The following is a 108,397-nucleotide window of genomic DNA, read 5'->3' as shown; positions in this document are numbered from 1 at the left end:
GGTCTGCTCCGCAGACACGACGCGCCGCCGCTACGCGGCGGTTCAACTGCCTTGCTCCGCAAGGCAGTTGATGGACCGTCACTCCGTGACGGTTGTTCAGATCGCTCCGCGATCTGAACGCAGGAATTCGCTCCGCGAATTCCTGAAAAGCGGCTGGCTGGGCCAGCCTGCGCCTCGCGTTTTAGCTTTCGGTTGGCTTGAATTTGTGTTACAGACCTGACTTGTAATCAGTATAGTTAGAAGTGTCTGGAGGGGCGGCAACTCTTCCGGATCAGAAACCATGAACTCGCCCGAGAAACAAGAGGAGAACACGAAAATGGCAAAACTCAAGCCCGTCTCCATCGCCGCTTTCGCTGAAGCCCGCGAGGAAGCCCACGTCGTCCTCGCACACCTGATGGCCCGTCTGGCACCCGGCGAGCACGTCGTCCGGCTCGGAGTCGGCATGGAAGGACAGGACCAGGTCCTGAGCGCCACGCTCCCCATCACGGTGCAAGGCGAGGGCAGCGCGGAGGACTTGGTGGGCGTGGAGCCGAAGTTCTTCGACAACTTCGTTTTCCTGTTGGCCTGCGGACTGGCCCAGACGCTGTCCTACGGCGTGATGTACCTGCGTTCCCCCTCCCCCGTGGCTGCTGGCGGCCCGTCCTACACCGTGCAGGCGTGGGACCTGGACTGGGGGACGCTGACGGAGTGTGATGCCGCCCGAGCGCAGGAGCTGATCGGGGAGCGTGAACCGGCGTTGTTCACCGACGCGTTCGGAGTCCACTGTCTTGCGGATGATGAGGATGGGGACGGGGCTGAGTCCGTCTACCCGCCGGTGGCCTACACCGTTCTGTAACAGGGGCTGCGTGCGGGCGGGGATGGCAACCCCGCCCGCTTCAGGCCCCGTTGGCCCGCCGGGGAGTGCGGGGTGCTGGCCCGCTTGGGCCGGCACCCCGGGGCTTTCAGTGGCGCGGAGCGCCGCAGAGCCAAAGAAGGAGAGGGAGGGGTGTCGTGTCCCGTGGTGCGGGGCGCGGCGCTCCTCCCTCTCCTGTTTTTTGTGCGTCGCGTAGCGATGCCGGGTTGCCTTGTTTTTGGTGATGCGGAGCATCACGGTTCTGCTCGGGGTTTTTCCGCCGCGTAGCGGCGGCGCATCGCGTCTGCGGAGCAGACCGCGCGCCTGGAATTGTGGTGTGGGGTTTGGGGTGTTGGGGTTTGGCTGGCGGGGAATTTGTGGTCCGGTAAGGTCGGCAAACCTTGGTCCGGTATTCCCCGCCAGCTGCTCACTCGCCCGAGTGAGGCTTTCTTTATGGTAGGTGATGCGAAGGGCGTGTGCGGGGGTGCGGCGGCGGTTGTGCTCCTGGTTTGGGTGAGGCGGGGTGTGGTGGGCTGTGGAGGATGGGCGGTTGCGTCGGCTGTGTGAGGGGCGGTGGGTGGTCAGCCGTGCCTGGATCGTGCGGTACACGGGGGCTGCGTCCTCGACGGTGGCGCGGTGGTACGCGCAGCGGGATCGGCAGCCGAAGGAGCTGCGGCATCCGGAGGTGGTGTGCACGGTGGAGCGGATGCACTATTTCGATCAGCAGGCGGTGGAGGCGTTTTGGGCGGCCTGGCAGCAGGACGTGGGGACCGGTTTGCTGGGGGTGTCGGGGCGGCGGGCCGGCGATGGGCAGGGTGCGCGAGGCGGTGGACACAGCAGGGCGGAGCGTGAGCGGGCGGTGGAGATAGCACTCAAGGCACTGCGGAAGGCCGGCGGCCACCGTCGCGGGCTGGCCGCCGAACTCGCCCGTGAGCATGGCGGTGTGGCGCGTAGCTGGCAGCGCGCTGTCGCGGAAGCTCGCGCCCTGTACGAGCAGGGCCAGGAGCCGGGCAGCGATCCCGGAGCCTGACAGTGCCTGCCGGTGCCGGTCGGTGTGGGGGGCGTGCCGCGGGACCTCGGGGCGCGAAGCGCGGCGGGCGCTGGCCGCCGCGCAGCAGGAAGCAGCGCCCCGGTTCCCCCGATGCGCGCCGCCCGCCCCGTCCCGTCCCTTTTCCCTTTCTTCTTTTTCTGGTCTTCGGGGGCAACGAGGGTGTGCAGAGGGGGATGTCGGGCTGTCGACCATGCCCGTGCGGGCGTGGTGAGCTGGTGAAACGCTGTCAAGGCGGGTGCTGTGTAGGTGCAGTTGTGGGCGGGGTTGTGGGTCGGGTTTGGTGGCGGGGATTGCGGCCCGGCTGGGAGCGGGGTTATCGCATCGTGACCGTGGTCGGGGCGTGATGGTCGCCGTGATGGGTGGGGGCGGCTGATGGCCTGTCCGGTAGACGTGGCGCCGGGCAGGCGGTGCCGCGCCCTATCCGGGCGGGGGTTGCTGCTGATGGTGGATACGGATGCTGGGAGTGTGGATCGGCTGGCTTTGGCGGTGCTGGTGCAGTACCGGATGGCCACGACCGAGCAGATGCATCGGGTGATTGCACCTGGGGTGCGGGCCGAGCAGACGCGGCGGCGGCTGGCCAAGCTGTGCGAGGAAGGGCTCATCGATCGGATCACCCTGCCGCGGGCGGGGCGGATGCGGGTGTGGTTTCCCTCCCTTTACGGGGTGCAGGTGGCCTCTGAATGGTCGGAGTTGCGTGATGGCCGGTCACCGAAGCTCCTGTCCGACCCCACAGCAGCGCGCCTGCGCGCAGGCCACACGCTGGCGGTGACGGAGACAGGGCTGGCTTTCCTGCATGACGCGCGCCGCCGCGGGGATGTGTGTCGGCCTTTGGACTGGATCCCCGAGGTCTACCACCCCCTTGGGGGCGGTGAGGCGGTCACCCCCGACGCGCTGTTGTACTACCGGCGTGCCCGTGAGGGCGGAGGGGGCGGGGCGATGCTGAGGGCCTTCGTCGAGGTGGACCGGGCGACGATGGGGCCCGAACGTCTCGCCGCGAAACTCACCGCCTACGCCCGCCTGCACCAGTACATTCCCGCACCCATACCGGGGACACAGCGCCGGGTGGGGTTGGGGGAAGTGGAAGAGGACTGGCGGCGACGCTATCCCATCTTCCCCCGGCTCCTGTTCGTCCTGGACGGCACCGGGCCTGCCGGGATCGACAACCGCATCAGCGCCTTGCACGCCACCATCCAGATACCGGCAGTGGCCGGCTTCCTGCGGCAGGTCCCCGTCCTCGCCACGCCCATGGCCGCCCTCCGCCACCACGGACCCACCGCACCCATATGGCACCCCATCCACGACACCGACCAGAAGACCGGGTGGATGCACAACCACCACCCCTAACCACCTCAGCGGTGCGCGCATACCGCCAAGTCGGCGGTTCCCAGAGGCGGGGGTGATGGAGGTGGGTTGTTCGATGGTGGAGTCGAGGGATCGGACGCTTTGCTGATTCTGCTTGTCGACGATCAGGCGTGGCCACAGCGCGCAGGGTCCGGGGCGCGCCGGGGGCTTCCTGCCGCGGCTGTGATGAGCAGCAGGACTTGCCAATCGCTCAGAGTCAGGCTGGCTGTGGCGGCCGCGAACAGGGCATGCTCCCGGCAGCGCAGTGGGGGAGGGAGCGGCCGATGCTCGGGCCATTGGGGTACGGCGACGCGGTCAGGCTGCTCGGCGGTAGCGGCCCTGTGCTCGCCGCTCTCGACCGGGTCGTTGGCGGGGCGCTGTTTTCCGCGGCGGGGCCGGCGCCCGATCTGGTGCTGGGCCTGTTTGATGCCAAGGCTGAGCTGGCTGAGCTCAGCCGGAACCTGGTGTCGGGTCTTGCCGAACGGCTCCAGGGGCTCAGCCGCTTCGGCCGTACCGAGCGTCTTGCCGCCGCCCACGCGGTCCTCGTCATCGCCGGCTACAGCGAGGCGATGGGACAGGTCGAGCTGCCCTTCGACCACCGGCAGCTAGGGGTGAGCCGGGTTGAGTCGGTGCACCTGAGCACGGGGCGGGCCCCGGATTCGGAGCGGCTCGCGGCCGTCGCTGAGCACCTGCTCCGTGCCGGCCTCCCCGTGCCCTCGCCCCACCTCCCGTATGAGCAGACCCTTGAGGAGCTCCTCGGCTACTACGCGCAGGCGGCTGAGCTGACGGCCCATTATGTGGCGGGCTGCGCGGTGTGGGACGACCTGACAGCAGAGGCCCGCGAGGAGGTCGGGTCCGTCCTTGCCGACCGGGTGCCTGCCCTGGCCGTTGAGCGCTACGAGGAGCTGTTCCGGCAGCTCACGGCGGATTTCCCCGAAGTCGCGGCCTGGATTGACCGCACCGACCACCGGGCGACCCGCGCCGTGCTGGTGAGCCTGGAGGACTCCCTTGCCCGGGTCGTGGACGGCGCTCTGCCGCCCGGCAGGCTGGCCGCGCTCCACCGGGCGGGCGTGATGGGTCTGGATGGGTCGGTGCTCGGCTCCTTTGAGGAGATTGCCGACGGCATGGTCGTGCCCGCTCTGCGCGAGGCGTATGTGAGCCCTGATTTCCGGGTGGCCGAGTACCGGCGGGCGGACGGCGCGATCCACCAGGACTATTGGTGGGAGGCGTACGAACGCCGCTCGGGCTTGGACGCCTTCCTTGCGGAACTGCTCGTTGCGCCGCTTGCCGCCCAGGCGCCGGTGCTCTTGCTGGGTCAGCCGGGTTCCGGCAAGTCGTACCTGACCAAGGTGCTCGCGGCCCGGCTGCCGGTCGATGACTTCCTGGTGGTCCGGGTGGCGTTGCGTAGCGTCCCCGCTGATGCGGGCGTGCAGGAGCAGATCGAGGACGCGGTGCGTCAGGCCACTGGCGAGACGATGGACTGGCCTGCTGTCGTGCGGGCTGCGGACGGCGCGCTGCCCGTCGTGCTGCTCGACGGCTTCGACGAGCTCCTCCAGGCGACCGGCCTCAACCAGTCCGACTACTTGGAGCAGGTCGCCGCCTTCCAGCGTCGCGAGGCGGGTTTCGGCCGCCCTCTCGCGGTCCTGGTCACCAGCCGGACGGCCGTCGCCGACCGTGCCCGGCTCACCTCCCGGGGAATCGCGGTTCGGCTGGAGGATTTCAGCCCCGCCCAGACGCGCCAGTGGCTTCAGCTGTGGAACGGCAAGAACGCCGGGCACTTCGCACAGCGCGGTCTTCAGCCCCTTGAGGCGGACCGCGTGCTGTGCCAGCCGGACCTGGCGGGCCAGCCGCTGCTGCTGCTGATGCTCGCGCTGTACGACGCGCAGGACAACGCCTTCCAGCGGGAGGCGCACGACATCGCCGGATTCGACCTGTACGAGCGGTTACTGGAGCGGTTCGCCCGGCGGGAGGTGCTCAAGCACGCCCCCTCGCTCCCCGAGCGTGAGCTGGCGCACGCCGCCGAGCAGGAGCTGCTGCGGCTGTCCGTCGCCGCGCTCGCCATGTTCAACCGGGGCCGGCAGTGGGTGACCGACAACGAGCTCGACGCCGACCTGGCCGTGCTGCTGCCGCGCCAGTTCCCGCCCGTATCCCCGGCGGGTCTGCGGGCACCGGTCAGCCGGGGGCAGGCGACGGTCGGCCGGTTCTTCTTCGTGCACCGCGCCGAGGCCTTCCGCGACAACGAGCTGCTGCGGTCGTATGAGTTCGCGCACGCGACCTTCGGCGAGTTCCTCGTTGCCAGGCTCGTCGCGAGCGAGCTGCTGGAACTGGCCGACGCGGCCCGGCCTGAGGCCCGGCGTACGCGCAGCGCCGCGCCCGACGACGCGTTCTTGCACGCCCTGCTCTCGTACGCCGCGCTGTGCGCCCGCACCCCCGTGATCCGGTTCCTCATCGACACCCTGGACCCGCTCCCCCACGAGCGCCGAGCCCGGGTGCGGGCGCTGCTCCTGGACCTCTTCCACGAGGTGCAGCGGGAGCGGCGCTCCTCGCTGTACGCCGACTACCGGCCCGCCCAGCGGCCGGTACCGGCCCGGCACGCCCTGCACAGCACCAACCTGCTGCTGCTTGCCCTTGCCACGGGGGAGCCCGTGCACGGCAGGGAGCTCTTCCCCGCAGCCCACGATCCCGTGGAGGGGTGGACCTCGCTGATGTGGTTGGCCAAGTCGCAGCTGCTGGCGGCCGAGTGGCACGGGCTCGTCACACACGTCAGGCTCCAGCGCGTGTGGCACGAGGGCCGGCGCGAGGTCTCGGTAGGGCTGACAGACCCTCAGACGGCCGAACGTGTTCCGGAGCCGGCATCCGCGCCGGACCCGTTCTGGTCCCGTAACTGGGGGCCGGAGCATGACATCCACCCCAGGATGGGCGAGATCTGGGGGTGGGCCATGCGCGACTCCGGCGAGTTGTTCAGAGACAGCGGGCTGCTGTGCGACGGGGACGTGGACATGCTGCTGGGGGCCGTGCAGGGCCTGTATGAGACCGGGTTCGGGGATCTGGTGACCGGCTTCGCGCGCCGGGAGGACGGGCGGGCCGCGTCCTCGGCGCACCTGCTGGTGCGGCTGTGGGCCGAGTCAGGGACAGCAGGTACTCCGGGCGGACTGTCCGAACTCCACCTGGACGCGCTCCGGGCGATCTACGCGTTCGACCCGGCACGGCCGGAATTCACCAAACGCTACCTCGCGGCCATGCTGGAACAGTGGCGGATCGCGGGACACCCGGTGGACCAGCGGTGGGTGCAGGACGCGAACACAGCGATCGACCGCAACGAACAAGGACTCGGCCGCCTCATCACCCAACTCCTCAACCAACACCGGACCGGGGATTGACGCCTCCACCCGCGACCCGGACCCACAAGGGACGCCGGTCACGGCAACCAGCATGGCCGGGACCAGGCAACGAGTTGCCGTGTCCGATCCGGTGCCGCATCCAAACGGCCATATCGCACACCCACAGCACACTGACCGCCTCCGGGGGTGGTGATGGCCCGGGAGCGGACCATGTGGGGCAGCAGGGCGGACAGGCAGCGGTGGGCGTGGTACCCGGCGGTCGCGTAATCACCGAGCGCCAAGTGCGCCGACAGAGCCAGGGAGTCCAGCTCGGACTGGTCGTAGAAGGCAAGCATCCACACCGGCCGATGGTCGGCGGGGTCCGCGCGCAGCATAGCGTCCTGCGCGGCGATCACGCTGGCGGTGATCACCCATGGCGGAGCCGCGGTCAGCGGGCTGGCCGGGTTGATGGCGGCCGGGCAGATGGCCGCGGCCTACCAGCGGCGCCCGCACGCGTCAGCGGTGTTCGCCTGTGCCCAGCCGGGGCAGCGTCCACTGGATCGGAGACTGCAGGGCGTACAGGTGGAACGGGGTCTCGCTCAGGCAGTGGTCGACCGACCAGACGATGGGCGAGTGGCTGCGGATCAACGAGGGCGCGGCGGTGCATCTGGCGGCGGAGCTCCACGACAACCGGCCGCGGCTCGGGCTCGCCCAGGCCTCGGCGGCGACGTGCCGGCAGGCGCAGGCCCCCTCGGAGGTCCGTTGGTGCCGCTTGCACGACGGGGTCTTGGACCAGGTGGCCCCGAAGCTGTTCGCCCGGCAGTGCCACGAGCACGCGGCCGACCCGCAGTTGCTCGCGAAGGCCTTGGTCGCGGCGGCCGCGGACGACGCATGCGGGTACCGATTCGACGACGCCCACCTGCTGACTCTTCGAGCAGCAGGTGCCTATGTCGCACCGGCCGCTTCCTGCACAGCGTCGAGGACCAGGTGCCAGGGGTACTCCTTCGGCTTTCCCTGGCCGGGCTGGTTCGGCACGAAGCCGCCCTCGCCGTACAGCACTCGGACCCCCATGTCCCGCAGCTCGGTGATACTGCGCTCGAACCGGCTGTGCTGCACATACGCGGCGTTCACGCACGGCATCGTCACCATCGGGATGCCCTTGCCGACGCCCTCCGCGACAACCCCCACCACGAAGTCATGGGTGAGACCCAGAGCCCAGGAGTTGACCGTGTTGAACGTCGCCGGCGCGACGGCGATGACGTCCGCCTTCGGCCATACGTCGGGTTCGCCGGGCATCTTGTACTCGCTGCGCACAGGGTGCCCGGTGAGCAGCTCCAGCCCGGCCAGCCGCGGGGCCAGCCAGCGCGCGGCGGTGGGGGTGAGGCCGAGACACACCTCGAAGCCGCGGGCCTGCGCCTGCTGGATCACCGTGTCGACGTCGAAGACGGGCGGGGCTGCGGAACCGAACAGGTAGAGCACGCGATCAGTCGTCATGGTCCCATCCGACCACAGGCAACCGACCCCGCTCTGAAGGCAGTCGGGGGCCGGTACTGTTCCCAGTGGCTGCTCAGAACGGAGACCGGTATGCCCCCACTGGACGACAACCACACGGGCGCCCGGATCGCGGAACAGCGCAAACTGGCCAGGCTCACACAACGCCAACTCGCCGACCTGCTGCCGTACTCGTACAGTCTGCTCACCCAGGTCGAATGCGGCGCCCGCCCGGCCACAGCCGACTTCGTCGCTGCGTGTGCCAAAGCCCTGAACGTCGATGTGACCGTCCTGACCGGGCAGCCGTATGTGACCGAACTGCAACGCGACCGGCTCGCAGAACTCGTACGTCCCATCCGTGAGTCTCTCGACCTGTACGACCTCGGGCCCAACCCGGACCTGACCGCACGGCCGGCCCACCAGCTCATCGCCGGAGCCGACCACTTGTGCCAAGAGGTCCGCGCTACGCATCTGCGGAACGCGGCTCGCAGGCTTCCGGGCCTGATCGCTGAGCTCACGCACACCGCGTGGTCGGATCCGTCCACCGAGCGGTGGCGGGCGCTCGCCTCGCTCTACCGGACGGCGCACGACATCAGCGTGAAGCTCGGCTACTACGACCTTTCGGCCGTCGCCCTGGACCGGATGGCGTGGGCCGCCGACCGCGCCGGTGACCCGTGTCTGGGCGCAGTCCGCCAGTACATGCGGGCACTGGTGTACTTCCGCGAGGGCGAGTACCGCATCGGGCAGCGGCTCATCGCGTCAGGACACACCATCGTCGGTCAGGCGGAAACAACCCGCGAAGCTCTGGCGGTCACGGGGCAGCTCCACCTCGGTGGATCCGTCATCGCGGCCCGCTCTGAGAACGTCGGGGCAGTCGTTGTGCACATCGGCGAAGCCAGGAAGATCGCCAGGCGGATCGGCGACGCCTCCGATGTGCACTGGCTGAGCTTCGGTCCGTCCAACGTGGCCCTGCACAGGATGTCCGCCGCCGTGGAGATGCGCCGGTACGACGACGCGCTGAAGCAGGCCCGGAAGATCAAGCTGCCGCCACAGCTTGCCGCCTCCCGCCGTGCGCACTTCCTCATCGACCAGGCCCGCACAGAAATGGAGACCGGGCACACCGAGTCCGCCCTGAAGTCGCTTCTCGAGGCCCGGCGTGTGGCCCCCGAGCAGACCCGGTACCACCCCGCCGCCCGCGACACCATCACGGGTCTCGTGCACATGTCCCGGCGCACCCCGGACACCCTCACCTACATGGCGGCCTGGGTCGGCCTGTAAACGGGCTCTGGCAACTCTCACAGAACTGTGAGAGTTCCACGCCTCTCGCAGCGTCACGCTGTTCTTACACCTGGTCAACGACGAGGCGCAGGCGGCGCAATGACGCGTGCTCAGACCGCTCCCAGAGCGTCGGCACGCACGTCCGCGCGGCCCGCAGCATGCGTCGCGAAGTGCGCCCCGGCAGCCGCGCGAACGACTCCGGGGCTGGCCAACGCCGCTGAGGAGCGTCGACATGACGAACAGTACGGCCCGGAGTGAGGCGTTAGCTCCATCGAGTCCGCCCACGACGAGTGGCGTTGAGGCGTGGCTCGCTTCCGCGCACCCCTCGCCCGCCACGCCGTATGGGGAGTGGGACGGCGAGGCCCGGCTGGCGCTCATCCCGCTGGGGCGGCGCTTCGACGCGGTCCGCATCCCCGCGGCCGTCGCCCACCACGCGTTCGCCAGCCACGATCTGCCGGTCGTGGCCCGGCGGATGGCGCGGCACCTGTGCGGCGGACCCGTCATCCACGACCCCGCAGGCAGCCGCTACTACGCCCTGGTCCCGCCCGGAACCGCCCCCCACTGGCGCGCACCCGCCGCCCAGTGCCTGGGAGAGGGCACCTACCTCGGGGTCCCCCGCCCCGACCTCACGGAGCCGGACCAAGGCACGCTCTGCTCGTACTGGACGGTTCCCGTGCCCCGGCCGGGCAAGCTGTGCCAGGTACCGGACGTGCTGACCCTGGCCATGGCGGGCGGAGCCCTCGCCGACCAGGACGAAGGCGAGGCCACGCCGTGACCGGCACCGAGCCTCACCAGGCCACGAGCACACGGCCGGCGGACACCGCCCAGGTGGTCGTCGACCCCTTCGAGGCGATGGAGACGCTGAGAACAGCCCTCGACGAAGCCGGGATCACCCTCCCCGGGCTCTGGGTCAACTCGGCCTCGTCGCAACCCAGGCTCATCGAGCTGGGCGAGGTCCGCGCCGACGTCGCCCTGCAACTGGCACACGCACTGAGGCGAAGAAGCCCCCAAGCATGAGCGTGGAGTTGACGCAGCCTCCGCGCCCCGGCGAACCAGTGCCTCAGCAAGGAGCCGTGACCGGCGCCTCCTGCTCCCCTCCATCCTCACGCCCCGACCCGAGAGAAGACCCGTTCCGTGCGCACCGCGACCGGACCCTCCCTGATCCCCTTCATCACCCAGCGGCAGGGCGAGGACGCCGCGCCGGACAACCTCCTCATCTTTCCGCACGCCTCGGGACCACGGCTGTACTACGGCGACGAGGACCCCAGGGACAGGCCCCTGCGCGGGGTGCTGTGGGCGCGCTGCGGCTTCAACCCCCTGGACGGGCGGCAGATGCCCACCGGCGCCCCGCACTGGAAGCTCATGCACCCCTACCGGCAGATGATCACCATGCAGAGCCTTCACTGCCAGGTCTGCGCGAAGCCCGCCCGCACACCGCTCGGCTTCATCTTCCTCGCCGGACCGAAGGACCAGGACCCCACCCGGCCCACGATCTGCACCAACCAGCCTCCCGTGTGCGCCAAGCACGCCCGCGCGGCTGCGGCGCTCTGCCCGCACCTGGAGGAGAACCCGATGGTCTTCCTCGCCCGGAGCGCGCCCCTGTACGGAGTCCACGGGACGATTTACGGCCTCAACGCCCGCAACGAAGTGCACGCCGTGGCGCAGCCCGACGAACCGTTGCCCTTCGGCCACCCCAACCTCCCGACCCTCCTCGGATCACAGCTGATTCGGCGGCTCAGCTCCTTCCGCGTCCTCGACCTGGAGGAACTGCTACAGGAGCTGGAACTGGCCGCATAGACCCCCGCCCGGCGACCGCACGACCTCGGACTCCGCGGCCACCGGACGGCAAGCACACCCAGCACGGAGAGCTGAACCGACTCGTGTTCCCCACGGCGAAGTCACCGCCCCGCGCCGGGGCCAGACGCGCTGGCCGGCCACACGAAGGACAGGCGGCCGACGCCAGGCGGGCCCGAGGAGTCCCCGGCTCCACCCCTGCAACGAGCCCACCCACCCCTATCCCCACAACCCACCACGAGGAGTACAAACGTGACGACAGCACTGGAGCGGGAGGCGTTCCCCCTCACCCCGCCCGGAGGCCGGACCCCCTTCAGCGCGGAGACGCCCTCCAGCCCCCGAACCCGACCGTGGGCCCTGCGGTTCGCCCGCACCCCCGACTCCACCGGCGCCGCCCGGGTTCCCCAGCACACCTACGACCACGGCCGCCAGGTCAACATCTCCGACGACGGCGGCCTGTTGACGTGCATGGCCAACACGCACACGCCGACCGTGCCGGACGGCTCGACCAGCAACCCGCCGCCGCTGGACGAGGGGCCGAAGGACTGATGACCGCGCCCGTCCTGATCGTCGCCGCGGCTGACGACTGGCCCACTGACCGGGTCGTCGTCGAGCTGGAGAACCGCGGAGCCGAGGTGTTCCGCATGGACACCGCCGACTTCCCGCAGCGGCTCACCCTGGCTGGCAGGATCGACCAGGGGCATGGCTGGACGGGCGAACTCACCACCGACCACCGGACGGTGGAGCTGTCCCGGGTCGGCGCGGTCTACTACCGTGCCCCCGGGGCGTTCCGGTTCCCCACGGGAATGTCCGGCCCGGAGGAGAGATTCGCCGCCGCCCAGGCCCGCGCCGGCCTCGGCGGAGTCCTGTCCGCACTGGACTGCCGATGGGTGAACCACCCGACCTGCATGGCGCGCGCGGAGTACAAGCCCGTGCAGCTCGCCGCCGCTCGCGAGTGCGGTCTGCGCATCCCTCCGACGCTCATCACCAACCAGCCCAACGACGTGCGCACCTTCGCGATCCAGCACGGCGGTGCGATCATCTGCAAGCCAGTGGCGTCGCCCGTGCTGATCGAGGACGGGCAGCTCAAATCCGTCTACACGCAGCGTCTGACCAGGTCCGACCTGGCCGACCTGCGCGGCATCGACACGACAGCGCACCTCTTCCAGGCGTGGGTCGACAAGGCGCATGAGGTCCGGCTGACGGTCATCGGCCAGCGGATGCTCGCCGCCGCGATCCACGCCGGCAGCAAGGCAGCCCACGAGGACTGGCGCAGGGACTACGGGGCGCTGACCTACACCACCACCACGGTGCCCGAGGACGTCGTCGTCGGTATGCGGCGCCTGATGGCACGGCTGCAACTGCGCTACGGTGCGGCAGACTTCATCGTGGCCCCTCACGGACGGTGGACGTTCCTGGAGGTCAACCCGTGCGGCCAGTGGGACTGGATACAGGAAGCGACCGGCCTCCCCATCGTCGAAGCCATCGCTGATGAGCTGCAAGGAGTCGCCTGATGGACTGGAAGCCGCACGCGGCAGCCCTCGCGGCCAAGGTCACCCACCCTGAATCGGCTTGGTGGGGGCCGATCCGACAGACGCCGCGGCACGTCCTGGTGGAGCGCTGGTTCACGCCGGACGCTCAGGGGTGGACGGCCTTCCACGGCCCGTCCGATGAGGGCATGTGGGCGGACGCTGCCTACTCGGACACCACGCTGGTCACCCGGGTCGGACCCGTACACGCCGACCTGGCCGCCCTCGGCAAGCCGGTCACCGGGCTCCCCACCTCGTCGTCGACGCTGCCGAGTCTCGTCGTGACCATGCTGGAGCACGGTCGCCTCACCGCGGGGGTACGGCTGCTGGACCTGGCCACCGGGTCCGGGTACAGCGCCGCCCTGGCCTGTCACCGGCTCGGTGACGGCCTGGTGACAACGCTGGACGTGGACCCGTACCTGACTGAGGCCGCCGCCGACCGGCTCGACCGGATCGGCCTGCACCCGACCGTCGTCACCGCCGACGCAGGCAGCGAACTGCCCGGCACGTTCGACCGCATCGTGTCCATGGTGTCCATGCCGCGCATTCCCGCCTCCTGGCTGACGGCCCTCGCGCCCGGCGGGCGGCTGGTCACCACGATCACCGGCACCGGTCTGATCATCACCGCCGACAAGACCGACGACGGCGGCGCCGCCGGGCGCGTCGAGTGGGACCGGGCTTCCTTCATGACCACCCGCACCAGCGACGACTACCCGCCTGGTCTGAGTGGCCTGTTCACCACGGCGAGCACCGAGGAGGGCGACGTCTCCGTCTCGCCGTTCCCCGTGCTCAACGTCATGCAGGCGTGGGAGGTGTGGTCGATGCTCTCCCTGGCCGCGCCGGGCATCGAGCACCGCACCGGCACCGGTGAGGACGGCAGCCGCATGGCGTGGATGCTGCACCCCGACGGCTCCTGGGCTCGCGCACGCACGGCACCGGGCGACCGCACCACCACCGTCCACCAGGGCGGGCCGCGCCGCCTGTACGACGTGCTCGAAGCGATCCGCTGGAGGTGGCTGGAGCACGGCGAGCTGCCCGTGTACGGCGCCAGGGCCACCATCAGCCCTGACGGGACGACCACCTTCTCCCGCGGGGGGTGGACGGCAACCCTGTAGGCCCGGCCAGGCACACAGCAGACTGGATTAACCACACGGCAGGGAGCACCCACATGGACGAGTCCGAACCGCTTAAGGAGTGGGCAGCACGCCGGGAGCAGCGCCGTCCCACACCCGGGGAACGACGGGCCACCCCACTCAGCGACCAACCGCAGCAAGGCGCCCACACCGACCCCGACGCACCACGTGTCATCCAGCAGTGGGACGGATACCAGTGGACACCCGACGGGATCGCCGAGGACCACGCCGCAGCCGCCAGCGAGACAGGCCAAGACGCCGACGACCGAGCCGAACGGGTCCCGCTCCCCACGTTCAGCAAACTGCCCCCAAGGCCCGAACCGTGGCGGCCGACCCAACCATGGCACCAGCCACAAGCCCCGCATCCCTGACCCGCGGACCCTGGCCAGCCCGCCTCGCAACCACCCGACCCGCCCCTCCGCTACACCCCCGCAGACCCCCCTCGCCCGGGGATGATGCGACGGCGGCCGCAGGCATGCCGGGGGGCCGCCTATCTTGGAGCGCCGAGTTCGAATCCCCGGCTGTTCCCCTCCCCGTACCGGGCGGCTGCGGCAGGCCCAGCCCAGCATCGGGCGCGGCAGAAGACGGGTAGCGATTTCGGCTTCGGCCTGCAGTACCTGTTACTCCAGCCGCACCTGGCTCTCGTCGCCGACGGCGCGGCTATCTCGTGTCTGCCCGGCATATACGAGCCCGAGACCGACACGTTCGGCGGTCCGCAGGCCATGGACGCCGCCCACGAGCTGTTCCACAGCGACTGTCGCCACCTGCTCACCTACCAGATGAGTCCCCAGCACCTGGGTCGCCGGGAAACCGCCGTCCTCCTGGCGAGCGCCATGATGCGCGGCGCCGGACTCGACTGGTTCGAACAGGGCGACGTATGGGCGAAGGTCGCCACCCTCCGGCCCGCCACCAACCCTCTGCCACCCCAACGAGCCGCAGAACTGGCCCCGGCAACGCGAAAGCTCATGACCGCCGACACCTACAGCCTCTGCCGACCGAACGGCCCGCTCCAGGGGCACGAGGAATGGGTAACCGCCTTCGAGCGGACCGGCGCCACGCTCGCCGACCTCGCAGCACGCGGCGCCCTCACTCGCGGCCTACGGGCCGTCATCTGCCACCACGTGATCTTCCACGCCAACCGCGCCGGTCTCCTCCAAGACGACCAGAGCGCCCTGTCCCACATCGCACGAGAGGTAGTCATGGGAACGAGTGACCACACCGCGTCGCCCGACACGGCAACGGCCGAGATCGATAGCGTCAGCGCGGTGAACACCGACACGATCACCACCTCCACGGCGGACGCCGAGCGCCTCCGTAACGCCCTGGTCGACCAGCTCCGTGCGGACGGACACGCCCGCACGCCCGCCGTCGAGACCGCGCTGCGGACCGTACCCCGCCACGTGTTCGTGCCCGAAGCGTCCCTCGAAGACGCCTACGCCAACGCACCCGTGCACATCAAATACGACACCGACGGCACATCGATCTCGTGCGCCTCCCAACCGGGCGTCGTCGCCCTCATGCTGGACCAACTCGACGCCCAGCCCGGCGAACGGATCCTCGAACTCGGCGCCGGCACCGGCTACAACGCCGGACTCCTCGCCCACCTGGTCGGCGAGAGCGGACACGTGACCACCCTCGACGTCGACGACGACCTCGTCCAAGACGCCCGCGCCCACCTCGCCGCCGCCGGGATCACCAACGTCCAGGCCGTGACCCGTGATGGGGCCCTGGGCCACGCCGAGGGAGCACCGTACGACCGGATCATCGCCACCGTCGGCGCGCACGGCGTACCGCACGCCTGGTTGCAGCAGCTCGCCCCCGGCGGCAGGCTCCTTGTTCCCCAGCGCCTCAAAGGCACGGTGTCCCGGTCCATCGCCTACGAGCAGCGCGACGGCCGATGGCTGTCCCTCGGCAGCGAGATGAACACCTTCATGCCGCTGCGGCGGGGCATCGCCGACGACGACCGACGCGTCATCCCGCTCAGCGCGGACGGCACCGTCCGGCTCCAGGCCCCCGCCGGGCAGAACATCGACACCGATGCCCTTGCCGGCGTCCTGGACCAACCCCGCACCGAGGAATGGACTGGCATGACGGTCCAAGCCATGGAGTCGCCGGAGTGGATGGAACTGTTCGTCTCCTGCTCCCTTCCCTCCGGCCTGACCCGGATGCTGTTCCCCCAGAGCGCCAAGGGCACTCTGCTCACCGAGGACCCCTACCCCTCGTCGACCGCCGTCGTCGACAAGGGTGCCGTCACCTATCTGGCACGGCGTCTGTCGGAGCAGAAGACCCCCGAGGGCGACAAGCTCTGGGAGTTCGGCGTCATCGGCCATGGCCCGGGCAGCGACGAGCTGACCGCGAAGGTTGCTGACGCCATTCGTACCTGGGACCGCGAATTCCGTGACCGCGAGGCCACGTTCGAGATCCAGCCCCTCGACGCCCCCAGCATCGAGCGCCCCGGCCTCTTCACCCTCGACACTCCGCTGAACCGCATCGCTGTCGACTGGCAGTGACGCCCAACGAGTAGCGGACGGTGGCCGCCGCAGGACGACCGACGGCCACCGCCACCTCAGCAGTTCCCACTCAGTCCCAGGGGGAAGTCCATGGACCCGCACGGACGCACAGCCCAGCGCTTCCCGCTCGTCGCCCGGTTCCGGCCCGCCTGCCTGCCCCTTCCCCAGCGCGTGCACGCGCTCGCCGAACTCGCCGACACCGCGGTGAAGAGGACCGACCAGGGCCTCGCATCGGCCGTCTACAACCAGGCTGCGCTCATCGCCTCTGATCTCGGCCTGCCCGACGTACGCGACGGGTGGCTGCACCCCATGGACACGGCCGAACTCCACCAGGCCGCCGCGGCCTTCTCCACACACGACGCCGCGCCACTCGTGATCTGTCACGCCCCCGCACTGCACCGCCCCCACACCACCGCCGAGGAGCGCCCATGAGCGAGAAGCCCGCCATCACACCGGACGGATACTGCAATCACAAGGGCGCCGCTTCCCGGCGCCACCGAAAAGGTCAACGCCCACGCGCTCAACGGGAAGGTCATCCTGTTCCACGGCCGCCGCTCCGCGGACCGTCCCTGTGACCACCGCCCCAGCCTGACCGACCGGGGCAACCTCCACCGACGCAAACCGCCCAAGGAGTAATCCCCTTCAGACGCCGTCCACGCCCCACCCCGGTACCGGGGGTGTGGACGCCCACCCTCGCCAGCACACCACCGACGGACTGCCGCCCCGACGCCCGCCTCCCTCCCCCTACGCCGAGCATCGGGCGCCAGACCCCCAACCCATCCCACCGAACCCCGGGAGTCGCAGGAGCAGCAGCCCTTGACCCGCCCGACCCTGACCATCGACACACCCACCGGCCCCATCCACGCCACCGCGAGCCCTCGCGGCCGCCAGTGGTCCAAACCGGTCCGTCCCCGGAATCGGCTTCGACCCGTGGCTGCCGTCGAATCTGCGGCGGGCCCTCGCCGTACCGCCCCGCCAAGGCCCCGTCATGTCCGCCCAGGCCCTGGCCGGCCATCCGCGGGGTCCCTGCGTGAGCGGCTCACGAGCTGTGGACGAGTGGCCAAGGATGGCTGCGACGGTGCAGGCGAGCAAGCGCTCGACGGAGGCCGGACGCTCGACCGGGGCGTCGGCGTAGGCGTCAACAGAGCCTTCGAAGACCTTTGGACTCGCCCTGACCGCGGAACAGTTGAAGGCTCTCGCACTCAAGGACAGCGAGGTGCCTCAAGCTCACCCTCAGCCGTAGGCGGTCAAGTACGCGACCCAGATCGCTGCCACCTGCGAGATGTCGAGCGCGGCAGACCGGGTGACGACCTGGCTCGCGGGGACTGTGTGGTGTTCGGCGTAGCTGCCCCTGGCGCTCGCGTCCGGAAGGGCCATGAGGATGACCGGATCGCCGGGCTTCAGCCCGGTGGCCTCGGGGCCCGGCGGGTCAGCCCTGCGAGTCAGTGGACCAGGCCGCGGGGAGGTCGGCCCAGCGTGTGATCCCCTCCGTGTCAACGCGTATGCCGCAGCGGGCAGCCAACGCGGTGACGATGTCGATGCCGCGGCCGTGTTCGTCCGGGTCCTGGGCTCCCAGCCCGTCACCGGCGAGGACGGGTCCCGCGTCGGTGACTTCCACGCGCAGGGCCCCTCGTCCGTCAAAGCGGACCCACGACAAGCGCAGCGTCGCCGGTGGCAGGGCGTGGACCAGCGCGTTGGTCAGGAGCTCCGAGACCACCACGAGTGCGTCCATGATGGCGTCGGGAGACAGGCCCCACTCGGTGAGTATGGTGCGGACCCGCCCGCGGACGACGGGCACCGCCCCCGGGGCGTGTGGCACGGGGCAGACATGATCGACAGCGTCGGGTGCGAGGCGATCGGCTGCCTTGGGGCCGACGATGTTGAGCTGGGCGGCCATCTGCCCTCCTCGACGAACGGTGCCGACGGGTGCCGACGTCACGCACGCTATGAAGTGATGAGAAACCGGTCAATAAACGTCGGTCGGCATTACCGAACGCAAGTCGAGATCGGGGGGAACCGCCGTGCCATGGCCGACACGGGACGGGGAAGGCGGATCTAGAATCGCGGTATGGCCGGTCCCGTCCAGTCCATCGAACGGGCGGCGGCAATTCTCCGCCTGCTCGCCGCGGGCCCCCGTCGGCTCGGGCTCGGGGAGGTGGCCGTCTCGCTGGGGCTGGCGAAGGGGACGACCCACGGCATTCTGCGCACACTCCAGCACGTGGATTTCGTCGAGCAGGACGCGGCGACCGGGAAGTACCAGCTCGGGGCGGCCCTCCTGCATCTCGGCACCAGCTACCTCGATGTGAACGAACTGCGATCGCACTCGATCAACTGGGCCGACGCCCTGGCCGCCCGCAGCGGCGAAGCGGTCCGCCTGGGCACTCCCCTGGAAGGCCGGGTGCTCGTCATCCATCACGTCTTCCGGCCGGACGACACCCTCCAGACCCTGGATGTGGGCGCACTGCTTCCCCTGCACGCCTCCTCGCTCGGAAAGGTGCTGCTGGCGTTCGGCACCGCCAACCTCGATTCGGCGGTCGACGCCGGGATGGAGGCGTACACCCGGCACACCCTGGCCCACGCGGACGAGCTGACCCACGCCCTCGCCGAGATCCGGGAGAACGGCTGGGGCGCCGAAGTACAGGAGATGAGCATGGGGGAAGCCGGCGTCGCCGCGCCCATCAGGGGGCACGGCGGCCTCGCGGTGGGCGCCATCGGCCTGTCCGGCCCGGTCGAGCGGATCTGCGACGTCAGGGGCCGGCCGGAACTCAAGCTGCTCACCCTGCTCCGTGAGGCCGCCCGGGCGATCTCACGAAACCTGGGGGCCGCCCGCTGGTAGGTCCCTCGCAGCGCATCTCAACGCATCGGAAGGCGGTCCGGATCATGGTCGAGCGGTATGTGATGTCCATCGACCAGGGCACCACCTCCACCCGCTGCATCCTGTTCGACCACCGCGGGCGATTGGTGTCCGTGGCCCAGCGCGAGCACCAGCAGTTCTTCCCGAAACCCGGCTGGGTCGAGCACGACGCCCTGGAGATCTGGCGCAATCTGCGACGCATCGTGCCCGAGGCCTTGTCCAGCGCGGGCGACGGCGTCGCTGCCGAGGCCGTCTCGGCCCTGGGCATCGCGAACCAGCGCGAGACGACCGTCCTGTGGGACCGGCGGACCGGCACCCCGCTGAACAGGGCGATCGTCTGGCAGGACACCCGCACCGCCCCGCTCGTCGGAGACCTGCGCAGTGACCCGGGCGACGCGTTCTTCCTGGAACGCTGCGGCCTGGCGCCCTCGACCTACTTCTCCGCACCACGGATCCGCTGGCTCTTCGACCACGTGCCAGGTCTGGGACAGCGGGCCGCGAACGGCGACGTCCTGTTCGGCACGATGGAGTCCTGGCTGATCTGGAACCTCACCGGGGGGACGGCGGGAGGCCGCCACATCACCGACGTGACCAACGCCAGCCGCACGATGCTCATGAACCTGGGCACACTCCAATGGGACGAGGAACTGCTGGGGTTCTTCGGGATTCCGCACGCGATTCTGCCCGAGATCCGGTCCTCGGCGGAGTGGTACGGCGAGGACCGGATCGTACTCCCCGGCAGGCCCATCACGGCCGCGCTCGGCGATCAGCAGGCCGCGCTCTTCGGGCAGACCTGCTTCTCCCCGGGCGAGGCGAAGTGCACCTACGGAACCGGCAGCTTCCTGTTGCTCAACACCGGCACCGATGTCGTCCGCTCCAGCAATGGACTGCTCACCACCGTCGCCTACAAGATCGACGAGCAGCCCGCGGTCTACGCGCTGGAAGGCCCGATCGCCGTCACCGGAGCCCTGGTCCAGTGGTTCCGCGACCGGCTGGAGATCATCAACAGCGCACCGGGCATCGAGACCCTTGCGCGGACCGTCGAGGACAACGGCGGCTGCTACATCGTCCCGGCGTTCTCCGGTCTCTTCGCACCCCACTGGCGCAGCGACGCACGCGGCGTCATCGTCGGCCTGACCTCGTACATCACCAAGGGACACCTGGCCAGGGCGGCGCTGGAATCCACCGGCTGGCAGACCAAGGAGGTCGTCGACGCCATGAACGCCGACTCCTCGCTCACCCTGAGAGAGCTGAAGGTCGACGGCGGCATGACGTCCGACAACCTCCTCATGCAGATCCTGGCCGACGTCCTCGACGTGCCGGTCGTGCGACCCATGGCCGCCGAAACGGTCTCCCTGGGCGCCGCCTACGCCGCCGGACTGGCCGCCGGGTACTGGGCAGACCTGGAAGTCCTACGCAGCAACTGGCACCGAGCAGCCCAATGGCTGCCACACATGGACCCCGCACGACGGACATCGGAATACCAAAACTGGCAACGAGCCGTCGAACGCTCCCTGGGCTGGATCAAACCACCCAACAGCCCGTAATCCACGCACCCGGGATCCGCACCCGCCCGCCGGCGCTCCCCGCACACTCTGACAGGCAGCCCCGCGGGCCAGCGCCCTGCACCAGTGCGGGCGGCAGTCATGCTGGACCCAGTCCTGACCAGGGCCATCAACGTCCCCTGGTAGACCAATCCGCCGAACAACCGGCCCGGAAACCGGCCGCAGCACGGCCGCCTCCGGACCATCCACACAAACGGCCACCCCAGCCGGACGACCTCCAGGACAGACACATGACGTAGGGCGCAACCAGCGAGGCAGACCCCGCCGACAACACGATGCGCACCCCCTCGCCACCTGCGCAGGCTTCAAGCGAGAGCACATGTCGGCGGGTTTCGGCATCACGCCGTGACCGGCAAACGCGTGAAGGTTGGTGAAAAGTACGAGCACCCCAAGTGACGGGGAGCTCGATCGTGCATGCGGAGCCAGCCCCGTCCGCTGCAGAACAGCGGCATGTTGATCAGAAAGGGCGATGCCGCATAGGCACCCGAAGACCGTCCGTGCCGAGCCGTGGCGGCCACACAGACACGTTACAGTCCGGCGAATCCGGAGCGTTTCCGCGAAGACTCGTACAGCTGTCCGCCGCGTCGAGGATGAACGCATGCGGCCTGGCACAGTCGCTGACGCGCTCACCCGCTTCGAGTGGGCATTCAGACAACCCGGCCGCTACCTGAACCCATCCCAGGCCTGGCAGCCCGGACTGGAGATGGAGGATGCCCCCGATGACCTGGAAGAGGTCACGCTTCACCTCCCTCACGGTGCCCAGCACGATCTCGGCCGGCTGATCACTCGCATCGACGACGAGTTCGAGCGCCGCACGCTGCCCAATCCTGCGCCGGTGAACGCCTCCACCGTGGGCGGCTGGTGGTGGTCAAGGATCCGTGAGCACTGAGGATGCTCCCGAAGCAAACACCCAGGCACTCTCAAAACTCGGTTCTGGCACAGATCTTGGATGCTGTTGGCGATCTTCATTGGGTCAAGTTCCGGCAGAGGCGCTGGAATTGGCTGGTGCGACGGGGTGGCCGGGGCGGGATGGTGCCTGGTGGGAAGTGCCCGCTGAGCCGGACGATGTTGGTTCCGGCGGCGATGAGGACGTGCTGGACGTGGGTCTTGGCGATTCCGTGGCAACGGCAATGCCGTAGCCCGTGCCCGTGGACCGTCTCGGAGACGGTGGCCTCGCAGCCGGCGCGGACCGCGTAATGCTGCTGCCACCGAGGAGTGTCCTGCTCGCGCCGGACTCGAGTCTGGATCTCTTGCAGGTGCTCGGGCAGCAGGATGATGTGACGGCCCCGTCCGTCGGCGTTGCCGGTGCACTTCAGCCGGTCGGGGCCAGGCGCGGCAGGCGGGCTTGGGAAACAGGACGGACAACCGCTCGTGCCCGTCGCCAAGGGTCGGCTTCCACGGAGGGCTGGTGACTCCCCGGGGGCAAGTGAGAGTTCGCGCCTCCCAGTCGGGAACGAAGTCCGCCTTGGTGAAGCCGGGATGCTCACGGGCCCGGGGGTCGCGGCGGACCGGACCGGTCAGCACAAAGCCGTGGGCGTGAGCCGCCTGATGGATCGACTCGGGGGTGACGTATCCAGCGTCAACGAAGTGCTCCAGACCGATGAAGCCTTGCCGGACCAGTGCCTGGTGAATCGCGTCGAGCGCGTCGATGTCCTGCTCGGGCGCCGGGTGGGTCATGACCTGCACGATCACGCGCGGGCCGTCGTCACAGGTCTCGGTCTGGTGATCGCGGTAGCCGATCCAGTGCTTCTTCCCGGCCGCGGTGAGCTTCTGGCAGTAACGGGCCTCCGGGTCGTAGGGCGAGACGATCTCCATGCTGGCCCACGGAACACTGGCCTTGTCAGGGTCCGGCCGTCCCTCCGCACCCGGCGGCAGCGCGGCCGTGCGGGCCATGTCACGCCGGCTCAGACGGTCCCTGTGGGACTTCGGGTCCCTCCAGCGCAGCCGACCCGAGCCGTCGTGCCAGTACTGCTGGACCCACACCTGTCGCAACAGCTCCACCTGCGGCAGCGCACGCAGCCTCGGCGGGGCATCGTCAGCGAAGACGGCCGTCAGTAGTCCCAGCCCGTCCGCGCCGACCTGCAGCACGTACTCCTCCAGGGCCGCTTTGCCCTTGGGGAGCCGGTGGTAGAAAGCCGGACGCCCGTACCGGTCCGCCCAGTCCGCAGTGATCAGAGGTGCCAGCCACTGCCCGTCCGCCAGGACGAGTTGCTCCAGGGCAGCCCGCAGGGTCTCGGTGACCAACTCCGTCCGGTTCAGCGTCCGGACCGCAGCCAGCACGTGGGTGGAGTCCGTTCGCACGGCTCCACGCCGTTTGACCAGACCTGCGCAAGCGAGCCGGTCGACCATCACGGCCAGCAGCCGGTCCGCCCGGTCGTCCCGGGCCATCCGGTCCCGGAACTCGCTGAGCACCGAGAAGTCGAAGCCCGGGTCGTCCAGTTCGAGCCCAAGACAGTATTTCCAGTCCAGGCGGCAGCGGACCGCCTCGGCCGCCTGCCGATCGGTCAGGTTCTCCGCGTACTGCAACACCGACACCATCGCCAGCCGGGCCGGAGACAGACCCCGGCGTCCGTCGGACGGGTACCAGTCGGTGAAGTCCTCGTCCGTGAACAGCTCATCCAGCCGGTCCCGCACCCACATCGCCACTGTGCCTCGCGGGTTGCTCGCCCGTGCCATCCGCACCGTCAGCGGCGGGACCATCCGCCCCGAAGCCGAACCCATTGCCACCGCGGCCACCCCCGACCGCTCGCTCCACCCCGCACCCGACCAGCGGACCACGACGCTTTGATCAACAGGGCGAATCTCAAAGGGACTTCACCAGGACGAATGAAGATCGCCAACAGCATCGCTTGTGTGATCGGTGACGCTGGGTAAATGGATTAGAGATCGAACAGCGAGTCTTCCTGTGTCGGCGGTCTCTGAACCGGTTCACGGAACGGCGACAGATCCTTCTGCTCCTGGGCTACCGACGGAATTCAGTGACCTGCGGTTTCGCAGCCCTTTGTGTGTGATGGTCCCGTGATGCCATGGGGAGAATCCCGGCAGCTTCACCACCGGAGCGTGGTGTGACTGAGCATGCTTGTTGGCTATTCTGTCCGTCGCTTGGCCACCTCGAGCACTCCACGCATCAGCTTGGGCTGTGGGAGATGGTGGGACGATTACTGTCCTCTGGCTCGCCGTGCTGAGCCTCGGCCACCGCCAGCATCGTGGGTGACTCGATCAGTCGGGTGGCGACTGAGTCGAGCACGACCGCAGCGGCTTGTGACCGGTGGATGAATCCCTGGTAAAGAAGCGCGGCGCACATCGTTAGCCCGAGCCACCACAGCACGTGAGAGCGCACTGCAAGCGTGGCCACGAGCGCGACCATCGGTGGACATATGTTGATGCGGATAGACGCCTCTGCGAGCAGCCGGTCGTACCGATCAAATATTTCTGGCCGCTCGATAAGCAGCCGGGTCGCGAGGTCGGGTAGTTCGTACCGCAGAGCGCATAGAGTGGCGATCGCCAGGGTGGGCATGTCTTTAAGGGCGTCGTAGGCGACGGGCAGCTCAGAGCTGGGCCATTCCACAGACGCCCCACCCGTTACTGGGGGCCCAGCCCAATGCCGGCATCTCCAGCTGCCCTCGTGTCTTACCCGCAGTGTCAAGCATTGATAGACGATCCTGACTCCATCATCCGTCTCGTCCCCGTACGAGAACCTGATCCCATCAGCTGGCGTGTCGAGGGGGGCATCCCCGAGAAAGGTGACCTGCCGCTGTTCCAGCCAGTCCACACCCCTGGCCATGGCCTTCAGGTCACTCCGCACCGATGTCGCATCGCCGCCAGTCGCCAGCGTGACCCGCTTGACCGTGCGGGAGGGCGCTGCACGTCGCCATGCGTCAGCCGCCGCCATGTACCGCGTCGACGTCATGCCCTCTTGGTCGTCGAGGCGGTTACGGAATCGATCAGCGACCGCCTCCCAAGCTGTCCGTTTGGGTCTTACCACGTCGAGCCACCGCGCCTCGGCGATATCCATCACAAGAATCGAGCCCAGGAAATAGGCGAAGAACGTCAGCACAGCCAAGAGGGCGGCCGCCGGTAGGATTCCCTCGAGGTCGTAGAGGTCGGCGATCGCGCCGTGGGCTGTCTCCCGCCGCGGCAACGTGTCGTGGAACCACAACCAGGCGCATGCCAGCCATAAGTAACCCACCGCCAAGGGGGTACGGAGGTCCCGTAGGCCTGGTAGAAGGCTCGCGAGCATTTCCGTGAAGCTACTGCGGCCGAGCTCACAACGCAATTGCCCGTTAACTCGACTTCTCCCGAGCCAGGGCCGCTCCCCGGCGTGCGACCATCCCCTCGTAGCGTGGACCCCATGAATCCCTACTTCCCCTGCAATCACGATCTCCACGCTACGAGGGGATGGTCAGTCCTGGCCTTGCCCGCCTTGCTTGCAATACGCGCGGTAGACGCCAAGAACAATGCGAATCTGACGACAGTTGTCGTGCTCAGCGGTCCAGAAACCCGCTGGTCAGCGTGCCGGGTTGACGACAACTAGCTCGCTCCGTCTCAGCCCCGCCTCATTCCGTCACCCCACGACCCGCATTCCGTCGGTAACCCCTCCGGGTGGGCGGTGTTGTCGCCGACCGGCTTCCACGCTCCCGGGTCATGGTGTGGTCCAACGTGGGGTGCGCCGTGGCCGAGGGTCTCGCCGCGGTTCTGCTGTGGTCGGGGGCGGCCCGGGTGTGGCACCTGGTGCTCATGGCCGGGATCTGCGGCGCCGCCGCGGCGTTCTTCATCCCGGCGGCGGGCGGCATCGTGAAAGAGGTGGTGCCGCCGCAGGCGCGGCACGCGGCGAACGCGCTGTTGAAGATTGCGCAGAACCTCGTCAAGGTCGGCGGCCCGGCCCTGGGCGGTGTCCTTGTCGCCGCGTTCGGGTCGGCGTGGGCCATCGGCTGGGACGCGGTCACGTTCGCCGCCTCCGCCGCCTTGTTCGCGCGGATCGACCTCAAGCCGGGGCCGGTGCAGGTGAAGAGCGGGTTTGTGGCCGATCTGCGGGACGGCTGGACGGACTTCCGCTCGTGCCGCTGGCTATGGGTGATGGTCGTACAGGGCGCGCTCGTCGTGCCGGTGTGGCTGGTCGGGTACCAGCTCCTCGGCCCGGTCTACGGCGCGCAGTTCCTCGGCGGCGCGGCGTTGTGGGGCCTGGTCGTTTCGGGGTTCACGGGCGGGTTGGTGGCCGGGGCATCGGTGGCGCTGATGTGGCGGCCCCGCATGGTCGGCCGGGTGGTGTGCGCGGGGACCGACTCGCTTGCGCTGCCGCTCGCCGCGATGGCCGCCAACGTCCCGGTGGCGGTGCTCGTCGCCGCGACGGCGGTTGCGGGGGCGGGCCTGGCGGTCAGCATGACCGTCTGGTCCGGCCTGGTGCAGGAACGCATCCCGGCCGACCGGCTCAGCCGCGCCCTGTCGTATGCGACGCTCGGACAGCTCGTTCCCGTGCCCATCGGCTACCTCCTCGCGGGCCCGGTCTCCCGCGCTGTGGGGGTTCGTGCCACCCTCGCGGGCGGCGCCGTGGTGATCGTGTGTGCTGCGGTGGTGCCTCTGCTGGTCCGTCAGGTCCGCACCCTGGCCATGGCCGCGGGGCAGCTCGCGCACGAGTCGGCTTCCATGGGCACGGCCGGAGTGTCCGCGCGAGCGGCGAGGTAGAACGCGCGGGCCACCTCGACCGCCCCGGCGAAGTCGCGGAATGCGCGGTCGCGGGCCGCCGCGTCCAACACGGGCCGCCCGGCGCACGCCTGAAGACCCCACCGGGCCGCGAGGTGCCGGCAGATGCGGTCGGCGGACAGACGGGCGATGGTGTGCCGGGGGTCGGCCGCCTCTACAGCCGCATTGACGGCGTACGCCGCAGGTCAGCTCTCGGATCGGTGCCCCACTCTGGTGCCGAGCGGCCACGGTGTCAGGCTCCCTGCCGTGGACTGTCCCCCAAGGTCAGTGGCTCAGGTACTCATGGCGTCATAACGGCGCTCCAGTTCCAGCCGGGTCCGCCCATCACGTCGTGCCCGCAGCGGTGCGCCCTGCAGCAGGGCGGGTGGTGGCCGGTCCGCGATGTCGGTCAGCGGCGGCTGGGTGAAGCCCGCCGGGTTGGTTGCGAACCGGTGGAGGACCGTACTCTCCCACGCGGAGGGGACGACGCGCGGAAACCGGAGGTAGTGGCGCAGCACGAGCGTCCAGTCAATGCCGGTCAGCAGGTCAGGGTTGCTCGCGAGGCGCTGCAGTAGCGTCGTGGCGATGGAGGCAGAGGCGTGCTTGGCCAGCGCTGCCGCTTCGCCGTACATCGGTGCACTGCCGGGGGTGTCTTTGGCCATCAACGAGTGTGAACCAATGTTCTCCTGGGAGGCGCCGTTGCCGGTGGCCCGGTCCAGCTTAGGCGTCTCCATCTGATTGAGTCTCGCCGCTTGCTGGGCACTTCTGTCGCGCTCCCTCTGCATTTGCGCGAGCAGGTTGATGAGCACGCCGCCTGGTCCGGGCAGGCTGAATGACTTTTCCGAAATCTCTTCCAGAACACTGCTGAAAGACTCGTCCACCTGCCGGTCCAGTGCGAACGCCTCCCTCAGCTCCGCTGCCGCCTGCGGCGGCACCACGTGTATCTCTTCGAGCACGTTGATGAGGTTGAGGTACAGGTCGTCTTGCAGCTGCTGCAGGTGTGTTTTGAGATGCTTCCTGGACTGGTCCTGCTGGTAGGTGTCTCTGCGCGCCTGACTGTTGAAGAGAAGCCGGACGAGGATGAGGTCGCTGTTGGTGAGTATCGTGAGCCCCTCGGCGGTGAACCTCCTTTCGAGGAACTCCAGGAAGCCGCCGAGGGTGTGGTAGATGTCGTCTTTCCCGAATCCGCCGGTGTACGCGAAGGTGTTCCCTGGCTCGGAGGATGTACGCGACCCTAGGGTGCCCCGTTCGTAAACCGGGTAGCGGAGTCTCCGCTTCAGTCTCCGGGCGAGCCGGTGGCGCGACTGAGGGCTTGGTCTTGTTCCCGGGGTGAGGCTGGCCACGAGGCTGTGCAGGATCAGTGCGTCGTAGTCGGGCTGCTGGTCGGGCTGGAGTTCCGGGTGTTGGACCCGCTGCCGCTGCCAGTGCCACAACTCTGGGAAGTTTGAGTGGAAGTAGTAGTCCTCCACGGCGTGCAGCAGGCTTCCCAGCCGTACGAGATGGAAGCGGTGTGGGTCGGGCTTGTTCCGACGGATGTCGCCGGCCCAGGCCGCCTCAAGCTTCGAAAGCTCCTCCGATAGGTAAGCGATGTCTTCCTCGAGGTAGCGCAGGACGCTTCTCGTGCCTGTGCGGTAGATAAGTGAGTTGCGGTGATGGGAAGCGGAGCGGAACGGCGGGAGGTCGAGATGCAAATGCGGGTAGTACTGCGGAGTGTGCAAGGTGAAGGCCCAGTCGAAGGCGAGTTTCACGTCCCGGGGTGGAAGCGGCGGAAGCTCATCCACCAGGAGATAGTCAGAGTTGTCGGCGAACGACACGTAGGTGGCGGCTGCTGCGAAACGGGTGAAGAACTCGCCTAGCCATCCGTAGCTGCCCGGTTTCAGTTCACCGAACATATTGTCGACCCAAAGGTCGAAATCGGCCACCTGCTTCGTTACCCGGCCTACCTCGCGCTCCGCAGTCTGTCGGCCCAAGAGGTAGCCGAAGGGGTCCCGGAACTGCGATAGGTCGGTGAGGAAGTTGCCCACCTCCAGGTAGGTGGAGAAGGCGGACGGTAGCCATCCGCTGGGGAGGGCCGCATCAAGCTGTCCGGCCGTGTACACCGAGCAGTGGGCGTGGGAGTCAAGGTCACCCATGGACTACGCGCCTCTAGATGCCCACGCCAGGCGGAGGGTCCACCTCCGACCAGTCCCCGTTGGTCTTCTGCCACTTCGGCAGGGTACGGTCCGGTCGGAGCAGGACAAGGCTGGTGGGGACCTGGATTCGCCAGGGTGCACCGAAGGGGACTTCGTTGTCCGGCGCACCCAGCTGCTGCTTGTGTTCCTCGACGAACGGTACGTAGAGGTCGTCAGTCATGGTGGGCAGATCACCGTCCAGCCAGGGAATCCTGGTGTGGCTGAAGTGGTCGACGGCATCCTCGAACCCCAGGCGCACCGGCACGGAGACGCGGGCCGCGCCCGAGGTGAGGAAGGTGGCGAAGTCGGGGTCTTGGTCCTCCAGCGTGATGCGCTCGGTCCAGTGCTCTCGGCGTCCCCAGAAGTACGGGTAGTGGAGGTAGGACATGTGCTCCCACTCGAACGCCTGCTCAAGGAACTGGATGAGGGGCCCGCTGGCCCTGGCTGCCGTGATGTCCACGAGCGGCGGCTGAGGCGGCGCGTCATCGATGGCGTCAAAGTCCGGGTTGGCGTTCGCCAGCAAGGTGATGGCGGCCCGCTTCATCTCAGCGGCCTCGATTTTCCGGTTCGCAGCAGGGCTGCGGCTCGCCGCCTGCTGCGCCGCCTGCATCCCCGCCTGGGCCAGGGCCTGATCATAGGCGCTCCGCGACTTCTCGTGCGCTTGGGCGAGGGCCTCATAGGTCTGGATGCGCCAGGCATCCATGGCCCGGATGGTGCGCCTGCACTTCACCTCGACGCTCACCGTGTAACCGGAGCAGTGGGCCGCGAAAATCGCCGCAGGTAGGGATCCGGTGACCGGGGGGTCGATGGGGATGCTGGTGGTCCCGCTGTACTGGCTCGGGGCCACGAATGGCTGGAGCACGTTGCCCACCACGGTGGTGAGCCAGCCGTAAGGAAGCGTCCCCGAGAAATCCCAGGTGATCCAGGCCGACACTGCTTCCCAGCCGTCGGGGATGGGAATCTGCGTCTCTTCCACCAGGCGGGAGCCGTCGACCTTCTCCTCCCGCGCGGCCACCAGGGTGTCCCCTACGGTGCGGAACTCCTCCGGCGGCGGTGCCACGCCGGTGGCGCCATAGGTGGCGACGAGCCCCGCGTATGCGCCCTCGTCGACGTCGGCGGGGCCGATGGTGAACTCCGGCGGCGGCGCGATGGTCGGGGTGGCCGCGTTGCGCTGGAAGGCCGCCAGGTAGAGGGCCGCGGGCTCGGGCACCAGCAGGTCGTAGAAAGTCCGCAACCCGTAGTCGAAGACCTGGGCCTCATAGACCTTGTCCAGCCACTGGTAGACGCCCACGACGTGGTCACCGTCGCCACCGGTGTTGTCCACCGCATGGCGGTTGATCTCCTCGACTTCCTGGACCAGCCGCCGGGTGTGCTGCTCCCGGACCCGCTCCGTCACTCGGGTCACCGCCTTGTCGACGATCTCGCGGGCGAACTCCGAGGCGACCGTGCGCGACCGCTCCCGCGAACTGGACACCGCCGCGCCCGCGGAGGCGTCGACCTCCACACTGGGCCCGTACTTGCTGCTGACCGTGACCTGCCCCTCCCCAGATTTGCGCTCCTCCAGGACGTCGGTGGCCTCGGTGCCGATCTCAAACCGCTCAGTGGCCTGCAGATCCCGCTCCTCAGCCGTTTCCCTCTCCCGTTCGGTGACGAACACCTCCTCGGTGGTCACCCGGCGGGTGTGGTCGCGTCCCTTGGTCTCGCCCTTCAGGACGTTCTCAATGTGCGAGACCTCCCCGCCCTCGTACCCCAGGAGCTGCTGCCGCACGACGAGCAGCTGTCCCACCCCGGAAGGGGTAATGAGGCTGGGGGGTACGGAATCCGGGGCGGGCGGCGCTGCCGTGGCAGGCCGGGCGGTCAGGCCGACGGGATGCACGGTCCCCAGGAGCATCGTCCGGGCGCGAACCATCGTGACGCGGGTGGACAACTCTGCCGAGCGGGCGTGGAGCGTGCCCGTCATCTCCCGGCGTGCGCGCTGCAGCCGTGCAGTTACCGTCTCCAGTGGCGTTCTGGCCGGGTCAATCCCCTGGTCGGCGAGAACGGCGCGGGTGGTGGGAGACAGCTGGCTGACGGCGCTCGGCTTCACCAGCAGGTAGCGTTCCGATCGGGTGCTGATTGGCGTGGGGGTACGAGGCCTCGGCCGGACGCCCCCCAGGAGGCTCCACAAGGCATCCCGCCACCCGTATCCGTACGCCCCGTTCCCCGTGGATGCCGGCTCGCCGCCCGCGCCGATGCCTACGGCGCTGGCCGCGGGGCGCTCGGGGATGACCAGGTCACCCGGGGAGACCGAAAGAAGTTCGTCAACTGCATGGCCCAGGCTGTGCACCTTCTCGCGCAGTTCGTCGACATTCGGCCCTCTGTTCGATGTACCGTCGTCGGCTGACTCGTCTGCGGGTGCAGGGTCGCCGCCCTCGCCACCCGAACCGAGCGCTGCCAGGGAAGGCGGCAGCAGCAGCGGAGCGGTCATGAGGCTCTCGGCCTCGTCCCGGGTGGTGGCGTCGTTGGCGGCCACTGCTTCGACCACGGTCATCGCGCGCCGCAGCCTCGCGAGTTCACCAAGCTGCGGCCCTTGGGGCGGGCGCAGCCACTTGCCGATCAGTAGCCCGTAGTCAACTTGGGCACGGCGGTCGTCCCAGGGGGCGCGGACTACGTCGGAGGCGGGGCTGTCGAACACCGCGGCGACAATGTCCGCAGGCGCCCGGCTGTCCGCCGGGTCGGCGAGGGCGGCGGCCAGACCGGAAAGGTTCGCGGCGTCGGGTACGTCGTCCGGGTCTGTGAAGGCGTTCCCCTGCCGCAGCAGGGATCGAAGCGCCCTGATCGGGTCGCCCCCCGAAGGCCCGGCTGCATCCAAGGGGTCGGCGAGCGGGATGCCCGTTCCGACCGGTGCGGGGTCTGGTGCGCGAATCGCGACGAATCGAAAGAGCTCCATGGCAAGTCCCTCATCTCCATGCTTCCACGCAAGGCGAGCGGATGCCATGCAGGGTTTTACAGAGACAGCTCTGCAAAGGGTGCGCTGCAGAGTGACCTCTGCATCCTTAGGCTGGCGGCATGTCAGAGCAACCTGAGCTCGCGCCGTCTCGCCCCGCCGAGCCCACTCGCCGGATCGATGCGCGCAGTCTGCGGGGACTCGCCCACCCGCTGCGGATGCACATCTTCGAACTGCTCAGCCTCGACGGCCCCGCCACCGCCACTAAGCTCGCCGAACGCCTCGGGGAGAACACTGGCACCGTCAGCTGGCATCTGCGCCACCTCGCCAGGCACGGCTTCATCGAGGAGGAGGCGGAGCGGGGCACCCGGCGCGAGCGCTGGTGGCGGCGAGTCGACGTCAAGAACGAGCTGGACAGCGCCAGCTTCCACAAAGATTCCGCGTCCGACAGTGCGCCCTCGATCCCCATGCCCGAACTGGTGCAGCAGTGCTTCAACCGCGTCCTCACCTTCGTCAACGAGGAGTGGGGCGACGGCTGGCGGAGCGCGGGCACTATCAGCGACTGGGTCGACCTGCGCTTGACGCCCGATCAGCTGAAGGCACTCAGCGCCGAGCTGAGTGCGGTCATCGCCCGCCATACACCGCCCTCGAACGCCGAGCCCGACCCGGATGCGCTCCCCGTCGTCGTCCAACTGCAGTCCTTTCCCCTCAGGGGACGGAAGGACGCTTGACGCACGCGCGTACGCGTGGGTGTCGGCTACGCCTTCAGTCAGTTCCCCCGAACCCTCAGTGGGAGCGGTCGGCACCTCGGCGGACAACGCGCTCGCCGAGTCGTTCAACGCCGCCCTCAAACGCGAGACACTGCGGGGTGCCCGTCGCTTCGACGGCGCCCGCGCCTGCCGCCTGGCGGTCTTCCGCTGGACCACGCGCTACAACACCCGCCGACGGCACTCAGCGAACGGACAGCAGGCACCGATCGTCTACGAGCAGCAGTCAGCTACCCTGACACTCGTCGCATAACGACACGAACAGGGGTCCACCCTTTGGGGACAAGGCCCCTTCCAAGTGGGACACACCAGGCCATACGCCGAGGGTGGGAGGGCATACCGCAACATTTCGAGGTGCCACTGACAGGCGACCCGCAAGGCTTGCTCTATTCCGTTCGATATCGCATTGCGCAGAACGGACACCCGATGAGCACCGCTTCCCCCGAACCCAAGCTGCGGGACTGCCCCACACCCATCTGGCGAGGGCGGCAAGTGCGCGCGCTGCGCGGAGCCGTGCAGGAGGTACGGGTCCAACGCGAATCCACTGTGCCAGGCCTGCCCGGCCCAGGCAGCCCGGATCTGGGGGCCGGGCGTGCGGCAGAAGGGCTACAACGCCTGACGGAGCGGTCGCTCACGCAGCATGCAGTCGTACAGCGGTGCCTCGTCCCACGGGTGGGACACCCCGACCTTCCGGTATCCCCAAGAGGCGTAGGCGGACTGCGCCGGTGCCGCCTCGGGTTCAGGGCGCATCGTGAGCGTGACCCGCTCTGCGTCCACGCCGTCCAGCAGGCGGGCATGCAGTCCGGCAGCGATGCCGCGCCCCCGCCACGGCTTGCGCACCGCGAGCTCGATGATCACGAAAGTCCTCCGGCCGTCCTCCCGCGTGAAGTCCTCCAAAAGCTTCACGTCCTGGAGGTTGTGCCACCAGCGGGTGTCAGCGGCGAGGTAGTAGCCGTACGTGAAGCCGACGACCTCGCCGTCTTCCCGGGCCAGGAGCAGACGCATCCCGGGGCGCTGTGTCTGTGCCTGGTAGTGCTCGATGAACTCGGCGACGTCGCTGGGCCCTTCGCAGTAGGGCGGCTCCTCGTAGACCTCCTCGTAGGCGTGGAGGAACGCGTCGAGCTGACGGGCGGCCTCGGCCCCCTCGTGGCGTTCGTAGGCAACCTCGGCCATCAGGCCGCTCCCGTGCCGATGTAGTCGGCCAGGCGGTCAGCGGCGTCCCGGGCGGTGACGGCATCGACGCCGCGGAGCAGGCCGGTGACCTCCTTGAGCCGTCGGGTGACCCGCCCGGATTCGACCTCCTCCAGATGATCGAGACTCTCGACAGCCTGATGCGCGGCCTCGTCGGCCGTCCGCGCGCAAGGTGGCCGAGCAGATCAAGACCGCCCCGTGAGCCTGTCGCCCCTCCGCCCGGATGAGTTCGAGGAGGAGTGCGAGACCTGCCACGCCGCGCCCAGGCAGTTCTGCCGTGCCTGGTGCGATGCCGGATACACCGCCGACGACTACCGCGCCGACGCTGAACGCCACGCCGACCGCCCCGACATCCGGCCCCCGCACCGCAGGGCGCACCGCCCCCAAGGAGAAGCCCTGATGGACCTGTCCACCCCCGCCGCAGAAACTCAGGCGCAACGGGCATGGGCTGAGAGTGATGGACATACCTCGGAAAAGTAAGGTCCTCGACCTCCTACATGCTGGGGGTACCGCTTGCCGGGCTGCCGGACCGAGGGGGATCAGATCTCCCAGCTGTCTGCGGGGTCGTCCAGCCACGCACGCTGTGCGCCCTCGGTGGTGACCGTCAGCCCGAACCGCCCATGGCTGGGCCGGCCCGCTTCCCGCCACCACTCCAGCGCCGCGTTCACCTCGTCCCACAGCTTGCGGGGTCCGGCCTGCCAGACCTGGGACTCGGGCTGTCCGTCGCGGAACAGGACGCAGGCCCAGGAGTTGTCTGCCAGGCCGTAGAACCAGACGGGCCGTGCGCCGTCGCGCTTCACGGCGGCTCGGTGGTGGCAGTCCCGCACGCGCAGGCCGACGGCGAACGTGCTCACGGCGAACTGGTCGTCGTGACCGAGCAGTTCGTCCGCGGTGACGGGTGTCGTGCTGCGCTCCGCCGCGCCCACGCCGTCGGGCGCGTAGGCGTGATGCCCGGCGAACGGGAGGCGCTGGGAGCGCAGTTTCATGAACTCCGCGGGCCGGGTGAACGACCCGGACGCGCTCGCTCCGCCTCCGCCGACCTCCAAGCGCACGATCGCGTCCTGGTTGCCGTAGTGCGTACCCCAGGGAGCGACGATCAGCCCTCCCAGCCGGGTCTGGTCGATCCAGGCGGGCGGGATCTTCCGCACCCCGGCGGTGGCGATGATCCTGTCGTACGGCGCTCCCTGCCCATCCCCCTCTGCCCCGTCACGGGTCAGTACCACGACCGGCAGCTCCGCCCGCGCAAGCCTCATTCGGGCCTCGGCCGCGACGACCGGGTCGATCTCGATACTGACGACGCTGGCGTGACCGAGGCGGTGGGCGAGCAGGCCGGCGTTCCATCCTGTGCCGGTGCCGATCTCCAGCACGCGGTGCCCTTCGTGCACGTCCAGGTCGGCGAGCATGCGGAAGACCACGGACGGCATGGACGCCGACGAGGTCGGCACCCCGCCGGGCTCGTCGCTCGCACCGTCGTCCCACTGCGTCACGATCGGCACGTCGGCATCGGCATACGCGGACCAGCCGGCAGCATCCTCGCTGCGGTCCACGGTGGCCGTGGTGCCGGTGTCCATGTCGTGCGGCCACATCACCTCGGGCAGGAAAGCGCTCCGCGGCACGGCAGCGAACGAGGGCATCCAGTCGGAGGTGATGGCCTTGCGTCCCAGGAGGGAGCGACCCAGCTCGGACCACCCCTCGTCCAGGTCGGTGAACGTCATCTCAGTCGCAGAACTTCCTGCCGCCGTCGGGCGACGGAGGCTCCTCCGGACCGGACCACGGCTCACCGGGCAGACCGTCGCCACCTTCCCCTCCGCCGCCTCCGGTCATCCGGCAGATCACGCATCCGGTCACGTGTACTCCCTCTGTTGTGGACCTATCGTGCTGGGATGGGGTTCAGCGGTCACTGGTTGCAGCGCGGTGGGTCACCACTCGCATCAGCGGCCCGTGTGGCGCACCGTGTTGGCGCACCTGGGATGGACGTAGCCCGACCTGGCCGCACCGCCCGACGGGCTGCCCACGTCGTACGGCACGCGCTCCTCGTCGGACTCAAACTCCCGGTCGCACGCGAGGCACATGCGGATACCGGTCAGCGCCTCATAGTGATCGCACAGCGCCAGCAGCGACCGGCCAAGCCTGCGCACATACGCCTGGGCGTCCGACGGCATCAGCCCGGGGCACACGTCCAGCTTGCCGCGGGCCTCACCGACGCAGGCGAGCGCAACATACCGGGGCACGTCGTCGGCAGGCAGCGCCGCCGCAGCCTGCTCAACCTCCGGGATGAGCAAATGCATGTGCCCGCGCAGCATCCCGGTCAGCGCCGCCAGCACGACCCGGTCGGTGGGAGTGACCTCAGGCGGGAGGACCTGCGCGACACTCGCGCGCATCGTGACGATGTCCACCAGCTCAGCCGGAGCAGAGCGCCCCGGAGTCTCCGTCAGTTCCGCGCTCATGCGTCGGGTCCACCTCGCCTCAGTGCGTGCGCCAGCTGCAGGGCGACGTCGGCACGGACCTCGCCCAACTCAACGAGCCTGGGTTCCGACGAGGCCCTGTTGACCCAGAGCCCGGGAACGGTGATCCCTGCGTCGTCCAGGGCTGACCTCAGCGTCTCCATCGCCTCGAAGGGGTCCACGCGCCCCGGAGTGATCTCATCCGGCCGCGCACTCGCGGCCTGGCGAGGCTCGGTTCCGGTCACGACGTGGCCTCGCCTTCGTCCTCGTCCTCGTCCTCGTCCTCGTCCTCGTCCTCGTCCTCGTCGGCGAGGACACCGCCCACCATGGCCACGGTCAGCACGTCCGACACCCGGCACAGCTTGCCCGGCCGGCTCACCGGCACCGCCCAGTACGACGCGCGTGTGCCCTGGTCGTACTCCGTGAGATCGGGACGAGGGACGCCCAGGAAGGCGCCCTCCCCCAGGCACTCAGCGGCAGGCGCCCGCCAGTCCTCCGCGGTACCGGGCGGGACCAGCGCGTAGTAACGGCTGCCTGCGGGGTCATGGATGACCGGGCCACCGCGCAGGTGCCGCGCCAGCCGCCAGCCCACAACCGGAACCTCGTGGCCGGCGAACGCACGGTGGGCGACAGCTGCGGGAATGCGGACCGCGTCGAAGAGCCGCCCCAACGAGATCAGAGCAAGCCGGGCGGGACTGTCCCATTCCCTGCACACCACGGCTGGGAAGGGGTGCGCGGAGGCCAGCCATGCCTCAACACCCTCTACCGAGGGCCGATTCGATGGTGCTAACGCCCCACTTGGGGCCGTACCGTTCGTCAAGTCGACGCTCCCTCACAGGTTTGAGCGTTGGCCACGCCCCGGGGCCGTTCGCGCGGTCGCCGGGGTCTCGAATGTCACAACCTTCCAGCTCTGTGGGGCAGCTGACTTCCCGTCCTCGGGTACCCCCATGATGGGTACGCTGCTTGGTGGCACTGAGACATCACGTGTGACGGGGCATCTCAATGAGCGCCTATGAACCGCCAACTGCGCTGCCGCGCTCGCTCCTTGCTCGCGCGGAAATGCAGGCCGCGCTCGCGGCTCACGACTTCGGCACGGTGTTCCGTCTCGCGCGGTCTGAAGCCCGGATCAGCTATTCGAAAATCGCGGCTGAGTGCGAAATGAAGCCAGAGCGTGTTGGGCGCCTCGCGCGCGGCGAGGGCAGCGTGACCACCTTCGAGAAGATCGCGCGCATCGCCGATGCGCTGCGGATCCCGGGGAGCCTGCTCGGTCTAGCCCCGCGAGAGTGGGAGGCGCCGACCTCTCTGCGCCGCATGCTTCCCGCACCTGGCCACTCGCGCGAGGCGGAGGGGAACGACTTGCGGCGCAGAGAGCTCTTCAAGGCCACGGCCGGAGCCGGACTCGTCGTCGGCCTGCCAGAACTCACCCACCCGCGTGCGGGCAGTCGAATCGGCCCTGGCCTTCCTGCACAGCTACGGGCCCGTGCGGCGCGTCTGCGCCGCCTCGATGACGTCCTCGGCGGCGGCGACACATACCGGGTCTACCTCGGCGAGTACGAGGCCACGAAAACCATGCTCCGGGACGCGACGTACACCGATGCCACCGGCAGGGCGCTGTTGTCGGTGCTCGCTGAGCAGGCGCAGCAGGCAGGCTGGGCTGCGTTCGACGGCGGCCGCCAAGAGGACGCAGCCACCCTGTATAAGGCCAGCCACAGGGCAGCGGTCGACTCTGGAGACAGCGAACTGGCGGGGAACGCGCTCGCGTTCCTGGCGTACCAGGCTGTCGGCGGTAACCGGCGGGCCGGCATCGAAACCGCTGCCCGCTCCGTGGCGGAGGCCGGTCCTGGTGCTGCGCCGGGGGTCCGTGCGCTGTTGTACGAACGGCTCGCGTGGGCCTACTCAGTCGCCGGACTCGCCGTCGAGACGGAGCGGGCCCTGGAGTCCGCGGGGGCCGCGCTTGCTGAGGTCGACGACGCTCCGCAACCGGACTGGGTGTCCTGGGTCGACGAGACCGAGCTACGGATCATGACCGGCCGCTGCTGGACCGAGTTGCGTCGCCCGCTCCGGGCGGTGCCCGTCCTCGAATCCGCGCTCGCCCGGTACGACGACGACCACGCTCGGGACAAGAGCCTGTACCTGTCGTGGCTCGCCGACTCCTACCTGACTGCGGGCGAAGTCGAGCAGGCGGCCGCGGTCACCAGCCGCGTGGTCGACCTCGCCTCGGGGGTGGCCTCCGTGCGGCCACGCGAACGTCTCGCCCCGCTCCTGCTCCGGCTCGGCGAGCACCAGGCGGTGCCCGCCGTGGCCGAGGTCCTGGACAAGGCGCGCGTCGTCTAAGGGCTATGCGGTGTGCGCGGCGATCCAATCGAGGCAGCCCTTGGCTCCGGCCACAATCCCCACCGCAGCGACCTCCGGGTTCTGCCACGGGTGGTGCTCCAGCAGGTGCGCCTCCAGTTCCGGGTAGCGAGCCAGGGTGGTCTTCAGCAACAGCTGCCATTCCTCTCCGGTGCCGAACTCGCCGTCATGCCAGAACGCGGACGTCACCGGGCCGATGATCTGCGCGCCTGCGGCCAGCCTGCCCTGAACGACCGAGCGGGCCAACTCGGCAGCCTGTTCCCGGGTTTCCGTTGCCGTGGATACCTGCACGAAGTCAGTCATGCCGCGAGCGTACCGACCGGCAACAGGCCCGTCTGCGCCGCGGTCTTGCTCCTGCGGGACACGACAAAGGGCCCCTTGCACGGCCCGGGGTGAGCTGTGCCAGGGGGCTCTCGTGTTCGTGCCCTCTCGGCGTCGACGGCAGTTCGACCGGCGGCGACCGCGGCGCGAGCGGGCGATCTGTCTATGGACAGCGGGAGAATCCGCAGAGTGTGAGAGGGAAGTCGCGAGAAGTTCCCGGCTCATCGGGCGGGGCCTGTCGGACAGACTCGTTCCCCTAGCTCAGAGCAGCTCCACCCAGCAGAAACGCCCCGCTGGATGGGGAACAGTCCGAACCGGGCCCTGGATACGGGGCGGTTACCCCGCCCAGACGATGTTTGAGGACATACAAACGCCCGGCCGGACGAGAGGGCCGGTGCCGGGGCGAGGTGGGGGAAGGCTTCCTCCCGCAACTGTGCTGAGCGGCAGGACGTGCCCCTCGCTCAGAGTCAGGGTGGCTGTGGCGGCCGCGCACAGGGCATGCTCCTCGCAGCGCACTCGGGGGAGGGAGCCGCCGATGCACGGGCCTTTGGGGTACGGCGACGCGGTCAGGCTCCTCGGCGGCAGCGGCCCCCTGCTCGCCTCCCTCGACCGGGTCGTCGGCGGGGCATTGCTCTCTGCGGCGGGACCGGCGCCCGATCTGGTGCTGGGCCTCTTCGACGCCAAGGCGGAGCTGGCCGAGCTCAGCCGCAACCTGGTGTCGGGTCTTGCCGAACGGCTCCAGGGGCTCAGCCGCTTCGGCCGCACCGAGCGCCTTGCCGCCGCCCACGCAGTCCTCGTCATCGCCGCCTACAGTGAGGCCATGGGGCAGGTCCAGCTGCCGTTCGACCACCGGCAGCTGGGGGTGAGCCGGGTGGAGTCCGTGCACCTGAGCACGGGGCGAGCCCCGGATTCGGGGCGACTCGCGGCCATCGCCGAGCACCTGCTCCGTGCCGGCGTCCCCGTGCCCTCGCCCCACCTCCCCTACGAGCAGACCCTCGAGGAGCTCCTCGGCTACTACGCGCAGGCGACCCAGCTGACGGCCCGCTATGTGGCGGGCTGCGCGGTGTGGGACGACCTGACAGAGGCGTCCCGCGAGGAGGTCGGGTCCGTCCTCGCCGACCGGGTGCCTGCCCTGGCCGTAGAGCGCCACGAGGAGCTGTTCCGGCAGCTCACGGCGGATTTCCCCGAAGTCGCGGCCTGGATCGACCGCACCGACCACCGGGCGACCCGCGCCGTGCTGGTGAACCTGGAGGACTCCCTTGCCCGGGTCGCGGGCGGCGCCCTGCCGCCCGCCAGGCTGGCCGCGCTCCACCGGGCCGGCGTGATGGGCCTGGACGGCTCGGTACTCGGCTCCTTTGAGGAGATTGCCGACGGCATGGTCGTGCCCGCCCTGCGCGAGGCGTATGTGAGCCCTGACTTCCGGGTGGCCGAGTACCGGCGCTCGGACGGCGCGATCCACCAGGACCACTGGTGGCAGGCATGCGAACGCCGCTCGGGCCTCGATGTCTTCCTTGCCGAGCTGCTCGCCGCGCCGCTTGCCGCCCAGGCGCCGGTGCTCCTGCTGGGCCAGCCGGGTTCGGGCAAGTCCTACCTGACCAAGGTCCTCGCGGCCCGGCTGCCCGTCGAGGACTTCCTGGTGGTCCGGGTGGCGTTGCGCAGCGTCCCCGCCGATGCCGGCGTACAGGAGCAGATCGAGGACGCGGTGCGTCAGGCCACCGGCGAGACGATGGACTGGCCCGATGTCGTGCGGGCCGCGGACGGCGCGCTGCCCGTTGTGCTGCTCGACGGCTTCGACGAGCTCCTCCAGGCAACCGGCGTCAACCAGTCCGACTACCTGGAACAGGTCGCCGCCTTCCAGCGACGCGAGGCGGGATTCGGCCGCCCCCTCGCCGTCCTGGTCACCAGCCGGACGGCCGTCGCCGACCGCGCCCGGCTCACCACCCGGGGCATCGCCATCCGGCTGGAAGACTTCAGCCCCGCCCAGACCCGCCAGTGGCTTCAGCTGTGGAACGGCAAGAATGCCGGGTACTTCACACGGCACGGTCTCCATCCCCTCGATGCGGACCGCGTGCTGTGTCAGCCGGACCTGGCGGGCCAGCCGCTGCTGCTCTTGATGCTTGCGCTGTACGACGCACAGGACAACGCCTTCCAGCGCGAGGCCCACGACATCGCCGGATTCGACCTCTACGAGCGGTTACTGGACCGCTTCGCCCGGCGGGAGGTACTCAAACACGCCCCCTCGCTCCCCGACCGCGAACTGGCGCACGCCGCCGAACAGGAGCTGCTGCGGCTGTCCGTCGCCGCGCTCGCCATGTTCCACCGCGGCCGGCAGTGGGTCACCGACCACGAACTCGACACCGACCTGGCCGTCCTGCTGCCACGCCAGTTCCCGCCCGCAGCCGCAGCGGGCCTGCGGGCACCCATCAGCCGAGGGCAAGCAACCGTCGGCCGGTTCTTCTTCGTGCACCGCGCCGAAGCATTCCGCGACAACCAGCTGCTGCGCTCGTACGAGTTCGCGCACGCGACCTTCGGCGAGTTCCTCGTCGCCAGACTCGTCACGAGCGAGCTGCTGGAACTGGCTGACACGGCCCGCCCCGAGACCCGGCGTACGCGCAGCGCCGCACCCGACGACGCCTTCTTGCACGCCCTGCTCTCCCACGCCGCACTGTGCACCCGCACCCCCGTCATCCGCTTCCTCACCGACACCCTCAACCCGCTCCCCCACCAGCGCCGGGCCCGCCTGCGGGCACTGCTCCTGGACCTCTTCCACGACGCGCACCGGGAGCGGCACTCCTCCATGTACGCCGACTACCGGCCCTCCGAACGGCCGGTACCGGCCCGGCACACCCTGCACAGCACCAACCTCCTGCTCCTCGCCCTCGCCACCGGCGAGCCCGTGCACGGCAGGGAACTCTTCCCCGCAGCCCACGACCCAGTGGAAGAGTGGACCTCGCTCATACTGCTGGCCAAGTCACAGCTCCTGGCCGCCGAATGGCACGGACTCGTCACACACATCAGGCTCCAGCGCATGTGGCACGAAGGCCAACGAGAAGTCTCCATCCGGCTGACAGACCCTCAGACGGCCGAACAAGTTGCGGAGCCGGCATCCGCACTGGACCCGTTCTGGACCCGCAACTGGGGGCCGGAACATGACATCCACCCCAGGATGGGCGACATCTGGGGCTGGGCCATGCGCGACCCCGGCGAACTGTTCAGAGACAGCGCACTGCTGTGCGACGAGGACGTCGACATGCTGCTGGGAGCCGTACAGGGCCTGTACGAGACCGGATTCGGGAATCTGGTGACCGGCTTCGCGCGCCGGGGGGGGACGGGCGGGCCGCGTCCTCGGCACACCTGCTGGTGCAGCTATGGGCCCAGACAGGGACAGCACCCGCTCCGGGCGGGCTGTCCGAACTGCACCTGGACGCACTCCGGGCCATCTACGCCTTCGACCCGGCACAGCCGGAATTCACCAAACGCTACCTCGCAGCCGTCCTCGAACAGTGGCGGATCGCAGGACACCCGGTAGACCAGCGATGGGTCCAGGACGCGAACGCGGCGATCGACCGCAACGAACAGGGACTCGGCCACCTCATCATCCAACTCCTCAACCAACACCGGGCCGGGGGCTGACGGCTGCACCCGCGGCCCCGAACCACCAGGACACCGGTCACGGCAACCAGCACGGCCGGGTCCAAGAACGGGCCGCGGTGTCCGATCCGGTACTGCATCCCAACAGCCACCTCCCACACCCACAGCACACTGACCGCCTCGGGAACCCCGAAAAACTGACGCAACGTCACCAGCACTCGGTGCACGGCACAGTCATCGGCGCGCAGAGCGGCACTCAGCCCCCACTTCGCCACCCCGGCCGGGCAGTTGGGCTACCGGCTCGTCCTCGACTACAAGACGACAACCAGCCGCTCACCGCACCTGCTGCCGGTCACACCCGTGAAGTTCTGCGGCGACCAAACTACGAGAACCGCGGCGGCCGCCGCGAGAACGGTGAGGCGCGGGCTGGACCCCCCATCAGAACTTCTGCCATTATTTGCGTTGTGAGCCGGGTCGGCCGGCGCACTGCTGACAGAACGGACGGTTCTGCCATGACCTCGCGCCGTGAGCCCCGCCTGGCCGACGCCGCCGAGATCGCCGCTGAACAGGGACTGACGCCCGCAAGGATCAGCGGCCTCTACACCGAGCACGCGCAGAACACGGCCGGCGAGACGTTCCCCGAGCCCGTCGGCAAGCGCGGCCGCGCACGCCTGTGGGATCACGCCGAAGTCACCGCATGGTTCGCCCACCGCGCGCCGGCGCGGCTGGCGGAACACACGCCGCCCGCCCTCGACCCGCAGACGCTGCTGAACGCTGCGGACGCCTCGAGGTACCTCGGCTACAAGAACACCAACCAGGTCAACACCTATCTGCGCGACCACCCCGGCTACTTCCCCCAGCCGGACGAGATCGAAGAGATGGGCACCGCCAACAACCCCTACCGCCGGCAGCTGTGGAAGGTGCAGACCCTCACCGAGTGGATGGCCACCCGGCCCGGCCGCGGCAGGCGCGCCGGCCGCAAACAAGCGCCGCCCCTGCCCGACGTTCCCGCCGACGGCGACCCCGACGAACTGCTGGGAGCAAGCCAGGCAGCCGCCCTCCTCGGGTTCAAGAGCATCAACTCCTTCTCCAGCAGCCTCTCCCAGGGCAACCTCCCCCTGCTGAAGACCACGGACGGCATCGCCGAAAACGCCGGACGCCAAAACGGACGCCGACGCTGGACACGCCGCCGCATCCTGAAGCAAGCCGCCCAACGCTCCACGACGTAGCACCGGTGAAGGCCCAACCCCACGCGCCACCCAATGAACGCAGCCCCCTGCCAGGAGAGTTGATCCCCTTGCGGACCGGGTGCCCGCAACGACAGCCGACACGGGCTCGGCCCGCCACCACACCCCGCAACAGCACCCTGCTGCCGCGCAGAGGCCATCGCCGAACGTCTCTTGGGCCCGCCCTCTTCCTGGTTGCCCCGCAGCCCCCTTGCCGTAGCGGTGACGAACTCTCCGGCAGCAGCAAGCTGCTTGGGCGTGCGGTGTCAGCGTTCGCCTCGGGACGGGGGCGGCGGTCGCGAGGCGCGGGCCTGGCCAGTTTGACTACCAGTCTTGCAACCTCCCGCCCGCGTCTCGGTTTGGGCATGCTGATGGCGGTGAACCGGGGGGCGGCCATGGGGCGTAGGCAGGGTGCGTGGGCCGGATCGGCGGTGGCGGGGGCGGTTGCAGTCGTGGCGGCGGTGCTGGGGCCGGTGACCAACTACGCCAGTGCCGCTGTTCCGGGATGGGCGGCGCACGCGTGGGTGATCTGGCCGGTGTTCGCCGTGCTGGTGGCGGCCACCATCGCGCTGGTGTTGTGGAGCCGGCACCTGGATGCCGCGGCAAGACCGCCGGCGTGGCTGGGACCGGTGGGCCGGCTGGTCCGAGGTCGGCAGGATTCCTTGCGTCCCCCGCATGTGGAGCGCGTGCGCGGGCGTGAGGCCGAGCTGGCCGAGCTGGCCGGCATCCTGCGGCGGCCGCAGGGTCGGTTCGTGGTGTTGTGTGCGGCTGGCGGGATGGGGAAAACAACGCTAGCCGCGCAACTCGCCGGCCAGGCCGACGCGGCGGGCTGGCGAGTGTTCTGGGTGCGCTGGCGCGATTCCGCCGAGCTGGCGCAGCAGATGGTGCAGGCGGCACTGGCGTGCGGGCTGCCTGAGGCGGAGCTGGAGTCCGCGCGAGCCGGGCGGGCCAGTCTGCCCGATGTGGTGTGGCGGCAGTTGGGCCGGGCGCGGCGGTGGCTGCTGGTGCTGGACAACGCTGACGAGCCGCAAGAGATCGGCCCGGCAGGGGAGCCCGTGGCCGACTACCGCGGTTGGATTCGCCCGCACGGCCGAGGCCTGCTGGTGCTGACAAGCCGAGATGGCAGTGCGCAGACCTGGGGGCCGCGTGCCCGGCTCCTGCCCTTGAAGCCACTGCCCGCACAGCCGGCAGGCCAGGTCCTGGTCGACGCTGCTCCCGCCGCCGGCACCGCCGAGCAGGCTCGGGACCTGGCCGTGCGGCTGGGTGGACTCCCGTTGGCGCTGCACGCGGCCGGCACCTACTTGGCCGGGCCCACCAGTCGCTACCGCACCTTCACCACCTACCGCCAGGCCCTGGAGCAGGAACCGTCTGTCCTGTTGGGAGCCGAACACCCGGACGCCTCTCATCCGCACGTGGCCCGCGCCGTGGTGCGGCACACCTGGGAGGTGTCCCTGGACCAGCTCGCCCGGGAGGGCAACACCTTGGCCCGCCCCTTGTTGCGGCTGCTGGCCCTCCTGGCCGAGGCTCCCATCCCGCTCTCGCTGATCACCCCGGACCTGCTGGGTGCCGTCACCGGAAACGATGTCAACGTCATGGCATTGGAGAGGGCATTTTCCGGTCTGTACCGGTTTGGCCTCCTTGGCCTTCCTCACACGTCCGGCAATGCCGGGCAGGCATCGGGCATCAGCGGCCCCGCACAGGTGGTGCTGCACCCCCTGATCCGAGAGATCAATGCCGTCGCTCTTGCGGCCGAGGCATCACCTCTCGCCACGTGGCACCGAGCCCTTGCCGAGCGGTTGACCGCGGCCGTGCACGAGGCAAGCGAGCAGGGACGCGCCGGCTGGCCTGCCGCCGTGCTCCTCGCCCCACACCTGCCGATGCTGCTCGACCTCCCGGCCCCCCACACCGCCATACACCACCGAGCCACCCTCAACACGCTTGCTCAAGTGCTGCAGCACGCCGGCGCCTTCAGTGCAGCCCGCCTGCTGCACCAACGGGTCCTCGACGTCGAGACCCGCACCCTGGGGCCCCAGCACACCGATACCTTGACCAGCCGCAACCACCTGGCCAACGCCTTGTTCGGGATGGGCGAGCCAGCCGCGGCGATACATCTGCTCCGGCAGACGCTGCAGGACCGTAGCCGTGTCCTGGGCACGGAGCACCCTGACACCCTGACCAGCCGTCACGACCTCGCCTGCGCCCTGGACGGGACGGGACAACATGCAGAGGCGGTGTCTTTGCTGCGCCAGAACCTCACCGCGCGCGCCGACGTGCTCGGCCTCATGCATCCGCACACCCTGGCCAGCCGTCTCAGCCTCGGTCTCGCCGTGGAGGGGACGGGCGAACACGCGGAGGCGGTCCGCCTGCACCGGCAGACGCTGGACGACCACATCCGTGTGCTGGGCCCCGAACACCACATCACCCTGCTCAGCCGCCACAACCTCGCCAGCGCACTCGCCAGGATGGGCGAGCACGCGGAAGCGGAACGCCTGCTGCGACAGGCTCTTGACGACCACGCTCGTGTGCTGGGCCTCATGCATCCGCACACCCTGGCCAGCCGTGACAGCCTCGGTCTCGCCCTGGAGGGGATGGGCGAACACGCGGAGGCGGTCCGCCTGCACCGGCAGACGCTGGACGACCGCATTCGTGTGCTGGGCCTCCAGCACCCCGATACCCTGACCAGCCGCCACAACCTTGCCCATGCACTGGCCAAGATGGGCGAGCAGGAAGAGGCAGTACGCCTGCTGCGGCAGACCCTCGCCGGCCGGATCCGTGTGCTGGGTCCTGAGCACCCGCACACGGTGCGCACCCGCGACGACCTGGAGACAGTCTCGACTGCCCGGCGGGCTGCACCACGGCGACAGACCTGGAGGCGCCGGCTGCGACGCTAGGAGTCGCCCCTGCCGGCTCCGCATGACACGCACGCACGCACTGACAGACACGGGTGAGCCCGACACGGCCACCATGCGCCGACGATTCAGAGGCTGGGCATGTAGCGGTGCACGCGCCTGAACACACTCGGGCGTACGCCGACATGTGGGCGCGGCCCCGTGGTCGGGGCCATGGATGCCGGCCACGGCGCAAGACCGCGGGGCTGTTGCGACTTCGTGACCATGGTCGGGGCTTGGTGGTCGGGGGGCTGGTCGGGGCCCGCGGGTTCCCTCAGCAGTCACCGAAGGTCTCCGTCGGAGACCGCCATGGCCGCGGAAGGACATCTCTCATGAGTCCCCTGAGCCCACCTCTGTGCCGCCATGAGCGTGCCTTGCACTTTGGTGCCCTGCTGTTCGGCGCCGCTGCCACCCTGGCCGCCCTCACGGCGCACGAGCGGCTCAGGCGCACCCCGCACTGCGGCTGGTGCGCGACCGCGTCCGGCCGGCGCACCAGCGACCATGACGCCAGGCAGTGCCGAGGCTACGTCCAGGAGCGCCGCCGCGAGCGGCTGCGCGACATCGCGCACGGCCGCACGGTGCCGGAGACGAACCCCTGGGGCGAGGCGTGGCTGACACCCGAGGAGATCACCCAGCAAGCGGAGGCGGACGCATGAGCAGCGCGGCACGGAGCACGCCGGTGACGGAACTGGCCCCCAGTCCCGCTGAGCCCCTGGCCCACCAGGTGCTGGCAGGCCTCGCCCAGCACCGCATCGCCACCACCAGCCAGTTGCGCCGGATGCTGCGCCCTAACGGCACGCGGCAGTTGATGTCCCGTGTTCTGAACAGGCTGCGCTCCGACGGCCTCGTCGAGCGCACGGTGCTCCCCGACGCGAACCGCACCCGAACCAACGCCTGGTACCTCACACCCGACGGCGCACGGCTGACCCGGGACCTGCCCGTCCTGCGAGGGCGCCCGCCCTACCCCATCACCTCGACCACGGCAGCGTCACTGAAGACCCCGCACACCCTCGCCGTCGTCCGCGCCCACCTTGCCTTCGCCGCAGACGCCCGCCGGCTCGGGCACGAACACGGCCCCTTCGACTGGATCCCCGAGGTGTCCCACTCCATCGGCGACGGCGAACGGATCGTCGCCGACGCACTGATGTACTACACCGTCACCGACAGCAACCGCCGACGAAAGCTCCGCGCCTTCATAGAAGTCGACCGCACCACCATGAGCGGAGAGCGGCTGGCCGTGAAACTCATCGAGTACGCCCGCCTGTTCCACTACGAAGCCCAGCCCGCCGGCCGGCGCAGACAGGCATCCACAGGCCCCGCATGGCAGCGCCGCTATCCCGTCTTCCCCCGCGTCCTCTTCGTCCTCACCGGCGCCCCCCGCGCCAGGCTCGAGAACCGGACGAACGACCTGCAGGCCATGGTGACCCACCATCCACTCGTGGCCGGCCTCGCCCGCCAAGCCCGCCTGGGAGCCGCCGTGCTGGAAGACCTCGAACAGCACGGACCCACCCACGACCTATGGACACCCCTCACCGGCGGCACACCCCGCCCATGGACAGACCTATGAGTAACCGGCTCGGGCGTTAAATGCTGAACAGCCTGAGGCGCCATGGTTCTGTCCACGAGAAGAGGGCTCTGGCACAGATCTTGGGGAGCGGTCGCGGAGCGTCACAAGGCAGGTTGCTTCGCGGCTGTAATCACACCTGCTCTTGGTAGACCCGGATTTCCTGGGGGTGGAAGTTGCGGACGATCGGCCAGAATTCCTGGCGGCCAAGGCTGTCGGCCCAGGCGCCGAGTTCATCGTCCGTGTCGTGGAAGAACCAGGACTCGAAGTGCCCCAGCACCCGAAGTCGGGGGACGGGCTCGTACCGAAGTTCGCAGTGGAGCTGGATGTAATGATCATGCTCGCCGGAAGCGTCGTTGATCTCAAACTGCCGGGCCAGGTCCAGTGTGAAGACGGGCGGTCCTTCGAAGGCGTGAGTCCCGTATTGGATGAGAAGGCCATCAGCGTCCGGCGTGTCCGCGGTGTCGAAGCGTTGGGAGCCGAAGTACACGAACCTGAGCCGTATCTCGTCCAAGTCCAGTTCGGCGAGGGGCTGCTGTCCACGGCTCAGTTCATGTTGTAGTCGCTCCTCGGCCCGGTCCATGGGCAGTCTCCCCGACATCCCTGTCCTTCACGGTCTCGCGCGGATCTGGGCTCTCGCCATCGAACATTGCAGTGACGCTCCGCGACCGCTCCCCAAAATCTGTGCCAGAGCCCGCTTGCAACCTACACAGCCAGGCAGGGCGGCACCGGCACCTGTAGGCGCAGTGCCGCGCCTTCCGGGCCATACCCGACCGCCTCTGGCATCCCGCCCTGGACCAGGACGGGACACTGCGTGACGGCGCCGAGGTCGCCGAGCTGACCGGCATGGTCGACCTGGACGGCTACCCGGCCGACACCCGCATCATCGTGCGCCGCGAGCGCCCGCACCCCGGAGCCCAGCTCTCCCTGTTCGACCAGGACGAGGGCCTGCGGCATCAGGTGTTCCTCACCGACACCCCCTGCTCCGGCGGCGGCTCCGCCCAGTTCCTGGAGGTCCGTCACCGCGGGCACGCATGCGTCGAGGACCACATCCGGTGCGGCAAAAACCACCGGATTCGGCCGCTTCCCCTCCCGCGGCTTCGCCGTCAACGCCGTCTGGCTCGAACTCAGCCTCACCGCGATCGACCTGCTGGCCTGGATGCGCGTCCTGCTGCTGGACGGCGAGCTCGCGGCTGCCGAGCCGAAGAAACTCCGCTACCGGCTGCTGCACGTCGCCGCCCGCCTCACCCGCGGCGGCCGCCGCCTGCGCTTGCGGATATCCGCGACCTGGCCGTGGAGAAACGAACTGGCCACGGCCTTCCACCGCCTCGCCGCACTGCCCCGTCCCGCCGACTGACCGACACACCCTGCCCGCCACGACCCGAAGGACCTTGGAGAACCCGACGAATGCGCCGGGCTCCCGCCATGCCCGAACACCGAAATCACCTCGGCCACCCGACAGTTGGCCCTCAACGACGCCTCATCACCCCAACCGAAACGGCGAGGCTAGTCACCACGGCAGGCCCCCGAACGGCTCGCGTTCGGGGGCGCTGTCGTTGCCGCAGCCTTGATCTCTGCGGCCAGGCGCGCCGGTCCGGTTCAGCCTGGCATGCCGAGGGCCGTGTCCGGTCGGCATTGCGGGCATGGGGCAACGTTCCCGGTGAGAAGGCGGCGCGCGTCATCTCGCGTGATGGGGCGCGTCCGCTTCTTCGCGCTCCAGCACCCTCCGACGTGGACGTACACGTGCCTGCGCCCGTTGAGGCCTTCCTCGAGGAGCCAGTCCGGGGCCGGCGGTCGGCGCTTCTCGCCCTGGATCCGTTCGGCCTCGCGCTGCTCCTCGTCGGCGATCCACTTGCGCGTCCGCGCGAGGTCCCGCTCCTGGACGCGCTCCAGGAACCCTGCCCGGCTGGGCTCACCGACTGTTTGCCGGAGGGCGCGGCGACGTTGGACACAACGCACACCGAGTCGCTGGAGTGCGCGCGGACGATCGCGGCCCGCGTGGCCCGTCCGTCCTTCGAGTAGCAGACCGCAAAGCTCGGCCATACCGTGGGTCGGAGAATCGAACTGATTCTTCATCGATGCCTGATTACGGCATCCGACGAGTGGAGCCGTAACCATGGCCAATCGTGCATGCCCCTCGAAGTCCTTTTCCCATGTGGAATTGGAGTCGCTGCTTGCGGTAAGGCGGTCGCTCCCGCAAAAGGGCGCAGGCGGTTCGACTCCGCAGCGGGAAATCGGAGAGGCGGAATCGCCGGAGGCCTCAGCAACCCCGACTCTTACCACCATCGCGGCCAATGCTTACGCCTGGGGCTACAACTTCGTCCTTCCGGGGCCGGCCGTTTCCGCCCTGCGGGACGGCGGCACCTTCATGAAGCTCCTCGGTGCGATGCCGCCTGACGTCGAGCCCCTCATCCCGATGGTGGAGGCCTATCTGGCCGACAACCTGGCTGCCGTCGCGGAAATGGACGACGGTGCGGGCATGCTCCTCACGGCCACCTGGATGGCCCCCAAGGTGCTGATTCCGACGCCGCTGGAGTGGCAGTCCATCTCCAGCTGGCTGGGACAGGACCTCGTGCTGTCCGTCGATCAAGGCTCGACCAGTTCGGGAGCCCAGGTCGTCTCCTGGACGTACGACCCTTCCGACAACTCGGATCAGCTGTGGAGCTACGTCAACAATCTCTACATCTACAACCTGAAGAGCAACAAGGTCGTGGAAATCGCCGACTCCGATCCGAACAGCAGCGCCAGAATCCAGATCAACGACTACACCGGCGGCCTGAATCAGCAGTGGGCGATCTGCGGCGACGGCTTCATCCGGAGCCTGATGAACGGGAATCTCCTCAACATCTCCGGCAGCTCAACCGACCCCGGAACCCCGGTGATCTCGTATCCCCCCAAATATCCGCCAGCTCTGCAGCCGCCCTCGAACCAGAGCTGGTCGGCGCCGCAAGGGGTGTGGTCCTCGTGCAACAACCTGGTGACGGTCATCAAGAACAACACGCCCGTCATCATGACCGTTCAGGGAACTCCGCAGAGCACCACCGTATTGGCCTACGGAACCTCTGTGCAGATCCTTCAGCCGGGTGCGGTCGGGGTGTACGTGTCGAATTACAACAACACCATCACCGGCGACAACGCGATGGGCTTCGCCGTCTACTCCGAAGTCGCCCCGGGTGTCTCGGTGTCGTTCTACTCTCATCAGCACCAGTGCGCGTACGAGGGCGCGAAGGTCTGGGTCGACAACAGCAGCGGGGCGAACGGCTACTCCCTGAACAGCTCGCCGAGCGACTGGTACCCGGGCGCGTACCACGAATTCATGCCCGGCACGATCGTCTCCTCGCTGGAGTACAGCCAGAACGGCTAGCCTCGCTGTTTCGGTTGGGGCAGAGTCAAGCGGTGGCCGGAAACGCGAAAGTGCCTTCTGAGCTGCAATGCCGGTGAGTTAGTGCGTCGGTGCAGGTCAGGTGGGGTGCTTGGTGACTTTGAGTGTGTAGCGGACGTTACTGGGAGTGCGGGGCTGGTCCCGTTTTCTGACCTCGAAGGTGTTCTTGGACGGCTTCTTGATGCGTTGGCACTGCCGGTTGCGCCGGGGCGGGAGGAGGGCGGCCAACAGCTCTGTGGTGACCTCGCGGCGGGCGGTGTCCAGCGTGGTGACGTCGGCTGCGGCCTGGGCGGCGACGGCCAGCCGGGCGAGCTGCACCGTGACGGTGAAGGAGATCCGGTCAGGGTCGGTCCCGCCCTGTTCTGCCGCGCGTGTCTACAGTGCGCACAGTGCCTGGTAGACGGTGAGGAGGGCGTAGATCTCCTGGCAGACCAGCTCGGGCGCCTTGAAGCGCAGGATGAATCCGGCGCCGCGCAGGCGGTTCTTCAGTTCCGCGAATTCTTCTTGATCCGCCAGGCCAGGTGGGCGCCGGTGGCGCGGGCCAGGCCCCACAGCTGGTATCCGGCGAAGTTGCGGTCGGCCAGCAGCAGCATGTCCGCTCGCAGGGAGGCCGGCAGTTGGCGGGCGAGCTTGTGCTCGCTGAACCTGGCCACGGCGTCGAAGGCAGCATCGACCAGGGCATGGGTGCCGCATTCGGTCAACGCCATCAGGCGGACCTGCGGGTGTCCGCTCTGGTTGACCCCTCCCTTGCCGGTGAAGCCGAACTCAGCAGCGTTCGCCGGGGTGTCGGGGACGTCCAGCGCGGTGCCGTCCCAGGCGACCAGCCGTAGCCCGGAGGCGAACGCGCCCGGAGTGACGGCCGTGGCCAGCGTGCCGCACCGCCGCTCGAACAGCGCCTGCAGCGGCTTGTCGCCCAGCCGCTGCCGGGCCCGTGTCAGGGCCGAACTGGTCGGCAGGCGCTGCACACACAGGCCCGGCAGATGCCGCAGCTTCTCCGTCAACGTGCGCAGGACCGACCGGTATCCCGGCGGCCCGGCACTGTCGGAGCTGCTGAACAGGCACAACGCCAGGACGAAGTAGACCACCGCCCGGGCCGGCAACAACCGGCGGCGACGCTCGCCGCAGCCGGTCAACTCCACGACCTCGTCCACCAGCCCAGGGCTGATCTCTTCGGTCAGCACGCCGAGACGGACGTGCTCCAAAGCGCCTGTCCGAGCGCGCCACCAGCCTGTTCAACGGGGTTTGACTGCCCTCGGTGATGGCAGACGGCATGCGGACAATGGCACACTGAGCACCCAACGGAGTTCCCTCGCGGACAGTCGGATCTTGGTCGATCTTCTGTCCTACCGGGAACTCCGTTGCCGTGGCCCGGCCTCCGCCGACACACCACCGGAAGTGACGGATCACGCAACGTCACCAGGGGATATTCCCACTCAAACGCCGCACCATCAAGTGCCTGACCTGCACCGACGCACTAACTCACCGGCATTGCAGGTCAAGGGCACTTTCCGTGTTTCTGATCAACTCTTGGACAGCCCACCTCGGGAAAGCGCGAGGCTTGCATGCCCATGTCTGGCAGCGCTTTGAGTGGGAGCCACCTGAGTTGGTGGGCAGGCCGGTGTGGCTGTATCCGCGTGAGCGGTGGAGCGACGAGCGGTTCATGCTCGGCCCTCAGCACGATGTGTTGCGGGATGCGATCGGCAGCGAACTGGACCGACTGCGTTCGGTGGCCTGACTCGGCATTCGGCCAGCAGCCGTCGGAGGTCCGCCCGGACTTCGTACGCTTCGTAGCCGAACATCAGCTGGCATCCCCGGAGTTGATCGGGGAAAGCAGGCCGTCGCCGGGCCACAGGGGAGATCCTGCTTCCGCCCAGGCCAGGTGCCGGCCGACCTCTACGAGGACCTCGATCCGGTCGGCGGGCCCGTACGCCAAATGTGCCCCGGACGTGGGGTCGACTACGCGGACCTGGCTGTGGGGGCCAGAGCACACCAGGGCGCGGGCGATGTCCGGCAGGTCCAGGTTGAGGGCGTCGCAGTCGTGGTCGCGGACGAGCTGCAGCAGGTCTTCGGTGGCAGCCTCCCAGTCGCCGACCTCCGGCCAGCGCGCACCTGCGTCGAGTTCGTGGGTGAGCGTGGACAGCGGCACGATCTCGCCGGACCGACGGCCCTGGACGAGGCGGTCGTGGATGCGGGCGCCGTCAGGCTGCCGTACGCGGGGGTGCAGCAGGGAGGCTACGGCCACCACGGTGGTGTTGATCTCCTGGGCGGCGGCCGGGTAGTAGGGCTCGTGCGCGAACAGGAGGTAGACGCCCAAGGCAGGGACAGCCTGGGCGGGTTCGGGCTGAGTCATGGGGAGGGTTCCCTTCTGCAGCGGTGGGTCCGTCGGAGCGTGACGCGCTAACGGCTGGGTCGTCGGCCGGAGGCACGGCAGGTACGGGCCCGGAGGGCGGCCGGGGGCGGAAGCATGGTGCGCATCGGCGGTGCCGTCCTGCGGGGTGCACTTGAGGATCTGGGCGACCTGGTGGGCGAGTTGGAGCATGAGCCGTTCGCGGGCGATGAGGCCGGCCGAGACCGTGCGGGTGTCCCGGGACTGGAGCAGACCGGCGGCGTCGAACAGCAGGTTGTGGCCGATCTCGGCCGAGCGGCGCAGTTGGTCGCGGTCGCTGCCGACGGAGGCCCGGACGAGCGAGGCGTGCAGGACGGCGAGGCGCTGGAGGCAGCGGCAGGCGACGTCACCTTCGACCATACGGACGTGTTCGCGGGTCCAGGCGTCCAGCCGCTCGGGCGGGTGTTCGGCGACCAGCGGGGCGAGAAGCATCGCCGGGAGCGCGAGTTCGAGGGGGACTTTGTGGCGGATGGCGAACAGGCAGGCGATCAGGCGGATGAGGGCGATGGCAGCAGTGGCGAGCCGCAGAGATCCGGGGAGGGTGCCCAGGGCGAGGCGCTCGGCCGGGCGCCGGGTCAGCCAGCGCAGGGCCAGGCGCTGCGTGCGTGTCGCAGCCGGGGTGAGCACCCCGATCTGGTGGGGGATCTCGGGCAGGGTGCCGTCGCCGGGGACGGCCCAGGCGAGCCAGCCCCAGAGCGTGCGTTCATGGACGAGCACGGGCTCGCAGGCAGCTGAGCAGGTGTGGTCGCGGACGTGGCCGGTCCGCAGAGCGCGGGAGCGTTTCTTCTCCCACCGTCGCGGATCACGCGGGAAGGGGCGCTCGTGGTGCGCGGCCGCGGTCGGTGGTGGCGGTGTGTGGAGTCTGTCCGTCACGGGGAGTCCTTCCTTCCACGTGGTGGTCTGTCAGGGCGGAGGCGCACCTGGTGCAGCGGCCGTCGCTGCCGGGGTGGGCGCGTCGGGGTGTGGGGCCGGGGCAGGTGTTGCACAGCGGCCAGCCGAGGCAGGCCGGGCAGAGGTCCTCGCCACGGGCGGTGGCTGGCCCGCCGCAGCCGGCACATTCGGTAAAAGCCCGGTAGGTCAGGGCCTCGCTCACCGTGCGCGCGGCGGCGGAGCCGGTCACCGGCTGCGGCGGCGGGCCTTCCCCGACAAGTTGGCCGTGGTCGCCGGCTGCCCTGGCGGGCGGCGGGTAAGCCTGAGCGGCGCGCAGACGGGCGGCGACGATCGCGCCGACCGTGGTCCGCACCGGGTTCGGCAGGGGCCGGGCAGCGATGACGTACCGGAGTTGCTCAGCACTCCAGCCGGACTCCAACATCACCCTCACGACGCGGCCTTGATCGGTCAACGCCTGCCCAGTCAGCAGCAGCTCGGGGCGGGCCGCCCCGAGGCCGAGCAGCAGCCGGATCCCCGGGTGCACATCATCCGCTGCGGGCACGGACGACAGGAATCTCGGCGTGCGCGGCCGGTCCGTCCGTCCACGTGCCGGCGGCGCCTCGCCGCACGGACGGAGGGGTCTGGTGTTCTGCTTGTTGGTCTTCTTAACGATGGTGTTCTTAGTGCCGGGATCAGCCAACGTAGGGTCATCCACTGGTGGAAAACCCGACTCTGGTTGTGAGCTGGGGTTTTGCAGAGCGGGCAGGTCGGTGATGAGATACGCCGCCGAGCCGAGGGTGCCGTCTGGTCCGCGATCACGTTCCCGTACCAGGAAGCCGTGCTTCTCCAACTCCTTCAGCCCGCTCTTGACCGAAGAGTCACCATCGCAGCCACGGCGGGCGATGTCGGCCACGGTCATCCGCCAGCCATCCCGATGCGTGGAGAGCAGTCCGAACAGACCCTTCGCCTTGAAGGACAACCGCGTGCCGCGGAAGAGTCCGTTGGCAATCTGGGTGAACTGATCGGCCGCCATCACACCCCGGCGGATCCCCGCCGGGAGGCCGCAGGCACGCTCGGCCTCCAGGGCTGTGGCCACCAGGTCCGGTTCGTTCAGCGCGATGCCCAGGAGGGCCGGGCGGTCCGTGATGCAGTAGACGATCTCGCCGAGAGTGCCGTCCGGGCGGCGCAGACGTTCACGGATCAAGTAGCCGCGCGCCTCGAGTTCCTGCAGTCCGGTGCGTACCGCTTCCCGCCCGTCCGGACCCAGGCGGACGAGGTCGTCGACCGTCACCTGCCAGCCGTTCCTGTGCGTGCTGACGTATCCGAAGATCCCTTTCGCCTTGTAGGAGAGCCGGGAGTCCCGGAACAGCCCGTTGGCGATCTGGGTGAACTGATCAGCCGCCATCACACCCCTGCGGACGCCTTCCCCGAAACGGCTCACCGCCGTACCGCCGAAGCGGGCCGCCTACGATGGCCAGGGCAGCACACCGAGCCCGCCGAGGTGAGGCGGCCAGCGGGCCTGAGTGCGCAGGCGTGCGTATGTTCCACGCCGTCAGCTCACCCGCCGACCCCGACCAGGTTGACGGCCACCAGCCCCGACCATCGGTCACGATCCGACAACACAGCCGTATAGCTGCCATGGTCGGGCTCATGGTCGGGCCGAACCATAGGCCTCAGCCCGGTGCGCAGTCGCATCGAGATCCCGATTGCGCAGCCCCGGACGGTAGTTGCGCAATCGGGCTGCGCAACCGGTCGAGGATCGTGCGCAGGCCGCCGTGCGCGCTGCGACTGCGCAGTCCGGCCTGGGGCCTGCGACCTTTCTGGTGCGCAGGTCTGGGCGCCGCACTGCGCGGGTGCCAATCGTGGCCCGGGCGGCTTCTTGTCTGCGCATCGGCTCGCGGGGTCTGGAGGCCGCACGGCGGGGAGTCGCGCAGCGGTCCGTGGCCGCGCCGAGCGTGCCGGCCCCGGTACCGATCGGATGTTCGCGGCGAACCCGTGGCCGGGTCTGCCGGTCGAGCCGACCATCTGGTCGGGCCGACCATGACCCCAACCACGGGCTTCGTATCCCCATCGTGACCATGGTCGGGGTCTCGTGGTCGGTGGTCCGGTCGGGGCCGGCGGGTTTCCTCAAGGTCAGCAACATCCTTTCTGACCTGGGAGTTTGACCATGTCTCCTGGCAAGCGGGCCGCGCAGAGCGAGGCCGCTGCTCCGATGGCGGCCAGCGCCCGACTGGAGGCGATGCGCCGCCGCGTCCGCCTCTCGCGCGTGGCCGTCTGGACGGTCATCGGGGCCGGCCCCGTCGCCCTGGCCGTCGCCCTCGCCTCCACCCCGGCCACGGTCGCGGCAGCCCCCGCGACCGAGCCCACCTCCGTGCGCACCACGGCTTCCGCCGCCGACCCGGCCGGCTATGCACAGGTCTTCGTCGGCGCGTGGCTGCGCAGCAGCACGGACGACGCATCGAGTGCGCAGGCACGGCTTGCCCAGTCGATGGCGCCGGACGTCGAGCTGCCCGACCCAGCCGGCGCTGCGCACTCTGCGCCCGGAACCGTGACGGCGGTGCGCAGTGCGCAACGCGGCACCGGTGCGTGGTCGGTGACGGTGGCTGCGCAGTACGCCGACGGAGCGGTGCGGTACTACACGGTGCCGGTGGCCGCCGGCAGCGCGGGAGCCTCGTTCACGGTGTCCGGGGTGCCCGGCGTGGTGGCGGGCCCGGCGAGGGCCGAGGTGCCGAGGTCGTCGTACGGCGTGAGTGTCCCGGAGGGAGATCTGTCGGCGGCTGTCGGGGAGTTCCTCGCCGCCTACCTGACCGGTGCCGGAGAAGTGGACCGCTATCTCGCTCCCGGCGTGAACCTCACCGCGGTCTCCCCCGCCCCGTATGCGTCTGTCGAGGTACAGCAGGTGTGGGCCGTGGAGGAGGCCGCGGCCGACCAGGCGGTGCCGGCCGACGGCACGAACGTGCGTGTCCGCGCGGCGGTTGAGGCCCGGGACGCTGCCGGCCGGTGGCCGCTGGCGTACGAGCTCACGCTCACGGCCCGCTCGGGCCGGTGGGAAGTCTCCGCGCTGCAGTCCGGGGCGGCCCGGGGCGGGGGTGCCAGGTGAACACGGTGCACAGCCTGGTGCTGGCCGGTCAGCTGGACGACCTGGGCGATTCCTGGATCGGCATGTTCGAGGACTGGGGGACCAAGGGACTGCAGGCCGGTCTGATCATCCTCGTGGTCATCGGCATGATCCAGAAGTTCAGCGTCAAGGCCGGGATCGGCGCCCTGCTGCTGATGATCGTCGCGTTGGGGCTGTACGACTCCCGCGAGGACCTCTCCGACATGTTCAAGGACGAGGTCAACAACCCCTCCCAGGGCGCCCCCGCCACCCCGCGCATCATCCAGCAGTCCCAACTCCCGGCCTCTCGCGACCACTCGCCGAGCCGCGGAGGCCGGCTGTGACCGCGGCCGCCGCCCGAACAGGCCGCCCGCCTCACTCACCGAGGCCGCCCGCGACCTGGGCGAACTCGACGCCCGCCTGTCCCGCACCAGCGTGGAAGTGGAGGTGCAGTCTGTGACCGTGCTGAGGTGTGGGGGCCGACCGCCGCCGCGTGCGACGCCCGCGCCCTGACAGCGCCGAGGGTGATCTCGTGTGCGTCCTGCATGGTCTTTCTCCTTTACTTGTTCAGACGGGCGAGGAGCAGGTTGGGGTCTTTGGCGGTGACGTACGCGGCGCTCAGCACGTAGACGGTGTCGCCGCGCAAGGCGATGGACGTGGGGTTCTGCAGGCCGTCGGCCGGGCTCAGCACGATCGTGTGGCTGCCGCCGGGCCGCACCAGCGCGACCTGGTTGGAGCCGTTGAGGGTGGCGAGGAGCTGGTCGCCGCGGCCCGTGAAGGCGAAATCATCGATCCCCGGCAACTCGGTGGCCTCGGTGCGGATCCGGCCGGCCCGCCCGGCCCGCAGGACGGGGATGCGCAGGACGGTGCCCTGGTCGAGGTTGGTGGCCCAGATCTCGCCGTCGCGGATCTTCAGGCCGTTGGCGCCGAGGAAGCCGGTGGAGGCCAGTTCGGGCGCGGTGGACCAGGCGGTGGGGATGCCGCCCCGGGTGGGGACGCGCCAGATGGTGCCGAGGACGGAGTCGGTGATGTAGAGGGTGCGGGTGCGTGCGTCCAGAGCCAGGCCGTTGGGCAGGCCGCCCGCGGGAAGCGCGGCGATCCGCTGCGGGCGGCCGCCCGGGCGCAGGCGCCACAGCCCGGTCAGGTCGGGGGTTCCCGTGGCATACAGGAAGTAGAGGGTGCCGTCATGGGCGCGGACGATGCCGGTGGTCAGGGCGAAGCCCAGGACCGGGGTGTGGATGCCGCCGTCGGCCGGCGCGGGCAGGGTGGCCAGGATACGGGTGCCGCCGTGGGCGGAGATCCTGGCGACCTGGCGGCCGGCCGCGAAGGTGACGTACGCGTCGCCGTCCGGGGCCAGGGCGATGTTCTCCGGTGTCCGGCCCATGGCCAGGTCGAAGTGCGCGGCGATCCGGGCGTCGACCAGCGTCGGGGAGGCGGCCGATGCCTGGGCGGGTCCGAGCACGACCCCTGCCACAGCGGCCAGGGCGGCCACCGTGGCAGCGAGAGCGGAGAGTTTCTTGGTCATGGTTCCTTCAATCGTTTTCGGGCATGCGGCAGCCACACGCCGACGCATGCGGGGAATTGTGTTGTGGGTCCGGCCGACAAGAAGGCGCGTGGCCACTGGCGGCGTCCACCGGCCGCCGTCCGGGCAGGGGTGAGCCGGGTGCGAGCGGAAACAGCGCCTGGTGGCAGTGGTACGTCGATCAGCCGGCGGCAGTACGGGGGCCTGGTCGCGCAGGACCGGCCGGGTTCGGCGGCACGGACGCCAGCGGAGCGGTCCGGGCAGCTGCGGCGGTTTCCTGCCCCGGCCCGGCCTGCGCGGTGGCCTGCCCCAGCAAGGCCAGCGCCGCACGCGAAGGGGAGCCAGCCTCCGTGGTGGCCACGACGACGCTGGGGCCCGCTCCGTGGCTCAGGGTCTGCTGGATGACGTTCACCGCTCCGACCAACGGGTGGCGCATCGAATAGGCGGCGACGGTGCACGCCCTGACCCGGTGGTCCGCCCACATCGTGGCGAACTCCGTGCTCGTCGAACTCAGTTCACCCACCAGCGCGTGCAGTGCCGCGTCCTGCGGATGGCGGCCCGCCACCAGCCGCAGGTTCCCCACCACGGCCCTGGCCTTGCTCGGCCAGTCCGCGTACAGCTCGCGGGTATGACCGTCGAGGAACACCAAGCGGGCCATATTGGGACGCTGCCCCGCGACCTCCGGGGCCCCGAACTCCAGATGTCCCGCGAACAGGGCGTGTCCCAGCCGGTTCCACGCCAGCACGTCACTGCGCAGGCCGAGAACGACCGCCGGTACGTCCGACAGGACGTCCAGCAACTGCCGTTCCGCCTCACTCACGCGCTCCGGCGCGGGCCGCCGGACCCGCGGCCGGTGCCGGTCCGCCCGTGCCAGATCGTGCAGATGCCGCCGCTCGGAGTCATCCAGCCGCAGCGCCCCGGCGATCGCGTCCAGCACTTCCGGAGAGGCGCTCTGCGACTGCCCCTGCTCCAGCCGCGTGTAGTAGGAGGCGCTCACACCCGCCAACAACGCCAGCTCCTCGCGCCGGAGCCCGGACACGCGCCGGCGCTCGTTGTAGGTGGGCACTTCGGCATCCTCGGGACGCAGCTGGGACCGCCGCGTCCGCAGAAACTCCCCGAGCTGCGATTTTCCGTTCATGGCTCCGAGTATCAACGTCCTGCGGATACCCAGCCTGCCCCAGCTGTGAATAGGCACGAGCGGGTCTGGTTCCCGAGCCGCACCGCCGCTGAGGTGGACGCAGCCGATCAGTCCGACCACCGAGGAGCACCCCTGTGAGTACCACCGCCCGACCCGACCCCCTTGCAACCTTCGAGTCCCTGGACCCGGCCGCCTACGCGTTCACCAGGCGCGCCTGGGTCGACGCTCCACCCGCCCGCGTCTACCACCTGGTCGGCGACGTGTCCTCGATCAGCCGCTGGAGCCCCAACGCGACCAACGCCGCCTACGACCACGAGGCCGGACCCCGGGTCGGGGCTTGGTTCAGCGGCCACAACCGCAAGGACGGACGGGAGTGGACCACCCGCTCCCAAGTCGTACGAGCCGACCCCGCGACCGCATTCGGGTTCGTCGTCGGCGGCGCCGAGAACGGCATCGTGCAGTGGGACTGGACCTTCCGCCCCCAAGGCCGCGGCACGATCGTCCGGCAGTCCTGGCAACTCCTGCGCCTCGACCCGGTCCTGGGCACCACCCGCACCGACCTGGACGACTTGCTCCGCTACATGGCGGACAGCGTAGAGGTCACCCTGGCATCCATGGCCCAGTACTTCGCCGGGAACTACGGGGCATACGAGATGGCACCCGGTACACATCCCTGACGGACAGGTGCGGGTGTCGGCGTTCGGACGGGGCCGGTACTGAACGGCCAGCACGCACACGGGGAAGGCTCAGGCGGCCTGGCCGAGGCCGGCGGCGATCAGGTCCTGCTCGCGCAGCGGGGTGACGTCGACGTCGAGCTTGGGGTCGTACGCGTCGGGCTGGATGCCGAGTTCGTGTGTGCTGTACTCGCCGAACCGGTTGATGTGCTCGGTCAGGTACGGCGAGATGTGCGCCAGGTCCTCCGGATCGATCTCCCATCCCTCTTCCAGGAGCTGACGGACGATCTCCGCGATGTCCAGGGCGCTGTGGAAGATCACCGCGTTCGTGAGCAAGGCATTGAACTTCATCGCTTTCTCCTGCTCGATCGGGTCGTTGTCCGCGCTGATGCCGCGGTTGCCGAAGCCGATCCACTGGGAGAACCGGTTGAACGACTCCACCTTGTTGGTCGCCGCGGTCACCCGTCGGCGAAGCGGCCCGTCAGAGAGGTAGCGCAGGAGCTGGACGGTGCGGATCACGCGGCCGACGTCGCGGAACGCGGCGTACGTGGCGTTCTTCCTCGACCCGGGGCGCAGCCGCTTGAGCAGCGTGGAGGAGGAGATGGCGCCCTCGCGCACGGAGACGGCCACGCGCATCAGGTGGCGGAACTGGGTCTCGATCAGGTCGAAGTCGATGACGTTCTTGCCTGGCTCGCCGAACAGGGCGTCGATGTGCACGTACTCCGTTTGCTTGGAGGGCCGGGGCAAGGTCAGTTCCTTCCAGTACGCCTACGGGCCGCTCAATTCCCGTTCGATCGACGGGAATTGACCGCGGCGGTAGTGATCCCTAGGCGCGGGCGGCCTCAGTTCAAGGGCAGCGTGGAGTACCCGACCTTGGGTGTGAGGTCGGAGGACCGCTCTGATCGCGGAGAGATGCAGTCGTACGCGCCGTACGACCTCTCCTTCGTGCGGTACTGCCTCAAGTGGAAGGGACGCGAGGAGACCCTTCGTCTCTGCGGCGGAAAGCACGTCGAGTTCATCGACCACACGCTCGACCTGGTGCGCGCGGGCGTCGCCTACCCGGGGTGGCGGGCTGGGCGGTTGGTGCGGAAGAGCACCCGTGTCCGCGCACTGGTTGATGAGCCTCGGTAAGCGCACCGCCCCCGACGAGTCCCGGTACGCCGAGTGCTCCGCGCCGGGCGCCGCGCGCGCCCTGGCCCTGGTCGACGACTTCGGCCACCTGTTCACCGTCCTGGGCGAGTGGCGCCAGGTGTACGGCGAGGAGCTCACGGCCTGGGCCGTTCAGGTCCAGGCCGGCGGCATCGAGCACCTGCCGGCTGAACTGGTCGACGGCTGGGAGGAGATCGGCGATCTGGTCCGGCTTGACACCGAGCGCCGCGGCTACGTGACCGTGTCCGACTACCGCGACGTTCCCGTACGCCCGGACATCACCGCCCGCAGGCCCTCCGGACTCCGCGCTGCCCCACCGCCCCGCACCTGAGCAGTGGATGGGCCTGGCGCACAACGCTTCTGGGACAGCCAGTAGGGCGACCATGCCACAGACGCGCCTGAATCGGGGCGCCAAGGCGTGCATTGGAAAACGTAGTCATGCGCCGTCATTGTCATCGCGCAGGGAATGGATCATGCTCCGCAGTATTCGGAGCGCGTCCGACCGCTCGGCCTCGGTCAGGCCAGCCAGCATCCTGACTTCGACGGAGCGGACCGCCTTGCTGGCCTTCTCCAGGCTCTCTCGGCCGCGAGGCGTCAGTCGCGCGGGAAGGACCTTCCCGACTGGTGCCTCCGCGGGCCTGGTCACGTAGCCGTCTCGCTCCAGGGTCCGGAGCAGCACGTTCATCGACTGTCGTGTCACGAAGGCGCCTCGTGCGAGTTCGGAGTTCGACAAGCCCGGCCGTTGCGCGAGCAGCTCGAGGCACGAGTAGTGCGTGATCGTCATTCTGAGCGGCCGCAGCACCTCCTCCATGGCTGCGCGCAGGGCACTCGAAGCCTCCTTCAGTAGGTAGCCGAGGGATTTGTCCAGGTCGATGGCGTCCCCGTTTTGACTCATGTCAGTATTCTGACATACTTGCCTGTGTCAGTAAGCTGACACGAAAGCTAAGGAGTCCGCCATGCCCGTCACCGGCCCCGATTTCATCTCGCTCCAGGTGCGCGACCTCGACGCCTCGCAGGCGTTCTACGAGCAGTACCTCGGCCTCGTCCGCTCACAGGCGGGACCTCCGCACGCGGTCGACTTCGAGACGAAACCGATTGCGTTCGCGCTCCGCGACATCGTCCCCGGCACTGACCTCGATTCCGTGCCCCAGCCCGGCATCGGTGTCGCGCTCTGGCTGCACGCCACCGACGTCCAGGCCATCCACGATGCTCTCGTCGCCGACGGCCAGACCATCGTCTCCGCACCGATCGATGGCCCCTTCGGTCGCACCTTCACGTTTGCCGACCCCGACGGCTACCAGGTGACGCTCCATGACCGTGTCTGAGTCGTCCATCCTGGTCTTCGGGGCCACTGGCTCACTTGGCCGCCACGTCCTGAACGCCATGCTCGACCGGGGAACTGCTCCCGAGTCGGTCACCGCGGTCGGCCGGAACCGGCTGCGCCTCGGTGAGCTCGCGTCCGCAGGTTTCAACACTGTCGCTGTCGACTTGTCCGACGCGGCCGGCGTCGCCGACGTGGTCGCCCGGCACACCGACGTGGTGCTGATCTCCGGCAGCGACCCGAATCGCCTCGCTCAACACCGCTCTGTCATCGAGGCTGCCCGGAGCGCAGATGTCCGGCACGTCCACCAGCCGCGTTCGAGCCGACGATGACCGATTCGAGATCAACGCCGACCACAAGGCAACAGAGGATGCTCTCATTGAGGTCTTTCAGCGTTGCTGCTCCAGGGTGAGGACGGCCTTGGCAATTGACGTCATTCGATTCGGGCTGCACCGGGACCGGCGGAAGATACGCCAGGACTTCAACCGCGCGACGCCGCGTTCGACCGGCGCCCGTGCCGCGGACAGCGCGCGGTTGACGGTTTGCTGGGTCGGTGTCAGCTCGCGGCCGGGCGGGCGTCTGAGAGGTGTCGCCACCCATGAGCCGGCTCCCATGTAGGCGCGGTCGGCGAGGATCGGGATGCCCTGGCGCTCACAGATCAGGATGATCCGGTGGGCGCGGGCCGCCGTCAGGTCGTGGGCGCGACCGGGCAGGGCGGGCGAGACCCACAGCAACTGGCCCGCCGGGTCGGTCACCACCTGCACGTTCATGCCGTGGCGGCGGTGCTTGGCCGAGTAGTCGGCCCGGCTGTCGCCGACCCGGTCGCACTCGGCGAGCGTGCCGTCCAGCAGGACGAAGTCCGCGTCGGTCTCGCGCAGAACCTTCAGCAGACCCAGTGCTCGTTCGGCGAGCAGGTGGATGACCGCACTGGTGTAGGCGTGGGCGGTGGACTCGCTGATCCCGAACCCTGCAGCGATCTTCGCCAGAGTGGTGTGTTCGAGCAGTTACACCAGTGCCACCATCACGCGCTGGGACGGGCGGAGCTTGCAGCGCCGGTCACCCTCGCGGGTGACGACGAGCATGGTCACCCCTTAGTGCCCGTTTTCGAAGTCGCTGAAGTGACCTTCTGGCGGGCCTAGCCTGGTCACATGGCCCATGGCGACGGCCGGGCACCCGTCCGGTACTGCCCGGCCTGCGGTGAGCGGCTCCGACCGGACGCCGGCCCGCGGGTCCGGTTCTGTTCGGCGGTGTGTCGTTCCAGGCAGTGGCATCAGGCCCGCCGAGTGCGGGCGAGAGTGACGGCCCTGCGGGACAACCTGGATACGGCGGAGTGTCCATCGTGCGGGGCACAGTGGACGCCGGGTGTGGAGCATCCGGCGGGGACGGTCTACTGCTCTGCGAAGTGCCGTACGAGGGCCTGGCGCCAGCGACAGCGAGCGTTCAGAACAGCGTCACCGTGACGCTGTTCTGAACGCTTACCTGTCCAACTCCCGTCGTTTCGTCCGAAGTTGAAGCCGGAGCCTTGTTGACGATCTCGTGGCGGGAGGACGCTCCAGAGGAGCAAGGGGCCGTGGGTTCCTTGCGGCCTGCCGTGCCGCACCCGGCCCCGTGAAGGGGTGGTGGCCACCGTGTCCGAGAACGTCGGCCAGGTCACGCGGCAGCGCTACGCGGAGATCGTCGCCGGAGACCGGCAGCTGGTCGCCCAGATGGGACGGGCGATGTTCACGATTGGCGACCACGCCGCGGAGATCGAGCCGATGAGGCCGCAAGGCGGTTCTGCTCCCCACAGCGACGAACTGTTCGGGGTCTACGCATCGCTGCAGATATACGCCGATGACATCGGGCTGTCGCTGAGTACGGTCCTGAACTACCGGTTCACCTCGCACCGTTGGCCGGCCGACCGGCGCCGTGAGGGTGTCTCGCACAAGGTCCACTCGGTCCTTGCGTCGATCCAGGATGATGCCGAGCGGTTCAAGGCGATCGACGATCCGCCGGTCGACGACGTGACCGGGACACGGCGGTGGACGACGAACCTGGCCCAGAAGCGCGTGGGCCGTCGGCCGGACCGGCCCGGGACGGTCCAGGAGAAGGTGGAGCGCGTTCACGACCTGGCCGCCGACGAGGATGTCGCGGTGGAGGTGACGCGGGATGTGCTGCGCCGTCCACAGGTTGCCGCCCGGCTGATGGAGGACACCGCCGCCCGGCGCGCGGTCAACGACGCCCAGAAGCCCGAGCACCGCGCGGAGGCGATGCAGTCCCTGGTCAAGGACGATGCCGCGGCGGCGAGGATGGCCTCCGACGTGCTGCGCCGTCCCGAGGTCGCCGCGAGGGTCGCGGCCGACGACAGAGCACGGCACATGGTCAACCGGGCCCAGGCCGACCGCTCCCGCCAGCAGGCCGAGGCCTTCCGCCGCACCTCGCCGGTCGGCCCGGCCCTCAGGAGGATCGAGCGGACCGAAGAGTTTGTCGACCTGCTGGGTGCGTTCCACCGGTTCGTACATGAGGCGTCGAAGGCGGTGCCAAAGATGCGGGACCGCGAGTGGTCGGGGGACGAGCGCGAGGTGTTGCTGTCGAACATCGCTCGCACCCGCGCGACGCTCGACTGGATGGAGACCGCGGTCTCCACCGGCCTGGTAGACATGGATGAGGAACTCGCCCGCATCCTGCGGGGTGAGTGACCGTGCGCAAGCGCTCCCCGGCAGCGGAGCGCCATGCCGAACTGATCCACATCGCGCTGATGGAAGCAGCGCCTGCGGGTCTGCCCCTCAAACGCCTGATGGGCGCCTGCGAGCTGAGCCAGTACCAGACCCGCAGCGGTCTGGCCGCGCTGCGGGACATGTGCGGTGAGCGTGAGTGGCCTCCGCTGATCTGGACCCGAGAGGCCGGCTATCACTTCGCGGCGAGCGAGCAGGAGCTCGAAGCGTGGGAGCGGGTCTGGATCAGCGAGAAGCTCACCCAGTTCCGCCGGATGATCACCGGCACGCTGGCGCCGCACCTCGCGCTCTACCCCACAAGCCGGTGGGCGAACTACCTGAGCACGCAGATCAGAGCGGTGGAGGCCAGTCTGGAGATGGCAGCCTCGCAGACCAGCTGATCTCTCTGCGGGGCGCCGACACTTCGACAGCACAAAGGACCGGGGTCCTGGCTGGCTCCCTCCCCGCACCAACTGGCCAGGATCCCTTCCTTCCTATGCGCCGACGCCGCTACCCGTCCGACATGACGGACGCTGAATGGGCCTTGATCGAGCCGTTGCTTCCGCCTGCGGCCTGCGAGACCGGCCGGGGCAGGCCGGAAAAGCATCCCCGCCGTGAGATCGTCGACGGTATCCGCTACCTCGTGGATAACGGGATAAAGTGGAGGGCGATGCCCTCGGACTTCCCGCCCTGGCGGACGATCTACGGCTTCGCCCGCCGCTGGGCCGCGGCCGGGATCGTCAACGTCATCCGTGACCAGCTCCGCAGGCGAGTACGGCTCAGTAGCGGCAAGACCCCACAGGCCACCGCGGTGATCGTGGACTCCCAGAGCGTGAAGGCGTCCGAGACCGTCAGCCGGGACAGCCGCGGCTACGACGCCGGGAAGAAAATCAATGGCCGCAAGCGCCACATCGTCGTCGACACTCGCGGCCTGGTCCTGCTCGTCATGGTCACCGCAGCCGACGTTACTGACCGGGACGCCGCGAAGGATGTCCTCTTTCGCCTGCACCTGATGCACCCCGAGATCGCGATCGTCTGGGCCGACTCCGCCTACGCGGGTGCGCTGGTCGACTGGGCGAAGGAGCGTCTCGACATCAAGGTCAAGACGGTTCGACGTCCGCCGGAGGCCAGGGGCTTCGTGGTCCTGCCGCGCCGTTGGGTGGTCGAGAGGTCACTTTCGTGGATCATGCGGGCGCGTCGGCACTGCCGGGACCACGAGAGACTGCCGCAGGTCAGCGAGACCCTCATCACCTGGGCATCCATCACGCTCATGACCCGCCGCCTTACGCGCAAACCGGCCCGCAAGTCGGCACAGCCCCTCCCATCTGTCCCAATGCCAACCGCCACCTGACCACGAACACAGTCGTTACGTCGACGACCGTCCCAAGTGGTCGGAAGCCGTGCGAGACCTGCTCGAGTGGAACCTTCCGTGTCGTGTCATGCGTGTCGGAATCAGGAAGTACCAACGTGCAGCGAGAGAGGTGTCAATGGAGCGATTTGGAACGATTTGGCGTGAAACGCCATCACTCACAAGGAGATTGTGTGCAATTCTCCCCGTTCTTGGCTCCCTAATAATCGCGCTGGGTGTCGTCGGAGATTCTCATGGCTGGTGGGACAACCGAGCGTTTCTCACTAACTTGGTGTCCAGCTTCACGGGCCTGATGTTTGCCATACCTTTCGCCTTAGTTGTACTCGGCCGCCTTGGCAACGAGCACGCAAGGCTGGCACAGCAGAGCGCAGTACGGAGTCTCGCCACACGCAGCTTTGAAAGTCTCCGTGAAGCCGCTGCCTCCCTAGAGGAAATGCAAATCGACTTGGAGCAGTGCGCGCCCGCATCTCAAGTGGACAGGTTCGCGCTCTTGGACCATACGACTGGTGACAGGGCGTTGGCGGCTGTCGAAACGCGCTGGACAGATCTACGAGATAATCTTCGATTCCGGCTGGCAGAGGTTGAGTTGCCGCGACTGTCCCACGACTCATGGAAGCGCATTGACGCGGCAGTACGAGGCGTCAGCGCCAATTACTCATTACTGCGTAGTCACATAGCAGCCGATCTCCAGGCGGAGGCATTGTCGCCGTTCTCTGATTGCTTCCGTGCATGGGCGAGGGATGTCGTGTGCCTCAAGAGCGCTATAGATAGCGTCACCTTCGAGTTCGAGGGGGACTCTGTTTTTGGCGGCATTTGGATTGGTGGCATGAGATGGGAATGGCCACGCTCGTATCGCTGAGCGGTCTGGCCACCGCGCCATCGGCCGTCTCGTCGCCCTTGTCACCGACTTCGCGCTTACTGCGAGCCCGCCTCCTCAGACGGCAGGACCGCTTCAGCCGCGCTTTGCGAACACCACGCGCGACCACGGAAATCGCAAACAGGCACTCAGCAAGCCACGCCGCCGCAGACTCGGTCCCGAGCCGAAACCGAGCTCCTGCGGCAGATACTCCCACTGGATCCCGGTAGGCAGTACAAACAAGATCCCGCACAGCACTTCCCGGCCCGGCAACGGCTGGCGGCCGGGATACCGGAACCTGCGCTCACGCTGCGGCAGCAGCGGCTCCAGGCAATCCCACAGCTCATCCGACACGATCCACGGCAACGCCCCCACACCGGTCTGAACGCCCAACTCCCGCCCGGACACGTCACCCAGGACCGATCCACCTCATTGTGTTAGCCGTTATTAGGGAAGCGGGGGTTCGGATGCTGGACCCCGAGCGGAACAGCAGAAGAGACCACCCCCGCGCCGGGCCAGGATGGTCTCTTCAAGACGTGCTGCGTGACGAGAGGCTGAAATACCAGGTGTTGCGGCCGACTGCCACCGACCCGGTGAACGTCTCTGGTGCAGCACTAGCAGGGCGAGGCCTGTGCTACTTAGGGCAGGGCTCACAGACCCCAGGCGGGTCCCGGTACTGGACGCATCCCAATTCGCTGTCGCCATCAGTGCTGAACGCGATAACACCGGCGTTCGGGTCGATACGGATCTGAGTGATCTCGTTCTCCCCGAGCGTCACGGTTCGGCGCCCCAGCTTCTCGAAAACAAGCTGACCGATGTATTCGAGCTGCGCAAGCGACGCCTTCGCGCTCGCTTGCGCTCTCTTGAGCTCGTCCGGAGAAAGGCGGACCTGTTCGACTTCTTGCTTCATGCTTACCACCAGGATGTTGGCAGAGAGACGGGACTCGTGATCCCTCTGGCAGACGGACATCTGCCAGAACTAGTTCAACACTGCTACACACCGCTGGCATTCTTAGGCGCCCCATTCGTGTGACGTTCCGTGAGCAACAGAGGCCGTTCTCGTCTTGGGAGGTGGCTCAGGACGGCATTCCAGGCGGGACGGCCTGGGAGCAGACCGAGCAGTGGGGCTCGGCGACCGGCTGGAGGGTGCGGCCGACGCAGTCGGAGCACAGGCGGGCGGTGCCAGTGATGCGGTAGGAGCACACCGGGCAGTCGGGGAAGCCTGCGCCGGTTTTGGGAGACCTGCCGTCACAGGCCGGCCAGGGCGAGCTGCCGGCCGACGGCCTGGATGTCCGCGGCCTGGCCGAGGCGGTCGGTGATGTCTCTGGAGGCGGTGACCAGGATCGCCCGGTCCTCGTCCAGCATCTTCTTGGCCCAGGGCTGGGTGTCGGCGAGGGAGCGGATCAGGAAGACGAGCTTGCCGTGCTCGGCGGCCAGGCGGGCCTGCACCTTGGCGCCCGACGTGCTGGCAGCCTCGATGACGACACTGCCCAGGGTGGTGCCGGACGTGACGACGTTGCGGCGAGGGAAGGTGTACTTCGCCGGGGGGGCTGGTGGGCCAGAACTGGCTCAGCAGCGCGCGCCGCCAGCGGCGCGGATCGCGGTCGCGAGCGGCCGGTTCTCGGCCGGGTAGACCGGAGCGGCGATACCGGCCCCCATGACGGCGAAGGTCCGGCCGCCCGCGGTGAGCGTGGGCCTGGGGGCGGCCGCGTCGATGCCCCTGGCGAGACCGCTGGCGATCACGACGTCGTGCTCGACGAGCTCGCGGGCCATCCGGGCCGCCGCAGCCCGTCCTCGGAAGCCTGGCGGGCGCCGACAACGGCAATCGAGCGGGCATCGCGCTGATCGAGCTCGCCGCGGCAGAACAGGAACGGCGACAGGTTGCCGATCACCCGGAGGTTCGCCGGGTAGTCCTTGTCCAGGACAGTGACCAGGCGCGCGCCGGCCTTACCCGGCCGCAGCGAGCTCGTCGTCGTCGAGGCTGGCGGCCAGGGCCTCCTGCTGCAGCAGGGGGCGGTTCTTGGTCGCGGCACGCGAGGCCTCGTGCAACTGCCCGTCCATGAGCGCGGCCAGCCCCTCGGGGCTCTGGGCACCGCGGGCGATCAGGCTCCAGTCAAGGCCGGCGTCACCGGCGCGCAACGCGCACAGAGTCAGCAGACCGTGCTGGCCAGCGGTGACATCGAGGCCCATCGGTGTCCTTCTACTCGTGGCCCCGGAATGTTCGAAGGATGAAACCAGGCGCCCGGGCCACTCCCATCATGGCCTACACCAACCCCCGTACGGGCGAGAAGGGCACGGTCGGCCCGATCACCGGCACCGGCCTCCCCGAACCACGCCAGCCCCGAAGGCCAGACGACGAGCAAGGGACAGCGACCAGGACGAGTGGCACGCCTGTCAGCGCGGTCCCCCCTCGCGTGCGACCGCGCGTTCGGGTCCGGCCAAGAGCGCGTGCCGCACGACACGGGCAGCCCGTCCGGCGGCGCGGCCAGGTCGGGCTACATCCACCCCGGCTGCGCCCACACGGTGCGCCGCAACCGGTGACCGCTCAACCCCAGACCAGCACGACAGGCCCACAGCCAAGGGAGTACACCGTGATCACGAATCTGCCGAACGACCAAAGGCGGCGCAGGAAAAGACGGCGACGGTCTGCCCGGTGAGCCGTGGCCCGGCCCCCAAGAGCCCCCCGGGGCAAGCGGCCGAAGGTGGCGACACGTCGCGGCCACCCTTGGCAGCTCGGCGCGGGTCTGCCGGACGAGTCCGGGTGAACGCAACTTGGCAGGAGCACAGACCTCTCACAGGTGCATCTGTCACGAGCGGCAAGGGGGTGGGGTGGAGTTGGTGGTCGTGCGATTTTGGGGGGAGTGCGGTTCAGGCTCCGGCGTGGAGGTGGGCTGCCCATACATAGGGTGTTCGTGTCCGGTCTTTGCCGGGTGGCAGGTCGTGGCCGTCTCGTACGCTCCGTACGGCCTCATGGAGGGCGCGGGCCGCCTGGTCGGGATCCAGTGCCCCAGTATCGGACCTCAGGCCCTCGTAGAACGTCTTGGCGATACGGACGGCGATCCGATCGTCGATTTCCCACAGAGTGCCGATCACATGAGGGTAGCCGATGAGTTGGAAGGCGGAGGTGAGATGAATGGCCTCGTCCAGCAGGCGGGCCGTGTCGACGGCTGCGGTGCGGCAGGCGGAGAGGTAGGCCAGCCTGGCCCGGTCGAGTGCTACGGGGGCGAGGCTCCCCACGGTGAGAGGGTCGTCCTTGTGGTCGTGGAGCAGCAGCAGGCTCTTCGACGGGTCGGCGGGATGGCTGGCGCCGTGGCAGGCGAAGTGCGCGATCGGGCAACGGGGCAGGTGGGCCAGGACGTTGGCCTTCGTCGGTGTGGACGGCGTCAGATCCGCAGGGCCGTCGGCAGGGTCCGGCTCCCGTAGGACCACGGAGTCGGGAAGACGAGCCTGCAGCATGGCGGTTTCGGCGTCGACGAAGGGCAGCCGGCCTGGCACGTGCGGCGTGGTCGGCATCGCGACGATCAGCGCCCCAGGAGCTGAGGTTTCGCGCGCCTGTCGGGAAGCACGCTGGCGGGCATAGCGCAGTGCGCGCACGGTGGGGGTGTAGGAGGAGACGACCCGGTCCATCACGGTGCGCCTGTGCGGATCGTCAGCCGAGTCGCTGTGATGTCCCGCGGCGTGCAGGGGAAGCAGCCCCAGCAGCCCGCCGGGGGCCCACCACACCCGAGGCCAGTCTTCCTCGTGCGGCCCGCGCGTCGCCGCCGCCGGTTGGCCGTCGTGTCCCAACGCTTCCAGCACAGGGCCTGCGGCGGCGTCCCACAGCCAGCGAAGGACCGCGAGGAGTGTCTCCTGCGCCTCCTCCCGTTCAGATAAGCCTGCTCCCGACCTTGCCAGCTGCAGCGCCTGCCGGAAGGTGTTGACGGCTTCGACCACGTCGCGGGGAATGAGGCGCGGAAGCTCAAGGCTGGTGATGCCGTGAGCGGTAAGCAGTAGGGCGTCGCTACGGCCGCTGTGGACGTTGAACACCACCACGGGGCCGTGGGATGCCTCGGTGATGAGCTCCTCGACGGTGGGTGGAAGGGCGAAGGACGCAAAGCCGTTCAGGCTGCGGATGGCGGCCAGAGTGGCGTTGAACTGCTCCGCCAACCGGTGCCGGGCCCGCGCTGTGTTGCCCTGCCGCAACCTCGGAGATTGGCCGGCACCGCTGTGCTCAGTGGAGACCTTGATGTTCACGGGCTGGTCGAGTTGCTCGCGTTGCTCGACGAACTGACGGGCTAGCTCGGGATGGTGCTCGCTGAGGTCGGTCAGGTCGCTGCGGGCGTTGAGTGCCTGACTGAGCAGCACGGCACGCCCCGCTTCCAGCAGCCCCAGCGCCCGCTCAGCCCGTTCGGACGCACTCCCGCCCGGGGCGGCGAGCGCTCGTGCGGCGGCGGCACCGGCCAGCCCGGCGAAGCTGCCGATGGCGTGTTGCTGATCACGGCGCTCCAACCGACGGGGAACCACCTGAGGCAGCAGCCGAACTGCTGTCTCCGTCACGTCAGCTGCCCGCTCGGCATCACCGGACTTGGTCAGGAGGCCAGCCGCTGAGATACCTGCTTCGACGCGGATCGACGGAGCAGCCGAGTCTGCATCCAACGCCTTCTGCCAGGCGTTGACGGCAGCGTCAAAGTCCTTCACCTTGCGTGTCCGCTCGAACCGGGCCCGCAGCGAGCCGCCGAGGTTGGACAGACGGGGCGCGCGGTCGGGATGGTCGGCCGGGGTGGCCTCCACGGCCTCCTCGAGCCGTTCGATGGCAGTGTCCAGCAGCGCAGCCACACGAGTCCGCTCGAACTGGGTCTGCAGAGCGGTGCCGAGGTTGGACAGGTACCTCGCACGGCTTGGGTCCTCGGCGGGAGTGGCGTCCACGGCCTCTTGGAGGTGGCCGACGGCCCTGTCCAGGTCGGCGCCCGCGCCGAGCCGGTCGAAGCGGGCCTGCAGTGAGATCCCGAGGTTGGACAACCGGGGCGCGCGTTCGGGGTGGCCGCCGGGCGTGGCGTCCACGGCCCGCTGATGGAGCTGGACGGCGGTCTCCAGATCCGCCACCGCGCCAGTGCGCCTGTACCGGATCCGCCGGGCGTCTGCGAGGTTGGACAAATGCCTCGCGTGGCTCGGGTGGTGGGTGGGGGTGACGTCCACGGCCTCTTGGAGGTGGTCGACCGCAGTCCGCAGGTCCGCGACAGCGCCAGTCCGTTCGAACCGGGCCTGCGCTGCGATCCCCAGGTTCGACAGCATGGCTGCGCGGTTGGAGTTGTCGACCGGAGTGGTGTGCACCGCCTCCCGGTGGCAGTCGACGGCGGAGTCCAGATCCGCGATCTCGCCATTCCACTCGAAACGAGTGTGCAGCGCGGTCCCCAGGTTGGTGAGGCGAGCCCCGCGGTCGGGGTGGTCGGCGGGAGTGGTGTCCACGGCCTTCTTGTGGTGCCGAATGGCGTCCTCCAGATCCGCCACCGATCCGGTCCTCTCCGCCAGGGTCTCCAGGGCGGCGCCCAGGTGGGACAGATAAGCCGCACGGCCGGGGTGGTCGGTGGGGGTTGCCTGTAGCGCCTTCTGGAAGCAATCGATGGAAGTCTCCAGGTCGGCATCGGCACCACTTTGTGCGAACCGACCTTGCAGCGCGGTGCCCAGGTTGGACAGGTAGGCCGCACGGCCGGGGTGGTCGGTGGGGGTTGCCTCTAGCGCTTTTTGGAAGCAGTCGATGAGGGCATCGAAGTCCGCCGTCGCCGCGTTTCTCTCGACTCGACGCTGCAGCGCGAGCCCCAGGTTGTGGAGGCCCACCGCACGACCGGGGTGGTCGGGGGGTGTGGTGTTCACGGCCTCCTGGAGGTGGCCGACGGCGGCCTCCAGGTCCGTCGGCGCTCTGGTCCGCTCGAACCGGGCCTGCAACGCGGCCCCGAGGTCGGACAGATACATCGCGCGGTCGGGGTCGTCGGGAGTGCTTGCCTCCACGCCTTTCCGCAGGTGGTCGATGGCAGCTTCGAGGTCATGCATCCCGCCCCGGTGCTCAAACCGACGCATGAGGGCGCCCCCGAGGTTGGTGAGGAGTCCTGCGCGGTCCACGTGACCGACGGGGGTGGTCTTCAGCGCCAGCCGGAAGCAGTCGATAGCGGTCTCGAGGTCTGCACCTGCCTGACCCACCTCGAACCGAGCGAGCAGCGCGGATCCCAAGTTGGACTGGTGACTGACACGGCCCGGCTTGTCCGCGGGTATGGCCAAGAGGATGCGCCGCCAAAGATCCACCGTTGCGGAGAGCTGCTCCGGCTCACGTGACAGCCGTGCGCGCTCGAGAATCTCGTGGGCGTGCCATGCGGCGGCATCGGCGACGTAGGGCAGCAACGGCGTCGGCAGGTCGTCGAGACCGGCAACGAAGCACGGGGTGAATGCCTGGACAGCGGCCTTCAGCTCCTCCTGGCCGGCGCGCAGTGCGCGAGCGCGGTACCAGTGGAACCAGCCCAGCACGAAACGGATTTCCATGTCGTCCTGGGCGGGGAGAAGATCCGCGAGTCTCCGGGCTTGATGAACAGCTTCCGCTTGTAGTACCGGTGAGGGATCGCGAGTCTCGACGACCTGCCGCAGTCGTGCCCGCATCACGGCCAATGCTTCAGTACGCATGACTTCCCCCGAAATCTGACTTCGTGTGACGCTAGTAGGGCCTTGGGTGAAGCTTCCACTGGAGTGACAAAGACCTGTACCTCGGCACGACGGACCAGAGCCAGGACTCGGCCGCCTCCACCCGGCCCCGAACTTGGCCTCTCCACAGCCCGCCCGGACCGGGCAGATGACTCACTCAGAGCCCCGCGCGCACGAACTGGGTCCACATGCCGGGCCGGGACGGATGGGCGTCCCGGAGGGAGCGGACCGTGTGGTGGAGCGCCTCGGCCAAGAGGCCGACCTCGAGACGGCCGTCTCGTACCGTGCGCCGATAGGTGTCCACACCGACAGCCGCCGAGGCCTGGTCCCACACCGACCCCAGCGTGCCGATCACGTGCCACCACCCGGCGTACCGCAGGGCCGTCGACAGGGTGATGGCCTCGGCGAGGCAGCGCTGGCCCGGGGTGGCTGTCTTGCACGCGGACAGGAACGCCAGTTCGCCCGGCTGGCGTTCGGCGTCGTAGAGCCCTGCCACGCTCAGCAGCCCATCGTGAAGGACCAGGCCACCGCGCGTCCGGGTGGAGTGAACCGGCTGTGTCCCGGAGGACTTCGACCGCCTCGCTCAAGGGTGCGGGATCTTCCGTCGCTTCGACCAGTTCGATGAGGAGCAAGGTGAGGTGGAGAGTGCGCCGCAGCTGCGCCGAGTCGTCCTCGGCGGGGAGGGCCACGGCCTCGCGCATGGCCTGCTCGGCGTCTCGGAGGGCGCTTGCCCTCCCCGGACAGGGCATAGAGTCGCAGATGGGCACCGCAGGGGTCACTCCAGCACTTCCCCCGGGCCACCGGGTGAGGCGCCACGTCCAGGGCCAATCTGCCGTAGTGCACCGCGGTGCGCGCGCTGGAGACGTCACCGTCGAGTTCGCTTCTGCGCTGGAAGGCGATGCAGAGGCCGATGACGACATCCCAGCGGGGCTCCGCTCCAGCGCATGGCGCAGTGTCGCGATGCTCTTGTCGAGGACGCGCACATCGCGGCTCCAGAGGGCCGCCTCCAGGATCCTCAGGCCCATGCGGCCCGGTTCCAGGCCCCGGTCGGCGCGCAGGTCCTCCAGCAGCCTGGACAAGACGGCGTCCGTCCATGCGCCGGACTGCTGCAGCCTGGTCGCCAGAAGGATTGCCTGCTCACGGCCCTCCGTTCCCGCGCCCAGCGGCTGTGCCTGGAACCGGGCCAGCCTGAGGCGGAGCCCGAACTCGACGGCCCGGTGCGCCGGCTCGGGGTCGACGAGCGGCGCCAGCTCGTGGATCGCGGTGAAACCGCGGGGACCTCGTCGTCCATCGCCCCCGCAAAGTCACCGTCCCGCGCCGATGCGACGCGCCGGCGGAGTTCCGTCAGTAGGGACATCATGGCCAGATCGGTGGGTGATCGCCTCGTGCTCACGGCTCACCTCCCGACGGAGTGTCCAGGCTCTGCCGGGCGTGGCGGTAACCGGGGAGCAGCCAGGCAGGACCCCGGCCCCGGTGGGCGGTGACGATCCAGGTGATCTCCATGATCAGGGCCACCAGCACGACGGCCACACCGATCCAGCGGCCCGGTTGGGCGCTACGCGGCACGAGCAGAGCGGTAAGGCCGATCAGGTGGGCGGTGAGGGCGAGGTCGTAGGTCCAGCGCGCCCTCCGGAAGTAACGGCCGCTGAGCCAGAGGTCCTTGCGCTGGACATCGAGAGCCGCGCGTGCCACGGGACGGCCTTGGAGCCAGGATGCGCGCTCCGCGGGAGGTGCTGCGTACAGCAGGCCTGTACAGGTCAACTGCACGCAGAACACCATGAGTGTCGAGCCCGCCGCGAAGGCCGCCACCGCCCAGTCGGCCAGGAGAGGGGTGCGCTCCGCGGTGACGAGCAGCCCGATCGTGGCGAGGCCGAAGCCCGCGAGCAGCGGAGCGGCGATGGTACCGAGCGACCGCATGGCGTCGGTCATGCCCAACGGGTAAACGACCTGCCAGCGAGGCTCGTTCAAGTCCGGCCTCACACTTCCGCCGTACTGCCCGCAGCGCACCCGTCTGTGTGCTCACCCACCCCGAGGCACTCGGGACACTCGTCGAGCCTGACCGGCGGGGCTCCCCGGAAGGAACCCATGACGACGGACCTGGTGGCCACCCCGAGCACGACACCGTCGGCGGCGACAGCGAGGCGCTCGGCGCCCGGGTGTTCCAGGAAATACGTCTCGACGACCGCGGCGGCGGCCTCCAGCGAGATGCCCTTCGGCAGCTCGATCCTCTCCGCTTCCTCGGCAGCGGCCGACCTGTCGAACAGAATGTCAAAGTCGCTCACATCAGACTCCACGAAAACGCCGCATCCGGGTGTAACAGCCTGAGCCATCGCAGCCACGTCGGTCAGGGCGCGCACGGGAGCGCACGGGGTGGTGCGCATCGCACGGCACGCTCCTTGTAAACACCACGGCTCGCCGTTCGTGTCGAGCGGCAGGACGCCACCTCGCGCACACCCGGCCCATGGAGACCTCAAGTCACCTCGCTGCTCGCCCGTCGGCGCCTCCAGCTACGGCCTGCCGACTGCCCGGGCGGGGAGCCTGCGGCTCGCTGACAGGGACCGTCGTTCTACCAGCAGGGTCTGCAGGAGCCGCACCGGCACATGGCAGCCCGGGTGGGCGGAGTGGCCACCGCGGATCTGGTGCTCGCCGCGAACGCCGCCAGCCTGCCGTGCGAGGCCTCGCAGGGCCGCGAGGAGGTGATCCTGCTGCTGGCGGTGGCCGAGTGGGGGATGACTGCGGCCGCAATGGCGTACACGGAGCTGGCCGAGCACGCCGCACGCCGCGGTGTGTGCCTGATCCCGGAGGAATGACTTCTTCCTCGCGCCGGCCGGGAAAACCTGGGCAGCGTACTGGACCCCCACCCCAAACTCCTGCCATTATGTAAATTGCGGGGCGGGCGGGCCGGCGCACCTCCGACAGGACGGACGGTTCCGCCATGACCTCGCGCCGCGAGCCCCGCCTGGCCGACGCTGCCGAGATCGCGGCTGAACAGGGCCTCACCCCCGCACGGATCAGCGGCCTCTACAACGACCGCGCCACAAACGGCTTCCCTGAAATCGCCGGCATGCGCGGCCGCGCCCGCCTGTGGGACCACGCGAAGGTCAGTGTGTGGTTCGCGAACCGCCCGCCGGCACGACTGCGCGAGCACACACCACCCGCCCGTGACCCCCAGGACCTGCTCAACGGCGCCGAGGCCTCGAGGTTCCTGGGCTACAAGAACCCCAACCAGGTCACCACCTTCGTCCGCGAGCACCCCGGGTACTTCCCCGACCCGGACGTCGTCGAAGAGCTGGGCACCGCCGAAAACCGCTACCGCCGGCAGTTGTGGCGCGTACAGACGCTCCTGGACTGGATGGCCACCCGGCCCGGCCGCGGCAAGCACGCCGGCGCGCAGCGCACCGCGCCCGCACTGCCCGACGTGCCGGCCGACGGCGACCTGGACGAGCTCCTCGGAGCGACTCAAGCCGCCGCACTGCTGGGGTTCAAGAGCGTCAACTCCTTCGCCAGCAGCCTGTCCCAGGGCAATCTGCCCTTGCTGGACACCCCCGACGCGCTCACAGAGAACGGCGGGCGCCGGCGGTGGACACGCCGACGCATTCTCGAACAGGCCGCCCAACGCCGGGGCAGAAAACGGCGGTGAGCGCCCCGTCGCCCACCGCCCCACAGACGCGGCATCCGGTTACGGGCCGTTGGTCCCTTGCGGGCCGGGTGTCGCACGATGGCCGGCATGGCGTGGCCCGCCACCACGCCCCGCAGCAGCCCCCGGCTGCTGCGGAGAGGCCATCGCCTAACTTCTCTTGGGGCCGCCCTCTTCCTGGTTGACCCGCGGCCCCTTGCCGTAGCGGTGACGAATTCTCTGTGGCTCTGTACGCGAGTAGTGGCTCTGGCTCAACTTCTGTGGTCCCGCGAGCTAGAGACTCTGGAGGTCAGCGCGCATCGCCGAGCGAAGCTGGTCTCGGCAAGCCTCCCATTTCATTTCGGCCGCCTGATGCTCCGGGCTACCGACGAGGGCCCCTGCAGCAATAGAGTCCCGAAGGTCCCTCATCGCATGGAAGCTTTTCCGGGCCGCTTCATGTACCGAGGTCGGACCACCAATCAAGACCCGCTCCAGCGCCGCGTAGACTCCCGCCGAACGAAATATCGCACGAGCAGCGACATCTGGCGCGGCCGAGGATTCGATGTCACAATGCGCCAGAGCCCAGAGTGCCTCACCCGCTTCGTGCAGGGTTGTTAGGTACTGCTCATATAGCTGGCGGTGGTCCAAGCGTGTCTGCCTGGAAGCTTCCCGTTTCCAGCGGAGTCGGTCCGCGGCAAGCGTTGCAACCACTCCCACTGCCACACCTGCGAGCGTCATCAATGAGTTGAGCCACTCCATGCCTCAGCATGACGGACCGCCCAGATCAGCGGAAGACCGTGCCTGCGCCGCCGTTACAGCACTCTCCGTCACGCCAATAGGACGCGTTTGCGTAGGAGTTGGAACCCGGCGCGACCGAACATTTGGCGCTTGAGCATCTTGATCCGGTTGACATGCCCCTCGACCGGGCCCGAGCTCCAGGGCAGGGTGAGTCCGGCGGTGACGGCGTCGAGATCTCGGTCGATGCCGGCGGCGAGCGTGTGGAGACTGGGCAGATCATCCTGCCGGACGGCGTCGAGCCAGTCCGGTAGGCGTTCGCCCTGGCGCTGGGTGAGCATGACCGCGAAGGAGCGGACATGCCGGGTCAGGGCATCGAGCTCGGGGCACTGGGTGCGGACGGCCTTGAGCAGGAGCTGTTTGGGCTCGCCGAGAATCTCCGGGCGGCTGAGGATCCATCCAGCGACCGTCCGGGGCGACGGCGCCGGGGCGGTCACTGGTCGCGGTGAGGTGCGCTTCTTGTGTAGGTAGGCACGGACGCGCTGGTAGCTGCCTTTGTAGCCGAGCGGCACGATCTCCTCCCACAGTTTCCAGGCGTTGGTGCAGCCCTCGTTCCACCGGTCGTCCAGGTAGGGCTTGTAGTCATCGAGGACCGACGGCCGGTTCTGCCACTGGCCAGTGAACAGTTCCTCCGGGGTTGTAGCGTCGGCGAGCTGTTTGACGGTCCGCCAGGTCATGCCGAGCTGACGCTGGATCGAGCGGCGGCTGTCCCCGGCTTCCAGCGCTGCGTGGACGGCGGCGTGCCGAGCCCGGGTGCGGTCGGCGAACCGGTGCCCGGTCGGCCAGGGTGATCCGGGCGGTTCTTCCTCCGGGCCTGGCTCGGGTTCTGGGGCGGCGGGGACAAGGGCGCGAAGGCAGCGGCGGTGCTGAGCGACGGCGCGCTCGGCGGCTTCGCTCAGGTTGTGCCAGAGGTGCCACCGGTCGGCGACCTGGATGGCCTGCGGAGCGCCGGCGGCGGCGCCTTCGGCGAAGAACGGTGCCCGGTCGCGGCAGACGACCTCAACGCCTGGCCGTTCGGCGAGCCAGGCTGCCAGGCTGGATGCCTCCCGGTCGGGCAACAGGTCGATGGGGCGGCGGGTTTCGATGTCGACCAGGATGGTGCCGTAGTGGCGGCCCTTGCGCGTGGCGTACTCGTCGACGCCGACCACGCGCGGGGCGGCCACTTCGGGCTCGGGAAGAGCGTCCACCAGCCGGAGCACCGTGCTGCGGCTGACGGACATCCCGAGAACACGGGCGATGCGGGCCCCAGCCCGGCCAGCAAGGGCCAGACCGACCGCGGCCAGGGTCGAGCGCAGCCGTTCGGTCCGCTGACCATGTCGGCGTGTCAGGCCGGGTATCTGCTCGACGAAGGTACGGCGCGCGCAGCCCGAGTTCCGGCAGGTGAACCGACGAACCCTCAGCTGGAGAACAACGCTGCGGCCACCGCTCGGAACATCAGCGGGAAACCGCAGGTAGGAACCATGCACACGGCCCGACCGGACCCCGCAGACCGGGCACACGGCACCGTCCGCGATGCATTGCGCATCAACGCGCACTATCTCGATGTTCACGTCCACCGACAGCACCGCGACGTCCGCAATCGACGGGAACAACAACTCCTTCAGCCGGAGCGCGACCTCTTCCATGGCCCCGAACTGTCAGCCCAACCACCCTGCCCACGGTCCATTTTCGGGCGACTTCGCGTACGGCTCGACGGGGCCTGGCTGTTACTCAGAATGGTGGCGTCACAGAAGTTGGGCCAGAGCCCGTCCTCGCGTACACAGCCACCTGATCCGCGCTGACAGCTCCCGTAGTGCACGCAGTTGCGGATTGGGTGAGGTGTTCGAGGGAGAGTTCCCGCATGAGAGCCCGTGCGCGCCGCTGCAGGGCCGGTCCCTGATCATCACCAGCAACAGGGCGCCCAGCGACTGGTATCCCCTCTTCCCCAACCCCGTCGTCGCCGAGTCGCTCCTGGACCGGCTGATCAACTCCAGCCACCAGGTCATCATGAACGGCCCCAGCTACCGACCCAACAAGCGCCCCAGGAACCCTACCGAGAAAGCCTCCGACCACCTGACCGCTGCCACGGGGTGCTGAAGCGATCGCTTCCGCGGCCCCGCGGTTCCGTCCCCCGGTCCGCGTGGATGATGGCTCGGTGACGAACATCAGCGACGCCCACGTCAAGGTCCACTTCCGGATGGAGGTGGACGAGGACGGCTGGCCGCCAGCGAGCGTCGAGAGCCTATGGGCACTGGACCTCGGCGACGGAACGGTGCGTCTCGACAACACTCCGTGGTTCGTGCGTGGGGTCGCGAGCGGCGATGTCGTCCGCGTGGACGTCGATGACGACGGCGTGCGCTGGGCCGGGGAGACCGTTCAAGCTTCGGAGAACTGCACCATCCGGTTGATCGTGCTGAAGGACGGAGGCTCCGCTGCGGCCCGGCAGACCGTGCTGGAGACCTTCCACCGGCTCGGCACAACAGGCGTGGGCATCGAGCAGTTCCGGATGGTCGCGCTGGACATCCCGCCGGAAACAGACATCCAGCGGATCCGCAAGCTGTTGGAACACGGTGACGCGAAAGGTTGGTGGCACTGGGAAGAGGGATGTGTCACTGCCGCTTGGAGAGCCAGCGCAGGCACTGAGGACGATTGAGCGCCGCCGGGACGGCTCGGGTCAGCAACCAGACAGGAGAGGGTGGGGAATCGTCTGGCGTTTGACATGGGGAATTGGCTGACCGTCGACAGCGGTCAGGCGGGAGGAAGTGCCGGGTGGAGGTCGTAGGCGAACAGCCCTGCCACCGCGCCGACATACAAAGTGCGCCCTTCGGGGCCCCATACGCATGAGAGCAAGCTGCTGTCAGTGCGCATCATGGTCATCGGCTCGCCGGTGGCGGGGTTCCAGATCCGCACGGTGCGGTCGTCGCTGCCAGTGGCGAGGAGAGAGCCGTCCGGACTGAACGCAACCGCATTCACCGGTCCACTGTGACCGATCATCCTGCCTACCGCCTCATCGGCGCTGGGCTCCCAGAGCCGTATGTTCCCGTCGTCGCTTGCGCTGGCGAGGCGGGTGCCATCGGGGCTAAACGCGACCGCATTCACCCGTGTGATCTGGCCGGTCAGGATGCGCGTTATCTCGCCGGTGGCGGGGTTCCAGATCCGCACGGTGCGGTCGTCGCTGCCAGTGGCGAGGAGAGAGCCGTCCGGGCTGAAGGACACCGTATTCACTGGCAGCGCGTGGCCGATCAGCCGGTGTGTCTGCTGGCCAGTGGCGGGATCCCAGATCCGTACGGTCTCGTCGTTGCTTGCGGTGGCAAGGCGGGTGCCTTCGGAGCTGAAGGCGACTGCATTCACATGACCGCTGTGTCCTGTCAGGGTGCCCATCAATGCGCCCGTGACAGGATTCCAGATGCCCGTTGTGCCGTCGTTGCTCGCGGTGGCGAGGCGGGAGCCGTCCGGATTGAAGGCCACTGCACGTACCCGTTCGCGGTGTCCTGAGAGGACACACAGCGTCTCCCCGGTGGCGGGATCCCAGATCCGTACGGTCTCGTCGTTGCTTGCGGTGGCGAGGCGGGAGCCGTCGGGACTCAACGCCACCGCAGTGAGCGGACCGCGGTGGCCGGGCAGCGTGGCTGAGGGCTCGTTGGCGGCGGGATCCCAGAGTCGTACGGTCTCGTCGTCGCTTGCGCTGGCGAGGAGGGTGCCGTCGGGGCTGAACGCCACTGCACGTACCCACTCGGTGTGGCCAGTCAGGACGCGCAATGTCTCGGCGGCGCTGGGATCCCAGATCCGTACGGTTTCGTCGTTGCTGGCGGTGGCGAGGAGGGTGCCGTCGGGGCTGAACGCGAGTGCATTCACCGGACCGCTGTGACCTGTCAGGGTTGCCACCGCCTCGCCAGTGGTGGGAGCCCAGATCCGCGCCGTGCCGTCGCCGCTTGCTGTGGCGAGGAGGGCGCCGTCCGGGCTGAACGCCACCACGTTCACTCGCATGGTGTGGATGGTCAGTGTGGTCAGCACTGTGTAGGTGGCGGCGTCCCAGATCCGCACCGTGCCGTCGCCGCTGCCCGTGGCGAGGAGGGTGCCGTCGGGGCTGAACGCCACCGAATTCACGGGCCCGCTGTGGCCGGTCAGCCTATGCAACATCCCAGCGGTGGTGGCATCCCAGATCCGCGCTCTGCCATCGTCGCTGCCGGTGGCGAGAACAGAGCCGTCCGGGCTGAACGCCGCGGCCAACACTGGCCCGCGGTGGCCGGTGAGCACGCGCACCGTCTCACCGGTTGTGGGGTCCCAGATCCGTGCCGTGCGGTCGCCGCTTGCTGTAGCCAGGCGGGAGCCGTCCGGGCTGAATGCCACAGCGAACACCCAATCGGCGTGGCCGGTCAGCGCGTGGACCGTCTCTCCAGCTGCAGGATCCCAAATCCGCACGGTGCAGTCGTCGCTGCCCGTGGCCAGGCGGGAGCCATCCGGGCTGAACGCGACCGTACGCACCCAGTCGTTGAGACCCGTCAGGCTGCGTATCAAGGTGCGGTCGAGCAGGTCAGGGGGAAGCCAGCGATCGATGAGGGCGGGTGTGCCTGGGGAGAGCGGGTTGATGGGCCAGTCGGGGGCGCTGGTGATCCGGCTGCGCAGGATGGTGTCGAGGGCGTGGAGCGGGATGGTGGGCGTCAGAAGGTGTGCGGCTCGGCCCAGTTGTCGGGCCAGGGCGCGGGTGGGAGCGCCAATGCGGTCAAGATCGCGCCACGGCGCGGTGGGCCCGCGCTGGTGCAGCCGAGCGCGTATCCACCAGAAGCTCTCCGCGAGGGCTTGCGCCTCGGGGCGACGCCGGGCGTCCAGGAGGTGCTCTACGAGGTGGTCCAGGAGGTAGCCGTGGGTGATCTGCCACCACGCCACCTCACCGTCGTCTGCCCGAGGGAGAGGGGCGGCAATGGCATCGAGGAAGGCTGCATTGGCGGCTATGAGCCCAGAGGTGTCCAGTTCGCGGCGCAGGTAGTCGCGAACCACATCGTGGAGGGTGACAGCCCCGCCGGGCACGCTAGTGTCAATGCCGAGCAGCGACAGATCAGCCATCTGCTTGCACAGCGAGCGTGCTGCGGCCTCGTTGAGGCCGCCCGTCGTGTCCCACAGCGCCACCACCAACTCGATAGGCACACTCTCGTCTGCGGCGAAGATGCCCAGTTCGGCGAAGCGCTGCGCAGCGTGCTCGGGTTGCAGGAGCGTTGTGGCGGTCTGAATGCTGGCGCGTACCGCAGTATTGCGGCTGTCTGGATCGTTGAGATCGAGGGAGATGTCAGGGTCCTGGGCTGCAGGCCCTTCGGCCCTGAACTTCTGCAGGAGCGTACGTGCGACGGCGGTGCAGTCGGCCCCGGTAGCGGTCTGCTCGGCGATGAACTTGTTCGCGAGGCCCAGTAGAAGCGCCCACTGCCCCGTCGCCCGTACCAGGTCATCGATAACCTCCGGCTCGGGTTGCTGCTCCAGGCGCTGGGTGAGCAGTTGCCGGGCCTGCTCCACGCTCATGCGGTCGACTTCGATCCGGGTGGCCAAAGCGGGCAGCACATCCGGCTTACGGGTGGTGACCAGCCGCACACAGGACTTCTCAGCGCCCCGGAGGAACGGAGTGAGCTGCTCGCGCTCCCAGACGTCGTCGATGACCAGCAGGGTGCGCGGCCGCCGGGAGAGAAGCCCGCCGAGGTGGTTTCCGGCACGTTCGGGGTCCGAGCCAGTCTCGGTGGTGTCACCAGTGATCAGGCGCGTCTCTGCTGCGACCTTCGCGGCAATGGCCGTACGGCCGCGGACGTCCCGCCCAACAGTGATCAAGTGAACACCGCCCGGAAACCGTCGTTGCACGTGACGTTGGGCAACTACATACTTCGCCAGAGTGGTCTTGCCGAATCCTCCCGCTCCATGCAGGCCGGCTGTGATGGCCACCGGCGAGCTGCCCCTCAACCGCCAAGTTCGTCTGAGCACGGCCTTGATGACGGTGTCGGCCTCCCGGCGGTCCACCCACCCCTCGGGCTCATCTGGGGCGGCCGGCATCTGGGGCACCGACACCGGTGCAGAGGGCAGCGCCCGCAGCGAGACGATCAGGGCTGCCAGTCCAGCAACTGAGCCGAAGACACTCGCCACCGGGTCCGCTTCGCCCCAGCCGTCACGTACCGCGGTCACCAACAGCCACACCAAGGCTGCCACGCACAGAGTGACAGCGGCCTGTGTTTTCCAACGTCCCCCCGTCCACATGAACGGGCATCATTCCCTTGCAGCCAGGACCTATGCCACCCCTTCGACTGACCGAGTCTCACGTGGCCTCAGAGGTCGCTTTCTCCCGCCGCCGGAGACATAAGCCCTGCCGACGGATGGCGTCCCTTGACGTGGTGTAGCCGATCAAGGTGAGGGGGTGCACCGGGGGCATGTGCCGATGGACTTTCGCTCCCTGCCCGCAAGGTGGGCCATCGTGCAACTCTCCGTAGTGAACGGGCAGTTCAACGCGGGAGGTGAAGGATGGCCCTGTCTCAGTATGACCTGGAACCTGTGCGGAAACTACTGCTCGTACTGCCGGTTCTGGACCGGCGTACGGGTAGGGGCACGGCATGAAGGTTCCACCGGAAGCCGTCGCGGTATTGTGCGGCAAGTTCGAGGCGGTTCTGCCGCATCTGGACGAGCGGCAGCGCCGTTTGTATCTGGGCGCGGAGGCGCAGGCGTTGGGGCACGGCGGGATCACCGCAGTGGCCACGGCGGCCGGTGTGTCCACCGCCACCGTCAGCCGCGGAGCGCACCAGCTACTTGAGAGCCCTGCCGTCCTGGGCCAGCAACGGGCGCCGGGCGGTGGTCGCAAGCCGCTGACCACGATCGATCCCGGACTGCAGGCGGCATTGGACGCGTTGGTCGAGCCGGCTGAACTCGGCGATCCGGCCTCGGTGCTGCGCTGGACCACCGCCTCGCTCCGCGATCTGGCCGAGCAGTTGACCGCCATGGGGCACGCGGTCGGCGCGACCACCGTGGGCAAGCTTCTGCACCAGATGGGCTACTCGCTGCAGGCCGCCGCACAGACCCGCTCCGGGGGCAACCACCCTGACCGGGATGCCCAGTTCCGGCACTTCCACAGCACCGTCGACGCCTTCCTCGCTGACGGGCAGCCGGTGATCAGCGTGGACGCAAAGAAGAAGGAAGCCATTGGCAACTACCAGCGCCCGGGCCGCACCTGGCGTCCCAAGGGCACCCTGATCGAGGTCGACGACCACGCGTTCCCGGCCGACACCGACCTGATCACCCCGTACGGAATCTATGACCTCGGCGAAGACACCGGCTGGGTCAACGTCGGAACCGACCGCGCCACCGCCGCCTTCGCGGTGGAGTCGATCCGACGCTGGTGGCAAGACCGCGGCCACAGCGACCACCCCGCCGCCACCGCCCTGCTGGTCACCGCCGACGCAGGCGGAGCCAACGGTGTCCACTTCCACACCTGGAAATGGCAACTGGCAGCTTTTGCCTGCGAGTTGGGCATCCCGATCACGGTCTGCCACTTCCCGCCGGGCACGAGCAAATGGAACAAGGTCGAACACCGGCTGTTCTCCCGCATCACCTGCGCATGGCGCGGCATCCCGCTGACCAGCTACGAAGTCGCTGTCCAAGCAATCGCGGCGGCTCACACCCGCACCGGATTAAAGGTGCGAGCCGAACTCGACACTCACCGCTCAGAACCCGGCCCCCTGGCAGGTCGCCGCTCTCCCTTTGACACGCGACGACTTCCACGGCGACTGGAACTACACGCTGCACCCAGCACCGGAACCGCAGCCACCGCCGCCGTCCCGCATCATCGATCCCGCTGTCACCACCTGGCTCTCCGATCCAGCCCTGACCGGCATGACCCGCCAGGAGCTCGGTTCCCTGGTCGACCAGGTTGCCGACGACTGGCAGTGGCTTGCCGACCGCGACCTGGCCCGTCGCACCGGCCGTCCCCGCCAGCGTCCCTCGGCCCGCGGGATCGGCCAACTCGAGTACCACCACCGTGTGCTGGCCGCAGTGCTGCGGGCCCGCCGGGTCGCCACGACCGTTCTGATCACCGAGATCCTCGACTGCAACGCATGGAACGCGTCCTGGACGCACCCCGGCTCCACCGGTCCAGGACCCCGCACCCAGCCACCGTCCAGGTCAGGCAAGGCCAACGGGTCAACTGCGACATCGACCCGCTACCGCTGTGACCGGCAACCGGAAAACCGCAGGCCACGGGCCGCGGGCGGCCCTCTGCTGCCCGCGGCATGAGCAGACCGCCCAAGGATCCGCCCGGCAACGAGAGCGCGGGCATCGCCGGTTCGCCTGCCTCGACGTGGCCGACGCCGTACAACGCTGAGTCGGCCGTGGCTGGTTCTTCGCGGAGTTGGAGATCAAGGACGTGCGGCAGAAGGGGGCGTGAGGTTCCGCGCTCGCGCGCCCCTTAGGGAGCGTCGCGACCGGTTTGCTGATGAGTTCCTGGGAGGCCTTGGCGCAAGCAGTGCCCGTACGGTCTTCTGCGATCGGCCGGGTTCTGGTCGTGGGTGGTGGCCTCTATGCGGGGGCGCCACGGCCGGGCAAGGGTTCGATCGCAGCCGGTTACGTTCGGTTACTTTTCGAACGGCGGAGCCCCTTTCGAGTGATGTCCAACGTCCGGAAAGGTCCTGTGCGGGCGTCTGTACGATGGCGCCCTCGACAGCGCGGCGACCTCGCCAACACCTCTGAGGCCAAAGGCTGTTGACGCATCGCCCGAAGGGATCCGGCAAGCAATGACTTGGCCTGCTCGGCTGGGAGACGGCAAAGACCGGCTCTCCCCCCGTCAGCCTCACTCCATGCACGCGCAGCGTGCGGACTGTCATCCAGCGGCGGTGACCTCGACTTCGACGAGCCAGTCGTTGTCCAGCGTGGTCGCGACGATCGCGGTGGTCGGGACGCGCCTGCCCCCGAGTGCAGCCGTGCGGGCGGCGGCGTTGGCCTCGGCGTAGGCAGGTTCCCGCAGGTAGCTGGTCAGGCGCACGATGTTGTCGACGGTCATGTCGGCCGAGGCGAGGATGACGCGGATGTTTGACCAGATCAGTTCGAGCTGCTCCTCCAGGCCAGCCCCTGGCTTTCCGGCCGGATCGAGCCCCATGGTGCCGGCGACGAACAACAGCCGTCCAGCGCCACGCACCTCCATGGCGTGCACGTAGTCGTCGGTGGCCGCGTAGACGCCTTCGGTCGGGTTGTGGGGCACGAACTCCATCGACTGCCTCGCTCTCTGGACAAGTAACACGGCTGCGGACCGATCATCGTCCACCCGTAGGATGCAAGGAAAGCGGATTACAAGAAGCCATCGCGGTACATGAGGTCGGCGGCTGTTCTGCCGTGGCACAGCTCTGGGCGAGGCGGTAACTACGCAGTCCATTGCGTCGAGTTGGCAGCTGGAGACAGGCGGGATGCTCTTCCCCGGCGCGTCCCTGGCCTTCCTCAACCACTGCATCTACCGCGGTTGGCCGGACAGCGGGGGCGTCCACCGGCGCCCCCGCCCTGGCGGTCACACGGTCGCTGCGGTGTCCTGCGACGGAAGGGCACAGCGCCGCCGGCGGTCACTACAGGGCGGCCGTAACGGCCGGAGTATGTCCGCTCGATCGCCAGGACCAGATCTCCGGAGCTGCGCCCGAGCAGGGCGGCCTGCATTTCGGTGGCGCGAGGCGGGCCGGATGTCGTTCGCGATGCGGCCCGAACTTCCGCTACGGGGCAGTCCGGACAGGCTGAAGGCCTCCAGGAAGTGGGCGAATTTACTGAATCGCGGCGGTGCGCAGCGCAGCACGCTGTGCGTGCCGTCGGCTCATGAGGGATGGCTGAGCGGGGGCAGGAGGTCGTCGCCGGGCCATAGGGCGTGCTCGGTGACGAGGGGGTGAGGACTTTGTCGATCTCGGCGAGCACGGTGCCGCGGGCATCTGGCCCGTAGGTGGTCAGCCGGCTGGCATCGTGCACCTGGGCGCGGACGACCTGGCTGTCCGGGCCGGCGCACAGCAGGGCGCGCACAACTAACGGCAGGCCGAGGCTGAATCCGTCGCACTGGCCGCGGCGTACGAGGTGGAGGAGGTCGGCGGTGACGGTTTCCCAGTCGCCGGCCTGCGGCCACAGGGCGCCCCCGCGCAGCTCGCGGGTGAGGGTGGACAGCGGGACAATCCCGCCCGGCCGGCGTCCCTGGATGAGGAGGGCGTGGATGCGGGCGCCGTCGGGGCTGGCGCACCGCGGGATGCAGCAGGGTGGCGGCGGCCACCACGGTGGTGTTGATCTCCCGGGTGTCCGAGGCGGGGTGGTTCGGCTCGTGCACGAACAGATAGACCTCCACAGTGCGGACGGCCGGAGTGGACTCGGGCTGAGGCTGGGGCTGGGGCTGGGGCTGGGGCTGGGGCTGGGGCTGGGGCTGGGGCTGGGGCATGAGGGCGGTTCCCTTCAGTGGTGTGTTGTGTGTGGAGCGAGGTGCCGTTGTGCGGGCGCCCGGCGGGTGTTTGGGCTTGCGGGTGGGGTCCGCTGCGGCGGCGCCTTCCTTGCGGGCGGCGCGTTGGATGATCTGTTCGACCCGGTCGGCGAGTTGGAGCGTGAGCCGGCCACGGCCGAGCGGGTGTCGTGGGTGTGGAGGTCACAGGACGCGTCCCGCAGCACGCTGTGGCCGGTCTCGGCCGAGCGCCGCAGTTCACAACGCTCGCCGCCCGCTGCGGCGGGGACGCGGAAGGTGTGCACGGCGGCGAGGCGATGCAGGTCGCGGACCGCGCCGTCGCCTTCGACGGTGCGGACCCGCTCGCGGGCCCTGGCGTTGAATCGGCGGGACAGGTGCTCTTCCAGGACGGGAGCGAGCAGCATCGCCGGCAGCGCAACGCCGACAGGAAGCCCACGCAAGATCACCTCGTGGATCGTGCGGCCGCGGGAAACGCTCACCGAGAGCCAGGACGAGCGACTGCTTCAAGTTCGGCTCGCCGGCCCGGACACAGCCCGGGCCCGCGACCTCGCCCGCGCCTTCGCTGACATGGTCCGTCACCCGCGCGGATACCGGCTGCTGGAGTGGATCCGGCCAGCCGGGCAGGATGCTCCGAAGCCCAGGAGGGGCTTCGCTGGCTTCCTCCGCCAGGACCTCGGCGCGGTGACCGCCGGGCTGACACTGCCCTGAGCTCCGGGGGCGTCGAAGGGCACGTGAACCGAGTAAAAACACCCAAGGGAGCCATGTACGGCCGAGCCTCGTTCGAACTCCTCCGGACCCGGATCCTCACCCAGCGATGAGCTTCACGCAGCTGCGGACAGAGCCTTGAGAATGGATCTGACGCGACGTCCGTGAAGTCCCGGTTCGCCAAGGCCGCGGCAACAGCTGATGCCCGGTTGGCCCACTGATGCGTCCATCCAGGTCACCTCCGGACATCACCCGAGCGAGAGACGCTCACTGAGGGTATGTCGTTTCGCGCAAGGTGACCTGGAATATGAGGAGATCAGCCATGTATGCAGTGATTCGCCATTACGAAGGAGTGACGGACTCTGCCGAGGCAGGGCGTCGAGTGGACGAGGGATTCGTGCCTCTCCTGCGCAAAGTCCCCGGCTTCGTGGCCTACTACTTCGTGGACGCTGGGGACGGGGTGATGGTCTCTACCAGCGTTTTCGAAGACCAATCCGGAGCCGAAGAGTCGATCAAGCGGGCGGCCGACTTCGTGAGGGACAACCTCGCCTCCCTGCTCCCCAACAGCCCTCAGGTCACAGCCGGCACGGTTGCGGCTGCTGGGTAGCAATCTGCAAAGTGGGGCGCGGCCCCGACCACCCGCACCCCGACGACCCTGCCCTTCCCGGAACCATGAAACGGCCGCTGCCGCTCTTCGCATCACTTTGTTGCGGGTTGAACGATGTGAGGAGGGTGAGGATCGACGAGCATGCGTAGGCCCCGCCGACCGCCAGGTCGACGGGGTGATCGTGGACCTCAGCGCCTGGTCAATTGATCAGCTCGCACTTCGAACTCGACGCTTCCGTCGAGTGATTCGCCTCCCGAAGGGACAAGGGAGATCGTGACCGTGTCCGTGGTGTTGTCGTGTCCTTGCCGCCGAAGACGGGCCACTTGCCAACGAAGGCCCACTGCTGCTGGTGGGCGTCGGTGAAGCGGACTTCGACCAGGCCGGGCCGGGGTTCGTCATCGACCCACCGGATCGCTTCGCAGCGCAAGAAGACCATGGGCAGAGCCTGCCATCACGGCCTGCGGCCGGCAGCAGGATTTCCCGACTGCCGGCCCATCGGTCTGGCTGTCATGGAGCCCTGCGAAGCGGCACGACATCGGGAAGGCCGGTCGGCATCGACGGCCGGGCTGCTTTCGGCGTCATCCTCCGCACAACGAACGGCACAAGCCACTCTTCGGGCGCCGTCGGCACAAACACCCACCCGACACACCGTCACCGACGCCCACCCAGTGACGACAAACCGGCACAGCACGATGGTTGGCACCGATGGCGGCCCGCCGGCTGTTTCCAGCAGCGCGCAACGCAAGATCGGTGTCACCGGCTGCGACGCTCCGCAAATCGCCTGAGCTGCCCAGCAGCCCCGGCGGACCGAGGCTGTGTCAGAACCCATGCACCAGGCCATGACGGACGCTTCAACCGGTCACAGACCGGCGACGTGCCCGGCCTTCTTGAGCACGGAGTCGAGCGCGTCCACCACGGCGTTGCGCTGCCTCGCGCCCGCCACCCGGTCTGCCGGCACCAGCCGCGCGGCGGCCTGCACGGCGCAGGCGTCCGGATCACCGAAGGCAGTCCGCGGGTGCTCCCCCGTATCCGCGCAGTGGACCGTGACATCCTTGACCCCCTGGAGCACGACTGCCCGGTCCACGCCCGGCTGCATGGCCAGCCGCACCTGGAAACGCGCCATCCACTTCTCGCGGTCCTTCTCCCCCGCCACGTCCGTCCTCTGGTCCTTCTTCATCACGTGCTCTCCCAGGTGATCGACAGCCGTCCCTCATGGAATGGGACGCCGGGTCATCGGAGAGGGTTGCGGAAGCAAGAGTCTGATGGGCCTCAAGTGAAAGCCGGGGAGCCGCACTACGGGGCGCGTGCGCTCGCCCCCTTCGGCCTGCAGAGTGCCGCGGGCTGTGCGGGCAACAGGATGCTCGCCGCCATGGCCTGCGCTCTCACCCCACCAGGCCGGCGCACTGTCATCGAAGGCTCCCCCGAGGCAATCACCGCGTTCCTGCGGCCCCGGCCGGTCAGCGAACTGCCCGGCGTGGGCGCGAAGACGGCCGCGACGCCCGCCGAGTACGGCCTGGACACCGTCGGTGACGTCGCCGATGTCCCCCAGTTCACGCTGCAGCGCCTCCTCGGCGCACGCGCTGGCCGCACCCTCCACGAACACGCCCACGGCCGCGACACCACCGGCGTCGACCCCACCCCTGCACCGGCGAGCCTCAGCACGGAGCACCGCTTTGCCCTCGATGACCCCGACCCGGCCGCCCACCGGCGCGTCCTGCTCGCCCTCGCCGACGACCTCGGGGTCCGCCTGGCAACGGCCGAACGAACGAACCTGAAACCCCGTCACCCCCTCCTGACCAGCTGATCAGCACCTCCCGCACGCCGGGGGAACCTCAAACCTCAGCCTGGTTGCGTACGAGAATGGACTGCAGACGGTAGGCAGCAGCCCTGGCCGAGGTTGGGGACATGGCGTGGGCGGCGTCACCGAGCCAGGCGATCCGGCCGGGGTGCAGGGGCCAGCTCGTGGAAGTCGCTCTGCCGGACGCCGGCCGGGTCCAAGCGGCCGACACGTTCCAGCAGGGCCGGGATCGGCTCATGCCAGGACCTGAAACGGCGGTGCACAGTTCGGCACGCGCGTAGCCCACCGGGTACCGGCCGGGACGACCGCGGTCGCATAGAGGTAGAGCCAGCCATCAAACAGCGGAGTGAAACCGAACCGCTCCCCCCTGCCCCTGCTCGGCGTTACAGCCAAGGCAAGGTCCTACCTCTCACGTCAGCGGGACGCGGCCCGGTCAACTCTTACGCGACGACCCATCCAGGCGGGACCACGATGCACCACGGGCGGCCACCCGCACCTACGCAGCCAGAGCTCCTCCCCAGCGCCGCTCGCACCACCACCGCACGAACGACCCAGGCACGTCACCCAGCCCGCGCCCCGGACGCTCCGGCATCACAGCCTTTGTCGTCACCCTCTCCCAGCAGCATGCAAACTGATTCGCAAGAGCTGACCCGCCCCTGCCTCGTGCCCGGGAAGGTCCCAGCAGGTCACCTCGCGGCCGTGCGCCGTCTGCCTAACAGCCGTCGCACTCCCCGGCGGTTGAGTAGGTTCTCACGCCACAACTCGCCCGCAAGGAAGCCTCGTTGGTCGCATGTCCTGCCGCACTCGACGTGCCCCATGCCCTCGTTGAACTCGTCACCATGCGCATCGTCGGCCACGAGCCCATATGCAGCATCGGCGTGGCCGCCGGTCAGGTGTCGGGTGGGGGATGCTGCCGCGCATGCCTGCGGCGACGCGTGGTCGGCCTGTCGTACTCGAAGCCGAAGTGCACGCCCCCCAACATCAGCCGGTACGGCCGCTGGCGTTCACCGGCTCGAACGCGAGGCCGATGAACGGGTCCTGCGCCTCGACGCCCGATTGGGGGGTACGAGGCGGGGCAGGCTGAGGGGGCGTTCACGCACTCCCCCAGGCGGCGTCCGCAGTCACCCGGGCGATCGGCAGCGGCGAGGCGAGCGCGCGCAGCACGATGGTCTTGGCCAGCTCTCCTTTGGTGGCGAAGGTCCGCTCGTCGGGGACCTTCGCAGCGTGGCAGCGCTCGCGGTCGTCCGTCTAGGACTTGGGCAGATACAACTCGCGGTTCACCAGGGCGCCTCCGCGGGGGGTGGCGTAGGCGGCGAAGACGCTTGCAGGGTGTCGCTCTTGTGGAAGCGCCGACCCGGCACCTCAACCGGCTCCATCGGCTGCATCGACATCGACGCCCTACGCATACGACAACGGCGGTCCCCAAGACCACAACCGGGTCTTGGGGACCGCCGTCACGCACGGCCCTCAATGGGCCAACAGCATCCCGCGCAGAGCGCAGCCAGGAGGCGCTCACGCGGTCTGCGGGCCGGCGCCGCTTACCCGGCGTCGGTCACCTGGCGTCGATCAGGCCGTGCGGCGGTACCTTGACCGTCCGCTTGCCCGGCTCGCCGCCGAGGATGACCTTGCGCAGGGCCACGTTGTTCTTCGTGTTGGTTTCCTGCAGGCGCTTTTCCGGGTTGGCGATGACCTGGATGTAGTACGTGCCGTTCGGCAGGTCCGTGATGTCGAAGGACTGGCCGGGGCGGTACTGGGTGTAGGTGTCGCCGGAGCCGACGTCGAGGACCTCGCGGACGGAAATGGAGTTCTGCTCGCCGCAGGCGGTCGACAGATCCGTGTTGTACGGGTGCCAGTTGGCGTTCTTGACCGTGTAGTCGACGGCATCGGTGTTGGCCAGGCAGAACGCCTCCTTGCCGCTGCGGACCTCCTTGGTCTGGTCCTCGCTCAGCAGCCGGTAGCTGGCGAAGTCCGTGAAGTGCCAGTGCTCGTGCCCGATACGTGGGTCCCATTCCATCGTGCCCGTGGGGGTGTAGCCGACCTGCTTGCCGTTCGCGTCGTAGAAGTACTGGTAAGCGTCCATCAGGTCCTTACCCGGGCTGCGGAAGCCGTCCACGACGAGGGGCGCCGGGCCCGCGTTCCAGACGTTGGCGCTGAAGGCGAGGTAGTCCTTGCCGGGTACGTCGCCGTCCTCGCCGTCGGTGATGGCGATGTCCCAGGCGGGCAGCGAGCGCAGATCCGGCTTGGGCGCGTTCGCCGGGACGCCCGCCCGGCCGGTGGGCCGCTTGTCGGCGGCCTTCAGCGCGGGCGCGATGCGCGAGCCGTCGGTGTGGCCGCGTCCGTCGCCCAGGTGGTGGGCCAGGCCGCGGTCTTCGAGCGCGTGCGACAGGGCGCCCGGGGTGGGGGCGTCGGCGCCCCGGGGGCCGTAGTGGTGGCCCGCCGGGCCGCCGGCGTGATGCGCAGCGTGGCCGGAGCGGGCCGTCAGGCCCATGCCCCCGCCCCCGCCGGTCTCCTCACGCACCGTCACCTTGATCGTCGGCTGGTCGTCGGGGATGCCGAACAGGTCCCGGTACTTCTTCGCGACCCGCACCTTCGCCGTGTACTGGCCGACCGGCAGGTCCAGCGGCTTGTCGTAGTCGACGGTGCTGGAGTTGGACGCCCAGCCCTTCTCCACGCCCCACACCGAGCCCAGCGTGAACGGGTTGGTGGGGCAGCTCTCCGGATAGTGGGACGTCGCCGGAGCGTCGGGGCGGATGCGGCCGGAGGCGTTGTTCGGGCAGAAGGAGCCCTTGGTCTTGGCCACTTCCTGGCCGGCCGCATTCTTGAGCGACACCTCAAGGAAGCCGGGCAGGCCGGAGAAGTCCTTCACCAGGCCGGCGGGCAGGGCCCTGGTCGTGGTCTTCGTGCCGTCTCGCAGGACCTGCTGGGCGACGACGGGATCCTTGTACGACTTACGCTTGACCTTGAACTCCAGCGGCGCACCGTCGACGGTGACGTACGTCCCCAAGTCCAAAAAGACGCCCCGCTCCCCCTCTCCCTCCCCTTCCCAGCGGTCCAGCGTCACGGCGCTCGAAGCCGCGATCAGCTTGAGCTTCGGCATGCCGGGCGTGCCCGCCTGCGCCGCCCCGGCACCGGGAGCGGTGGCGGCCACTGCGGCCACGACGGCTAGCGCGGCAAAAACGGCGAGCGCCGAGTGTTTCACACGCTTGCGTTGGTGCTGACTGGTCATCGGTTCCTCGTCTGCGAGTGCCATGGTCAGTGGCATCGGATCGGACAGCGCACGACCCACCGGTCAACCCCCGGACCGAGCGGATCTGTGACCAACCCGTGAGAGGGGTAAATGTGGTGTGTGAGTTGCCTGTTGGACGGGCGAATTTCGGACCATGGCAGGCACGCCCAGCCGTCACACAGCCTTCCGGCGCAGTCGCCGGACCAGTTCAGGCAGCGTGACAAGGGAAGCCGTGAAGGAGGCACCGAAGGCGGATCCCAGGTCGAGCATTCCGCCCACCGGGCACCGCTCGCCCCGTAGGTCACGCTCTGTACGGTCTGGAGCCGGTACAGGTGGTCCCTGCACTCGGTGATGAGAGCGGGCTCGCGCGACCGGGGCATCCAGAAGGCCGCCCGCATCGGCACCACGCCCAAAAGCACCACACTCGCACGCTGGGAGACGTCCCACACGTAGGCCGCCTTGCGCACCCGCTCGTCGGTCATGGCCCAGCACCCCCTCGTCGCCGCCCTCGCCCGCGACGTCCCCCTCGCAGCCGCCGTCCTCGAAGACATCGAAGAACACGGCCCCTCCGCACCCGTATGGACACCACTCACCGGCGGCCCGCCCTGCCCATGGACCGAGCTGTAAACCCGGCGCCCACGCGCGAGCGTTGAAAGTGCATTCCGTCCCCGCGAAGGGTCCGATAAACCGATCGAGGAAGACGGCGGGGTGCTGATCACAGCAGAGGCAGTGCAGCCCGCCCCGTTGAAGCCCACATCTGTCCAAGTCCGCCCGGCAGCGGGAAACACTGTGATGCTCTGGCAGCGCGCTCCTGAGGCAGTGGGCGAGAACAACTCCCCCTGGCCGACAGCACCAGACGGCCGGCCGCACCGGCATACCCACCAGGGCGCTGGAGCGATGAACGGCGGGCCGTGTGCGCGGCCGGGCCGGCTGCGGGCATGCCGGGCAAGGGGCGGGTTCATGATCAAAGTAAGCTGACCCGCTGGCCGTGAAAATTCATAAGGAACGACGGGGGCAAGGAAGTTGAATCGCATACGTACGACGGTGGCACTCGGTCTGGTGCTGTCCGCAGGCATGGTGACCGGGTGCTCCGCGGGGGCGGAATCCGATGCCAAGGCTTCCGGCGGGGAGGCGGGGAAGGGCACGCAGTCCTCTCCCGCGGCGCCGAAGGGCCCGGCCTACAAGGGCAAGCCGGTGCCCGGGCTGGCCGCGCAGCCGGCCTGGAGCCTGGCGGCCGACGAGGCGGGCAACTGCGCGGGCAAGGCTTCTGAGAAGGACTCGACGCAGCTCGACATCTGCACGGTCGGGGACGCCGTCATCGTCACCGGCTACAGCGACGGGCAGTCGGGCACGCGCACCTTCACCGCCCGGCTCCTCGACGCCAAGAGCGGCACACTGCGCAAGAAGTTCGACTTCGCCCTCCCCGCGGACAGCGGCGACTCCTCCTCCCCGACGGTGGCGCTCGCGCAGGTCGGAACGTGGCGGGACGGCTCGCCCGCCCTGCTGATCCGCAACCGCCTCGACACCCCGGCGGACGGCCTGAAGAAAGCCTCGACTAAGACCGTGCTGACCATGTACGCACCCTCCGGCGAGAAACTGGGCAGCTCCACCTTCGACGACGACACCCACATGTCCACCCCGGTCAAAAACGGCTACCTCGTGGAAGCCGGCATGGCCGACGGCGCCGTGTTCACCCCGATCGGCGACGGGCAGCCACTGACCACCGAGGCCTCGCACATCGACCTGGACGGTGCGGTCGGCTCCGGCCTCGGCTACACCTCACAGCAGGACATCTCCTTCCAGCCCCACGCCGAGTGGCTGACCGCCACCGACGTCCGCACCGGCAAGGACGTGTGGAACACCAAGGACCTCACACCGCCGGCCGCCATCGCCCAGCAGGTCACCGAGGACAAAGCGACCAGTGCGCGGCTGATGCCCTTCGAAGGCGACACAGCCCTCCTCGAATGGTCCTCCTACGGCGATACCGAAGCGGTCATGACGCTGATCGACGTCAAGACGGGCAAACGGCTCACCGAAGGCCCCACCATCGACACCAACGGCACCACCGACGACGACGCCCTCGCCATCACCCCGGACGGCAAAACCACCGTCGTGCAGTACGGCGAAGGCGCCGTCGCCTGGAACACCCAGACCGGCAAAGAACTGTGGCGCCAGGCCGCCGACGAAGTGACCATCACGCCCAACGCCCTCCCCGGCAACGGCATCCTCTACGCCTACCTCGACGGCACAGCAGCCGCACTCGACGCACGCGACAAGAAGCTCCTGCTCTCCGGGATCGAGCAGATGCCGCAGTTCACCACCAACGGCTACGCCACCATCCGCACCCCCGACGGCCTCTTCAGCTTCGCCATGCAGCCCATCTGACGGACCCCGTTCTCTTCTTGGCGGTCCTGCAAGAGGGCCGCCGGCCTCCGGGCCCGGCATGACTGTTACCCCCCGTCGAGCGGATGACCTGAGGGTGGTGTCACCGGGCCCGAGGGGTGCCGTCACAGACACTGATCAGAGGTCCGGCCGCCGCCCGGCCCGGCCGAATGCCGGGCCGCTTGCGGGCGGCAGGTCTGCATGACGTGGATACGCGCGAACGGCTCCAACCCCGAGGCCGGCACGGCATCAACGCATGCGGGGGGCACGGTGATCGACATCGACGAGACGGGCGTCTTCCCCCGGCCCGGACGCCAGCAAGAGCAACCATCACGGCCACGGACACACCCCGGCCGGGAAGAAGGTCTTCGACAAGACCCCTGCCCAACGGCGAACCGCAGTTGCGGGCCGTCATCGACAAGCCCAAGACAAAGGCCGGCATCGTCCTGGAGGTCGTGGACCAACTCCCCTCCATCGGCACCCTGCCACTGACCGCCGCCCGCAACGCCCGCCGCAAAGTCGCCTACCCGCCCGGACCGGCGATACGCCGAATCGCCGACCTCCACCCCGCCGAGTCGGGACGGCGTGTTTGTTCGCCGCTTCACAGGGCCGGACGCTGAGCCAGCACAACCCCGAGCGATACCGGCAGATGCGCGACGAACATGGCGCGCGTGAGCCCCGCTTGGGTGCCGTTCAGCGCCCAGCGGGTCGGCTGGTCCCACTCAGGGGGCCGGTGCGGTCAGGACGGCCTCGGCAGCCAGCCGCAGATTCCTGATCATCGGATTCGGGTCGCCCTTGCGGCTGACCAGGACGACCTGGCTGGGGGGAGCGTCCTCGATCGGGACGGTGACGAGGTCGGGACGCAGTGAGCTACGCCGATCGCCGACCGGTAGTACGGCGATCGCCTCGCCACTCGCGACGAGTTCGAGCTTGTCCTCGTAGCTCTCGACCGGCCCCACGCCGGCTCCGAGGATCCGGTAGGAAGTCCAGTCTGCGGTCTCGAACGCGCACGGCGCCGCCTCTTCGCCGGCCAGTTCTTCCGCGGTCACCGACGCGCGGCCGGCCAGGGGATGGCTGCGCGGGACCGCGAGCATCCGGGGCTCCTCGTACAGCGGGGTGGTGAACACGTCGTCGGCGGCGAACGGCAGCGGGGCCCGCGCGATCAGGGCGTCGACGCGCTTGTCGGACAGTGCCCCGACGTCGCGGCAGCTCAGGTACCGGGTGGCGATCTCGGCGTCCGGACAACGACGGCGCAGTTCCCGTACGGCGGCAGTGATCACCAGGTCTTCGACGTAGCCGATGGCGATTCGTTCGGTCTCGGCTTGTTCACGCACGGCCAGCTCAGCCTGGCGGGCGGCCTGCAGCAGGTCTTGGGCCCGGGGGAGGAACGTCTGGCCGGCCGGAGTGAGCCGGGTGCCCTGGGCGGTGCGGTCCAGGAGTCGTGTGCCGAGATACTTCTCGAGCCGTTGGATCTGGCGGCTCAGCGCCGGCTGGGCTACGTGCAGGTCGGCGGCGGCCCGGCCGAAGTGCTGGTGCGCCGCCACCACGGTGAAGTAGCGCACGAGCCGCAGTTCCAGGTCCTGTCCGAGATCGTTCACCCTTGCAGGGTACGCGTCATGCTGTTTCGGAATGATCAGGTTGCCGGACCGGTCTTGGACGGCCATGCCGTCCTGGGCCTTGACTGAAGGAGCAACGTTTCCCCGAGAAAGCGACAGGCGCGATGAAGGCGATCCAGTTCCACGAAGCGGGCGGGCCGGAAGTTCTGCAGTACGACGAGGTGCCGGTTCCCGAGATCGGCCCGGGCGAGGTGCTCGTCCGGGTGCACGCGGCGGGCATCAACCCGCCGGACTGGTACCTGCGTGAGGGGATGAAGGTCATGCCGGCCGAGATGAGGCCGGCGCTGGAGTTCCCCCTGACCCCCGGAACGGACATGTCGGGCGTGGTGAAGGCGGTCGCCCCGGACGTCCGCGGGTTCGCCGTCGGTGACGAGGTCTTCGGCATGCTGCGGTTCCCCGGATTCGACGGCCGGACGTACGCCGAGTACGTGGCCGCGCCGGCATCGGACCTGGCGCACAAGCCGGCCAGTATCGAACACGTGCAGGCGGCCGGGGCGCCGATGGCCGTGCTCACGGCCTGGCAGTACCTGGTTGATCTCGGCCACGACGTGCCATCTCCTTTCACCGGCCAGGTGCACCAGCCGGTGCCGATCACGCCAGGGGATGACCGTGCTCGTCAACGGGGCCGTCGGTGGAGTGGGCCACTTCGCGGTGCAGCTGGCGAAATGGAAAGGGGCACACGTCATCGCGGTGGCCTCGGGCCGGCACGAACAGTTCCTGCGCAGACTCGGCGCCGACGAGGTCATCGACTACACCCGCACGCAGGCCGCGGACGCGGTCAGCGGCGTGGACCTGGTGATCGACACCGTCGGCGGCCCGGACAGCTCACGCTTCCTGTCCGTCCTCAAGCGCGGCGGCACCATGCTCCCGGTGTTCTTCGCCGAGTACGACCCGCAAGACACCGCCCGTCTGGGCATCACCGTCTCCAACATTCAGGTGCGCTCCCACGGTCCCCAACTCGCCGAGATCGGGCGCCTGTTCAACGCGGGCACGCTCCAGACCGGCGTGGACAGCACCTACCCGCTGCCCGAAGCGGCCAACGCACACACCCAAGCCGCACAGGGCCACATCCAAGGAAAATCGTACTGACAATGGCCCCGTGATCGCCGAACTCCAACAGGCGGCGGCGAAATACACCCACACCCTGAACGAGCTCAATGCGCCCGAACTGGAAGCGGACCTGACGGCGCGGCGCGATGGAGGATGTGGGTGGTGGCAGGCGGGGTGGCCCAGCCGTTTACCGGACTGGTCCTGTCCGGGGCACACGGTTAGAACCGGCGGCTCGCGAACGCCCTGGGCCCGTGCCTGCGTGTGCCCGGCGTAGTGAACAATCACACGGAGCAAGGGTCCATCGCCCGCGGTGCAGGCCCCTCCGTGGGCGCCTACCTGGCTCTCCAGTGGCTTCGACTGCACTACGGGGAGGGCCCGGTGGACTTCGGCTCCGCGACCCTGCTCAGGGCTGACCCCCGGCGCACGCTCCATCACGGCCAGCGCCACTGCTGGCCAAGTTCGACGACGGGGAGCGAAACTACACCATAGGCGAGGGCAACTGGCTGGAGCGGACCTACTACACCGACTCCAAAGTGACGGTCTTCGAGACCACTCCCGGCTACCGGCGCTTCGGCCTGCGTCCCGCCGCGGACGGGCGCTTGAACCGGCACGCCGGCCCGCGCGGCCATGACGCTCAGCATGTCGCTGCAAAACAGGTCGGCTCGAGCCCTGTCAGTCCTGCCCGTACCCCGGGCTGTCCGGGGCAGGGGGGAAGGCCAGACCGGTCGGTGTGCTCAGGCCCGTGAAGCCGAGCGTCACCTGACCCCCTCCCGCCTCGCGGACGCGCACCACGCGGTTGTTGAACCCGTCGGCCACGTACAGGTGGCCGTTGCCGTCGAGGGCGAGTCCGAGCGGGGAGTTCAGTCCGGTGACGGCAACGGTGCTCTGCCGGCCACTTCCCAGGGCGACCTTCACCACGCGGTTGTTGCCACTGTCGGCGACGTACAGCTCGCCGCCGGCGCCGAGTGCCAGCCCGGTCGGCTGGGAGAGGCCCCTCGTGGGCACGGTCTGCTGGCCACCGCCGTCCACCGCGACCCTGACGACCCGGTCGTTTACGAAGTCCGAGACGTACAGATGCCCATCGGGTGACCAGGCCAGCCCCCAGGGATGCAGCAGTCCCTCCGTGGCCAGCACCCTCCGCCCCCCGCCATCGGCGGCCACCCTCACGATCCGGTCGTTGAAACTGTCGGCGATGTACAGGTTCCCGGCCGGATCGACCGCGAGCCCCAGCGGACGCGACAGATCGCCCGCCGGAACGACCGACTGCTCCCCACCGTCCGGAGACAGGACCACGACCCGGTTGTTGCCGGTATCAGAGACGTAGAGCCGGCCCGAGGCGTCCCAGGCCATACCGGTCGGACGCACCAGACCGTCGAAGGGGACGGCTACCTGCTCACCGCTGTACGCGGACAGGGTCACCACCCGGTTGCCGCCATAGTCGGACACATACGGAGCCGGGCCGACGGGCGTGCGGGCCTCACCGGCCCGCACGGCGTCCCTCGCCCCAGCGGGCAGCGCGCACAGCAGAACCAGCCCCAGCGCGGCGGCCAGCCGCCAAGACCACCCCCGGGCCGGCCCGCGCCCGCCCATCGCCGACCCGGCCGTCATCCGTTCCATGACTCACCCGCCTGTGTGCTCCGACGGCCGGCCCCGTGCCGTACCCCCACCAACCCTAGAAAACGCCGCGCGCCGGCGCGGTAGCCACGCCACCACACCGTCCGCCCGCCACTCCAACGCCCCCCGAACACCCCGGCCAGGGCAGGCACCACCCCGCAGCCCGGCTACAGCCTGTCTCCTGACGAAAGACCCTCCGCGCCGAACTAAATAGTGCTCTGATTGCGTAGATTCGCCGGGCTGGTGGTCGCGACGGTTGGATGTGCGGTGGCGTCCATTCGACCGCCGGAGGCGCGGTGGCTGAGCCTGTCCGTGTACGCAGACTGACCGACCAGGAGGGGCAGAAGCTGCAGCAGATCGTGCGCCGGGGCACCCTGAGCTCGTCGCGTTCGGCGGTGGTCAGCCGGTCATCGCGCTCGCCGTGGTCGGCTTCGGCCTGGCGGACCCATTGCCGCAGGGCTTCCTTGTGGATGCCGAGGTCCTTCGCGACATGCGCGACGGGCCGGCCGGTGGTGCGGACCTCGCGGATCGCGCTCACGCAGCTCGTCGGGATACTTCCGTGGTGCTGGCACTGATGTGGTTCTCCTTCGCCAGGACCGTAACCCTGGCATCAAGGACTCCACAAATCTCAGTACAGCTCATGTTGATCTGCACAAGTCGCGTTGCCATGCCGCAGGTCCTAAAGGCACCCCCAGCTCAGGCCGCCATGACCAGGCATGTACCCGACCAAGTACTGACTACGACCGCGATTGCCGCGATTGCCGACAAGGGCGAGTCCTTGCCAACGAAGGCGAGCCCCGCTGCCGCCCGCGTCCGACCAGCCAGCGGCACGGGACCCATGCCCCGACGGCTGGCTGACGCCACTGACCAACCGAAAGACTGCTCAAGCCTGCAACGGCTGACTCGGCCCGCACACTCCACGAGCGGGCAACTCCAGCCGACAACACGCGCGACGCTCGCTGCAACCGCCCACTCCGTTGAACGCCGCACCAAGGTGCTTCCTGCCGTGGCGAGCAAGACGGGTCGAGGATGTGCTGTTTCCCGGGATCGATGTGCGGGTGGAACGGGTGAGTGACTCCTCCGACGTCCTGGTGGTGGAGGAGGCGGTGTCGACAGCTCGCCCGGGCCGGTGCCCGGACTCCCGCATGGCATCCGTCGAGCAGGTGCCAACACATACGAAAACCTTGTATGAGTCAAAAGCCACATCCAAAGGGCAATATCCGAAATGATGCGGCTCGAAGGCAGGCCCTTGGGGGACCACCGAGCCAGGGTAGGGGGCGTGGGGTGGTGGCAGTGTTCGGAGTCTTTGGAGCCGGAGGACCCTCGGCAGGTCGGGCGCTACCGGATCGTGGCCCGGCTCGGCGTCGGCGGAATGGGCCAGGTCTACTTGGCGCGCTCGCCTGGCGGGTATGCGTTCGCGGTAAAGGTGGTCCGCCCCGACCTGGCCCGGGACGGCGACTTCCGCCGCCGCTTCGCCCGCGAGGTGAGTGCCGCCCGGCGGGTCAACGGGGCCTTCACCGCTGGCGTGGTCGACGCCGACCCGACCGGCTCCCCGGCCTGGCTGGCCACCGTCTACGTCCCCGGCTTATCGCTGGGCGAAGCAATCGCCTACTACGGCCCCTGGCCCGCCCGGCCGGTGCTGGCGCTCGGCGCCGGACTGGCCGAAGCGTTGGAGGCCATCCATGCCGCCGGGGTCGTCCACCGCGACCTGAAACCCTCCAACATCCTGCTCGCCGCCGACGGTCCGAAGGTGATCGACTTCGGCATCTCCCTCGCTGACGAGGCCAGCGCGCTGACCCAGACCGGCATGACGATCGGCACTCCAGGCTTCATGTCCCCCGAACAGCTCACCGGCCAGCTCGTCGGGCCGGCGAGCGACGTCTTCGCCCTCGGCGCGGTACTGGCCTATACCGCCACCGGCACCGGCCCGTTCGGTATCGGTGCCGCGCATGCCCTGTACTACCGTGCCGTCCACGAACCGCCCAACCTGGCTCCCCTACCGCCCGAACTGCGCCAGGTGGTGGCAGCCTGCCTGGCCAAGCAGCCCGGGCAGCGCCCTACCGTGACCGCCCTGCTTGGTGAGCTGACCACGGCGGGCGGCGCAGGCCGGGAACCAACCGCCGCCCTGGCCCAACTCACCGGGCGCGACTGGATGCCCGGCCACATCGCCCGACTCGTCCGCGAACACGCCTCCATACCTCTGCCCCACACGCCACCCCCGGCGCGACAGACGCCGCCGACAGCAGCCCAGCCCGACACCACTGGCCCGTCTCCCGCACCATCAGGGCCATCCTCTCTGCCGCCCGCCGAGCCGCCTCACCCCGCACAACCCGCGTCCACTGGCACGGCACCAGAATCCGCTGTGCACCAGGCCCACGCCCAAACCGCACAGCGTCCCCCCACCGCCCCGAGCGTCACCCGCCCCGGCGGATCCACCCCAGCCCAACAGCCGGCGCACTCCACGCAGCATCCGCCGCACCGGCACTCCCCCAGCCCTCAGACCGGCCCCCCGCCCTCTGAGGAGGGCCCCTTGGGCGGAGCAGCGAGGACAGCACACTCCCAGCGCTTCAAGCCTGGCGGGCCGGGTGATGACGAGGCCACAGCCCAGCCCTTCACCAGGCCCGTTCACCGATCCGGCATCTCCCGCCGACAGGCCCTGCTCGGCCTTGCCGGCACGACCGCTACAGCACTCGGCCTCGCCACCTGGACGCTGCTCGACGACAGCTCCGGCGGCGATGCCGGCAAGCTGCTCTGGAAGTTCCCCGCCGGTGTTGTCCAGTCTTCCTTTTCACCAGTCGTCGCCAATGGCATGGTCTACATCGGCAACTACGACAACAACCTTTACGCCGTGGACACCAGGACTGGTCAGCAACGCTGGAAGTTCTCCAACGGTGTTACTCGAGACTCTGGCGTCAAGGAAAATGTCACGGAAACGGGCAGCGCCTCTTCACCGTGCCTGGCTGACGGATTGCTCTATTTCGGCAGTTGGGATTACAACCTGTACGCGGTGGACGCCTCCACCGGCAAGCAACGCTGGAAGTTCCTGACCAGTCGGGACATGGATTCGTCGCCCTGCGTGGTCGACGGCGTGGTCTACATCGGCAACTACGACAGCAACCTGTATGCCGTGGACGCCGATACAGGCGAGCTACGCTGGAAGTTCCCGACCGACGGTGGCATATTCTCGTCGCCGGTCGTAGCCGATGGCCTGGTGTACGTCGGCAGCAGGGACAAGAACTTGTACGCCCTGGACGCCGACACAGGCGAGCTGCGCTGGAAGTTCCCGACTGACGGCTGGGTGGAATCATCGCCTTTCAGGGCTTATGGCATGGTGTATGTCGGCAGCACGGAGGACGAATTGCATGCCGTGGACACCGACACAGGACAGGAACGATGGAGGTTCCCAGTCCCCCAGTATCTTTTCCCTTCGTCGCCGGTAGCAGCCGATGGTGCGGTCTATGTCGGCAGCAACGACAAGAACTTGTACGCCCTGGACGCCAGCACGGGCAAGCAACGCTGGAAATTCCGGACCGATGGCATGGTGGGCTCATCGCCGGCCGTGGGTAATGGTGTGGTGTATGTCGGCAGCGACGATAAGCACTTGTACGCCGTCGACGCCAGCACAGGAAAACAACGCTGGAAATTCCGGACCGACGGCACCATAGAATCCTCTCCGGTCGTGGCCGATGGCGTGGTGTACTTCCGCAGTGACGACGGCAATCTGTACGCAGTAAAAACATAAAGCCCTGCGCTCCACGACGAGCAGGAGAGGCCCACATCAGCGCACCGCTGGAGTTACGAGCTCGCCCAGCGCCGCCCGCCTGGCCTCCTGTGATCCATCTGTCGACAACCGACGTGATGGCCGGAACGCCTCAGCGGCACAGCCACCATCTCCTGGTCGTCCGACGTCAGCGGGACCGTGACGGGCGCTGAGGAGGATGGGCCGCGAGCCAGTGTTGGAGCTCGCGGTGCCGGAACTGGTACACGGAGCCCGAGAGTCGTAGCAGGCCCGCGTCGAGTGCCCAGTCCAGGAAGGCTCCCAGGCGCAGTGGGAGCTTCCCGCCGCACCGCGCGATGCTGACGAAGACCACGTAGCGCCGGACGGCGGTGCCGCTGAGCAGTCCGCACATGCCGAGCCCGCACACCAGGCCCACACTGACGCCGGCCTTCACCCCGCTGAACCCCGCCGCGAGGGAGCCGATCATGCCGCCGTTCGCCAACCCCAGCAGCAGGCGGTACCGGATGTCTCCGCGCATCAAGCGGCGCGGTCGTACCGCAGGGGACGGGTCCTTCTGCAACGCGATGCTCACCAATAGCAGGTACAGAGTCGTGAACAAGGCCACGGCAGCACCGGTCAGCAGGCTTTGCGGCAGCGGCCCGTCCATCGCGAAGCAGAACCCGCCGCCGACACCGCCGAGGACGGCGACGGCGACGGCACCGCGCCGTCTGCGCTGCTCGCGCGGACAGTCGATTTGCGCCCAGCCGGCCCAGACGAGGCGGCCCGTGGTCGAGCTGAAGTGCGACCGTCCCAGCCCGAAGTTCAGGAAGAACAGTACGATCGCGGGCCCGCCGAGCACCCAGTCGGACGGGACGCCGGCCAGGGCGACCAGCCCCGACAGACATAACAGGCCGTAGAGACCGACGTAGTACGGGACCCTGCAGTCGATCTCCGCGACCAGTGACCAATTGGCCAGCGGCCACAACCGGTAGGGGTCGATGTCCGTACGGCTGTGCTCGTCCGGGTGCACGACCTGCTCCGGCCTCGGATGCTCCAGATAGGACGCAATCTGATGCAGCCACCGATGCACCCGGTCGGGTGGGTAGCGCCGGTGGCCCCCCGCCGCATTGTGCTGGGCGACGACCCTGGGCAGGTACCTGGCCAGCAGGAACTGGTCCAGCTCGTCCGGCTTCGCGTGGCGCAGCAGTTCGCAAGGGTCACCGGTGTCGCGGAAGACCGTCGCAATCAGGCAGAGCCGCCAGGGAGTGGAGAGGGATCGTGCCAGGGTGCCGTCCGGGGCGTCTTCCAGGGCGCGCAGCAGCAGCTCCCAGCGGGCCGGCTCCGTGGTCCGGCCGCGCAGATAGGAGACCGCGTCGGGGGCGTCGACCGGAACAATCTCGATACGGGCGGCGCGCAGCAGTTGCCGTCGCGGCTGCGCGCCGAGATTTTCTACCAGCGCGTCCAAGTGCCGGGTGCGGCAAGTGAGGATCACAGCCGCGAGGTCGGTGCCGTCAAGGTAGCTGTTGAGCGCGTTGAGGACGGCCGTCGCCCGCGGGGCGCGGGGATCGGCCTCTCCGTTGGGCAGCGTCTCGTCCATCTCGTCCAGGCCGTCCAGTACGGGCAGCACGAGCCGACTGGTCACCAGCCGCTCGGCATCATCCTTGGCCACGCGGTAGGTCACGATCAGATGCTCCGTCAGGTGGGCGTCGAGCGGCACGCTGGTATCCCAGGCCGCCGTCGACAGCCGGACGGGGACCGGCTGCCCCACCGAGTCGGGGCCGGTGAGCGCGACGATCAGGTCCAGCGCCAACACGGTCTTGCCCGCGCCGGGAGCACCGGTAACCACCAGCCGACGGGGGGTGATGGCGCGGTAGTACGCGGCCACGTCATGGATGCCCTCGCCACTGGCCGTGAGCCGACC

80 protein-coding genes and 18 pseudogenes (1 of these 98 cut by a window edge) are annotated in these 108,397 nt (G+C 68.9%); 53 read left to right on the top strand and 45 right to left on the bottom strand.

What is annotated here, in order from left to right; all coding sequences use genetic code 11:
* The 5 genes from STRCI_RS43335 to STRCI_RS43315 all read left to right on the top strand — a co-directional run.
* Positions 1-220, top strand: a 220-nt coding sequence (locus tag STRCI_RS43335) for a hypothetical protein (RefSeq protein ID WP_269656673.1), incomplete at its 5' end; no start/stop codon positions are given.
* Positions 221-280: 60 nt separating this feature from the next.
* The gene (locus STRCI_RS43330; protein ID WP_269656674.1) at positions 281-835 is read left to right on the top strand and encodes a hypothetical protein; all 555 of its coding nucleotides are present in this window, start codon (positions 281-283) and stop codon (positions 833-835) included.
* 574 nt (positions 836-1,409) lie between these two features.
* Positions 1,410-1,862 carry a hypothetical protein gene (locus STRCI_RS43325; protein ID WP_269656675.1) on the top strand — a complete coding sequence of 151 codons (453 nt, stop codon included), beginning with the start codon at positions 1,410-1,412 and terminating at the stop codon, positions 1,860-1,862.
* Between the two features lie 462 nt (positions 1,863-2,324).
* A complete protein-coding gene (locus tag STRCI_RS43320; RefSeq protein ID WP_269664451.1) occupies positions 2,325-3,227 on the top strand; it encodes a replication-relaxation family protein in 903 nt (300 codons plus the stop codon).
* Positions 3,228-3,508: 281 nt separating this feature from the next.
* Entirely contained in the window at positions 3,509-6,604 is a 3,096-nt protein-coding gene (locus STRCI_RS43315; RefSeq protein WP_269656676.1) for an NACHT domain-containing protein, read from the top strand.
* Between the two features lie 146 nt (positions 6,605-6,750).
* On the opposite strand, the pseudogene STRCI_RS43310 reads toward STRCI_RS43315, so the two are convergent.
* Positions 6,751-6,951 (bottom strand): annotated as a pseudogene (locus tag STRCI_RS43310) (XRE family transcriptional regulator); the annotation flags it as partial.
* A gap of 538 nt (positions 6,952-7,489) precedes the next feature.
* Positions 7,490-8,038, bottom strand: coding sequence for a flavoprotein (locus STRCI_RS43305; protein WP_269656677.1), 549 nt, complete (start codon positions 8,036-8,038; stop codon positions 7,490-7,492).
* Positions 8,039-8,128: 90 nt separating this feature from the next.
* Between STRCI_RS43305 and STRCI_RS43300 the strand changes: the two genes are divergently transcribed.
* The 10 genes and pseudogenes from STRCI_RS43300 to STRCI_RS43260 form a co-directional block, all read left to right on the top strand.
* Positions 8,129-9,313, top strand: a complete 1,185-nt coding sequence (locus STRCI_RS43300) for a helix-turn-helix domain-containing protein (protein ID WP_269656678.1) — start codon at positions 8,129-8,131, stop codon at positions 9,311-9,313.
* Between the two features lie 232 nt (positions 9,314-9,545).
* Positions 9,546-10,088, top strand: coding sequence for a hypothetical protein (locus STRCI_RS43295; RefSeq protein WP_269656679.1), 543 nt, complete (start codon positions 9,546-9,548; stop codon positions 10,086-10,088).
* Positions 10,085-10,330 carry a hypothetical protein gene (locus tag STRCI_RS43290; protein WP_269664803.1) on the top strand — a complete coding sequence of 82 codons (246 nt, stop codon included), beginning with the start codon at positions 10,085-10,087 and terminating at the stop codon, positions 10,328-10,330. The genes STRCI_RS43295 and STRCI_RS43290 overlap by 4 nt, the downstream gene beginning before the upstream one ends.
* 117 nt (positions 10,331-10,447) lie before the next feature.
* Complete coding sequence (locus STRCI_RS43285; protein WP_269656680.1) at positions 10,448-11,110, top strand: hypothetical protein; 663 nt, start codon at positions 10,448-10,450, stop codon at positions 11,108-11,110.
* 249 nt (positions 11,111-11,359) lie between these two features.
* On the top strand, positions 11,360-11,656 hold the full coding sequence (gene tgmA / locus STRCI_RS43280) for a putative ATP-grasp-modified RiPP (RefSeq protein ID WP_269656681.1): 297 nt from the start codon (positions 11,360-11,362) through the stop codon (positions 11,654-11,656).
* A complete protein-coding gene (tgmB, locus tag STRCI_RS43275; RefSeq protein ID WP_269656682.1) occupies positions 11,656-12,621 on the top strand; it encodes an ATP-grasp ribosomal peptide maturase in 966 nt (321 codons plus the stop codon). The genes tgmA and tgmB overlap by 1 nt, the downstream gene beginning before the upstream one ends.
* The gene (locus STRCI_RS43270; RefSeq protein ID WP_269656683.1) at positions 12,621-13,751 is read left to right on the top strand and encodes a methyltransferase domain-containing protein; all 1,131 of its coding nucleotides are present in this window, start codon (positions 12,621-12,623) and stop codon (positions 13,749-13,751) included. Before tgmB ends, STRCI_RS43270 begins: the two co-directional genes overlap by 1 nt.
* Positions 13,752-13,804: 53 nt before the next feature.
* Positions 13,805-14,140 (top strand): DUF6087 family protein, encoded by a 336-nt coding sequence (locus STRCI_RS43690; protein ID WP_418953295.1) that lies wholly within the window; start codon positions 13,805-13,807, stop codon positions 14,138-14,140.
* Positions 14,141-14,410: 270 nt separating this feature from the next.
* Positions 14,411-16,279 (top strand): annotated as a pseudogene (fxlM, locus tag STRCI_RS43265) (methyltransferase, FxLD system); the annotation flags it as partial.
* Between the two features lie 90 nt (positions 16,280-16,369).
* Positions 16,370-16,609 (top strand): annotated as a pseudogene (locus STRCI_RS43260) (hypothetical protein); the annotation flags it as partial.
* Between the two features lie 903 nt (positions 16,610-17,512).
* On the opposite strand, the gene STRCI_RS43255 reads toward STRCI_RS43260, so the two are convergent.
* Together STRCI_RS43255 and STRCI_RS43250 are read right to left on the bottom strand one after the other, a co-directional pair.
* Complete coding sequence (locus tag STRCI_RS43255) at positions 17,513-17,656, bottom strand: hypothetical protein (protein ID WP_269656684.1); 144 nt, start codon at positions 17,654-17,656, stop codon at positions 17,513-17,515.
* A 52-nt stretch (positions 17,657-17,708) separates the two neighbouring features.
* Positions 17,709-18,176, bottom strand: coding sequence for an ATP-binding protein (locus STRCI_RS43250; RefSeq protein ID WP_269656685.1), 468 nt, complete (start codon positions 18,174-18,176; stop codon positions 17,709-17,711).
* Between the two features lie 171 nt (positions 18,177-18,347).
* Here STRCI_RS43250 and STRCI_RS43245 point away from each other — a divergent pair, with 171 nt between their 5' ends.
* Positions 18,348-19,115, top strand: a complete 768-nt coding sequence (locus STRCI_RS43245) for an IclR family transcriptional regulator (protein ID WP_269656686.1) — start codon at positions 18,348-18,350, stop codon at positions 19,113-19,115.
* A 44-nt stretch (positions 19,116-19,159) separates the two neighbouring features.
* Positions 19,160-20,680, top strand: coding sequence for a glycerol kinase GlpK (gene glpK, locus STRCI_RS43240; RefSeq protein WP_269656687.1), 1,521 nt, complete (start codon positions 19,160-19,162; stop codon positions 20,678-20,680).
* Positions 20,681-21,663: 983 nt separating this feature from the next.
* Here the strand turns inward: glpK and STRCI_RS43685 are convergent.
* The 3 genes and pseudogenes from STRCI_RS43685 to STRCI_RS43230 form a co-directional block, all read right to left on the bottom strand.
* Entirely contained in the window at positions 21,664-22,185 is a 522-nt protein-coding gene (locus STRCI_RS43685; RefSeq protein WP_418953493.1) for a transposase, read from the bottom strand.
* A 913-nt stretch (positions 22,186-23,098) separates the two neighbouring features.
* Positions 23,099-23,338 (bottom strand): annotated as a pseudogene (locus tag STRCI_RS43680) (transposase); the annotation flags it as partial.
* Between the two features lie 487 nt (positions 23,339-23,825).
* Positions 23,826-24,938: a hypothetical protein gene (locus STRCI_RS43230; RefSeq protein WP_269664449.1), complete on the bottom strand. Its 1,113-nt coding sequence runs from the start codon at positions 24,936-24,938 to the stop codon at positions 23,826-23,828.
* Positions 24,939-25,300: 362 nt separating this feature from the next.
* On the opposite strand from STRCI_RS43230, the gene STRCI_RS43225 reads away from it, so the two are divergent.
* Entirely contained in the window at positions 25,301-26,380 is a 1,080-nt protein-coding gene (locus STRCI_RS43225) for an MFS transporter (protein ID WP_269664448.1), read from the top strand.
* Positions 26,381-26,670: 290 nt separating this feature from the next.
* On the opposite strand, the gene STRCI_RS43220 is transcribed toward STRCI_RS43225, so the two are convergent.
* On the bottom strand, positions 26,671-28,509 hold the full coding sequence (locus tag STRCI_RS43220) for a hypothetical protein (protein ID WP_269664447.1): 1,839 nt from the start codon (positions 28,507-28,509) through the stop codon (positions 26,671-26,673).
* A 13-nt stretch (positions 28,510-28,522) separates the two neighbouring features.
* Positions 28,523-31,477, bottom strand: coding sequence for a hypothetical protein (locus STRCI_RS43215; protein ID WP_269664446.1), 2,955 nt, complete (start codon positions 31,475-31,477; stop codon positions 28,523-28,525).
* A gap of 119 nt (positions 31,478-31,596) precedes the next feature.
* On the opposite strand from STRCI_RS43215, the gene STRCI_RS43210 reads away from it, so the two are divergent.
* Together STRCI_RS43210 and STRCI_RS43205 are read left to right on the top strand one after the other, a co-directional pair.
* The gene (locus tag STRCI_RS43210; protein ID WP_269664445.1) at positions 31,597-32,205 is read left to right on the top strand and encodes an ArsR/SmtB family transcription factor; all 609 of its coding nucleotides are present in this window, start codon (positions 31,597-31,599) and stop codon (positions 32,203-32,205) included.
* Positions 32,206-32,260: 55 nt separating this feature from the next.
* Positions 32,261-32,494 (top strand): annotated as a pseudogene (locus STRCI_RS43205) (integrase core domain-containing protein); the annotation flags it as partial.
* A gap of 353 nt (positions 32,495-32,847) precedes the next feature.
* On the opposite strand, the gene STRCI_RS43200 reads toward STRCI_RS43205, so the two are convergent.
* The 4 genes from STRCI_RS43200 to STRCI_RS43185 all read right to left on the bottom strand — a co-directional run bounded on the left by STRCI_RS43200 (position 32,848) and on the right by STRCI_RS43185 (position 36,546).
* Positions 32,848-33,414, bottom strand: a complete 567-nt coding sequence (locus tag STRCI_RS43200; RefSeq protein ID WP_269664444.1) for a GNAT family N-acetyltransferase — start codon at positions 33,412-33,414, stop codon at positions 32,848-32,850.
* A 557-nt stretch (positions 33,415-33,971) separates the two neighbouring features.
* Complete coding sequence (locus STRCI_RS43195) at positions 33,972-35,147, bottom strand: methyltransferase domain-containing protein (protein WP_269664443.1); 1,176 nt, start codon at positions 35,145-35,147, stop codon at positions 33,972-33,974.
* Positions 35,148-35,363: 216 nt separating this feature from the next.
* Positions 35,364-35,879 (bottom strand): DUF6415 family natural product biosynthesis protein, encoded by a 516-nt coding sequence (locus STRCI_RS43190; RefSeq protein ID WP_269664442.1) that lies wholly within the window; start codon positions 35,877-35,879, stop codon positions 35,364-35,366.
* Between the two features lie 238 nt (positions 35,880-36,117).
* On the bottom strand, positions 36,118-36,546 hold the full coding sequence (locus tag STRCI_RS43185; RefSeq protein WP_269664441.1) for a hypothetical protein: 429 nt from the start codon (positions 36,544-36,546) through the stop codon (positions 36,118-36,120).
* Positions 36,547-36,878: 332 nt separating this feature from the next.
* Here STRCI_RS43185 and STRCI_RS43180 point away from each other — a divergent pair, with 332 nt between their 5' ends.
* Positions 36,879-38,210, top strand: a complete 1,332-nt coding sequence (locus STRCI_RS43180) for a helix-turn-helix domain-containing protein (protein WP_269664440.1) — start codon at positions 36,879-36,881, stop codon at positions 38,208-38,210.
* A gap of 3 nt (positions 38,211-38,213) precedes the next feature.
* Here the strand turns inward: STRCI_RS43180 and cutA are convergent, their stop codons facing one another.
* Positions 38,214-38,531, bottom strand: a complete 318-nt coding sequence (cutA, locus tag STRCI_RS43175) for a divalent-cation tolerance protein CutA (RefSeq protein ID WP_269664439.1) — start codon at positions 38,529-38,531, stop codon at positions 38,214-38,216.
* A gap of 553 nt (positions 38,532-39,084) precedes the next feature.
* On the opposite strand from cutA, the gene STRCI_RS43170 reads away from it, so the two are divergent.
* From STRCI_RS43170 to STRCI_RS43150, 5 genes are all read left to right on the top strand, one after another.
* Entirely contained in the window at positions 39,085-42,078 is a 2,994-nt protein-coding gene (locus STRCI_RS43170; protein ID WP_269664438.1) for an NACHT domain-containing protein, read from the top strand.
* A gap of 574 nt (positions 42,079-42,652) precedes the next feature.
* A complete protein-coding gene (locus STRCI_RS43165; RefSeq protein ID WP_269664437.1) occupies positions 42,653-43,369 on the top strand; it encodes a hypothetical protein in 717 nt (238 codons plus the stop codon).
* Positions 43,370-43,818: 449 nt separating this feature from the next.
* Positions 43,819-46,257, top strand: coding sequence for a tetratricopeptide repeat protein (locus tag STRCI_RS43160; RefSeq protein WP_269664436.1), 2,439 nt, complete (start codon positions 43,819-43,821; stop codon positions 46,255-46,257).
* A 329-nt stretch (positions 46,258-46,586) separates the two neighbouring features.
* A complete protein-coding gene (locus STRCI_RS43155) occupies positions 46,587-46,910 on the top strand; it encodes a hypothetical protein (RefSeq protein WP_269664435.1) in 324 nt (107 codons plus the stop codon).
* Positions 46,907-47,821, top strand: a complete 915-nt coding sequence (locus STRCI_RS43150) for a replication-relaxation family protein (RefSeq protein WP_269664434.1) — start codon at positions 46,907-46,909, stop codon at positions 47,819-47,821. Before STRCI_RS43155 ends, STRCI_RS43150 begins: the two co-directional genes overlap by 4 nt.
* Before the next feature lie 130 nt (positions 47,822-47,951).
* Here STRCI_RS43150 and STRCI_RS43145 read toward each other — a convergent pair whose 3' ends face one another.
* Positions 47,952-48,401, bottom strand: coding sequence for a hypothetical protein (locus STRCI_RS43145; RefSeq protein WP_269664433.1), 450 nt, complete (start codon positions 48,399-48,401; stop codon positions 47,952-47,954).
* Positions 48,402-48,598: 197 nt separating this feature from the next.
* On the opposite strand from STRCI_RS43145, the pseudogene STRCI_RS43140 reads away from it, so the two are divergent.
* Positions 48,599-49,175: pseudogene (locus tag STRCI_RS43140) on the top strand (transposase); the annotation flags it as partial.
* 242 nt (positions 49,176-49,417) lie between these two features.
* On the opposite strand, the gene STRCI_RS43135 reads toward STRCI_RS43140, so the two are convergent.
* Positions 49,418-49,561, bottom strand: coding sequence for a DUF6233 domain-containing protein (locus STRCI_RS43135; protein WP_269664802.1), 144 nt, complete (start codon positions 49,559-49,561; stop codon positions 49,418-49,420).
* Here STRCI_RS43135 and STRCI_RS43130 point away from each other — a divergent pair, their 5' ends adjacent.
* Both STRCI_RS43130 and STRCI_RS43125 read left to right on the top strand, forming a co-directional pair.
* Positions 49,562-49,840, top strand: a complete 279-nt coding sequence (locus tag STRCI_RS43130; RefSeq protein WP_269664815.1) for a hypothetical protein — start codon at positions 49,562-49,564, stop codon at positions 49,838-49,840.
* A 94-nt stretch (positions 49,841-49,934) separates the two neighbouring features.
* The gene (locus tag STRCI_RS43125; protein ID WP_269664432.1) at positions 49,935-51,182 is read left to right on the top strand and encodes an RICIN domain-containing protein; all 1,248 of its coding nucleotides are present in this window, start codon (positions 49,935-49,937) and stop codon (positions 51,180-51,182) included.
* Positions 51,183-51,278: 96 nt separating this feature from the next.
* On the opposite strand, the gene STRCI_RS43120 is transcribed toward STRCI_RS43125, so the two are convergent.
* Positions 51,279-51,518, bottom strand: coding sequence for a hypothetical protein (locus STRCI_RS43120; RefSeq protein WP_269664431.1), 240 nt, complete (start codon positions 51,516-51,518; stop codon positions 51,279-51,281).
* A 167-nt stretch (positions 51,519-51,685) separates the two neighbouring features.
* On the bottom strand, positions 51,686-52,402 hold the full coding sequence (locus tag STRCI_RS43115) for an IS4 family transposase (protein ID WP_269664430.1): 717 nt from the start codon (positions 52,400-52,402) through the stop codon (positions 51,686-51,688).
* A 356-nt stretch (positions 52,403-52,758) separates the two neighbouring features.
* Here STRCI_RS43115 and STRCI_RS43110 point away from each other — a divergent pair.
* Positions 52,759-52,935 (top strand): annotated as a pseudogene (locus STRCI_RS43110) (diadenosine tetraphosphate hydrolase); the annotation flags it as partial.
* A 63-nt stretch (positions 52,936-52,998) separates the two neighbouring features.
* Here STRCI_RS43110 and STRCI_RS43105 read toward each other — a convergent pair.
* Together STRCI_RS43105 and STRCI_RS43100 are read right to left on the bottom strand one after the other, a co-directional pair.
* On the bottom strand, positions 52,999-54,459 hold the full coding sequence (locus STRCI_RS43105; RefSeq protein ID WP_269664429.1) for a hypothetical protein: 1,461 nt from the start codon (positions 54,457-54,459) through the stop codon (positions 52,999-53,001).
* Complete coding sequence (locus tag STRCI_RS43100; protein WP_269664428.1) at positions 54,389-55,897, bottom strand: helix-turn-helix domain-containing protein; 1,509 nt, start codon at positions 55,895-55,897, stop codon at positions 54,389-54,391. The genes STRCI_RS43105 and STRCI_RS43100 overlap by 71 nt, the downstream gene beginning before the upstream one ends.
* Positions 55,898-56,623: 726 nt before the next feature.
* On the opposite strand from STRCI_RS43100, the gene STRCI_RS43095 reads away from it, so the two are divergent.
* On the top strand, positions 56,624-57,556 hold the full coding sequence (locus STRCI_RS43095; RefSeq protein ID WP_269664427.1) for a conjugal transfer protein: 933 nt from the start codon (positions 56,624-56,626) through the stop codon (positions 57,554-57,556).
* A complete protein-coding gene (locus STRCI_RS43090) occupies positions 57,553-57,897 on the top strand; it encodes a hypothetical protein (protein WP_269664426.1) in 345 nt (114 codons plus the stop codon). Before STRCI_RS43095 ends, STRCI_RS43090 begins: the two co-directional genes overlap by 4 nt.
* A 215-nt stretch (positions 57,898-58,112) precedes the next feature.
* Here the strand turns inward: STRCI_RS43090 and STRCI_RS43085 are convergent, their stop codons facing one another.
* Both STRCI_RS43085 and STRCI_RS43080 read right to left on the bottom strand, forming a co-directional pair.
* A complete protein-coding gene (locus STRCI_RS43085; RefSeq protein ID WP_269664425.1) occupies positions 58,113-59,078 on the bottom strand; it encodes an SMP-30/gluconolactonase/LRE family protein in 966 nt (321 codons plus the stop codon).
* Positions 59,079-59,256: 178 nt separating this feature from the next.
* A complete protein-coding gene (locus STRCI_RS43080; RefSeq protein WP_269664424.1) occupies positions 59,257-60,213 on the bottom strand; it encodes a helix-turn-helix domain-containing protein in 957 nt (318 codons plus the stop codon).
* Between the two features lie 134 nt (positions 60,214-60,347).
* Here STRCI_RS43080 and STRCI_RS43075 point away from each other — a divergent pair, with 134 nt between their 5' ends.
* Positions 60,348-60,890, top strand: coding sequence for an SRPBCC family protein (locus STRCI_RS43075; protein WP_269664423.1), 543 nt, complete (start codon positions 60,348-60,350; stop codon positions 60,888-60,890).
* A 69-nt stretch (positions 60,891-60,959) separates the two neighbouring features.
* Here STRCI_RS43075 and STRCI_RS43070 read toward each other — a convergent pair whose 3' ends face one another.
* Complete coding sequence (locus STRCI_RS43070) at positions 60,960-61,640, bottom strand: Tn3 family transposase (protein ID WP_269664801.1); 681 nt, start codon at positions 61,638-61,640, stop codon at positions 60,960-60,962.
* 159 nt (positions 61,641-61,799) lie between these two features.
* Here STRCI_RS43070 and STRCI_RS43065 point away from each other — a divergent pair, with 159 nt between their 5' ends.
* Positions 61,800-62,018, top strand: a complete 219-nt coding sequence (locus tag STRCI_RS43065) for a hypothetical protein (RefSeq protein ID WP_269664422.1) — start codon at positions 61,800-61,802, stop codon at positions 62,016-62,018.
* A complete protein-coding gene (locus tag STRCI_RS43060) occupies positions 62,005-62,367 on the top strand; it encodes a hypothetical protein (protein WP_269664421.1) in 363 nt (120 codons plus the stop codon). Before STRCI_RS43065 ends, STRCI_RS43060 begins: the two co-directional genes overlap by 14 nt.
* A 105-nt stretch (positions 62,368-62,472) precedes the next feature.
* On the opposite strand, the gene STRCI_RS43055 is transcribed toward STRCI_RS43060, so the two are convergent.
* Complete coding sequence (locus tag STRCI_RS43055) at positions 62,473-62,931, bottom strand: MarR family winged helix-turn-helix transcriptional regulator (RefSeq protein WP_269664420.1); 459 nt, start codon at positions 62,929-62,931, stop codon at positions 62,473-62,475.
* 61 nt (positions 62,932-62,992) lie between these two features.
* Between STRCI_RS43055 and STRCI_RS43050 the strand changes: the two genes are divergently transcribed.
* Both STRCI_RS43050 and STRCI_RS43045 read left to right on the top strand, forming a co-directional pair.
* Positions 62,993-63,361 (top strand): VOC family protein, encoded by a 369-nt coding sequence (locus tag STRCI_RS43050; RefSeq protein ID WP_269664419.1) that lies wholly within the window; start codon positions 62,993-62,995, stop codon positions 63,359-63,361.
* Complete coding sequence (locus STRCI_RS43045) at positions 63,348-63,689, top strand: SDR family oxidoreductase (protein ID WP_269664418.1); 342 nt, start codon at positions 63,348-63,350, stop codon at positions 63,687-63,689. Before STRCI_RS43050 ends, STRCI_RS43045 begins: the two co-directional genes overlap by 14 nt.
* Positions 63,690-63,746: 57 nt before the next feature.
* On the opposite strand, the pseudogene STRCI_RS43040 reads toward STRCI_RS43045, so the two are convergent.
* A pseudogene (locus STRCI_RS43040) lies at positions 63,747-64,439 on the bottom strand (transposase).
* A 546-nt stretch (positions 64,440-64,985) separates the two neighbouring features.
* Here STRCI_RS43040 and STRCI_RS43035 point away from each other — a divergent pair.
* The 3 genes from STRCI_RS43035 to STRCI_RS43025 all read left to right on the top strand — a co-directional run bounded on the left by STRCI_RS43035 (position 64,986) and on the right by STRCI_RS43025 (position 67,401).
* Entirely contained in the window at positions 64,986-66,035 is a 1,050-nt protein-coding gene (locus STRCI_RS43035) for a DUF6192 family protein (protein WP_336298846.1), read from the top strand.
* 2 nt (positions 66,036-66,037) lie between these two features.
* Complete coding sequence (locus STRCI_RS43030) at positions 66,038-66,451, top strand: RacP protein (RefSeq protein ID WP_269664416.1); 414 nt, start codon at positions 66,038-66,040, stop codon at positions 66,449-66,451.
* Positions 66,452-66,546: 95 nt separating this feature from the next.
* Positions 66,547-67,401, top strand: a complete 855-nt coding sequence (locus tag STRCI_RS43025; protein WP_336298845.1) for an IS5 family transposase — start codon at positions 66,547-66,549, stop codon at positions 67,399-67,401.
* Positions 67,402-68,434: 1,033 nt separating this feature from the next.
* Here the strand turns inward: STRCI_RS43025 and STRCI_RS43020 are convergent.
* The 9 genes and pseudogenes from STRCI_RS43020 to STRCI_RS42980 form a co-directional block, all read right to left on the bottom strand.
* A pseudogene (locus STRCI_RS43020) lies at positions 68,435-68,650 on the bottom strand (transposase); the annotation flags it as partial.
* Between the two features lie 259 nt (positions 68,651-68,909).
* Positions 68,910-69,185 (bottom strand): hypothetical protein, encoded by a 276-nt coding sequence (locus STRCI_RS43015; RefSeq protein ID WP_269664415.1) that lies wholly within the window; start codon positions 69,183-69,185, stop codon positions 68,910-68,912.
* Between the two features lie 166 nt (positions 69,186-69,351).
* Positions 69,352-69,480, bottom strand: a complete 129-nt coding sequence (locus STRCI_RS43010) for a hypothetical protein (RefSeq protein ID WP_269664414.1) — start codon at positions 69,478-69,480, stop codon at positions 69,352-69,354.
* A gap of 43 nt (positions 69,481-69,523) precedes the next feature.
* Positions 69,524-70,167: pseudogene (locus STRCI_RS43005) on the bottom strand (DNA-processing protein DprA).
* Between the two features lie 55 nt (positions 70,168-70,222).
* Positions 70,223-70,465 carry a hypothetical protein gene (locus STRCI_RS43000; protein WP_269664413.1) on the bottom strand — a complete coding sequence of 81 codons (243 nt, stop codon included), beginning with the start codon at positions 70,463-70,465 and terminating at the stop codon, positions 70,223-70,225.
* A gap of 678 nt (positions 70,466-71,143) precedes the next feature.
* The gene (locus tag STRCI_RS42995; protein ID WP_269664412.1) at positions 71,144-74,923 is read right to left on the bottom strand and encodes a CHAT domain-containing tetratricopeptide repeat protein; all 3,780 of its coding nucleotides are present in this window, start codon (positions 74,921-74,923) and stop codon (positions 71,144-71,146) included.
* 175 nt (positions 74,924-75,098) lie between these two features.
* Entirely contained in the window at positions 75,099-75,464 is a 366-nt protein-coding gene (locus STRCI_RS42990; protein WP_269664800.1) for a CHAT domain-containing protein, read from the bottom strand.
* A gap of 866 nt (positions 75,465-76,330) precedes the next feature.
* A complete protein-coding gene (locus STRCI_RS42985; RefSeq protein ID WP_269664411.1) occupies positions 76,331-76,870 on the bottom strand; it encodes a hypothetical protein in 540 nt (179 codons plus the stop codon).
* 47 nt (positions 76,871-76,917) lie between these two features.
* Complete coding sequence (locus STRCI_RS42980) at positions 76,918-77,223, bottom strand: hypothetical protein (protein WP_269664410.1); 306 nt, start codon at positions 77,221-77,223, stop codon at positions 76,918-76,920.
* Positions 77,224-77,541: 318 nt separating this feature from the next.
* On the opposite strand from STRCI_RS42980, the gene STRCI_RS42975 reads away from it, so the two are divergent.
* Positions 77,542-77,751 carry a hypothetical protein gene (locus STRCI_RS42975; RefSeq protein WP_269664409.1) on the top strand — a complete coding sequence of 70 codons (210 nt, stop codon included), beginning with the start codon at positions 77,542-77,544 and terminating at the stop codon, positions 77,749-77,751.
* A 125-nt stretch (positions 77,752-77,876) separates the two neighbouring features.
* Positions 77,877-78,581 carry a hypothetical protein gene (locus STRCI_RS42970; RefSeq protein WP_269664408.1) on the top strand — a complete coding sequence of 235 codons (705 nt, stop codon included), beginning with the start codon at positions 77,877-77,879 and terminating at the stop codon, positions 78,579-78,581.
* 803 nt (positions 78,582-79,384) lie between these two features.
* Here STRCI_RS42970 and STRCI_RS42965 read toward each other — a convergent pair.
* On the bottom strand, positions 79,385-80,977 hold the full coding sequence (locus tag STRCI_RS42965) for an ISL3 family transposase (RefSeq protein WP_269664407.1): 1,593 nt from the start codon (positions 80,975-80,977) through the stop codon (positions 79,385-79,387).
* A 238-nt stretch (positions 80,978-81,215) separates the two neighbouring features.
* On the opposite strand from STRCI_RS42965, the pseudogene STRCI_RS42960 reads away from it, so the two are divergent.
* Positions 81,216-81,428 (top strand): annotated as a pseudogene (locus tag STRCI_RS42960) (ATP-binding protein); the annotation flags it as partial.
* A 58-nt stretch (positions 81,429-81,486) separates the two neighbouring features.
* Positions 81,487-81,984 carry a DUF4265 domain-containing protein gene (locus STRCI_RS42955; RefSeq protein ID WP_269664405.1) on the top strand — a complete coding sequence of 166 codons (498 nt, stop codon included), beginning with the start codon at positions 81,487-81,489 and terminating at the stop codon, positions 81,982-81,984.
* 95 nt (positions 81,985-82,079) lie between these two features.
* On the opposite strand, the gene STRCI_RS42950 is transcribed toward STRCI_RS42955, so the two are convergent.
* On the bottom strand, positions 82,080-85,514 hold the full coding sequence (locus STRCI_RS42950; RefSeq protein ID WP_269664404.1) for a WD40 domain-containing protein: 3,435 nt from the start codon (positions 85,512-85,514) through the stop codon (positions 82,080-82,082).
* A 398-nt stretch (positions 85,515-85,912) separates the two neighbouring features.
* Here STRCI_RS42950 and STRCI_RS42945 point away from each other — a divergent pair.
* Positions 85,913-87,101 (top strand): annotated as a pseudogene (locus STRCI_RS42945) (ISAzo13 family transposase); the annotation flags it as partial.
* Positions 87,102-88,167: 1,066 nt separating this feature from the next.
* Here the strand turns inward: STRCI_RS42945 and STRCI_RS42940 are convergent.
* Positions 88,168-88,554, bottom strand: coding sequence for a RidA family protein (locus STRCI_RS42940; RefSeq protein ID WP_269664403.1), 387 nt, complete (start codon positions 88,552-88,554; stop codon positions 88,168-88,170).
* A 1,202-nt stretch (positions 88,555-89,756) separates the two neighbouring features.
* Positions 89,757-90,164, bottom strand: a complete 408-nt coding sequence (locus STRCI_RS42930) for a hypothetical protein (protein WP_269664402.1) — start codon at positions 90,162-90,164, stop codon at positions 89,757-89,759.
* Positions 90,165-90,408: 244 nt separating this feature from the next.
* Between STRCI_RS42930 and STRCI_RS43720 the strand changes: the two are divergent.
* Both STRCI_RS43720 and STRCI_RS42925 read left to right on the top strand, forming a co-directional pair.
* Positions 90,409-90,578, top strand: a pseudogene (locus STRCI_RS43720) (ISL3 family transposase); the annotation flags it as partial.
* A gap of 209 nt (positions 90,579-90,787) precedes the next feature.
* The gene (locus tag STRCI_RS42925; RefSeq protein WP_269664401.1) at positions 90,788-91,072 is read left to right on the top strand and encodes a hypothetical protein; all 285 of its coding nucleotides are present in this window, start codon (positions 90,788-90,790) and stop codon (positions 91,070-91,072) included.
* An 859-nt stretch (positions 91,073-91,931) separates the two neighbouring features.
* Here the strand turns inward: STRCI_RS42925 and STRCI_RS42920 are convergent.
* A complete protein-coding gene (locus tag STRCI_RS42920; RefSeq protein ID WP_269664400.1) occupies positions 91,932-92,252 on the bottom strand; it encodes a hypothetical protein in 321 nt (106 codons plus the stop codon).
* Between the two features lie 93 nt (positions 92,253-92,345).
* On the opposite strand from STRCI_RS42920, the gene STRCI_RS42915 reads away from it, so the two are divergent.
* Positions 92,346-92,876 carry a DNA polymerase thumb domain-containing protein gene (locus tag STRCI_RS42915; protein WP_269664399.1) on the top strand — a complete coding sequence of 177 codons (531 nt, stop codon included), beginning with the start codon at positions 92,346-92,348 and terminating at the stop codon, positions 92,874-92,876.
* A gap of 1,095 nt (positions 92,877-93,971) precedes the next feature.
* Here the strand turns inward: STRCI_RS42915 and STRCI_RS43715 are convergent.
* Positions 93,972-94,193, bottom strand: a pseudogene (locus STRCI_RS43715) (transposase); the annotation flags it as partial.
* Between the two features lie 229 nt (positions 94,194-94,422).
* On the bottom strand, positions 94,423-96,120 hold the full coding sequence (locus tag STRCI_RS42910; RefSeq protein WP_269664398.1) for a lysyl oxidase family protein: 1,698 nt from the start codon (positions 96,118-96,120) through the stop codon (positions 94,423-94,425).
* 450 nt (positions 96,121-96,570) lie between these two features.
* Here STRCI_RS42910 and STRCI_RS42905 point away from each other — a divergent pair.
* The 3 genes and pseudogenes from STRCI_RS42905 to STRCI_RS42895 all read left to right on the top strand — a co-directional run.
* Positions 96,571-96,723: pseudogene (locus STRCI_RS42905) on the top strand (replication-relaxation family protein); the annotation flags it as partial.
* A 396-nt stretch (positions 96,724-97,119) separates the two neighbouring features.
* Complete coding sequence (locus tag STRCI_RS42900) at positions 97,120-98,481, top strand: outer membrane protein assembly factor BamB family protein (protein WP_269664397.1); 1,362 nt, start codon at positions 97,120-97,122, stop codon at positions 98,479-98,481.
* A gap of 267 nt (positions 98,482-98,748) precedes the next feature.
* Positions 98,749-99,056: pseudogene (locus STRCI_RS42895) on the top strand (IS110 family transposase); the annotation flags it as partial.
* A 144-nt stretch (positions 99,057-99,200) separates the two neighbouring features.
* Here STRCI_RS42895 and STRCI_RS42890 read toward each other — a convergent pair.
* Entirely contained in the window at positions 99,201-100,076 is an 876-nt protein-coding gene (locus STRCI_RS42890) for a LysR family transcriptional regulator (RefSeq protein WP_269664396.1), read from the bottom strand.
* A 122-nt stretch (positions 100,077-100,198) separates the two neighbouring features.
* Here STRCI_RS42890 and STRCI_RS42885 point away from each other — a divergent pair.
* Positions 100,199-101,183: pseudogene (locus STRCI_RS42885) on the top strand (NADP-dependent oxidoreductase).
* Positions 101,184-101,816: 633 nt separating this feature from the next.
* Here STRCI_RS42885 and STRCI_RS42880 read toward each other — a convergent pair.
* Together STRCI_RS42880 and STRCI_RS43675 are read right to left on the bottom strand one after the other, a co-directional pair.
* Positions 101,817-102,761: a virginiamycin B lyase family protein gene (locus tag STRCI_RS42880; protein ID WP_269664395.1), complete on the bottom strand. Its 945-nt coding sequence runs from the start codon at positions 102,759-102,761 to the stop codon at positions 101,817-101,819.
* A gap of 430 nt (positions 102,762-103,191) precedes the next feature.
* Positions 103,192-103,296: pseudogene (locus STRCI_RS43675) on the bottom strand (transposase); the annotation flags it as partial.
* Positions 103,297-104,037: 741 nt separating this feature from the next.
* Here STRCI_RS43675 and STRCI_RS42870 point away from each other — a divergent pair.
* The gene (locus STRCI_RS42870) at positions 104,038-106,500 is read left to right on the top strand and encodes an outer membrane protein assembly factor BamB family protein (RefSeq protein ID WP_269664394.1); all 2,463 of its coding nucleotides are present in this window, start codon (positions 104,038-104,040) and stop codon (positions 106,498-106,500) included.
* Between the two features lie 166 nt (positions 106,501-106,666).
* On the opposite strand, the gene STRCI_RS42865 is transcribed toward STRCI_RS42870, so the two are convergent.
* Positions 106,667-108,397: the 3' portion of an NACHT domain-containing protein gene (locus STRCI_RS42865; protein WP_269664393.1), read on the bottom strand. Its footprint extends 234 nt past the window's final position; 1,731 of the gene's 1,965 nt are visible here — the last part of the coding sequence; the start codon falls outside the window, past its right edge; its stop codon occupies positions 106,667-106,669.

It is taken from the genome of Streptomyces cinnabarinus (genome assembly GCF_027270315.1).
In the GTDB taxonomy this organism is placed as follows: domain Bacteria; phylum Actinomycetota; class Actinomycetes; order Streptomycetales; family Streptomycetaceae; genus Streptomyces; species Streptomyces cinnabarinus.
Note: the sequence above shows the minus strand (reverse complement) of the source record. Positions and strands in the feature narration are given on the sequence as shown.

Coding starts and splice junctions, on each gene's coding strand:
- STRCI_RS43220 (WP_269664447.1), bottom strand. CDS start 28,509: ATGGGTGACCTTGACTCCCACGCCCACTGCTCGGTGTACACGGCCGGA.
- STRCI_RS43180 (WP_269664440.1), top strand. CDS start 36,879: ATGAGCGCCTATGAACCGCCAACTGCGCTGCCGCGCTCGCTCCTTGCT.
- STRCI_RS42880 (WP_269664395.1), bottom strand. CDS start 102,761: ATGGAACGGATGACGGCCGGGTCGGCGATGGGCGGGCGCGGGCCGGCC.
- STRCI_RS42925 (WP_269664401.1), top strand. CDS start 90,788: ATGTATGCAGTGATTCGCCATTACGAAGGAGTGACGGACTCTGCCGAG.
- STRCI_RS43045 (WP_269664418.1), top strand. CDS start 63,348: ATGACCGTGTCTGAGTCGTCCATCCTGGTCTTCGGGGCCACTGGCTCA.
- STRCI_RS43255 (WP_269656684.1), bottom strand. CDS start 17,656: ATGGCCCTTCCGGACGCGAGCGCCAGGGGCAGCTACGCCGAACACCAC.
- tgmB (WP_269656682.1), top strand. CDS start 11,656: ATGACCGCGCCCGTCCTGATCGTCGCCGCGGCTGACGACTGGCCCACT.
- cutA (WP_269664439.1), bottom strand. CDS start 38,531: ATGACTGACTTCGTGCAGGTATCCACGGCAACGGAAACCCGGGAACAG.
- STRCI_RS43015 (WP_269664415.1), bottom strand. CDS start 69,185: ATGAAGCAAGAAGTCGAACAGGTCCGCCTTTCTCCGGACGAGCTCAAG.
- STRCI_RS43000 (WP_269664413.1), bottom strand. CDS start 70,465: ATGGGCCTCGATGTCACCGCTGGCCAGCACGGTCTGCTGACTCTGTGC.
- STRCI_RS43065 (WP_269664422.1), top strand. CDS start 61,800: ATGCAGTCGTACGCGCCGTACGACCTCTCCTTCGTGCGGTACTGCCTC.
- STRCI_RS43190 (WP_269664442.1), bottom strand. CDS start 35,879: ATGAGCGCGGAACTGACGGAGACTCCGGGGCGCTCTGCTCCGGCTGAG.
- STRCI_RS43170 (WP_269664438.1), top strand. CDS start 39,085: ATGCACGGGCCTTTGGGGTACGGCGACGCGGTCAGGCTCCTCGGCGGC.
- STRCI_RS43230 (WP_269664449.1), bottom strand. CDS start 24,938: ATGCTCGCGAGCCTTCTACCAGGCCTACGGGACCTCCGTACCCCCTTG.
- STRCI_RS43315 (WP_269656676.1), top strand. CDS start 3,509: ATGCTCGGGCCATTGGGGTACGGCGACGCGGTCAGGCTGCTCGGCGGT.
- STRCI_RS43025 (WP_336298845.1), top strand. CDS start 66,547: ATGCGCCGACGCCGCTACCCGTCCGACATGACGGACGCTGAATGGGCC.
- STRCI_RS43690 (WP_418953295.1), top strand. CDS start 13,805: ATGGACGAGTCCGAACCGCTTAAGGAGTGGGCAGCACGCCGGGAGCAG.
- STRCI_RS42995 (WP_269664412.1), bottom strand. CDS start 74,923: ATGCGTACTGAAGCATTGGCCGTGATGCGGGCACGACTGCGGCAGGTC.
- STRCI_RS43165 (WP_269664437.1), top strand. CDS start 42,653: ATGACCTCGCGCCGTGAGCCCCGCCTGGCCGACGCCGCCGAGATCGCC.
- STRCI_RS43245 (WP_269656686.1), top strand. CDS start 18,348: ATGGCCGGTCCCGTCCAGTCCATCGAACGGGCGGCGGCAATTCTCCGC.
- STRCI_RS43250 (WP_269656685.1), bottom strand. CDS start 18,176: ATGGCCGCCCAGCTCAACATCGTCGGCCCCAAGGCAGCCGATCGCCTC.
- STRCI_RS43195 (WP_269664443.1), bottom strand. CDS start 35,147: ATGACGTTCACCGACCTGGACGAGGGGTGGTCCGAGCTGGGTCGCTCC.
- STRCI_RS42985 (WP_269664411.1), bottom strand. CDS start 76,870: ATGACCGACGCCATGCGGTCGCTCGGTACCATCGCCGCTCCGCTGCTC.
- STRCI_RS43095 (WP_269664427.1), top strand. CDS start 56,624: ATGTCTCCTGGCAAGCGGGCCGCGCAGAGCGAGGCCGCTGCTCCGATG.
- STRCI_RS43320 (WP_269664451.1), top strand. CDS start 2,325: ATGGTGGATACGGATGCTGGGAGTGTGGATCGGCTGGCTTTGGCGGTG.
- STRCI_RS42975 (WP_269664409.1), top strand. CDS start 77,542: ATGGCAGCCCGGGTGGGCGGAGTGGCCACCGCGGATCTGGTGCTCGCC.
- STRCI_RS43080 (WP_269664424.1), bottom strand. CDS start 60,213: ATGAACGGAAAATCGCAGCTCGGGGAGTTTCTGCGGACGCGGCGGTCC.
- STRCI_RS43155 (WP_269664435.1), top strand. CDS start 46,587: ATGAGTCCCCTGAGCCCACCTCTGTGCCGCCATGAGCGTGCCTTGCAC.
- STRCI_RS43295 (WP_269656679.1), top strand. CDS start 9,546: ATGACGAACAGTACGGCCCGGAGTGAGGCGTTAGCTCCATCGAGTCCG.
- STRCI_RS43270 (WP_269656683.1), top strand. CDS start 12,621: ATGGACTGGAAGCCGCACGCGGCAGCCCTCGCGGCCAAGGTCACCCAC.
- STRCI_RS43215 (WP_269664446.1), bottom strand. CDS start 31,477: ATGGAGCTCTTTCGATTCGTCGCGATTCGCGCACCAGACCCCGCACCG.
- STRCI_RS43085 (WP_269664425.1), bottom strand. CDS start 59,078: ATGACCAAGAAACTCTCCGCTCTCGCTGCCACGGTGGCCGCCCTGGCC.
- STRCI_RS43145 (WP_269664433.1), bottom strand. CDS start 48,401: ATGGACCGGGCCGAGGAGCGACTACAACATGAACTGAGCCGTGGACAG.
- STRCI_RS42965 (WP_269664407.1), bottom strand. CDS start 80,977: ATGGAAGAGGTCGCGCTCCGGCTGAAGGAGTTGTTGTTCCCGTCGATT.
- glpK (WP_269656687.1), top strand. CDS start 19,160: ATGGTCGAGCGGTATGTGATGTCCATCGACCAGGGCACCACCTCCACC.
- STRCI_RS43125 (WP_269664432.1), top strand. CDS start 49,935: ATGGCCAATCGTGCATGCCCCTCGAAGTCCTTTTCCCATGTGGAATTG.
- STRCI_RS43050 (WP_269664419.1), top strand. CDS start 62,993: ATGCCCGTCACCGGCCCCGATTTCATCTCGCTCCAGGTGCGCGACCTC.
- STRCI_RS43055 (WP_269664420.1), bottom strand. CDS start 62,931: ATGAGTCAAAACGGGGACGCCATCGACCTGGACAAATCCCTCGGCTAC.
- STRCI_RS43300 (WP_269656678.1), top strand. CDS start 8,129: ATGCCCCCACTGGACGACAACCACACGGGCGCCCGGATCGCGGAACAG.
- STRCI_RS42930 (WP_269664402.1), bottom strand. CDS start 90,164: ATGCTGCTCGCTCCCGTCCTGGAAGAGCACCTGTCCCGCCGATTCAAC.
- STRCI_RS42910 (WP_269664398.1), bottom strand. CDS start 96,120: ATGGCACTCGCAGACGAGGAACCGATGACCAGTCAGCACCAACGCAAG.
- STRCI_RS43210 (WP_269664445.1), top strand. CDS start 31,597: ATGTCAGAGCAACCTGAGCTCGCGCCGTCTCGCCCCGCCGAGCCCACT.
- STRCI_RS43150 (WP_269664434.1), top strand. CDS start 46,907: ATGAGCAGCGCGGCACGGAGCACGCCGGTGACGGAACTGGCCCCCAGT.
- STRCI_RS43330 (WP_269656674.1), top strand. CDS start 281: ATGAACTCGCCCGAGAAACAAGAGGAGAACACGAAAATGGCAAAACTC.
- STRCI_RS43200 (WP_269664444.1), bottom strand. CDS start 33,414: ATGGCCGAGGTTGCCTACGAACGCCACGAGGGGGCCGAGGCCGCCCGT.
- STRCI_RS43305 (WP_269656677.1), bottom strand. CDS start 8,038: ATGACGACTGATCGCGTGCTCTACCTGTTCGGTTCCGCAGCCCCGCCC.
- STRCI_RS42970 (WP_269664408.1), top strand. CDS start 77,877: ATGACCTCGCGCCGCGAGCCCCGCCTGGCCGACGCTGCCGAGATCGCG.
- STRCI_RS42940 (WP_269664403.1), bottom strand. CDS start 88,554: ATGGAGTTCGTGCCCCACAACCCGACCGAAGGCGTCTACGCGGCCACC.
- STRCI_RS43060 (WP_269664421.1), top strand. CDS start 62,005: ATGAGCCTCGGTAAGCGCACCGCCCCCGACGAGTCCCGGTACGCCGAG.